Source organism: Micromonospora terminaliae (assembly GCF_009671205.1).
Classification (GTDB): Bacteria; Actinomycetota; Actinomycetes; order Mycobacteriales; family Micromonosporaceae; genus Micromonospora; species Micromonospora terminaliae.
On record NZ_CP045309.1, the window covers coordinates 679,906 to 795,248 of the forward strand.

At 74.1% G+C, this 115,343-nt stretch carries 87 protein-coding genes; 37 read left to right on the forward strand and 50 right to left on the reverse strand.

All coding sequences use genetic code 11. The features are described from left to right. Positions 1-4: 4 nt before the first annotated feature. Both GCE86_RS03160 and GCE86_RS03165 read right to left on the reverse strand, forming a co-directional pair. Positions 5-442 carry a hypothetical protein gene (locus tag GCE86_RS03160; RefSeq protein WP_154225507.1) on the reverse strand — a complete coding sequence of 146 codons (438 nt, stop codon included), beginning with the start codon at positions 440-442 and terminating at the stop codon, positions 5-7. Positions 443-529: 87 nt separating this feature from the next. Beyond that, positions 530-2,488, reverse strand: coding sequence for a potassium transporter Kup (locus GCE86_RS03165; RefSeq protein WP_204343305.1), 1,959 nt, complete (start codon positions 2,486-2,488; stop codon positions 530-532). Positions 2,489-2,581: 93 nt separating this feature from the next. Here GCE86_RS03165 and GCE86_RS03170 point away from each other — a divergent pair, with 93 nt between their 5' ends. Further along, positions 2,582-3,880 (forward strand): alpha/beta fold hydrolase, encoded by a 1,299-nt coding sequence (locus GCE86_RS03170; protein WP_154225509.1) that lies wholly within the window; start codon positions 2,582-2,584, stop codon positions 3,878-3,880. Between the two features lie 11 nt (positions 3,881-3,891). Here the strand turns inward: GCE86_RS03170 and GCE86_RS03175 are convergent, their stop codons facing one another. Continuing rightward, entirely contained in the window at positions 3,892-4,722 is an 831-nt protein-coding gene (locus tag GCE86_RS03175; RefSeq protein WP_154225510.1) for a PIG-L family deacetylase, read from the reverse strand. Between the two features lie 75 nt (positions 4,723-4,797). Between GCE86_RS03175 and GCE86_RS03180 the strand changes: the two genes are divergently transcribed. Next, entirely contained in the window at positions 4,798-5,511 is a 714-nt protein-coding gene (locus GCE86_RS03180) for a hypothetical protein (RefSeq protein ID WP_154225511.1), read from the forward strand. Between the two features lie 5 nt (positions 5,512-5,516). Here the strand turns inward: GCE86_RS03180 and GCE86_RS03185 are convergent, their stop codons facing one another. Continuing rightward, positions 5,517-6,812, reverse strand: a complete 1,296-nt coding sequence (locus GCE86_RS03185; RefSeq protein ID WP_154225512.1) for an MFS transporter — start codon at positions 6,810-6,812, stop codon at positions 5,517-5,519. Between the two features lie 210 nt (positions 6,813-7,022). Here GCE86_RS03185 and GCE86_RS03190 point away from each other — a divergent pair, with 210 nt between their 5' ends. Together GCE86_RS03190 and GCE86_RS03195 are read left to right on the forward strand one after the other, a co-directional pair. Further along, entirely contained in the window at positions 7,023-7,892 is an 870-nt protein-coding gene (locus GCE86_RS03190; RefSeq protein WP_154225513.1) for an aminoglycoside phosphotransferase family protein, read from the forward strand. 103 nt (positions 7,893-7,995) lie between these two features. Then, positions 7,996-8,718 carry a VOC family protein gene (locus GCE86_RS03195; RefSeq protein WP_154225514.1) on the forward strand — a complete coding sequence of 241 codons (723 nt, stop codon included), beginning with the start codon at positions 7,996-7,998 and terminating at the stop codon, positions 8,716-8,718. 109 nt (positions 8,719-8,827) lie between these two features. Here GCE86_RS03195 and GCE86_RS03200 read toward each other — a convergent pair whose 3' ends face one another. From GCE86_RS03200 to GCE86_RS03210, 3 genes are read right to left on the reverse strand one after another with little or no spacing between them, the layout of a single operon-like run. Continuing rightward, positions 8,828-9,232, reverse strand: a complete 405-nt coding sequence (locus GCE86_RS03200) for an arsenate reductase ArsC (RefSeq protein WP_154225515.1) — start codon at positions 9,230-9,232, stop codon at positions 8,828-8,830. Continuing rightward, the gene (locus GCE86_RS03205; protein ID WP_154225516.1) at positions 9,229-9,966 is read right to left on the reverse strand and encodes an aquaporin; all 738 of its coding nucleotides are present in this window, start codon (positions 9,964-9,966) and stop codon (positions 9,229-9,231) included. The genes GCE86_RS03200 and GCE86_RS03205 overlap by 4 nt, the downstream gene beginning before the upstream one ends. Continuing rightward, positions 9,963-10,331 (reverse strand): ArsR/SmtB family transcription factor, encoded by a 369-nt coding sequence (locus GCE86_RS03210; RefSeq protein WP_154225517.1) that lies wholly within the window; start codon positions 10,329-10,331, stop codon positions 9,963-9,965. Before GCE86_RS03210 ends, GCE86_RS03205 begins: the two co-directional genes overlap by 4 nt. 82 nt (positions 10,332-10,413) lie before the next feature. On the opposite strand from GCE86_RS03210, the gene GCE86_RS03215 reads away from it, so the two are divergent. Beyond that, a complete protein-coding gene (locus tag GCE86_RS03215) occupies positions 10,414-10,872 on the forward strand; it encodes an ArsI/CadI family heavy metal resistance metalloenzyme (protein WP_154225518.1) in 459 nt (152 codons plus the stop codon). Between the two features lie 81 nt (positions 10,873-10,953). Here GCE86_RS03215 and GCE86_RS03220 read toward each other — a convergent pair whose 3' ends face one another. From GCE86_RS03220 to GCE86_RS03270, 11 genes are all read right to left on the reverse strand, one after another. Continuing rightward, entirely contained in the window at positions 10,954-11,982 is a 1,029-nt protein-coding gene (locus GCE86_RS03220) for an alcohol dehydrogenase catalytic domain-containing protein (protein WP_154225519.1), read from the reverse strand. Continuing rightward, entirely contained in the window at positions 11,969-12,619 is a 651-nt protein-coding gene (locus GCE86_RS03225) for a GntR family transcriptional regulator (protein WP_154225520.1), read from the reverse strand. Before GCE86_RS03225 ends, GCE86_RS03220 begins: the two co-directional genes overlap by 14 nt. After that, positions 12,616-13,476 (reverse strand): 2-deoxy-5-keto-D-gluconate 6-phosphate aldolase domain-containing protein, encoded by an 861-nt coding sequence (locus GCE86_RS03230; RefSeq protein ID WP_167537023.1) that lies wholly within the window; start codon positions 13,474-13,476, stop codon positions 12,616-12,618. Before GCE86_RS03230 ends, GCE86_RS03225 begins: the two co-directional genes overlap by 4 nt. Then, positions 13,473-14,462 carry an alcohol dehydrogenase catalytic domain-containing protein gene (locus tag GCE86_RS03235; protein ID WP_239543459.1) on the reverse strand — a complete coding sequence of 330 codons (990 nt, stop codon included), beginning with the start codon at positions 14,460-14,462 and terminating at the stop codon, positions 13,473-13,475. The genes GCE86_RS03230 and GCE86_RS03235 overlap by 4 nt, the downstream gene beginning before the upstream one ends. A 5-nt stretch (positions 14,463-14,467) precedes the next feature. After that, positions 14,468-15,283: a carbohydrate ABC transporter permease gene (locus tag GCE86_RS03240; protein ID WP_154225523.1), complete on the reverse strand. Its 816-nt coding sequence runs from the start codon at positions 15,281-15,283 to the stop codon at positions 14,468-14,470. Then, positions 15,280-16,233: a carbohydrate ABC transporter permease gene (locus GCE86_RS03245; protein WP_154225524.1), complete on the reverse strand. Its 954-nt coding sequence runs from the start codon at positions 16,231-16,233 to the stop codon at positions 15,280-15,282. Before GCE86_RS03245 ends, GCE86_RS03240 begins: the two co-directional genes overlap by 4 nt. 4 nt (positions 16,234-16,237) lie before the next feature. Beyond that, positions 16,238-17,533, reverse strand: coding sequence for an ABC transporter substrate-binding protein (locus tag GCE86_RS03250; protein WP_154225525.1), 1,296 nt, complete (start codon positions 17,531-17,533; stop codon positions 16,238-16,240). A 12-nt stretch (positions 17,534-17,545) separates the two neighbouring features. Then, the gene (locus tag GCE86_RS03255; protein WP_239543457.1) at positions 17,546-18,649 is read right to left on the reverse strand and encodes a diphosphate--fructose-6-phosphate 1-phosphotransferase; all 1,104 of its coding nucleotides are present in this window, start codon (positions 18,647-18,649) and stop codon (positions 17,546-17,548) included. A gap of 2 nt (positions 18,650-18,651) precedes the next feature. After that, a complete protein-coding gene (locus tag GCE86_RS03260; RefSeq protein ID WP_163636972.1) occupies positions 18,652-20,103 on the reverse strand; it encodes an aldehyde dehydrogenase family protein in 1,452 nt (483 codons plus the stop codon). Further along, positions 20,100-21,266: a mandelate racemase/muconate lactonizing enzyme family protein gene (locus GCE86_RS03265; protein ID WP_154225528.1), complete on the reverse strand. Its 1,167-nt coding sequence runs from the start codon at positions 21,264-21,266 to the stop codon at positions 20,100-20,102. Before GCE86_RS03265 ends, GCE86_RS03260 begins: the two co-directional genes overlap by 4 nt. 187 nt (positions 21,267-21,453) lie before the next feature. Beyond that, a complete protein-coding gene (locus GCE86_RS03270) occupies positions 21,454-22,236 on the reverse strand; it encodes a DeoR/GlpR family DNA-binding transcription regulator (RefSeq protein WP_154225529.1) in 783 nt (260 codons plus the stop codon). A gap of 124 nt (positions 22,237-22,360) precedes the next feature. Between GCE86_RS03270 and GCE86_RS03275 the strand changes: the two genes are divergently transcribed. The 5 genes from GCE86_RS03275 (at position 22,361) to GCE86_RS03295 (ending at position 26,602) form a co-directional block, all read left to right on the forward strand. Next, a complete protein-coding gene (locus tag GCE86_RS03275) occupies positions 22,361-23,227 on the forward strand; it encodes a hypothetical protein (protein WP_280116435.1) in 867 nt (288 codons plus the stop codon). 1 nt (position 23,228) lies between these two features. Continuing rightward, positions 23,229-23,954 carry a sulfite exporter TauE/SafE family protein gene (locus GCE86_RS03280; protein WP_154225530.1) on the forward strand — a complete coding sequence of 242 codons (726 nt, stop codon included), beginning with the start codon at positions 23,229-23,231 and terminating at the stop codon, positions 23,952-23,954. Beyond that, complete coding sequence (locus tag GCE86_RS03285) at positions 23,948-24,319, forward strand: YidH family protein (protein ID WP_154225531.1); 372 nt, start codon at positions 23,948-23,950, stop codon at positions 24,317-24,319. Before GCE86_RS03280 ends, GCE86_RS03285 begins: the two co-directional genes overlap by 7 nt. Beyond that, positions 24,316-24,660, forward strand: a complete 345-nt coding sequence (locus GCE86_RS03290) for a DUF202 domain-containing protein (RefSeq protein ID WP_163636970.1) — start codon at positions 24,316-24,318, stop codon at positions 24,658-24,660. Before GCE86_RS03285 ends, GCE86_RS03290 begins: the two co-directional genes overlap by 4 nt. 157 nt (positions 24,661-24,817) lie before the next feature. Further along, entirely contained in the window at positions 24,818-26,602 is a 1,785-nt protein-coding gene (locus tag GCE86_RS03295) for an N-acetylglutaminylglutamine amidotransferase (RefSeq protein ID WP_154225533.1), read from the forward strand. A gap of 12 nt (positions 26,603-26,614) precedes the next feature. Here GCE86_RS03295 and glnA read toward each other — a convergent pair whose 3' ends face one another. The 3 genes from glnA to GCE86_RS03310 all read right to left on the reverse strand — a co-directional run bounded on the left by glnA (position 26,615) and on the right by GCE86_RS03310 (position 32,065). Then, positions 26,615-28,039 carry a type I glutamate--ammonia ligase gene (gene glnA, locus GCE86_RS03300; protein ID WP_154225534.1) on the reverse strand — a complete coding sequence of 475 codons (1,425 nt, stop codon included), beginning with the start codon at positions 28,037-28,039 and terminating at the stop codon, positions 26,615-26,617. Positions 28,040-28,135: 96 nt separating this feature from the next. Further along, a complete protein-coding gene (helR, locus tag GCE86_RS03305; protein WP_208818065.1) occupies positions 28,136-30,277 on the reverse strand; it encodes an RNA polymerase recycling motor ATPase HelR in 2,142 nt (713 codons plus the stop codon). A gap of 237 nt (positions 30,278-30,514) precedes the next feature. After that, entirely contained in the window at positions 30,515-32,065 is a 1,551-nt protein-coding gene (locus tag GCE86_RS03310; RefSeq protein WP_154225536.1) for a chitinase, read from the reverse strand. Between the two features lie 144 nt (positions 32,066-32,209). Here GCE86_RS03310 and GCE86_RS03315 point away from each other — a divergent pair, with 144 nt between their 5' ends. After that, positions 32,210-32,512: a GNAT family N-acetyltransferase gene (locus tag GCE86_RS03315; protein ID WP_154225537.1), complete on the forward strand. Its 303-nt coding sequence runs from the start codon at positions 32,210-32,212 to the stop codon at positions 32,510-32,512. A gap of 376 nt (positions 32,513-32,888) precedes the next feature. Here the strand turns inward: GCE86_RS03315 and GCE86_RS03320 are convergent, their stop codons facing one another. After that, a complete protein-coding gene (locus GCE86_RS03320; RefSeq protein WP_244317163.1) occupies positions 32,889-33,497 on the reverse strand; it encodes a TMEM175 family protein in 609 nt (202 codons plus the stop codon). 192 nt (positions 33,498-33,689) lie between these two features. After that, positions 33,690-34,655, reverse strand: coding sequence for a zinc metalloprotease (locus tag GCE86_RS03325; protein ID WP_154225539.1), 966 nt, complete (start codon positions 34,653-34,655; stop codon positions 33,690-33,692). Positions 34,656-34,864: 209 nt separating this feature from the next. Between GCE86_RS03325 and GCE86_RS03330 the strand changes: the two genes are divergently transcribed. Beyond that, a complete protein-coding gene (locus GCE86_RS03330) occupies positions 34,865-35,776 on the forward strand; it encodes an SCO6745 family protein (RefSeq protein WP_239543408.1) in 912 nt (303 codons plus the stop codon). A 26-nt stretch (positions 35,777-35,802) separates the two neighbouring features. Here the strand turns inward: GCE86_RS03330 and GCE86_RS03335 are convergent, their stop codons facing one another. From GCE86_RS03335 to GCE86_RS03375, 9 genes are all read right to left on the reverse strand, one after another. Beyond that, a complete protein-coding gene (locus tag GCE86_RS03335; protein WP_154225540.1) occupies positions 35,803-38,550 on the reverse strand; it encodes a glycoside hydrolase family 38 N-terminal domain-containing protein in 2,748 nt (915 codons plus the stop codon). Continuing rightward, positions 38,550-39,695 (reverse strand): Gfo/Idh/MocA family protein, encoded by a 1,146-nt coding sequence (locus tag GCE86_RS03340; protein ID WP_154225541.1) that lies wholly within the window; start codon positions 39,693-39,695, stop codon positions 38,550-38,552. The genes GCE86_RS03335 and GCE86_RS03340 overlap by 1 nt, the downstream gene beginning before the upstream one ends. Further along, positions 39,692-40,600 carry a sugar phosphate isomerase/epimerase family protein gene (locus GCE86_RS03345; protein WP_204343261.1) on the reverse strand — a complete coding sequence of 303 codons (909 nt, stop codon included), beginning with the start codon at positions 40,598-40,600 and terminating at the stop codon, positions 39,692-39,694. The genes GCE86_RS03340 and GCE86_RS03345 overlap by 4 nt, the downstream gene beginning before the upstream one ends. Continuing rightward, positions 40,591-41,799: a CehA/McbA family metallohydrolase gene (locus GCE86_RS03350; protein WP_204343260.1), complete on the reverse strand. Its 1,209-nt coding sequence runs from the start codon at positions 41,797-41,799 to the stop codon at positions 40,591-40,593. Before GCE86_RS03350 ends, GCE86_RS03345 begins: the two co-directional genes overlap by 10 nt. Positions 41,800-41,801: 2 nt before the next feature. Beyond that, the gene (locus GCE86_RS03355; RefSeq protein ID WP_154225542.1) at positions 41,802-42,974 is read right to left on the reverse strand and encodes an ABC transporter ATP-binding protein; all 1,173 of its coding nucleotides are present in this window, start codon (positions 42,972-42,974) and stop codon (positions 41,802-41,804) included. Then, entirely contained in the window at positions 42,974-43,846 is an 873-nt protein-coding gene (locus GCE86_RS03360) for a carbohydrate ABC transporter permease (protein WP_204343259.1), read from the reverse strand. The genes GCE86_RS03355 and GCE86_RS03360 overlap by 1 nt, the downstream gene beginning before the upstream one ends. Beyond that, positions 43,843-44,790, reverse strand: a complete 948-nt coding sequence (locus GCE86_RS03365; RefSeq protein WP_204343258.1) for a carbohydrate ABC transporter permease — start codon at positions 44,788-44,790, stop codon at positions 43,843-43,845. Before GCE86_RS03365 ends, GCE86_RS03360 begins: the two co-directional genes overlap by 4 nt. Beyond that, positions 44,765-46,162 (reverse strand): extracellular solute-binding protein, encoded by a 1,398-nt coding sequence (locus GCE86_RS03370; protein ID WP_154225543.1) that lies wholly within the window; start codon positions 46,160-46,162, stop codon positions 44,765-44,767. The genes GCE86_RS03365 and GCE86_RS03370 overlap by 26 nt, the downstream gene beginning before the upstream one ends. Before the next feature lie 153 nt (positions 46,163-46,315). Further along, positions 46,316-47,053 (reverse strand): GntR family transcriptional regulator, encoded by a 738-nt coding sequence (locus GCE86_RS03375; RefSeq protein WP_244317165.1) that lies wholly within the window; start codon positions 47,051-47,053, stop codon positions 46,316-46,318. Positions 47,054-47,242: 189 nt separating this feature from the next. On the opposite strand from GCE86_RS03375, the gene iolC reads away from it, so the two are divergent. The 8 genes from iolC to glpK all read left to right on the forward strand — a co-directional run bounded on the left by iolC (position 47,243) and on the right by glpK (position 55,512). Further along, positions 47,243-48,226: a 5-dehydro-2-deoxygluconokinase gene (iolC, locus tag GCE86_RS03380; RefSeq protein WP_154225545.1), complete on the forward strand. Its 984-nt coding sequence runs from the start codon at positions 47,243-47,245 to the stop codon at positions 48,224-48,226. Next, positions 48,223-49,110, forward strand: a complete 888-nt coding sequence (locus tag GCE86_RS03385; RefSeq protein ID WP_154225546.1) for a Cgl0159 family (beta/alpha)8-fold protein — start codon at positions 48,223-48,225, stop codon at positions 49,108-49,110. Before iolC ends, GCE86_RS03385 begins: the two co-directional genes overlap by 4 nt. Further along, the gene (iolB, locus tag GCE86_RS03390; protein WP_154225547.1) at positions 49,107-50,003 is read left to right on the forward strand and encodes a 5-deoxy-glucuronate isomerase; all 897 of its coding nucleotides are present in this window, start codon (positions 49,107-49,109) and stop codon (positions 50,001-50,003) included. The genes GCE86_RS03385 and iolB overlap by 4 nt, the downstream gene beginning before the upstream one ends. After that, positions 50,003-51,847: a 3D-(3,5/4)-trihydroxycyclohexane-1,2-dione acylhydrolase (decyclizing) gene (gene iolD, locus GCE86_RS03395; protein ID WP_154225548.1), complete on the forward strand. Its 1,845-nt coding sequence runs from the start codon at positions 50,003-50,005 to the stop codon at positions 51,845-51,847. Before iolB ends, iolD begins: the two co-directional genes overlap by 1 nt. Positions 51,848-51,892: 45 nt before the next feature. After that, on the forward strand, positions 51,893-52,459 hold the full coding sequence (locus GCE86_RS03400) for an RNA polymerase sigma factor (protein ID WP_154225549.1): 567 nt from the start codon (positions 51,893-51,895) through the stop codon (positions 52,457-52,459). After that, complete coding sequence (locus GCE86_RS03405; protein ID WP_154225550.1) at positions 52,456-53,550, forward strand: hypothetical protein; 1,095 nt, start codon at positions 52,456-52,458, stop codon at positions 53,548-53,550. Before GCE86_RS03400 ends, GCE86_RS03405 begins: the two co-directional genes overlap by 4 nt. Before the next feature lie 62 nt (positions 53,551-53,612). Further along, a complete protein-coding gene (locus GCE86_RS03410) occupies positions 53,613-53,930 on the forward strand; it encodes an NIPSNAP family protein (RefSeq protein WP_154225551.1) in 318 nt (105 codons plus the stop codon). 64 nt (positions 53,931-53,994) lie between these two features. Then, entirely contained in the window at positions 53,995-55,512 is a 1,518-nt protein-coding gene (gene glpK / locus GCE86_RS03415; RefSeq protein ID WP_154225552.1) for a glycerol kinase GlpK, read from the forward strand. 28 nt (positions 55,513-55,540) lie between these two features. Here the strand turns inward: glpK and GCE86_RS03420 are convergent, their stop codons facing one another. Continuing rightward, the gene (locus GCE86_RS03420; protein WP_154225553.1) at positions 55,541-55,981 is read right to left on the reverse strand and encodes an ATP-binding protein; all 441 of its coding nucleotides are present in this window, start codon (positions 55,979-55,981) and stop codon (positions 55,541-55,543) included. Positions 55,982-56,543: 562 nt separating this feature from the next. Here GCE86_RS03420 and GCE86_RS03425 point away from each other — a divergent pair. Further along, the gene (locus tag GCE86_RS03425; protein WP_154225554.1) at positions 56,544-57,746 is read left to right on the forward strand and encodes a chymotrypsin family serine protease; all 1,203 of its coding nucleotides are present in this window, start codon (positions 56,544-56,546) and stop codon (positions 57,744-57,746) included. Positions 57,747-57,860: 114 nt separating this feature from the next. Then, positions 57,861-59,507, forward strand: a complete 1,647-nt coding sequence (locus tag GCE86_RS03430) for a glycoside hydrolase family 10-like protein (protein WP_154225555.1) — start codon at positions 57,861-57,863, stop codon at positions 59,505-59,507. Between the two features lie 30 nt (positions 59,508-59,537). On the opposite strand, the gene GCE86_RS03435 is transcribed toward GCE86_RS03430, so the two are convergent. The 9 genes from GCE86_RS03435 to GCE86_RS03475 all read right to left on the reverse strand — a co-directional run bounded on the left by GCE86_RS03435 (position 59,538) and on the right by GCE86_RS03475 (position 86,061). Then, positions 59,538-60,461 carry a DUF817 domain-containing protein gene (locus tag GCE86_RS03435; RefSeq protein WP_154225556.1) on the reverse strand — a complete coding sequence of 308 codons (924 nt, stop codon included), beginning with the start codon at positions 60,459-60,461 and terminating at the stop codon, positions 59,538-59,540. A gap of 10 nt (positions 60,462-60,471) precedes the next feature. Beyond that, complete coding sequence (locus GCE86_RS03440) at positions 60,472-61,674, reverse strand: MFS transporter (RefSeq protein ID WP_154225557.1); 1,203 nt, start codon at positions 61,672-61,674, stop codon at positions 60,472-60,474. A gap of 38 nt (positions 61,675-61,712) precedes the next feature. Next, positions 61,713-62,429: a DUF1223 domain-containing protein gene (locus tag GCE86_RS03445; protein ID WP_163636966.1), complete on the reverse strand. Its 717-nt coding sequence runs from the start codon at positions 62,427-62,429 to the stop codon at positions 61,713-61,715. A gap of 86 nt (positions 62,430-62,515) precedes the next feature. Further along, on the reverse strand, positions 62,516-63,688 hold the full coding sequence (locus GCE86_RS03450) for a trans-sulfuration enzyme family protein (RefSeq protein WP_154225559.1): 1,173 nt from the start codon (positions 63,686-63,688) through the stop codon (positions 62,516-62,518). Continuing rightward, positions 63,685-68,970 carry a non-ribosomal peptide synthetase gene (locus GCE86_RS03455; RefSeq protein WP_154225560.1) on the reverse strand — a complete coding sequence of 1,762 codons (5,286 nt, stop codon included), beginning with the start codon at positions 68,968-68,970 and terminating at the stop codon, positions 63,685-63,687. The genes GCE86_RS03450 and GCE86_RS03455 overlap by 4 nt, the downstream gene beginning before the upstream one ends. Then, complete coding sequence (locus tag GCE86_RS03460) at positions 68,967-69,983, reverse strand: TauD/TfdA family dioxygenase (protein ID WP_154225561.1); 1,017 nt, start codon at positions 69,981-69,983, stop codon at positions 68,967-68,969. Before GCE86_RS03460 ends, GCE86_RS03455 begins: the two co-directional genes overlap by 4 nt. Beyond that, on the reverse strand, positions 69,980-71,041 hold the full coding sequence (locus tag GCE86_RS03465; RefSeq protein WP_154225562.1) for a TauD/TfdA family dioxygenase: 1,062 nt from the start codon (positions 71,039-71,041) through the stop codon (positions 69,980-69,982). Before GCE86_RS03465 ends, GCE86_RS03460 begins: the two co-directional genes overlap by 4 nt. Positions 71,042-71,044: 3 nt before the next feature. Beyond that, positions 71,045-74,284 (reverse strand): non-ribosomal peptide synthetase, encoded by a 3,240-nt coding sequence (locus tag GCE86_RS03470; RefSeq protein WP_154225563.1) that lies wholly within the window; start codon positions 74,282-74,284, stop codon positions 71,045-71,047. Further along, positions 74,281-86,061, reverse strand: a complete 11,781-nt coding sequence (locus GCE86_RS03475; RefSeq protein WP_163636963.1) for a non-ribosomal peptide synthetase/type I polyketide synthase — start codon at positions 86,059-86,061, stop codon at positions 74,281-74,283. The genes GCE86_RS03470 and GCE86_RS03475 overlap by 4 nt, the downstream gene beginning before the upstream one ends. 603 nt (positions 86,062-86,664) lie before the next feature. Between GCE86_RS03475 and GCE86_RS03480 the strand changes: the two genes are divergently transcribed. Together GCE86_RS03480 and GCE86_RS03485 are read left to right on the forward strand one after the other, a co-directional pair. Beyond that, on the forward strand, positions 86,665-87,567 hold the full coding sequence (locus GCE86_RS03480; protein WP_154225565.1) for an NAD-dependent epimerase/dehydratase family protein: 903 nt from the start codon (positions 86,665-86,667) through the stop codon (positions 87,565-87,567). A 251-nt stretch (positions 87,568-87,818) separates the two neighbouring features. After that, a complete protein-coding gene (locus tag GCE86_RS03485; RefSeq protein ID WP_154225566.1) occupies positions 87,819-91,058 on the forward strand; it encodes a delta-60 repeat domain-containing protein in 3,240 nt (1,079 codons plus the stop codon). Between the two features lie 55 nt (positions 91,059-91,113). On the opposite strand, the gene GCE86_RS03490 is transcribed toward GCE86_RS03485, so the two are convergent. Continuing rightward, a complete protein-coding gene (locus GCE86_RS03490) occupies positions 91,114-92,163 on the reverse strand; it encodes a zinc-dependent alcohol dehydrogenase family protein (RefSeq protein ID WP_154225567.1) in 1,050 nt (349 codons plus the stop codon). A 90-nt stretch (positions 92,164-92,253) separates the two neighbouring features. On the opposite strand from GCE86_RS03490, the gene GCE86_RS03495 reads away from it, so the two are divergent. The 11 genes from GCE86_RS03495 (at position 92,254) to GCE86_RS03545 (ending at position 103,819) form a co-directional block, all read left to right on the forward strand. After that, complete coding sequence (locus GCE86_RS03495; protein ID WP_154225568.1) at positions 92,254-93,168, forward strand: arginase family protein; 915 nt, start codon at positions 92,254-92,256, stop codon at positions 93,166-93,168. 239 nt (positions 93,169-93,407) lie between these two features. Beyond that, positions 93,408-94,670 carry a cytochrome P450 gene (locus tag GCE86_RS03500; RefSeq protein ID WP_154225569.1) on the forward strand — a complete coding sequence of 421 codons (1,263 nt, stop codon included), beginning with the start codon at positions 93,408-93,410 and terminating at the stop codon, positions 94,668-94,670. A 165-nt stretch (positions 94,671-94,835) separates the two neighbouring features. Next, on the forward strand, positions 94,836-95,288 hold the full coding sequence (locus tag GCE86_RS31775) for a helix-turn-helix domain-containing protein (protein WP_204343257.1): 453 nt from the start codon (positions 94,836-94,838) through the stop codon (positions 95,286-95,288). A 252-nt stretch (positions 95,289-95,540) separates the two neighbouring features. Continuing rightward, positions 95,541-97,907 (forward strand): sensor histidine kinase, encoded by a 2,367-nt coding sequence (locus GCE86_RS03510; RefSeq protein ID WP_163636961.1) that lies wholly within the window; start codon positions 95,541-95,543, stop codon positions 97,905-97,907. Positions 97,908-97,924: 17 nt separating this feature from the next. Next, on the forward strand, positions 97,925-98,329 hold the full coding sequence (locus GCE86_RS03515) for a roadblock/LC7 domain-containing protein (RefSeq protein WP_154225571.1): 405 nt from the start codon (positions 97,925-97,927) through the stop codon (positions 98,327-98,329). A gap of 50 nt (positions 98,330-98,379) precedes the next feature. Further along, entirely contained in the window at positions 98,380-99,573 is a 1,194-nt protein-coding gene (locus GCE86_RS03520) for an ABC transporter substrate-binding protein (RefSeq protein WP_154225572.1), read from the forward strand. Further along, positions 99,570-100,463 (forward strand): branched-chain amino acid ABC transporter permease, encoded by an 894-nt coding sequence (locus GCE86_RS03525; protein ID WP_154225573.1) that lies wholly within the window; start codon positions 99,570-99,572, stop codon positions 100,461-100,463. The genes GCE86_RS03520 and GCE86_RS03525 overlap by 4 nt, the downstream gene beginning before the upstream one ends. Continuing rightward, positions 100,460-101,470, forward strand: coding sequence for a branched-chain amino acid ABC transporter permease (locus tag GCE86_RS03530; protein WP_154225574.1), 1,011 nt, complete (start codon positions 100,460-100,462; stop codon positions 101,468-101,470). Before GCE86_RS03525 ends, GCE86_RS03530 begins: the two co-directional genes overlap by 4 nt. After that, positions 101,467-102,210: an ABC transporter ATP-binding protein gene (locus tag GCE86_RS03535; protein ID WP_154225575.1), complete on the forward strand. Its 744-nt coding sequence runs from the start codon at positions 101,467-101,469 to the stop codon at positions 102,208-102,210. The genes GCE86_RS03530 and GCE86_RS03535 overlap by 4 nt, the downstream gene beginning before the upstream one ends. After that, complete coding sequence (locus GCE86_RS03540; protein WP_154225576.1) at positions 102,210-102,983, forward strand: ABC transporter ATP-binding protein; 774 nt, start codon at positions 102,210-102,212, stop codon at positions 102,981-102,983. Before GCE86_RS03535 ends, GCE86_RS03540 begins: the two co-directional genes overlap by 1 nt. Positions 102,984-103,009: 26 nt before the next feature. Continuing rightward, on the forward strand, positions 103,010-103,819 hold the full coding sequence (locus GCE86_RS03545; RefSeq protein ID WP_154225577.1) for a class I SAM-dependent methyltransferase: 810 nt from the start codon (positions 103,010-103,012) through the stop codon (positions 103,817-103,819). Between the two features lie 14 nt (positions 103,820-103,833). Here the strand turns inward: GCE86_RS03545 and GCE86_RS03550 are convergent, their stop codons facing one another. The 3 genes from GCE86_RS03550 to GCE86_RS03560 all read right to left on the reverse strand — a co-directional run bounded on the left by GCE86_RS03550 (position 103,834) and on the right by GCE86_RS03560 (position 107,419). Further along, on the reverse strand, positions 103,834-104,589 hold the full coding sequence (locus GCE86_RS03550; protein WP_154225578.1) for an alpha/beta fold hydrolase: 756 nt from the start codon (positions 104,587-104,589) through the stop codon (positions 103,834-103,836). Between the two features lie 153 nt (positions 104,590-104,742). Continuing rightward, a complete protein-coding gene (locus tag GCE86_RS03555; protein ID WP_154225579.1) occupies positions 104,743-106,815 on the reverse strand; it encodes a phosphocholine-specific phospholipase C in 2,073 nt (690 codons plus the stop codon). A 145-nt stretch (positions 106,816-106,960) separates the two neighbouring features. After that, positions 106,961-107,419: a DUF5709 domain-containing protein gene (locus GCE86_RS03560; protein ID WP_154225580.1), complete on the reverse strand. Its 459-nt coding sequence runs from the start codon at positions 107,417-107,419 to the stop codon at positions 106,961-106,963. Positions 107,420-107,630: 211 nt separating this feature from the next. On the opposite strand from GCE86_RS03560, the gene GCE86_RS03565 reads away from it, so the two are divergent. Both GCE86_RS03565 and GCE86_RS03570 read left to right on the forward strand, forming a co-directional pair. After that, positions 107,631-109,289, forward strand: a complete 1,659-nt coding sequence (locus GCE86_RS03565; protein WP_154225581.1) for an NAD(P)/FAD-dependent oxidoreductase — start codon at positions 107,631-107,633, stop codon at positions 109,287-109,289. Next, positions 109,286-110,710 (forward strand): ATP-binding protein, encoded by a 1,425-nt coding sequence (locus tag GCE86_RS03570; RefSeq protein ID WP_208818067.1) that lies wholly within the window; start codon positions 109,286-109,288, stop codon positions 110,708-110,710. The genes GCE86_RS03565 and GCE86_RS03570 overlap by 4 nt, the downstream gene beginning before the upstream one ends. Positions 110,711-110,719: 9 nt before the next feature. Here GCE86_RS03570 and GCE86_RS03575 read toward each other — a convergent pair whose 3' ends face one another. The 4 genes from GCE86_RS03575 to GCE86_RS03590 form a co-directional block, all read right to left on the reverse strand. Continuing rightward, entirely contained in the window at positions 110,720-111,547 is an 828-nt protein-coding gene (locus tag GCE86_RS03575) for a DUF72 domain-containing protein (protein ID WP_204343272.1), read from the reverse strand. 107 nt (positions 111,548-111,654) lie between these two features. Next, the gene (locus GCE86_RS03580) at positions 111,655-112,647 is read right to left on the reverse strand and encodes a GGDEF domain-containing protein (protein ID WP_154225583.1); all 993 of its coding nucleotides are present in this window, start codon (positions 112,645-112,647) and stop codon (positions 111,655-111,657) included. Positions 112,648-112,788: 141 nt separating this feature from the next. Next, the gene (locus GCE86_RS03585; RefSeq protein ID WP_239543404.1) at positions 112,789-113,802 is read right to left on the reverse strand and encodes an ATP-dependent DNA ligase; all 1,014 of its coding nucleotides are present in this window, start codon (positions 113,800-113,802) and stop codon (positions 112,789-112,791) included. A gap of 169 nt (positions 113,803-113,971) precedes the next feature. Beyond that, complete coding sequence (locus GCE86_RS03590) at positions 113,972-115,249, reverse strand: erythromycin esterase family protein (RefSeq protein ID WP_154225584.1); 1,278 nt, start codon at positions 115,247-115,249, stop codon at positions 113,972-113,974. Positions 115,250-115,343: the final 94 nt, after the last annotated feature.

Consider the following 115,343-nt stretch of genomic DNA (forward strand, 5'->3'; position numbering starts at 1 on the left):
AGTGCTAGTCGCTACCGGCCGAGAGGAACGGGGCCAGGTAGCCGATCACGGGTCCGCCCGGCTCGCCGTACGCGAGGATGACGTCCGGGCTGCCGCCGGTTGGCGGAGCCCCCTCAGCCGACGTCACGAGGACGTTCACCCGCAGTACGCCACGGTCGCTCTCCGTCGCCAGTCCGCTCGTGATGACCACCACGGTCGAACCGTTCCCGCCCGGATCCGGCGCCGGGTCGCCGGCGACCGGCAGGTCCGCCGATGTGGTCAGGCAGCGGGTGGCCCGGCCACGGGCGTGCAGCGCCTGCGCCAGGTGGTCGACCACGGCGAGCCGGGAGGCCGCGCAGGCCACCGTGACCCGTAGCCCCTTGCCGACCGACGCGGCGACGATCGCATCGGCGACGGCCGCCAGTGCCGCCCGCTCGCGGGCGATCGCAGCAAGCTCGGGCACGACATGTCCTTCGGCCGGTAGGGACATCACCTGCTACAGGCGTGCACGGGTTTCCTGCCGTTACATCCGTCGACCGAACCCGGCCGGTCAGACCGCGACCTCGGCGCTGAGGACGATGGTGCGTTCCTCGGGCAGGTGGAGGAACTCGGTGTGGCTGGCGGCGTTGTGCGCGAGGGCGATGAACAGGCGCTTGCGCCAGACGGCCAGGCCGGGCTGGCGGGTGCAGCGCAGCGTGATCCGCGAGACGAAGTAGGAGACCTGGCCCAGGTCGAGGTTGACGTGCCGGGCGTGCGGGTGGGCGGCCGCGCGGCGGAGGACCTCGGGGAAGTCGGTGGGGTCCTGGAAGCCGAAGAGGGCGTCGATGTGGATGATGCCGTCGTTCGGGTCGCCGAGGTCGTCGATGGTGAGGCGCTTGTCCCAGGGCAGGTGCGGGACGTTGGCCGTGCGGCCCGTGATGATGACGATCTTCTCGTGCCGGACGTGGTAGTGCGCGACGTTCGCGCGCAGCGCCAGCGGCGTCGTCTCCTTGTTGGGATGGGGGAACACCGCGGTGCCCGGCACCCACGGGATGTTCGTGGCGTGCAGGTTCTCGATGAACTCGGCGAGCGGTCCTTCCCGTTCGATCCGCCGGGCGGTGACCAGTTCGGCTCCGCGGCGCCAGGTCAGCAGGACCGTGAACAGGATGATCGCGATGAGCAGCGTCAGCCAGCCGCCGTGGGTGACCTTGGCCAGGTTCGCCGTGAAGAAGGTCAGCTCGATGCTGCCGAACACCACCCCGAACACCACCAGCCGCCAGGTCGGCCAGCGCCAGCGCGCTCGTGCGACGACCAGGAACAGGGTCGTGGTAATCATGAAGGTGCCGGTGACCGCGACCCCGTAGGCGGCGGCGAGGTTCGTGGACGAGCGGAACGCGAACACCACCACGAGGACCGCCACGAACAGGCCCCAGTTCACGCCCGGGGCGTAGATCTGCCCGTACTGGCGGTGGGAGGTCTGCCGGATCCGCAGGTGCGGCAGGAAGCCCAGGCGCATGGCCTCCCGGGACACCGAGAACGCTCCGGAGATCACCGACTGGGACGCGATCACGGTGGCCACGGTGGCGAGGACGACCATGGGCAGCTGCGCCCAGCCCGGCACCAGCAGGAAGAACGGGTTGTTCCGGCTCTCCGGCGACCGGAGGATCAGTGCGCCCTGGCCGAGGTAGTTCAGGGTCAGCGCGGGGAAGACGACCCCGAACCAGGCCCTGCGGATCGGGGCGCGACCGAAGTGCCCCATGTCGGCGTAGAGCGCCTCGGCGCCGGTGATCGACAGCACCACGGCGCCCATGGCGATGAACGCGATGACCGGGTGCTCGACCACGAACAGGGCCGCGTACGTCGGTGACAGCCCGGCCAGGACGCCCGGGTGACGGATCACCTCGGCCGCGCCCGCGACGCCCAGGCAGGTGAACCACAGCAGCATGATGGGCCCGAACACGGCACCGACCCGTCCGGTGCCCCAGCGCTGGATGGCGAACAGCAGGGTGAGGATCACCGCCGACGCCGGCAGCACAACCACCTGCCACGCCGGGGAGATCACCTCCAGCCCCTCCACCGCCGACAGCACCGAGATCGCCGGGGTGATCACGCTGTCGCCGTAGAAGAGGGCCGCTCCGAGGGCCCCGAGCGCCAGCACCGTGGCGGCGCGCCGTTCACTGACCTTGAGCAGCGCCCTCCGGGCGAGGGCGGCCAGGGCCATCACCCCGCCCTCGCCGTCGTTGTCGGCCCGCAGGATGAAGATGACGTACTTGACCGACACGATCAGGATGATCGACCAGAAGACCCACGAGATCACCCCGTACACGTCGGGGGCGTCCGGTGTGAGGTTGCGGTCGAGGGTGAACACCGTCTTCAACGCGTACAGGGGGCTCGTGCCGATGTCGCCGTAGACCACCCCAAGGGCGCCCAGCAACAGGCCGAGCCCGGCCGCGGGGCGACCCGGCCGCGACGTCCGGGACGGCTCGTCGTCACCGGCCCCCGTCTGCTCGTCGCCCCCGCGTTCCGTCACCCCATAGGCATACCAACTCCGCGCCGTCTCCACGCCGGACCTGCGAACCTTGGTCCTGGCCGCCCTCCACCACCTCGTTCGGGAAGGGAACCCGTGCCGACCTACCGTCATCCGGGCACCGTCATCACCGACCACCGCTTCCGGGTACCGCTCGACCACGCGGACCCGGCCGGCGAGCGGATCGAGGTGTACGCCCGCGAGGTCGTGGCCGCCGGCCGGGAGCGGGAGTCCCTGCCCTGGCTGCTGTTCCTCCAGGGTGGGCCGGGCGGCCGGTCACCCCGCCCGGTGGGCCGCGACGGCTGGCTGGACCGGGCGTTGGACGACTACCGGGTGCTGCTCCTGGACCAGCGCGGCACCGGCCGCTCCACGCCCGCCGACCGGCACACCCTGCCATTGCGGGGCGACGCGCCCGCCCAGGCCGGATACCTGGCGCACTTCCGGGCCGACTCGATCGTCCGGGACTGCGAGCTGATCCGCCGGGAACTGCTCGGCGAGGCCGGGCGCTGGAGCCTCCTGGGCCAGAGCTACGGCGGCTTCTGCACCCTCACCTACCTGTCGTACGCGCCCGAGGGGGTCCGCGAGGCCTTCGTGACCGGGGGCCTCCCGGGCCTGCGCAGCACGCCCGAGGCCGTCTACCGGGCCGCCTACCCCCGGGTGCAACGCAAGGTCGAGGGGCACTACGCCCGCTACCCCGAGGACGCCGACACCGTCCGCGCCGTCGTGCGGCACCTGCGGGAGCAGGACGTACGGCTGCCCGGGGGTGGGCGGTTGACCGCCGAGGCGTTCCAGGCACTCGGCATCATGCTGGGCACCGGCAGCGGGTCCCACACGCTGCACTACCTGCTCGAGGACAGCGCCCGATCGGGGGCGTCCGGGTTCTCCGACCACTTCCTCGCCCAGGTCGAGAGCCACCTGTCGTTCGCCGCCCGCCCGCTCTACGCCGTCCTGCACGAGTCGATCTACGGCCAGCGGTCGGTGTCGCCGCACGGCACCGGATGGGCCGCCCAGTCGGTGCGCGCCGAGTTCCCCCAGTTCGACGCCGACCGTGCCGACGACGCCCCGGTGCTGCTGACCGGCGAGATGATCTATCCGTGGATGTTCGCCACCGACCCGGCGCTGGCCCCGCTGGCCGAGGTGGCGGACCTGCTCGCCCGGCGGGAGGACTGGCCCGACCTCTACGACCCGGGCCGACTGGCGCGCAACGACGTCCCGGTGGCCGCGGCCGTCTACCACGACGACATGTACGTCGACACCGACGACTCGCTCGCCACGGCCCGCTCGGTGCGCGGCCTGCGTACCTGGGTCACGAACGAGTACGAGCACGACGGCCTCCGGGTCAGCGAGGGTCACGTCCTCGACCGGCTGATCCGGATGGTCCGCGGGGAGCTGTGAGACCCCGGCGCTCAGCGCAGGCCGGCGAACAGGTCGTCCTCGCGCTCCGGCGCGCCGGTGGTGTCGCGGACCCGGACGAAGGTCTCGACGCCCATCAGCTCGGTGAACCGCTCCTGCCCCAGTTGCAGGAAGAAGATGTTCTCGGCCTGGCTGGCGTGCGCGGCCAGCGACTCGAACTTCTGCGCGCCGTAGGCGCTGGTGTCCACCCAGGTGGTGATCTCGTCGTCGGGCAGGCCGAGCTCGGGCATCTCGTCCGACGGCCCGTCCGGCTCGGGGAACTCGACGCCGATCTCCTTCATGACGCGGCCGAACTCCTGGAATGCGCTGCGCGGCACGGTGGTCCAGTAGACCTTCGCGGGGATGCCGGTCTGCTCGACGGCGGCCATGGTGATGCGGTGCGCCTGGATGTGGTCCGGGTGGCCGTAGAAGCCGTTCTCGTCGTAGGTGACGACGACGTCGGGCCGGTAGCGCCGGATCAGCTCGGCCAGCCGGTCGGCCGCCTCCGCCACGGGCGTGTTCCAGAACGCGTGGGGCAGGTCGTTGGTGGCCCAGCCCATCATCCCGGAGTCGGCGTAGTCGAGCGTCTCGAGGTGCGTGACCTTCAACGCCTCGCAGCTGGCCATCAGCTCGGCCCGGCGCATCGCCACCACGGACTGCGGATCGTGCCCCGGGTCGCCCGGCTTGACCCCTCCGGGCCCGTCGCCGCACCCCCCGTCGGTGCAGGTCACGAGCACCGTCGTGACCCCCTCCGCGGCATAGCGGGCGAGGATGCCGCCGGTGCTCGTCGCCTCGTCGTCGGGGTGCGCGTGCACCGCCATCAGGGTCAGGGATCGGTCAGCCACCCCATCACCATACGAGGTACATCCGACGCACTAGCATTGCCGCGGTCCGGGACGGCTCTGCTGAAACGAGGCGACATGCGTTGGCTCCAGCGGTTGCTGGGTGGCGGACGGGTCCAGCTCGATCCGGAGCGGCAGCAGGCGCTGCTGCGGGAGGCCCGGCACCGCTACGGCCCCCGAGCGCGGATCCGGTTCCCCGACCAGGTCGAGGCGCTCACGCGGGAGCTGGACGGCGACGACGGCCTGGTGGTGGCGGCCCGGATCGTGATCGAGGCCGCCGACGAGGCCCACGCGGACCTGCTGGCCCAGGCCCAGGAGGTGCACCGGCGGACGGGCCGCCGGCTCCTGGTGCACCGCCGGAACTACCGGCCGCTGTGGAAGGAGGCCGGCCCGGCCCTGCGGTGGCCGCTGTTCGCACTGCCGGGTGGCTTTCACCCGTACGCGCAGGTGGCCGCCGCCGTCACGGTGGTCGGCAGCCGGGCGGACCGGCTCGACCGGGTGACCGACCCGAACCCGCTCCTGACCCGCGTGCTCGAGCTGCTCGACCTCACCACCGCCGGCTGGGAGTACGGGCGGGTGCGGGTGGACACCGACGCCGCCGCCCTGGCCGCCCGGCTCATCTCGACCGCCGGGCGGGTCCTCGCGACCATGGCGGACCCACCCCGGCTGCCACCCGGGGTGCGGGAGCTGATGCGCCGCAACAACACCGTCGACGTGCACGACCCGACCGGCCCGCGGGTGGTGGGCGGCATCAACCTGGGGGCCAGCATGCGGGAGACGCTGCTGGCCTGAGGCGGTCAGTTGTCCCCGGCGCCGGTCCCGGCTCCCTGCGGAACGCCCGCCCGTGGTCGTGCGGCGGCTGGTGCCGGCTCGAGGTCGGTCCCGGGCGTGTGTTCCGGGTTGCGGGGCAGCAGCAGCGGGCTGGCGAGGATCAGGAGCCCGGCGACCACGATGGCGGTGCGGGGGCTGGTGGCGCTGGCGAGCAGCCCGCCGAGCGCGCTGAGGACGGCGATGCCGGCGTTGCTGCTGATCGACCAGGCTGACAGCGTACGGGCGACGCGGTCCTTCGGGGTGTGTTCGAGCCGGTAGGTGGCGAGCACCGGGTTGTACAGGCTCATGCTCGTGATGATCGCGAGCTCGACGGCGATCACCGTGACGAGCCCGGCGACGCCGGGCTGGACGAAGGCGAGGCCGATGAGCCAGACCGCGCGCAGCGTGCCGACGGTGCGGAGGATGCGGTGCCGGCCGTACCGCGCCACGACACGGCGGGCCAGGCGCGAGCCGATCAGCCCGCCGAGGCAGGGTGCGGCGAAGGCGAGGCCGTACTGCCAGGGCGCAAACCCGAGCTCGTCGAGCAGGAGCACGGCCAGCAGCGGCTCGGTGGCCATGATGAGCCCGCTGACGAGCAGCTGGTTGAGGTAGAGCGGCCGCAGGCCGGGGTGGGTCAGCAGGTGGCGCCAGCCGTCGAGCAGCTCGCCGGCGCGGACCCGGCGCGGGTCGGTGCGCCGCGGGCGTTCCTCCCGGCCTCGGATCGCCGTGAGGCCCAGCGCGGAGAGCAGGTAGCTGAGCGCGTCGGCCACCACGGTGGTCACCGGTCCGAACAGGCCGATGGCCGCGCCGCCCAGCGGCGGCCCGACGGCGATGGAACTCCACGTGGTCGACTCGAACCTCGCGTTGGCCACGAGCAGGTCGTCCGGCCGGACGAGGGCCTTGAGGTAGGCACCGCTGGCCGCCTGGAAGGTGATCTTGGCGGCGGCGACGACGGCCGTGACGACCAGCAACTGGACGAAGCTGAGCCGGCCGACGGCGTAGGCGACCGGGATCGACAGCATGGCCGCGAAACGGGCCAGGTCCATCGCGATCATGACCGGTCGCTTGCGGCGGAACTCCACCCACGGCCCGAGCGGCAACGCGATCAGGGCGCCCATCGCCGGTCCCACGGCCGACAGTGCGGAGACCTGGGCGGGGCTCGCGTGCAACACCAGCAGGGCGATCAGCGGGATCGCGCCGAACCCCAGCGCCGAGCCGTAGGCGCTGACCGCGTAGGCCGCCCAGAGCCAGCCGAACTGCCGGCCCAACGATCGTCTGGCCATGCTCCGCACCCCCCGCCGCGGACCACTGCGGCGGTCCTCGGTGATCGAAGCAGGGCCGAGCGGGTGAGACAAACCGATCCGGCGGCGCGTCACGGCCGGGATGGATCTCCCGCTGAGAACCTACCGCGCTGCCGGCGAAATCCCGGGGACATGCGCGAGGCGTCCGGCTAGCCTCCCCGCAGCACCGGCGAACGGGGGAGGCTCGGCCACGTGCACAGGGACGAGGTACGCACGGACACCGCCCTGGTCCGGCGCCTGGTCGCGGGGCAGTTTCCGCAGTGGGCGGACCGGACGGTCACGCCGGTGCCCTCCGGCGGTACGAGCAATGCGATCTACCGGCTCGGCGACGAACTCGCGATCCGGCTGCCCCGGATCCCGGACGCGGTCGACCAGGTCGTCTTCGAGCACGAGTGGCTGCCCGTCCTGGCGAGGCACCTGCCGGTGGCGGTGCCGCAGCCGTGCGCCGTCGGCCGGCCGGCCGACGGGTATCCGTGGCCGTGGGCGGTCTACCGGTGGGTCGACGGCGGCCACCCGACCGGGGGCAACACCGATCCGCGCGGCTTCGCCGCCGACCTCGGCGCGGCGGTCGCCGGCCTCCGTCGTGCGGACACCACCGGTGCCCGTGCCGGCTACCGCAGCGGTCCGCTGAGCGGCCGTGACGCATATCTGCGGGAGTGGACCGAGGCCGCCCGCGGCCTCGTCGACACCGACGCCGTCCTGGCCGTCTGGGAGGACGCGCTCGCCGCGCCGGCCTGGGAGGGCCCGCCCGTCTGGACCCACGGTGACCTGCTGGCGGGCAACGTGCTGGTCCGGGACGGCCGCCTCTGCGCGTTGATCGACTTCGGCGCGGCGGGCGTCGGCGACCCGGCCTGCGACGCGATGGCGGCGTGGACCCTCCTCGACTCCGGCTCGCGCGAGATCTTCCGCGAGACGGCCGGGTTCGACGACGCGACCTGGGCGCGCGGCAAGGGCTGGGCGCTGACCTTCATCAGCGCGCTGACCTACTACCGCGAAACGAACCCCACGATGTACGCCGTCGCCGAGCGGGCCGTGGGAGCCGTCCTCTCCGACCGCAGCTGACCGCGGCGGTCCGCCCAATACTCGGCTGCGCGTGACGAGGGCTCGCCATAGTCTGCCGGTCGAACCGGCAGCACCCGGTCGGTGGATCGGAGATGAGCAGCACATGACCTGTCAACTGTTCGCCGTGAGCTTCGACGCGATCGACCCCGCGCGTCTCGCCCGGTTCTGGTCCGGGCTCCTCGGCCGGGAGCTGGCCGACGATCCGGAGGACGGCTTCGTGCTGCTGCCCGCCGAGGGCACGGGGTTCCGGATCCGCTTCCTGCCGACGCAGCGACCGAAGGTCGGCCAGAACCGGGCGCACTTCGACCTGACCAGCACGTCGCTGGAGGACCAGCAGCGGACGGTGGCCCGGGCGCTCGAACTCGGCGGACGGCACATCGACGTCGGCCAGGATCCGGACGACGACCACGTGGTGCTCGCCGACCCGGAGGGCAACGAGTTCTGCGTCGTCGGTCCGGACAACCGGTTCCTCGCCGGCTGCGGGGTCGTCGGCGCGGTGTCCTGCGACGGTTCGCAGGCGGTCGGCTACTTCTGGAGCGAGGCGCTGGAGTGGCCGCTGGTCTGGGACCAGGACGAGGAGACCGCGATCCAGTCACCGCTCGGCGGCTCGAAGGTCAGCTGGGGTGGCCCGCCCTTCATGCCGATCACCGGCAAGCAGCGACTGCACTTCGACCTGGCGCCGCCGGCCGGCGGGGACCAGCAGGCCGAGGTGGACCGGCTGGTCGCCCTCGGCGCGAAGCGGATCGACATCGGCCAGGGCGACGTCGGCTGGGTGGTGCTGGCCGACCCCGACGGCAACGAGTTCTGTGTGCTGACGCCCCGATAGCGCGGCCGTCGTCCACGAAGCGGCCAACCACCTGCGAGAACCGCCGTTTCGGGCGAAGGCCCCGGGTCGCCGCCGCCGGTCGTCCCGCTGCTCGGCGGCCACCGGCCGCTCAGCGCCGCTGGAGGCCCCCGACGAGTTCCTCGACCCGGGCGCGGATGTCGTCGCGGACCCGACGGACCACCTCGAGGGGCTGCCCGGCGGGATCCGTGAGCGACCAGTCCTCGTACCGCTTGCCGGGGAAGACGGGGCAGGCGTCGCCGCAGCCCATGGTGACGATGACGTCGCTGGCTTCGGCGGTGTCCCAGGTGAGCCGGGCCGGGGTCGCGTCGGTGATGTCGATGCCGACCTCGCGCATGGCCTCGACGGCCACGGGGTTGATCCGGTCGGCGGGTTCGCTGCCCGCGGAGCGGACCTCGACGGCGTCGCCAGCGAGGTGGCGAAGCCAGCCGGCGGCCATCTGGGAGCGGCCGGCGTTGTGGACGCACACGAACAGCACGCTGGGCTTGTCACTCATCGGGCTTCGATCTCCTTGATCCGGTGGGGCACGACCACCGCGTCGCCGGCCTGCCCGGAGCCGGGGTACCAGGCGGCGAGCGCGGCGACGGCGACCAGGCCGCCGATGAGCTGGGCGGCCACGAAGCCGGGCACCGAGGCGGGGGCGATGCCGGCGAACGTGTCGGTGACGGCCCGACCGATCGTGACGGCGGGGTTGGCGAACGAGGTGGAGGACGTGAACCAGTAGGCGGCGCCGATGTAGGCGCCCACCGCCGCCGGGGCGGCGGAGGTGCGGCCGGAACGGGCCAGCGCGAAGATCAGGACGACCAGGCCCGCGGTGGCGACCACCTCGGCCAGCCACAGGTTCCCCCCGGACCGCTCGGTGCGGGACCAGGCCGCGGCGGGCACTCCGAACATCAGGTCGGCCAGGACCGCCCCGCTGATCGCGCCGCCGGCCTGCGCGACGGTGTAGGCGGCCAGGTCCCGGGCGGGCAGGCCGGTGCCGGCGCGGCGGCCGAGCCACCAGTCGACGGCGGACACGACGGGGTTGAGGTGCGCGCCGGACACGGGGCCGAAGGTGAGGATCAGCGCGCCCAGCGCCAGGGCTGTGGCGATCGCGTTCTCCAGGAGCTGGAGGCCGGCGTCGCCGGGGGAGAGCCGGGTGGCGGCGATCCCCGAGCCGACCACGGCCGCGACCAGCAGGGCGGTGCCGGCGAACTCCGCCGAGGCCCGCCGGGCCAGGGCGAGGCTCACGCGCCGGCGGCCGGAGCGGCGGAGACGTCCAGCAGCGCGCCGAGCTGGCGGAACGCTTCCGGCTTCACGCGGTACCAGACCCACGTGCCCCGCCGCTCCGAGTCGACCAGGCCGGCTTCCCGCAGCACCTTGAGGTGGTGGGAGATGGTCGGCCCGGACAGGTCGAACGCCGGAGTCAGGTCGCAGACGCACATCTCCGGCACCGACGCGATCATCGACATCAGCCGCAGCCGGACCGGGTCCCCGAGGGCCTTGAACAGCGGCGCGACGGCGGCCGCCTGCTCGGGGTCCATGGGGCTGGCCGCGATCGGGGAGCAGCAGGCGACCGCGTTCACATCCACCACCGGCAGCTCTTGTTTCGACATGCCTCTAGCTTGACAGACTTCAAAACAGGGTGCAACGTGGGGCCTGCTTCGAAAAACATCTAGACAAGCAGGAGGAACGACCATGTCCCGTGTCCAGCTCGCCCTTCGCGTGTCCGACCTCGAAGGCTCCGTGGCCTTCTACGCGAAGCTGTTCGGTGTCGAGCCGGCCAAGCGCCGCCCCGGCTATGCCAACTTCGCCGTCGAGAACCCGCCGCTGAAGCTCGTGCTCCTCGAAGGTGCGGCCGGCCAGCCCACCGTCATGGACCACCTCGGCGTCGAGGTGTCCGACACCGCCGAGGTCACCGCCGCCACCCGGCGCCTCACCGACGCCGGCCTCGTCACGCTGGAGGAGAACGACACCGAGTGCTGCTACGCCCTCCAGGACAAGGTCTGGGTGCGCGGCCCCGGCAACGAACCCTGGGAGGTCTACACCGTCAAGGCCGACTCTCCCCAGCTGGAGAAGGCCACCGAGAGTGCCTGCTGCACCCCGGCCGCCGAGAAGGAGCCGGCCACCAGCGCGGCCGCGTCGAGCTGCTGCTGACCGCCGGCGCCCGGGCGCCCGCCGCCCGTCGGGGCGGCGGGCGCGCGGGTCACCCCGTCCGGATCCCGGTGCCGTAATCGATCAGGCCTGTGCGGCGGGAATGCCGTGCGGGGCGACGAACACCTTGTCGGCCGTGCCCGCCCGCTGCGCCTCCAGGGCCTCCGGCAGCTGGTCCAAGCCGTAGAACGCCGGCCGCAGGCGGTCCAGGCCGAGGGTCGGCAGCATCTGCACCGCGCGGTGATGGGTGTACGGGTTGATGACCGCACCGACGAGCGTGAGCTCCCGCGCGAAGATCTCGTTGGGGCGTACCCGCGCCTCGTCGTCGGGCCGGGCCACCCCGAAGACGAGGATCCGGCCGCCCCGCGACGCCACGGTGATGGCCGACTCCAGGATCCGGCCGGAGCCGACCGCGTCGATCACGTGCGGGAAGCCGAGCCCGTCGGTCAGCGCCACGGCCTCGTCCAGCGACGCCGGGTCGAGGGCGGCGTCGGCGCCCATGCGCAGGGCGGCCGCCCGCCGGTCGGCGCGCGGGTCCAGCACCACGACCGGCGCGAGGCCGCGGGCCTTGGCGAGGGCCACCATCATGGCCCCGGCCGGCCCGGCGCCGAAGATGAGGATCGGCAGCCCGGAGCGCGGGTTGAGCTGGTCCATGCCGTGCAGGCAGCAGGCGAGCGGCTCGGTCAGCGCCCCGATCCACGGCGGCGTGCCGGCCGGCAGCCGGTACGCGATCCGGGCCGGCACCACCATCCGCTCGGTCATGCCGCCGTCGAGTTTCACGCCGTACCCCCGCTTGCCGTCGCAGAGGTGCTCCTGGCCGAGGCGGCAGTACGTGCACCGGGTGCAGTAGTCGTGGGGTTCGACGGTGACCAGATCGCCCACGGTGAGGCCGTCGACCGCCGCACCCACCTCGGTGATCCGGCCGCACACCTCGTGGCCGAGCACGACCTGCGGCGCGGCGGCGAAACTACCGGCGACGATGTGGCTGTCCGTGCCGCAGACGCCGACCGCGAGCGGTGCGATGGCCACCTCCAGCGGGCCGAGTGGCGCCGGCTCGGACCGGAGCAACCGGACGTCGCCGGTGCCGAAGAAGCGGGCCTCAGTCAGCAGCACGCAGCAACTCCTTCAGTCGTCGGATGTGGGCCCGCGCGGCCTCCTCGGCGGCCTCCGCGTCACCGGAGCCGATGGCCTCGAAGATGGCCTGGTGGTCGTGGACGGCCTGCACCATGCCACCGGTCAGGCTGGTGGAGCGCATCGCCACGAGAACCCGGCTCTGGACGCTGTCGAGCATCCGGGCGAGCACCGGGCTCTGCGCCGCCTGCCGGATCTCCCGGTGGAACGCCGCGTCCAGCTCGATGTGGCGGGCGAAGTCGCCCTGTTCCGCGACGGTGCGGTGCTCGGTGAGCAGCGCGAGCAGGCTGCGCCGCAGCGATCCGTCGTACTTCTCCGTCGCCAGCCGGGCCACCGCTCCCTCCAGGACCTCGCGCGCCTCGTAGAGGCTCACCAGTTCCGCCCGGGAGATGCGGGCGACCTCGGCGCCGCGGTTCATCGTCTCGGCGACCAGGTTCTCCTGCACGAGGCGGATCACCGCGTCCCGGACGGGGCTGCGGCTGACGTGGAACTCCTCGGCGAGGGCCGGGACGCTCAACCGCGAGCCCGGCCGCAGCTCGCCGGAGATGATCCGGTCGCGGAGCGTCTTGTAAAGCACCTCACCGACGCGCTGGGTGTCGGCCTGAAGAGAGCTGGTCACTGGAGGAACGTCCCTGCGAAGTGGCGGTAGTTGGCAGCGACCGCCGCGATCGCCTCGGGCCGCGTCAGGTCGCCGGCCAGAAGTCCGCGGAGCGAGTCCCACCAGATGCTACGACCGATGGCGAAGCCCGTGAACCCGTTGGCCCCGGCGTCGGCGAGCCAACCGTCGAGTGTGGCCCGCGGGGCGTTCGCGCCCAGCAGGATGCACTCGCCGCCGGTCTGGGCGGCGAGGTCGGCGGCCGTCCAGTAGTGCTCCGGCGCCCCGAGGTGCTCCAGCTTCCAGACATCGACCGGCACCTCCTCGACGATCTCCGCCATCGCCCGGTGGATGAGCCCCGGCCGCACCTCGTTGTCGAAGACGTCGCTCGGGATGCTCCGCTGCGCCGGCGTCGGCGGCACCAGCAGCTCGAAGAGGAACCGGCCGCCGGCATCGCGCACCGCCTGCGAGACCTTGGCCAACCGCGACCGCTGCTCACGGTTGTCCGCCGCCGAACCCTCGACGTTGTAGCGGACCAGCACCTTGGGGAACTCGGGACGGAAGTGGGCGAGGAACCCCGGCAGGTCGGCCGGTTCGGTCTCGTACACGTCGCAGCCGCCGCGCTCGACCGGCATGCTCAGCGCCACCCGGTGGGCCCGGGCCCGCTCGGGCACGCCCGCGCCGAGCTGGTCGTCGACCAGGATGCCGGCGTGCGCGGCCAGGCGCGGCTCGGCGTCGAGGGCGGCGAGCAGTCCTTCGAGGACCATGTGCTTGCCGTCGGTGACCGCGGCGCGCTCGGCGGGCAGCGCGGTGGTGGTGTGCCCGTAGAGGGCCTGGGTGAGCCAGGGACGCTGGTCCACGGCGAGGATCAACAGGCTCATCGGGTTACCTCCGACACGGAATGGGCGTCCGCCGACACGATGCAGGGCTTGACGTAGTCGCCGGCCACGAAGCGGGCGAACGCCTCGGGCAGCTCGGGCAGGGTGAGGGGCTTGACGATCAGGTCGCGCAGAGACGCGCCCATGACGCGCAGCAGGTCCCAGTTCGCCTCGACCTCGTTCACTGGGAAATAGAAGGACCGGACGGTGTAGCAGTCGGTCCGCCGCCAGCGCGGCGTGGCGGGCATGGTGTACGGCTCGTTCGACTCGCCGAGTGCGACGACGGTGCCGCCGGGCCGGACCACCCGCTGTGCCGTCTCCCGGGCCGCGTTCGCGCCGCTGACCTCGACGACCATGTCGTAGAGGTTTTCGGCGGACAGGTCACCGGCCGGCGTCGCGCCGAGCGCCGCCGCGGCGTCGAGGCGGGCGGGATTGGGGTCGAAGGCGTCCACGGCGATCCCCATGGCCCGGGCGACGGCGACGACACCGAGGCCGAGCGGCCCGGCGCCGACGACCAGCGCGCGGTCCACCGAGTCCTGGGTACGCAGGGCCAGCCGCAGGGCGTGCGCGGCGGTGCCGACCGTGTCGAGCCCGAGGACCGCGACCGACAGCGGGATGTCGTCCGGCACCGGCAGGACGCACCGCGCCGGGACGTCCACGTGCTCGGCGAAACCGCCGTCCCGCTGCCAGCCGACGAGCTGCGACAGGTGCAGGCACTGGTTCGTGCGGCCGGCGGCGCAGCGCACACACGTGCCGCAGAAGACCGGGATGTAGACGATGCCGCGCGTACCCTCGGGCAGCGCGCCGCCGACGACCGTGCCCCCGATCTCGTGCCCCGGCACGACGGTCGACCCGCTCTGCAACAGCCGCTTGTCCGACCCGCAGAGCGCGCAGACGTCGACCCGCAGGCGCACGTCGCCCTCGGCGACGTCGCCGAGCGTGACCTTCTCAAAGGTGATCTCCCCATTGCCCTGGAAGCGGGCCCGCATGGACGTCACTTGACGGCTCCTCCGGTGATGCCGCGCACCAGCCAGCGCTGCGCGAAGACCGTCAGCAGCAGGGCGGGCGCGGAGATGAGCGTGCTCGCGGCCATCAGACCGCCGAAGTCGTTGGAACCCTGGCCGATGAAGTTGAACGCGATGACGGTCAGCGGCAGCGTCCGCTCGTTCGCCAGGGCCAGCGCGAACAGGAAGTAGTTCCAGCTGAAGATGAAGCTGAGCGTCAGCGCCACCGACAGCCCGGGCAGGGCCAGCGGCAGGGCGATCCGGCGGAACCGCTGCCAGGCGTTCGCGCCGTCGATCAGCGTCGACTCCTCGATGCTGATCGGGATCTCCTCGAAGAACGGCACCAGCAGCCAGATGCACAGCGGCAGCGTGATGATGAGGTGCGCGACGATCAGCAGCGTGTAGTTGAGCGCGACGCTGTCCGGGCCGCCGACGCGGATCGAGAGCACGAACAGCGGCAGCACGAACAGCACGCCGGGGGCCATGCGGGCCAGCAGCGTGACGAAGCCCAGCGCGGCCAGCTTGCGGCGCACGATCACGTACGCGGCGGGCGCGCCGAGGACGAGCCCGAGGATGGTCGAGCCGCCGGCCACGATGAAGCTGTTGGCGATGTAGCGGCCGAACGCGAAGCGCTCGAAGAGGTTGGTGAAGTTCTCCAGCGTCAGCGGCGACCCGATGTCGAACAGCGAGCCGGTGATGTCGACGTTGTTGCGCAGCGACGACCAGAGCATGAAGAGCACCGGGCCGAAGAAGACGACCGCGAAGACGAGATACGCGGCATAGACGCCGCCGAGTCGCTTGGTCATCGCGCGGCCCGCTGCCGGAACCAGGTGAACGCACCCGCGATCCCGATCACCAGCACGAGCAGGGCGATCTGGAGGGCCGCCGCGTAGCTCGGCTCGTGGTCGACGAAGCCGGCGTTGTAGCCGTACACGTTGAGGGTGTTCGTGGAGTTCACCGGACCCCCCTGGGTCATGATGTAGATCGTGTCGAAGAAGCGCACGAGGTCGACGGTGCGCAGCAGCATCGCGACGGTGAGCACCGGGCGCAGGAGCGGCAGGCCGATGTTCCAGGCCGTGCGCCAACCGCTCGCGCCGTCGATCGCAGCGGCCTCGAACGGCTCCTCGGGCAGCGACCGGATCCCGGCCGAGATGATCAGGGCCATGAACGGGGTCCACTGCCAGATGTCGACCAGGGCGATGGACCAGGGCGCGATGTCCGGGTCGCCGAGCCACACCACCGGATCGATGCCGACCTTGGTGAGGATCTGGTTGGCGGCGCCGAGCGACGGGTCCATGATCAGCAGCCACACCAGGCCGACCGCCACCGACGCCGTGATCGCCGGGACCAGCATCATGCCCTGGAAGATCCGCCGGCCGGGCACGTCGAGGCTCATCACGTACCCGAGGGCCAGACCGAGGACGGTCTCCACCAGCAGGCAGACCACGAAGAGGAACAGCGTGATCTTCAGCGAGTTCCAGAACTCCGGGTTGCCGAACATCTCGGCGTAGTTGGCGAACCCGAGGAAACCCGCGTTCGTCCCGTCGGACTGCCGGTCGCTGACCGAGAGCCAGATCGTGTACGCCACCGGCACCAGCACGAGCACGGCCGTGACCAGCACGGCCGGCAGCGCGAACGGCCACACGCCCCGGGCGGTCGGGTCGACCCGGCGGCGACGCCGGGGCGGCGCCTCCGCCTCCGGATCCGCCGTGGCGGATCCGGAGGCGGCGGGCCGCTTCGTCATCAGGTCGCTCATGGCTTTATCCGGCGTTCTTCGCCAGCAGCGGGGTCAGGCCGTCCTGGATCTCCTTGGCCGCGGCCTCGGCGTCCGCCTGGCCGAGGATCACCTTGCCGACCGCGTCCCCGACGACCTTGCGCATCTCGGGGGCGGAGACGCCGACCGGACCGACCTCGGTGGAGCCGTTGGTCTGCACGTTGGCGAGCGCCTGGCTCCACTGCTTCAGCGTGTCGGTGTTCAACGTGTCGGTGTACGCCTTGTCCTGCGCCACCGAGGTGCGCGGCGGCGCGATGCCACCCTCGGTCAGCTTGAGCTGGGTGGCCTTGCCGGTCGCCCACTCGATGAACTTCCAGGCCGCGTCCTTGTGCTTCGAGTAGGAGGACATGGCGATGCCCCAGTTCAGGACCGTCGACTTCGAGCCCGCCGAGCCGGCCGGGAAGTCCAGGACGCCGATCTTGCCGACCACCTTCGAGGTCTTCGGGTCGTTGATGCTGCTGATCTCGTTGCTGGACTCCAGCTCCATGGCCGCGTTGCCGGCCGCGAAGAGCGCGGAGGACTGGGTGAAGGTGTTGTTGACGACGCCGGGCGGGCCGTAGTCCTTGGCGAGGGTCGCGTACCGGTTGATCGCGTCGACGGCGCCCGGCGTGTCGAAGTTCGGGGTGCCGTCCGGCTTGGTCCACTCCACGCCCTGGGAGTGCAGGAACGGACCGAAGGTGAACGGCAGGGCGGCGGACAGCCCGCGCAGCGCGATCGGGGTGACCTTGCCACCGGACTTCTGCTTGATCGCGGCGGCGACCGTGGGCAGCTCGTCGAGGGTCTTCGGCGGCGTGATGCCGTACTTCTCGAACAGGTCCGTGCGGTAGTAGAGGACGACACCCTCGACGTTCACCGGGGCGGCGATCATCTTGTCCTGGATCGTCATGCCCGTCTTGACCGCGGCCGGGAAGTCGGCGGCGTCGTACGCGGCGGACTTGCTCAGGTAGTCGTCCAGCGGCGCGTAGTAGCCGGCCTTGCTGAACTGGAGGCCCTCGCGCGACGGCAGCGTCATGAAGACGTCCATCGACGAGCTGCGCGACTGGAGGGTCAGCGAGATCTTGTCGCGGGCCTGCTGCTCGGCGAAGGTCTGCACCTTCACCTTGACGCCCGAGGCCTTCTCGAACTCAGGGAGCAGCGGCTCGATGGCCTTCTGCCACGGGTGGTTGGACATGACGAGGGAGATCTCGTTGGCGCTGCCGCCCGAGTCGCCACCGCCGCAGCCGGCGGCGAGCCCGCCGACGAGGGCGAGGGCGAACCCGGCGCTCAAGAACCTGTGTCGCATCTTCTATGCCTTTCAGTTCTGACCGAGGAGTGGGGAGAGCCAGTCGTGGAAGTCGCCGAGATCGGCGGGGTCGGTGGTGCGCCAGTTCGGGGGTACGGGCCGGGTCCGGCCGGCCACCTCCGCGAGCGGCACCGGGTCGTAGACGGTCTGACCGCCGTCGCGGTGCAGGCCCACCATCAGTCCGGTGGCGCGGTCGGCCAGCAGCTTCGCCGCGTGCCGTCCGGCCTCCGCGGCCTCGGCCCGGTCGACGTCGCTGGCGAGCGCGCCGCTGCTGCGCTGCACCATGCCGAGCACCTCGCCGCGGGCGGCGACGCCGAGCTCGGTGCTCACCAGCCCGGCGAGCGCCCGGGAGACCCCGCCGAGGATGATCCGCGTGTGGTTGACGGCCTCGAACGGGTCGTCCGTCATCTCGCTCGCCGCGCCCTCGCTGACGACCACGAACGCCCGGCCGTGGGCGTGCAGGGCGTCCTGCACGGCGGCGAGGAACGCCGCCCGGTCGAAGGCGAGTTCGGGGATCAGCACCAGGTGCGGCGCGTGCGCCGGGTCGTCGCGGTGCCGGGTCGCGGCGAGGGCCAGCCAGCCCACCGAGCGGCCGAGGGTCTCCACGATGCGGACCGGCTCGATACCGGCCATCGCCGCGTGGTCCCGGGCCAGGTCCGGGACGACCGTCGCGAGGTAGCGCGCGGCGGAGCCGTACCCGGGACAGTGGTCGATACCGACCAGGTCGTTGTCCACGGTCTTCGGGATGCCGACGACGCTCAGCTCGCGCCCGGTCGCGGCGGCGCGCTCGCCGAGGGCGTGCAGCAGCGCCATCGTCCCGTTGCCGCCGATCAGCGCCACGCCCTCGATCCCGTTGGCGGCCAGCACGTCGAGGGCGGTGTCCAGGTCCGCCTCCGTGACCGCGCGCCGGCCGGCGCCGAGCCAGGATCCGCCGTGCCGGGTCGCGGCGGCCGGTACGTCCGCGGCGGTGACCGGGGTGAGCCGGCCCTCGACCAGGCCGTCCGGGCCGCCCCGCAGCGCCAGCACGTCGTGATCCGCCGCCGCCTCCAGGAAGCCGCGGAGGCTGGCGTTGACGACGCTGGTCGGTGCGCCGGTCTGTCCGATGAGCAGGCGCATCGTCACCCCTGCGCCTTCGCGCCGACGGACAGGAAGGTCTGGAAGGCCTCCAGGCCGGGGCGGCCGCCCTCGTACCCGAGGCCCGAGTCCCGCACGCCGCCGAACGGGATCCACGGCGTGTTCGGGGTGCCCGTGTTGATGCCGACGATCCCGGCGGAGAGGCGGTCGGCCACGGCGTGGGCGCGGTCGAGATCCGCGCCGCACACGTAGCCGGCCAGGCCGTACCCGGTGGCCTGGTGCAGGGCCAGCGCGTCGTCGAGGTCGTCGTAGACGTGGATCGGCGCGATCGGCCCGAAGATCTCCTCGGTCAGCACCCGGCTGTCGGCGGGCGCGTCCAGCAGCACGGTCGCCGGGGCGAAGTGACCCTTCTCCGGGGCGGCGCCGCTCGTGACCTTCTTCGCGCCCCTGCTCACCGCCTCCTCGACGAGCGCGGCCATCCGGGCCGGGTCACCGGCCGGGGCGAGGGGACCGAGGTCGGTGGCCGGGTCCGTGGGGAGGCCGACGACCATCTTCTCGGTCGCCGCGACGAACGCCTCGGTGAACTCGGCCGCCACCTCCCGGGCCACGAAGATCTGATTGGCGGCGATGCAGGACTGGCCGTTGTTGCGGTACTTCGCCACCAGCAGCGTCTGCGCGGCCGCCTGCGGGTCCGCGTCGGGCAGCACGAGGAAGGGCGCGCAACCACCGAGCTCCATCACCGTGCGCAGGAAGCGCGGCGCCGCGGCCGCGGCCACCAGCCGGCCCACCCGCGTCGACCCCGTGAAGGAGACGACCCCGACGCTCCGGTCGGCGAGCCACGGGTCGACGACGTCGGTGGGCGTGCCGAGCACCGCCGACAGGACCCCGGCGGGCACGTGGCGCTCGACGACCGCGGTCAGCACCATCGACGACAGCGGCGCCAGCTCGGAGGGCTTGAACAGCACGGGACACCCCGCCGCCAGCGCCGGCGCGATCTTCCGCGCCGGGATGGAGACCGGGAAGTTCCAGGGGGTCAGGACCGCGGCGACACCGGCGGGCCGCGCGGTCACGCGGTGACCGATCCCGGGTACGACGGAGAGCTGCTCGGCCTCCTGCCGATCCAGCAGGTCGGCCATGATCCGGAAGTAGGCGACGGTCAGCCCCAGCTCGGCCGCCGACTCGGCGAGCCGCTTGCCGGTCTCCCGGGTGATGAGCGCGGGCCACTCGGGCGCCGCCGCGAGCGCCTCGACGTCCGCGGCGATGGCCCGCAGGGCCGCCGACCGTGCGTCGCGCGGCGTGCCCGCCCAGACCGGCAGGGCCCGCTGCGCCAGGCCGAGGGCCGCCTCCGCGTCGGCGCCGTTTCCCGTGCTGACCTCGGTGAACGGCTCGCCGGTGGACGGGTCGAGCACCGCGAGCCGCGGTCCGCCCGCCACCCGGCCGGCCACGCGCACGCCGGTGGTGGCCGAGAGGATGTCGTTGACGATGGGGTCGGTCACGGTAGCTGCTCCTCGTACGCGTCGAGCTGGTCCTGGTCGAGATCGATGCCGAATCCGGGCCCGTCCGGCACGCGGACGGTGCCGTGGGCGGTGAGCAGGCCGTCGGCGGCCTGCCGCAGCGGGTTGGAGCGGATGTCCCACTCGATGAGCTGGGTCGCGGGTGAGATCGCGCCGGCCTGGACGGTCACGGCGGTGGCGACCGCACCGTTGTAGAGGTGCGGGTTCACGGTCCGACCGGCTGCAGTCGCGGCGGCCAGCACCTCCAGGAACTCGGTGACGCCGCCGACCTTGCCGAGGTCGGGCTGCAGGATCTCGACCGCGTCCAGGTAGGGCTCGAACGCCGCGGCGCCGTAGAGGTTCTCCCCGGTAGCCAATGGCATCCCGGTTCGGTGGCTCAGCTCGGCCAGTTCGCCGGGGCGGTCGCCGGCCAGCGGCTCCTCGACCCACGCGACGCCGAGGTCGGCCAACGCGGGAACCATCTCCAGCGCCTCGGTCAGCCGCCAGGCCTGGTTGGCGTCGGCGAAGACCTGCACCTGGTCGCCGAGGATCCGCCGGGCGGTTCCAACGTTGGTGAGATCGGTGTCCGCGCCGAACCCGACCTTGACCTTGACCGCGGTGAGCCCGAGCGCGGCGCAGCGGTAGGCGACGTCGGCGACCCCGGTTGGTCCGAGGCTGGAGCCGTACACCGGCAGCTCCGTGCGGGGGGCGGCGCTGAGGAGCCGGGCCAGGCTCGTGCCGGCGTGGCGGGCGGCGAGGTCCCACAGCGCCATGTCGACACCGCTGATCGCCTGGTGGACCGGGCCGGGGGCGCCCCACTGGCGGCCCAGCGGCACCAGCTCCGCGAGCAGCGCCCGCTGGGCGGTGGCCGGGTCGGGGAAGCAGCGGCCGATCAGGAGCGGCGCGACGCCGTCCTGGATGGTGGCGATCCGCTCGCGCCACGCCCAGGCCGGGTAGTTCGCCCAGCTCTCGCCGACGCCGACCGAACCGTCGGCCAGCTCGACCTCGACCAGGATCATCACGCGGTGGGTGAGCGGCGCGAAGGACATGGCGATCTGCTCGGTGGGGCGGGCCCGGAAGACCCGGCACCGCACGTCCGTCACCGCGGCGTCCGGCAGCGTGACCGTGCGGGTCTCCGCGGCAGGGGGTGCGGCCTTGAGGTGCATGTGCCTTCTCTCACGTCGACGAGATCTGCATGCAGTGTTGAACGCATTTCACCGAGACGTCAAGACCACGAAACAAGAAAGACGGCGAGTTGAGACGGCGCGAAAGGTGCTTATGCCTCACCCGGGCAGGTTCGAGGGCGGGAGTCCGCTGTATTGCGGGCGGTTCCCGAGCGGGGGTTGAGTCGACCTACGCGGTGACGACGCGGGTGCCCGTGCGGCGCGCGGCCGCGGCCACCGCGTCGGGCAGCGGACCGTCGACGACCAGCGTGTCGATGCGGTCGAACCCGCACACCTGGACCGGGGCCGTCGCCGTCAGCTTGCTCGCGTCGACGAGCAGCACGACCTCGTCGGCGATGTCCATGAGCGCGTGCTTGGCGCTCAGCTCGACCTCGGAGCGCACGTACGCGCCCCGCTCGTCGACCGCGCTCGCGCCCAGGAAGAGCAGGCGCACGCGCATGCGCCGGACTAGGTCCAGGGCGGCGAAGCCCACCATCGCCTGGTTGTCGTGCAGCAGCTCGCCGCCGATCCCGATGACCCGTGACCTGGGCCGGGACAGCATGTGGGCCAGTACGGGAACGGAATGGGTGATCACGCAGCCGTCGAAGTCCTCAGGCAGCGCGTGAGCCACCTCGGCCGTGGTCGTGCCACTGTCGACGCCGATCGTGTCCCCGGGCTGGACCAGGCGGGCCGCGGCGGCGCCGATCGCCCGCTTGGCGCCGGCGTGGCTGAGCGCGCGGGACGCGTAGCCGGGGCCGCCGACGCCGCCCGGCGGGAGGCTTACGCCGCCGTGCACCAGCAGGACCTCGCCGCTCTCGGCGAGGCGCCGCAGGTCGCGGCGGATCGTCATCTGGGAGACGCCGAGCTGGGCGCTGATGTCGGCAACCGAGAGGAAGCCGGCCCGGCGGAGCGCGGCCATGATGTGCGTCCGCCGCTGCGGGGCGCCGTCGTAGCGCATGGCTTCCACTGACACGTCGGTAGTCTAGCCCTTGTTCTCCTACTAACAGGGGATGGTAGTTTTCTAACATCTTTTGATCTCAGCGCCTCAACGTCGCCGACTGCGGCGGCGGACCGGCCGCTCCCGCGTTGGAGGAACAGTGACCGCCGACCCCTCGATCCTCGCCCGCCCGTCGGGCGGCTACGCCATGCTCGCCGTCGACCAGCGCGAGGCCCTGCGGGCCATGTTCGCCGCGCGCCAGCCGGAGCCGGTGACCGACGCGCAGCTGACCGCCTTCAAGGTGGACGCGGCACGGGCGCTCAGCCCGTACGCGTCCGCGATCCTCGTCGACAAGCAGTTCGGCTGGGACGCCGTGGTCGCGGAGAACGCGGTCGACCCGTCGTGCGCCCTGATCGCGGCGGCCGACGCGTTCACCCCGAGCGCCACCGAGTTCGTCGCCGACGTGGCGATCGACCCGGACGTCGACCCCGTGACCGTGCGCAAGGAGGGCGCGAAGGCCCTCAAGCTCCTGGTGCTCTACCGGCCGGACGAGGCCCCGGAACCGCGGATCGCCCTGGTCACCGACTTCGTCGCCCGCTGCCGCGAGGCGGGGCTGGTGAGCATCATCGAGCCCGTGTCCCGTGGCCCGCGCGACGGGGGCGCGTACGACCACGAGGCGGGAATCCATGCGGCGGCCCGCGAGCTGGGCGACCTCGGCGCCGACCTCTACAAGTCGGAGGTGCCGACCCACGGCAAGGGCACACCGGACGAGATCACCGCCGGGTGCGCCGCGCTGTCGTCGGTGATCAGCAGCCCGTGGGTGGTGCTGTCCTCCGGCGTACCGGCGGAGGTGTTCCCCGACGCCGTGCGGCTCGCCTGCCGGGCCGGCGCCTCGGGCTTCCTCGCCGGCCGGGCCGTCTGGGCCTCGGTGGTCGGCAGCCCGACCATGGCCGACGACCTGCGCACGATCTCGGTCGACCGGCTGCGCCGCCTCGCCGACGTGGTTGACGACGCCGTGTCGCGCTGACATGGCCCCCGTCGGCGACCTGCTCGCGGTCGGCGCGGTCGCGCTGGGCGCCACCATGCAGCGGGCGACCGGCCTGGGCTTCGCCCTGGTCGCCGCCCCGTTCCTGGTGGTGATCCTCGGCCCCTTCTCGGGGGTGACGCTGGCCAACCTGCTCTCCGCCGTGATCAACCTGATCGTGCTGTGCGTGACCGCGCGGGCGCTGCAGCGCCGCGTGGCCGTCCAGATGATCGCCGGTGTGGTCCTGGCCCTGCCGTTGGGCGTCTGGGTGGTCCGGGAGCTGCCGGGCCGGGTCCTGCTCGTCGGCATCGGCCTGATCACGGCGGGATCGGTGACGTGGGTGGCGGTGGGCCGGAGCATGCCGTTCCTCCGGCACCGCGGTGGGGCGGTGGCCTCCGGGTTCGCGTCCGGCTTCTTCAACACCACGGCTGGCACGGGCGGGCCGCCGCTCGCCGTCTACGCCGTCAGCACCGGCTGGGAGCACCGGAGCTTCGTCCCGACCGTCCAGCTCGTCGGCCTCGTGACGAACGTGCTGTCGCTCGCCGCGAAGGGCGCCCCGGTCCTGTCGTGGCGCCTGCTGCTGGCCTGCGGCGCGGCGATGCTGGCCGGGATCGGCGGCGGGCACTACCTGGAGCGGTGGTTGCCGGAGACCGCCACCCGGCGGTGGGTCCTGGCGCTCGCCCTCACGGGAAGCGTCATCGCGATCGGCAAGGGAGTGGCGGCATGGTGAGGCGCGACGTTCCGGCCCGGTGGCCGCGCCGCGTCTTCGGCCGGGGCAGCGACCCGGACCCGCGGTTCAGCCTGGCCAACGAGCGCACGTTCCTGGCGTGGATCCGCACGTCCCTGGCGCTCGTGGCCGCCGGCGTGGCGTTGGAGGCGGTGAACCTGCCGATGGTGCCCGGGATGCGCCGGGCGGCGGCGATCGTGCTGATCCTGCTCGGCGCCGCCGCACCGGCCCAGGCGTGGTTCGGCTGGACGCGCACCGAGATCGCCCTGCGCCTGGGCCGGAGCCTCCCGCCGCCGCTGCTGGTCGTGCCGGTCGGCGCGGGCCTCACGCTCGTCGCCGTCCTGCTCCTGCTGGGTCTCGTCCGGTGAACGCCCCCGGCTCGGCACGCCTGGACGACGGCGGCCTGCAGGTGGAGCGGACCGTGCTGGCGTGGCGGCGTACCGCGGCGGCCTTCGTCGTGGCGGCGGCCGCGGCCGGCCGCTTCCTCCTGCCGCACCACGGCGGATGGGTCTTCCTGGCCGCCACCCTCAGCGGGGCGACGGCCCTGGTCGTCGTCGCGGCGGCGCTGCGCCGGCGGCTCCCGTCCTCCGACGCCCCGGCCCCGCCGGGCTCGGCCCGCCCGTCCGGGCCCTGGCTGGCCGCGGTCACGCTCGCCACCGCGGCCGGCGGCCTCGGCGTGGCGGTCGCCGTCCTGCACGGAGCACCCTGACCCCCACCCGCTCGCCGGAGCCCGACGCCGAGATCACCCTCCGGAGTCCGTTTTGTCACCGGTGTATCGGGTAGTCGCGGCCTCTCATGGGGCCGTCCACCCGGTCCGGCGGTGACGGGCAAGCGTCTTCCGGCAGGCCAGAGGAGGTGCCCTGAGGATGTGCGGGATCAGCGGTGAGGCGCGATTCGACGGGTCCGTGCCGGACGGCGACGCGGTGCTCCGGATGAGCGAGGCCATGCGATCCCGGGGGCCCGATGGGGAAGGCCGGTGGAACGACGGGTGGATCACCCTCGGGCACCGCCGGCTGACCATCATCGACCTCTCCGACGCCGGCGCCCAGCCGATGGTCCGGGACGATCTGGGCCTCGCCCTGGTGTTCAACGGTTGCATCTACAACTACCCGCGGTTGCGTGAGGAACTGCGGGAGGCCGGGCACACCTTCCGCTCGACCAGCGACACCGAGGTCATCCTCGTGGCGTACGCGGAATGGGGCGAGGACTTCGTCGACCACCTCGTGGGGATGTTCGCGGTCGTGCTGGTCGACCGGGCACGGCGCCGGCTGGTGCTGGCCCGGGACCGGCTCGGCATCAAGCCGCTCTACCTCGCCGAGTCCCCGGGGCGGCTGCGGTTCGCCTCGACCCTGCCGGCGCTGCTGGCCGCCGGCGACGTCGACACCGGCATCGACCCGGTGGCGCTGCACCACTACCTGTCCTGGCACTCCATCGTGCCGGCGCCCCGGACCATCCTGCGCGGCGTCCGCAAGCTGCCGCCGGCCACCGTGCGGGTGGTGGAGGCCGACGGGCGCAGCCGCGAACGGGTGTACTGGCGGCCCGACTACCAGCGTGACGCGGCACATGCCGGCATGGACGCGCGGGACTGGCAGGCCGCGGTCGGCGACGCGCTGCGTACCGCCGTGCGGCGGCGGCTGGTGGCCGATGTGCCGGTCGGTGTGCTGCTCTCCGGCGGGCTGGACTCCAGCATGATCGTGGCCCTGCTCGCCGAGGCCGGGCAGCACCACCTGCAGACGTTCAGCATCGGGTTCGACAGCCGGGGCGGCGAGAGCGGCGACGAGTTCCACTATTCCGACCTCGTCGCCCGCACCTTCGGCACCGATCACCACCGCATCCAGCTCGGTGACGACGACCTGGAGCCGGCGGTCCGCCGCACGATCGAGGCGATGACGGAGCCGATGGGCAGCCACGACGTCGTCGCGTTCCACCTGCTCTCCGAGCAGGTGGCCCGGCACGTCAAGGTGGCACAGTCCGGCCAGGGCGCCGACGAGGTGTTCGCCGGCTACGCCTACCACCAGCCCCTCACGGGGGTGCCCCGGGACGATGCGGCCGAGGCGTTCGCCGCCGCGTTCTTCGACCGCACGCACGCGGAACTGGACCAGGTGGTTGACCCGGCGTACGCCTGCGACCACGACGCCAGCCGCGAGCTGCTCGCCGGGCACCTGGCCGCGCCCGGTGCGGACACCGCGCTCGACGCGGTGCTGCGCCTGGACACCCATCTGATGCTGCCCGACGACCCGGTGAAGCGGGTGGACAGCATGAGCATGGCGTGGGGGCTGGAGGTGCGTACCCCCTTCCTGGACCAGGACCTGGTGACTCTGGCTGCCGCCTGCCCCCCGGAGCACAAGGTCGCGCAGGGCGGCAAGGGGATCCTCAAGGAGGTGGCCCGGGAGGCCCTGCCCGCCGAGGTGGTCGACCGGCCCAAGGGCTACTTCCCGGTGCCGGCCCTGCGCAACGTCGACGGACCGGTGCGGCATCTCGTGGCGGAGGCCCTCGCCGCGCCGGCCGCCCGCGAGCGTGGCCTCTTCCGGCCCGGGTACGTCGCCGAGCTGCTGGCCGAACCGGACCGGGCCCAGGCCGCCGCGGGCAGCAACAAGCTCTGGCAGCTCGGCCTGCTGGAGCTGTGGCTCCAGTCCCACGGCATCCGCTGACCCGCGGGCGGGTCAGCAGTCGAAGTACAGGGCGAACTCGTGCGGGGTGGGGCGCAGGCGGACGGGGTCGACCTCGTTGGCCCGCTTCCAGGAGACCCAGGTGGAGATCAGGTCGGGGGTGAACACGTCGCCGTCGAGGAGGTAGTCGTGGTCGGTCTCAAGCGCGTCGAGGACGGCGGGCAGGCTGCCGGGGACCTGCTTGACGTCGCCCCATTCTTCCGGGGGCAGGTCGTAGAGGTCCTTGTCGATCGGCGCCGGGGGTTCGATCTTGTTCTTGATGCCGTCCAGACCGGCCATCATCATCGCCGAGAACGCCAGGTACGGGTTGCTGGACGGGTCGGGGACGCGGAACTCGACGCGCTTGGCCTTGGGGTTGCTGCCGGTGACGGGGATGCGGGTGCAGGCGGAGCGGTTGCGCTGGGAGTAGACCAGGTTGACCGGGGCTTCGAAGCCGGGCACGAGCCGGCGGTAGGAGTTCACGGTGGGGTTGGTGAAGGCGAGCAGGGAGGGGGCGTGGTGCAGCAGGCCGCCGATGTACCAGCGGGCGGTGTCGGACAGGCCGGCGTAGCCGGTCTCGTCGTAGAACAGCGGTTCGCCGTTGAGCCAGAGGCTCTGGTGGGTGTGCATGCCGGAGCCGTTGTCCCCGAACAGGGGCTTGGGCATGAACGTGGCGGTCTTGCCGTTGGCCCAGGCCTCGTTCTTGACGATGTACTTGAACAGCTGGAGCTGGTCGGCGGAGTGCAGCAGGGTGGAGAACTTGTAGTTGATTTCCGACTGGCCGGCGGTGCCGACCTCGTGGTGGGAGCGTTCGACGGTGAAGCCGGTGTCGACGAGGCGGCGCACGATGCTGTCACGCAGGTCGGCGTAGTGGTCCACCGGGGGGACGGGGAAGTAGCCGCCCTTGTAGGCGGTCTTGTAGCCCCGGTTCCCGCCTTCCTCCTCGCGGCCGGAGTTCCAGGCGCCTTCGATGGAGTCGATGTAGTAGAACGACTGGTGCGCGGAGGTTTCGTGGCGGATGGAGTCGAAGATGTAGAACTCCGCTTCCGCGCCGAAGTAGGCGGTGTCGGCGATGCCGCTCGCCGCCAGGAACGCCTCGGCCTTCTTCGCCACGTTGCGCGGGTCCCGCGAGTACGCCTCACGGGTGAACGGGTCGTGGATGAAGAAGTTCAGCGCGAGGGTCTTCTGCGCCCGGAACGGGTCGATGAACGCGCTCGCCACGTCCGGCAGCAGCAGCATGTCCGACTCGTGGATCGTCTGGAAGCCGCGGATCGACGAACCGTCGAACGCGAGGCCGTCGGTGAACAGGCTGTCGTCGACCGACTCGACCGGCAGGTTGAAGTGCTGCATCACGCCGGGCAGGTCACAGAAACGAACGTCGACGAACTTCACGTCCTCGTTGGTGAGGTAACGCTGCAGTTCCTCGGGATTGGCGAACACACATCCCCCTGACACATCGGCGCGGGCGGCTGAGCGCCCGGGAGTACCCGCTTTGCGGCGACCTACACGCGCGGCGGCCACTCCCGGGCTCAGCGGTCAGGAACTGGTGAGGACCACGAGTTGCTGGGTGGCCCGGGTCATGGCGACATAGCGGTCGACGGCTCCCTCGATGCCGTGGCCGAAATCCTCCGGGTCGACGAGGACGACCAGGTCGAACTCGAGCCCCTTCGACAGCTCGGGGGTCAGCGAGCGTACGCGGGACGTCGCCTCGAACGTGGGGTCGCCGATGACGCAGGCGACGCCGTCGGCGTGCGTGGCGAGCCAGCCGTCGAGCACCGAGCCCAGGTCGGCGACCGATCCGTGGACGACGGGGACGCCGCCGCGGATCGAGGTCGGCACGTTGGCGTCCGGGAGCACGGCCCGGATGACCGGCTCGGCCTCCGCCATGACCTCCTTCGGCGTCCGGTAGTTGATGGTCAGGGTGGCCAGGTCGACCCGGTCGAGCCCGACCCGTTCGAGGCGCTCCCGCCACGACTCGGTGAACCCGTGCCGGGCCTGGGCGCGGTCCCCGACGATGGTGAAGCTCCGGGAGGGGCACCGGAGCAGCAGCATCTGCCACTCTGCGTCGGTCAGTTCCTGCGCCTCGTCCACGACGATGTGCGCGAAGGGGCCGGCGAGCACGTCCGGCGTGGCGCTGGGCAGCGCGGCCGCGTCGACGAGGGCGTCCTGGAGATCCAGTTGGCGCAGGCTGGACAGGACGCCTTCGCCGTCGTCATAGGCGTGGGCCTCGATCAGCTCGTCGACCACCGTGGCCATGCGCGTGCGTTCGGCGGCCACCGCGGCCTCGCGCCGGTGCCGGCGCCCGGCCGCCTCCGGGTCGCCGAGCCGCTGCCGTGCCGCGTCCAGCAGCGGCAGGTCGGACACCGTCCAGGCCTGGGCGTCGGGCCGCTGCAACGTCCGGACCTCCTCCGGGCTGAGCCAGGGCGCGCACCTGCGCAGGTACGCGGGAACCGACCACAGGTCGCCCACGAGGTCGGTCGCTTCGAGCACCGGCCACGCCCGGTTGAAGGCGCTGCGCAGCTCCCGGTTGCGCAGCAGGGACCGGCGGAGCCGCTCCGCCGGTTCGTCGCCGTCGTACCGGTCCGTGAGGATCGTGAGCAACTCCTCCCAGATCTGGTCGCGCGCCTCGTTGTGCGGGGTGCCGGGGTCCGGTGCGTCGAACGCCGCGGCCCAGTCGTCGGCGCTCAGCCGGATGTCGGCGTCGTCGGTGGCGACCGTCAGCCCCGTGGCCGGTGGCTCCTCGTAGAACCGGACGGCCGCCTCGACGGCCGTCACGAGGTCCGCGGACGACTTCAGGCGCGCCACGTCCGGGTCGGTCTCGACGGTCGCCGCCGCGCCCTCGGGGACGAGGTCGCGCAGGGTGCAGATCTGCACGTCCTCCTCGCCGAGGCTGGGCAGGACGTCGCCCACGTAGGCGAGATAGGGCTGGTGCGGACCGACGAACAGCACGCCGCCGCGCCGCTGGTTGAGGCGCGGGTCGGCGTAGAGGAGGTACGCGGTGCGGTGCAGGGCGACGACGGTCTTCCCCGTGCCCGGGCCGCCGTCCACGACCAGAGCGCCCCGGGAGCCCGCCCGGATGATGGCGTCCTGGTCGGCCTGGATGGTGCCGAGCACGTCCCGCATCCGGTTCGACCGGCTGCCGCCCAGGCTGGCGATGAAGGCGGACTGGTCGTCGAGCGCGGCGTGCCCCTCCCACCCGTCGGAGGTGAACACCTCGTCCCAGTAGTCGGTGATCCGGCCCTGGGTCCAGCGGTACCGGCGGCGGCTAGCCAGGCCCATGGGGTTGGCGTGGGTCGCGCCGAAGAACGGCTCGGCCGCGGGGGAGCGCCAGTCGAGCAACAGCCGGCGACCCTCGCTGTCGGTGAGGCCACGTCGGCCGATGTACACGGGGTCGCCGGCGTCCGCGCCCACCATGCGTCCCAGGCACAGGTCCACGCCGTAGCGGCGCAGGGTGCGCAGCCGGGTGGCCAGCCGGCGGACCTCCATGTCCCGGTCCGACGCCTGCCGGCCCTTGCCGCCGGGCGCCCGGCGGGCGGCGTCGAGTCGGTCGGACAGGTCGGCGGCCACCCGCTCGAGGTTCTCCGCCATGGCCGCGAAGTGCGCCTCGTCGCGGGCGATCAGCGCCGGATCGGCCTTGGCGGCGAGACGGTCGGGAAGGTTGAACACGCTGCTGGTCACGGGATTCAACGCACCATTTCCGATCTGGGGCCGCGGCGGTGCCGCCGGATCACCGGCGCCATTCCGGCACCCCGTTTTCGCAGGTTGCTGGCTCAGGCCGGTGATTCTGCGGCACGACCGGGGTCTTGCCGCAAGCCCCCAGGTGCGATATATGTTGTAAGTGGAAGGGAGCAGGCGCTCCCTTCCTTTTCTGATTTTCGACGAATCCTTTTCAGGAATTCGGCGACCCGCGTGGGGTCAGGGCAGGGCCTTCAGGAACGGGCCGTGCTGGAGGCGGAACTCCCAGCCGTAGTACCGGTCCCAGTTGATCGACCAGGTCATGAGGCCGCGGAAGCCCGGGTTGGTGCCGCTGCGCGGCGCGTAGCCGCCGCAGCTCTGGCCCTTGACCAGGCAGGTGACCGCCTGTTGCACGCCGGCCGGGGCGACGTAGCCGTTGCCGGCGCTGGTCGACGACGGCGCGCCGAAGGCGACCTGGTCCTCCCGCAGCGCCGGGAACACGGCGTTGGCGTTCCCGGCGACCGGGAAGCCGGCGAGCAGCATGTCGGTCATCGCGATGTGGAAGTCCGCGCCGCCCATGGTGTGGTACTGGTTGTCCAGCCCGACGATCGGGCCGGAGTTGTAGTCCTGCACGTGCAGCACCGTGAGGATGTCGCGCAGGGCGTGGATCACGGGCAGGTACGACCCGGCGCGCGGGTCCTGCCCGCCCCACGGTCCGGATCCGTAGAACTGGTACCCGAGCTGCACGAAGAACGTCTCCGGGGCCATCGTGAGGACGAAGCCGGCACCGTAGCGCTGCTTCAGGGTCCGGATCGCCGCGATCAGGTTGACGACCACGGGGGTGGTGGGGTTGCGGAAGTCGGTGTCACCCGCGTTCAGGTAGAGGGAGTGGCCCTCGAAGTCGATGTCCAGCCCGTCGAGGCCGTACCGGTCGATGATCGCGGACACCGAGCGGACGAAGGTGTCCCGGGCGGCGGTCGTGGTGAGCTGCACCTGGCCGTTCTGGCCGCCGATGGACAGCAGCACCTTCCTGCCCTGCTGCTGCTTGGCCCGGATGGCGGCGGTGAACTCCGCCTCGCTCTCGACGCCGGGGCACTCGGCGACCGGGCAGAGCTGGAAGCGGATGTCGCCGGAGGTGACCGAGGTGGGCTCGCCGAAGGCGAGGTTGATCACGTCCCAGTCGGCGGGCACGTCGGCCATCCGCACGTAGCCGGAGCCGTTGGCGAAGCTGGTGTGCAGGTAGCCGATCAACGCGTGCTTCGGCAGGCCGCCGGAGGGCGGCGGGTTCGTCGGCGGTGGCGTGGTGGGCGGGGGCGTGGTCGGCGGAGGCGTCGTGGGCGGTGCGGTGGTGGGTGGCGCGGTGGTCGTCGGCGGGGTGGTCGGGGTGCCGCCGCCGCACGGGGCGCCGTTGAGCGTGCAGTCGGTGGGTGAGCCGGACCCGGTGGCGAGGAAGCCGAACGACACCGACGCGCCCGGGGCGATCGTGCCGTTCCACGACCGGTTCGTGAAGGTGTGACGCTGCCCGGCGCTGCTGACCGTGGCGTCCCAGTAGGAGCCGAGGGTGGTGCCGGCCGGCAGGGTGAAGGCGACCTGCCAGCCGGTGATGGTGCCGGCGCCGCCGTTGGTGATGGTGTACCTGCCCTCCCAGCCGCTGCCCCAGTCGGAGGTCTTCACGAAGGTGGCGGTGGGGCCGGCGGCCAGCGCCGGACCGGCGAACGCGACGGTCGCCGCGGCGGCGGTGGCGAGCGCCGCGAGAGCGGCCAGGAAGGGGGTACGGGCGGTGCGGTGCATCCGGTCCTCCCGGTACGGGGTGGGTCGTCGGAGACATCGACGGATGCACAATTATTAGGTTTGTTAACTGTAGCTGTCCAGGGCCGGCTGTCGTCGTGGTCACGATCGGCGGTGGAGCCCGCCGGGGCGTGGTTGGATGGCGGGATGGCTTTCACGGTGACGGACGCCCCTGAGCGGGAACGGTTCGAGGCGCGGGACGAGACGGGCACGACGGCCGGCCTGGTCACCTACCAGCTGACCGGCAGCATCATCGCCTACACCCACACCGAGGTCGCCCCGGAGTTCGAGGGGCAGGGTGTGGGCTCGCTCCTGGCCCGCGCGGTCATGGACGACGCGCGGGAGAAGGGGCGGACCGTGGTGCCGATCTGCCCCTTCCTGAGCGGCTGGCTGGAGAAGCACCCCGAGTACGACGGCATCGTGGCCCGCTCGACCCGCAAGGTCAAATAGCGGCCTCAGTCCGCCGAACGGCTCAGGACCGCCGGCGCGGCGCCGTCCCGGCGGCCCGGGGCAGCCGCGTCGAACGAGGGAATGCCGGTTTCCGTGCCGCCTCGCCAGACCGGGAGGCCGGACGTACCGTCCTTCCGGGCCTGCCGGCGCCCGGCACGCACCACCGCCACTGCCCCCACCAGTGCCGTCATGGAGATCACCGCTGCCTGCAGCAGCGACCGCCGCCTGCTCCGTCGACGCCTCATGTCGTTGCCTCCCGGCTCTCGCGTCCGTCTCGTCGTCCTGACTCGTTGTCATGATGAGCGCGTGACACCGGCGGTTCGGGACGTTTCGGAACTTCGGCACCGGCCGGGTGAGTCCCGTCCGACACGGGTGGTCACGCCGGGCCGGGCCGGCCCCGGCGCAGTCGCGCCCGATCGGTCTCGCCCCGGATGGGCAGCCAGTAGAACGGGATGAACGCGGCGATCACCGCGACCCCCAGGGCGGGCACCAGGACGCCCAGCAGCGTCCCGGCGGCGATCCAGCCGAGGGCGAGCCGGAAGCGCCGGCCGATCGCCACGGCGCCCGCGGCATCGAGGGTGCTCACGAGCAGCCGGGGGTGCCGGCGCACGTACGCCCACATGATGTTGAACAGGACGGCCGCCAGCTCGAACGTGAGGCCGTGAAGGGCGACGGCGACGCGCTCGCCCTGCCCGTCGCGGAACGCCTGGGACAGCACCGAGGCGGCGAAGGGCAGGAACGCGATGTCCATGAGCAGCACCGTGTTGAGGAACAGCACCGCCCGGTCGGCGGTACGGATCTGGTCGAACATGACGTGGTGGTTGGCCCACACCTGGCCGATCAACATGAACGTGACGACGTAGGCCAGGTAGGACGGCCAGAGCGTGACGAGGCCGTGCAGCAGGTGCCCACTGTCCCGCGGCGGGCGGATCTCCAGGACGAGCAGCGTGACGGCGATGGCGATCACCGCGTCGCTGAACGACACGACCCGCGAGGGATCCCGCTCCACACCGAACGGGGACGACCTTCCTGACCTGCGGGCGGGCTCTGTCACCGCCCCAGCATCGGGCACCGGCCCCGGCGGGGCGCGGACGCCGGGCGGCATTTCGCGGCGTCGTACACCGAAGGGGGCCGACGGACCGCTGACCAGCGGCCCGTCGACCCCCCCGGGTCGGTGCTACTGCTTGCCGCCGCCGGACCGGAACGCCACCCAGGCGTCGCTCATCCGGTCCGCCTGTCCGGCGGTGAACATGTCCATGCAGGAGTCCTGCGTGTAGTCCATGAAGTTGTGGATCGGGTCCAGCCCGGGTGCGGTGCAGGTGTCCGCGCCGACCGGGCAGTTGAACTGGGGCGCCGCCTCACGCGGGGTGTCCGCGACGTAGTCGCCGGAGGCGGAGCACCCGTGCGCGAAGGTGTGCTCCAGCATCAGCCAGTGCCCCACCTCGTGCGTCAGCGTGTCGCCGAGGGCGTACTTGCCCGCCGTACCGCCCGGCATCGACTCGTCGAGCATCACGACGCCGTCGATGTAGTCCCGGCCGTTGTTGTAGCCCTTCGGGAAGTACGCCCAGCCGAGGAGGCCGCCGCCGATGTTGGCCGCGTACACGTTCAAGGTGCGGGCGTCACCGGTGTAAAGCGCCTGCTTCATGTCGCGCTCGTTCTTGCCGGGCACGACCGTGTACCAGTCGCTGTTCACGGTCCACGTCGTGTTCACGAGAGAGAACCGGAACGGCGTGTCGGAGGCGTTGGCCGCCGTCTGGCCGGCGAACGAGTCGTTGAGCACCTTCATCTGGGCCGCGATGAGGGTGTTCCACCGGGTCGTCTCGGCCGCGCTGAGGGCGTGGTCGGAGACCATGTGGAAGACCGTGGGGATGGTGACGCTGCCGTTGGGCAGGCGCGGCGAGTCCTTGATGACGCCGTAGGCGTTCGCCTCGTTCTTGGAGTACAGCTCGGGTTCCTTGGCCGTGGCGCCCTCGGCCACGCGCGCCGCGCTGTGCCCCTCGGCGCCCGGTGCACACGCCGCGACGCCGGGAGAGGCGGTCGCGAGCGCCGCCGTGACCGCCGCCGCCGATGCGCCGCCGGAGGCCAGGAACGTCGCCGCGGTCGCGGTCAGGACCGCCAGTTGGAAGGTGGATCTTCTGTGCATCCTTGCACCTTTCGCCGGGATGGAGCCACCGACCGGAGTGGACGGGGGTCGCCCGCCGGCCGGTCCGCGACATCGTCGTCCCGGTATGAGAACACGCCGGTGACCTGAGGAGAAGAACCCATCAGGCAGCGTTCGCACCCGGCTGGTGACAGGCCGCCGCCGGCATGGGAACCTACCCGTCGGTAACGTCCTCGGCGGAAGGCAGTGACATGGCGGACCTGACAGCGCTGGCGGATCCGGGCGCCCAGCAGCCGGCGGCGCTCGATCCGGCCCTCGTGCGCCGCGCCTGGCGGGTGACCGAGCCACTGCACGCGATGATCTACTTCGTGCCCGAGGCGCACGAGCGGTACGCCGCCCTCGGCCTCCCCGCGCCGGCCGGCTACTTCGCCTCCCGTGCGGCCGCCCTGGGCCCGGTCGGCCCCGGCCCCGTGGTGGCCACCTTCTTCAACTTCAGCCCGGACCTGGTGGCCCGCGTGTTCCCGGCCGCCTGGGAGCGGGCGACGCCGGCCGCCGTGCTGGCCGCCCGGCGGGACGCCGCCGACGCGGCCCTGACCCGGGCGCTCGGCGACGCGGTGCGGTCCCCGGAGGTGGCCGAGGCCGCCGAGCTGGCCCGGCACGCCGCCGAGTCGGCCACCGCCCGCCCGGAGGGACGGCCACTGTCCGCCGCCCACGCCGCGCTGCCCTGGCCGGACCAGCCGCACCTGGTCCTCTGGCAGGCCCAGACGGTCCTGCGGGAGTTCCGCGGCGACGGGCACGTGGCCGCCCTGGTGCTCGCGGGCCTGACCGGGTTGGAGGCGCTGGTGCTGCACGCCGCCTCCGGCGAGGTGCCGGTCCGCTTCCTGCGCCGCACGCGCGGGTGGACCGGCGAGCAGTGGGCGGACGCGGCCGAGCGGCTGCGCGGGCGCGGGCTGGTCGAGGGCGACGAGCCGACCCTGACCGACCGCGGACGGGCGCAGCGCGCGTGGCTCGAGGCGGCCACCGACCGGCTCGCCACGCCCGCGTACGAGGTGCTCGTCGCCGAGGGGTGCGCCCGGCTCACCGAACTGACCCGGCCGTTGAGCCGGGCCGTTGTCGACGCCGGGCTGCTCGACGTCGACAACGCCGTTCCGCGCCGCGCCTGAGCCCGGCCGGTCACACGCCGACGCACTCAGGTCAGGTCGAGCTGCACCGTCGCGATCTCCCAGGCCCGCAGCGGCAGCCGGACCAGGCCGTCCCCGTCGACCGTGAGCGGCTCGCCGGTCCGGCCGAGCAGGTCGGCCCGCCACGCCCCGCGGACCGCCGCGCCGCCGAGCACGGCCGTGGTGTCGACCGGGGTCTGCGCCACCACGCGTACCTCGGTGCGGCCGGCCCGGTCCCGCACGCTGGTCAGCGCGACCCCGGGACCGTCGACGGAGAGCCCGGCCGCCGGCGCGGGCAGCGCCGTGGCGGGGTCGGCGGTGCCGGGGAACGCCAACAGCTCGTGCCGGTACGCCTCGGCCGCCGCCACCACCCCGGCCTCGTGCCAGGCGCCCCGGTACGGCAGCACCGCTAGCTCGACGGTGCGGAGGCCGCGGCACTGCGCCTCGGGCGTCGGCAGCTGCGGACCGGCGGGCTCGTCGCGCAGCGCGTGCCGGTTGCGCGACAGCATCCCGATCGACCGCAGCACCGTGACCGCCAGCTCGCGGCCGGCGTCGGTCAGCTCGTACTCGGTGGGCTGGGTCAGCAGCACGGCGAGCGCGCCGTCCGGCCCGCCCGCGGCCACGAACCCGTTGGCCGGGAACGTGGGCAGCGGCACCTCGCCGCCACCACCCTCGGCCGTCAGGCCACGCGCCACGACGGCGAACTGCCCCTCGGCGTACGAGGTGTCGGCCGGCGACGGCAGCGGCAGGTGCAGCCGGACCCGGTGGTCGTCGCAGCGGTTGTCGAACTCGACGCGCAGCCGGACGAAGGCCTCACCGCGGCGCAGCTCGACCCGGGTGGTCACGATGATCGGCTCCCGGTCCACGGCGCGGGAGCCGGCGTCGACGTCCGCGGACACCGGCCAGCGGTACTCGCGTACCACGTCGAGGACGGCCACCAGCGGCCCGTCGTGGCGCACCACGGTACGCACCGCCCGCGGCTTGTCGACCAGTTCGTCGGCGGCCGGCGGGGCGTAGTTGTAGCTGTCGCCCACGTCGCCCCCGTCGACGATCCGGCCGACCCCGTCCACGGTCACCCCGTCCGGGGTGGACAGCGCCAGGGTGCCGTCCTCGGCGACGTCGACCCGGAGCAGGCCGTTGTCGAGGCTGCGGCCGGCCGCCGTCACCGGGTCCGACGCGGGCGTGCCGGTCGCCGGGAGCGGCGCCGGCCGGACCGCCGTGTGCCCCAGCGGCGGCACGTCGACCAGGGCGGCGACGGTGGCCCGGGCGGCGGCGAGGATGCGTACCCGCCACCGGTCGGCCGGGCCGGCGGCCGCGAGCGCCAGTCGCACGTCCTCGACGTCGAAGGCCGGATCGCCGTGCCGGGCCACGTGGAAGGTGAGGGTGGCGTCCTCGGGCGACACCGACCAGGCGGTCACCTCCTGGCCGTAGAGCTCCCGCCCGTGCACCCGGGTGAGCACGGCCGGCAGGTCGGCCGCCGGCACCACGTCGTCGGCGAGCAGCGTGCGGCCCCGGTCGAGGACCTGGGTGGCCACGCTGCGCCCGGCGGCGTCGGCGAGCGCCACGCCGCCGTCGTCGGGCAGCGCCACGTCCAGGCACACCAGGGCGGTACGCGCCGCCGGGGTCGGGTTGAACAGCAGGTAGCCGTCCCGCGGCACGGCGGCCGACAGCCGCGCGCCGACCAGGTCGCAGACCGCGCGGCCCAGCTGGTCGGCCTCGGCGAGCCGGGCGGCCACCTGCTCGGCGGTCTCGTCGCAGCCGCAGCCGGTCACCGAGTCGTGGCAGCTCGCGTCGATCAGCCGGGTCCAGGCCATGTCGAGGAAGCGCTGCACGGACCCGTCGTGGGTGAGCGCGGCGAGCGGTTCGGCGTACCGCTCGACGCGCCGCTCGGCGCGGTTCATGGCCTGCTTCAGGTGGGCGCGGACGGAGATCACGCCGGGCAGGATGTTGGCCCGGGCGTGCGAGCGCAGCTCGCCGCGCACGACGGGCAGGCCGTCGACCGTGGCCGGTTGGGTGGCGAAGTACTCGGCGAGGGTGCCCAGCCGGAGCCGGGTGCCGGGGACGTCCGCGGTGGCCAGCAGGTCGGGCGCGTCCGGGGCCGGCGCGGCGTGGTCGGTGCCGTACATGGCCAGGACCGGGGTGTCGTCGCCGGCCGGGCGCCAGCCGGCGAGCCGGTCGGCGAGGTCACCGGCCCGGCGGGTCACCTGCCCGGCGTTCTCCATCAGCGCGGCGGCGTTGCCGTAGCCGCCGGGCAGGTACTGCGTGCGGATCGTGGTGCCGTCCGGCGCCTGCCACGCGAAGGCGTGCCGGTGCACCCGCTCCGGCACACCCCGGAACACGCAGGCGTGGGCCAGCCCGGCGCCCGCCAGGATCTGCGGCATCTGCGCGATGTGGCCGAACATGTCGGGCAGGTAGCCGACCGGCATGGCGCCGCCCAGGTCGGCGCTGCGGGCCAGCCCGCGTTCCAGGTTGCGCACGATGTTCTCGCCGGAGCAGAGGAACTCGTCGAGCAGGATCTGCCAGGGGCCCACCGACAGCCGTCCGGCCCGGACCAGCTCGATCACCTGCTCCCGCCGCTCCGGGCGGACCTCCAGGTAGTCGTCGACCGCGGCGAGCTGCCCGTCGAGGGTGAACCGCTGCCGCGGGTCGCGCTCCATCCGGTCGAACACGTCGTCGAGCAGCGCCACGAGCCGCAGCCGGAACCGCTGGAACGGCTCGTACCACTCCCGGTCCCAGTGGGTGTGTGGCACCACGATGATCTCGGTCGGTCGCGTCATCAGCTCGCCGCCTCTCCGCCGATCGCCGCCCCGGTGAGCTCCCCGTAGCGGCGTACCACCTGCTGGCTGGTCCGTACGTCGGCCGCGCCCTCGGCGATGCCGGTGAGCGGCGCGGCGCCCGCCGTGACCATCGCGTGGAACGCGACCAGCTCCTGCTCGAACGCCTCGGTCACCGACCGGTACGCGGCCCGCCGCTCACCGCCGCCGTGCTCGTCCACCACGGTCAGCGTGGTCGGCGCGTTCAGCAGGTACGGCGAGGGGAACACCAGCTCCAGCGAGCCGCGCGCGTGGTGCAGGGTGACCGTCTCGCGGTAGGCCGGATAGTCCGGCAGGTTGAGCCACCGGATGCCGTAGCGGGCGCCGTCCGGCAGCCGCCCGCTGATCTCCACCGACGGCTCGGCCGGGCCGTCCGGCGTGAGCGGCCAGGTGGCGACCTGCTCCACGGTGGCCGGTGCCCCGGTGAACAGCCGCAGCAGGGACAGGTCGTGCGAGATGCTGTTGATCAGGATCTGGTAGAGCGCGCGGGCGCCCGGGTCGGTGCCGACGGCCGCGTCGAGCAGCGCGCGGTCGGCGGCGGAGAAGCGGGCCACCTCCTCGGCCGGCACGTCCCCGGCGGACGGTGGCAGGTTGGCGAAGCGCAGCTGCCGGTCGCCGCCGGCGTGCAGCACGGTCACCTCCACGGCGTGCACCCGCTCCGGGCCGCCGAGTTCCGCCAGCAGCCGCGCGGCCTCGGCCACGGCCGGGTCGTACTGCTTCATGTAGCCGACCATCAGCGCCGGGCTGCCGGCGCCCAGCTCGGCCAGCCGGGCCGTCTCGGCGCGCGTGTAGGCCAGCGGCTTCTCGCACAGCACGGGCAGGCCCGCGCGCAGCGCCAGCGCGGCCAGGTCCCCGTGCGAGCCGGACGTGGCCAGCAGCACGGCGTCGCAGCCGCCGTCGGTCACCATCCGCGCCGCGTCGGCGTAGCGGCGGGCGGGCTCGACGCCGTACCGCTCGCCCAGCTCGGTCATCCGGGACGGGGACAGGTCGGCCAGCGCGACGATCTCGAACAGGTCGCTCCGGCGTTGCAGCAGCGGCAGGTGCACGGTGCGGGCGATGATGCCCAGCCCGGCCACCGCGATCCGGATCCGCTTGCCCGGCTCGGTCATCGCAGCGCCTCCTCGAGCCACCGCCGGTTGTCGTGCTGGTCGGCGCGGATCCGGTCGAGGTCCCCGCCCTCGGGGGCGTCCTGCTCGACGACCAGCCAGCCGGTGTAGCCGATGTCGTCGAGAGCGGCGAACACCCCGGCGAAGTCGACGTCGCCGCGGCCCAGGGCGCAGAAGCCGCCGGCGGCCACCACGTCCATGAGGCCCCCGCCGGCCGCCCGGGCCCGCGCGTGGGCGGCGAGGTCGGCGTCCTTCAGGTGCACCTGGCCGATCCGGCCGGCCCAGCGGCGTACGGCGGCCACCGGGTCGCCGCCGGCCAGCGCCAGATGCCCGGTGTCCAGGCAGACGGCGATGTCGGTCAGTTCGAGCAGGCGGTCGGCCTCCGCCTCGGTCTCCACGTCGGTGCCGAGGTGGTAGTGGAACACCGGTTCCAGGCCGCGCTCGCGGCACCGGTCGGCGGCCTGCTGCACCCGGGCGGCGAAGTCCGGCCAGGCTGCGGCGGGCAGCGCCGACGCCAGGTCGGTCGGGGTGCCCGGGCGGGCCATCCGGCCCGGGTTGCCGGGGCAGGCCAGGGTGGGCCGGGGCGCGAACCGGGCGTCGTCGACCGGTGCGGCCGTGAACACGTCGAGCGCAGCGTCGAGCTGGGCCAGGTCCTCGGCGAAGCCGGCGGGGTCGGCGAAGCGCAGGTCGACCCAGCCGCCGGCCAGCCCGATGCCGGCCGTGGCCAGCCGGCGCGCGAGGGTCTCGCCGGTGCCCAGGTAGCCGATCGGCCCGGAGTCCACGCCGGTGTAGCCGTCGCGGGCCAGCGCCGCGAGCAGCTCGTCGGGGCCGACCGGTGCGCCGGTGGGCTGGTAGATGCCGTAGTTGACCGGAGCGCCGGCCACCCGCGTCCGTGCGGTCAGCTGCACAGTGCGATCACCTCCATGCGGTGGGACTCCAGGACGTGCAGCCCGTCGCCGGCCGGCAGCAGGCACCGGTCGCCGCGGACCAGCCGGTGCCGGCCGTCCGGGTAGGCCAGCAGCGCGCCGTCGGCGTCGAGCGCCAGCAGCTCGTCACCGAGGCGCAGCAGCAGCGGCCCGCCGGGGTCGGCCGAGATGGCGGTACGGCCGCCGCGCAGCCCGTCCAGCAGGGCGTCGCCCGGTGCGCCGTCGCGGTCGGCGAGCACCCAGGTGGTGGGGGAGCCGGGCGGCGCGTCGTCGCCGGGGCGGTGGAAGTCGCTGCCGCCGATCGCCACGACGTCCGGCCGCCAGGCGCGCGCCCAGGCCAGCGGGGCGCCCCAGGTGCGGTCCCACCAGCCGGAGTGCCAGACCTCGACCAGCGTGGTGCGCTCGGTCAGCGGCTGCCGCCAGGCGCAGTCGCCGCCGAGGGGGTGGTTGACCGACATGAGCCCGCCCTCGCGCCGGGCCGCCGCGAGCCACTCGTCCGGCGGGCGGCGGAAGTCCACCCAGCCCACTGGGCCGAACACGTTGGCGTGCCCCCGGTCGGTGGTCACCTCCTGGCCGGGCAGCAGGGTGATGCCGTAGTGGTCGGAGGCGGCCGGCAGCCACGGGTGGTGGCTGACCGTGTTGTGGTCGGTGACGGCGAGGAAGTCCAGGCCGCGGCCCGCGGCGAGCGCGGCCAGCTCGTCGATGGTCTGGCTGCCGTCGCTGTGCACGGTGTGCGCGTGCAGGTCGCCGGCGAGCCAGCGCCGGCCGTCGACGGTGGGCAGGTCGCGGCGGGGCGGGCGGTCGGGGCGCGGTGGCTGCGCCGGTGCGGGTGGCGCGGGCGGCGGGGTGGTGCTGGTGGTGGCGGTGACCTCGTAGGCCAGCCCGTCGGGCGGGATGCGGTGCAGCCGCAGCAGCACCTGCCACTCGCCGGGCTCCAGCTCGCCGGGCAGGTAGCCGGGGGTGGCCCAGTCGGCGGCCACGGTGTAGCCGTCCCGGGCGCCGCCCGACCAGCCGCGGAACCCGTCCGGCCCGACGCAGCCCAGGTCGAGCACCCCGGCCTCGCGGGGATAGTCCAGCCGGACGGTGAGTGCGGCGGTGCCCGGCGGGACCGGGACCGGCAGGGCGCGCAGCACCTCGTCGGCCCGGTCCTGCAGCGTCCACCTGCCGCGGTGCACGACCACGGTCAGCTCCGCACGGTGGCGTCGGCGCGTGGGGCCGGTACGCCGGCCGCGGCGGTGACCAGGTTCCCGTCCCGGTAGAGCAGCGAGCGGCCGGGGCGGGGCACCGCCCAGCCGGTGTCGCCCGGTTCGGGTTCGCCGCCCTCGGGCACCACGACCTGCACGCTCGTCCGGCCCGCGCCGGTGTCGTCGCCGGCCGGGGCGTCGTCGCTCGCCCCGGTGTCGTCGCTCGGCACGTCCAGCGAGACCAGGGAGACGCTGCCCAGGTTCTCCACGACGACGACCTCGCCGGTGAGGGCGCCGGGGACCGCGGTGGGGGAGTAGTCGAGGTATTCGGGGCGGATGCCGTAGACCAGCCGTTCGCCGTCGGTGACCTGTTCGCGCGCGCCGTCGGGCAGCGGCAGCCGGGCGCCGGCCACGGCCAGTTCGTCGCCGCGCACCCGGGCGTCGATCAGGTTCATGGGGGTGGAGCCGATGAAGCCGGCCACGAAGGTGTTGGCGGGCCGGCGGAACACCTCGGTGGGGGTGCCGACCTGGCGGATCCGGCCGCCCTCCATCACGGCGATCCGGTCGGCCAGGGCCAGCGCCTCGGCCTGGTCGTGGGTGACGAAGACGGTGGTGACGCCCAGTTCCCGCTGGAGACGCTTGAGGAAGGTGCGGGCCTCCAGCCGCAGCCGGGCGTCGAGGTTGGACAGCGGTTCGTCGAGCAGGAACACCTGCGGGTGGCAGGCCATCGCCCGGGCCAGGGCGACGCGCTGCTGCTGGCCGCCGGACAGCTGCCCGGGCCGGCGCTCCAGCAGCCCGGACAGGCCGAGCTCGTCGGCGGTGTCGGCGGCCTTGCTGCCCCGGCTGCGCCGGTCGACCTTCTTGATCCGCAGGGGGTAGGCGATGTTGTCCCGCACGGTCATGTGCGGGAACAGCGCGTAGTCCTGGAAGACCATGGCCACGTCGCGCTTGCCCGGCGGCAGGTTGGTGACGTCGCGCTCGCCGATCCGCACGTTGCCGCCGGAGGCGACCTCCAGGCCGGCGATGGTGCGCAGCAGGGTCGTCTTGCCGCAACCGGACGGCCCGAGCAGGGCGAAGAACTCGCCGTCGGCGATCTCCAGGTCGAGGGCGTCCAGGGCGCGTACCCCGCCGGGGTAGACCTTGGTCAGCTCGCGCATCGTGATGGCGGACATCAGCGCTTGATCCCTCCGTGGAAGCGGAACCCGTACCGGCTGCTGACGAAGACGAACATGAGCGCCACCGGCAGCGAGTAGAGCAGGGAGAAGGTGGAGAGCAGCCGCAGGTCGGCCTGCCCGCCCTCGGTGTAGAGCGTGTACATGATCACTGCGGCGGGTGCCTTGTCCGGCCCGCGCAGCAGCAGGAACGGCACGAGGAAGTTGCCCCAGACGTTGGCCACGGCCCAGACCCCGACGGTGGCCAGGCCCGGGCGGACCAGCGGCACCACGATGTGCCGCATGATCTGCAACGGGCTGGCGCCGAAGACCCGGGCCGACTCCTCGTAGGACGTCGGGGTGGAGTCCATGAAGTCCTTGAGGATGAAGATGGCCGCCGGCAGCAGCCCGCCGCTGAGGATGAGGATGACGCCCAGCCGGGAGTCGATGAGGTTGAGCCGGAAGGCCAGCTCGAACAGCGGCACCATGGTGGCGGTGCCGGTGACGATCGACGACAGCAGCAGCAGGCCGTAGAGCAGCGCGTCGCGGCCCGGTACCCGGACCCGGCTCAGCGCGTACGCGGCGAGCGCCGCGAACGTCACCACGAGCAGGGCGGTGCCGGCCGCCAGGTAGACCGAGTTGAGCAGCGAACTCAGCGCGTACGGGTTGTCGAGCAGCGCGCGGAAGTTGTCCAGGGTGAACCGCGGCAGCGAGGCCGTGACGGTCGGGGTGTCGTCGAACGGGGCGGTGGCCAGCCACAGCAGCGGCAGCGCGAAGAAGCCCAGCACGAGGCAGAGGAACGTGTAGCGGCCGACCTGGGCGAGCACGTGGCGTACGGCGACCGTGGACCGGGCCGCCTCGGTGGTGGGCGCGGGCGCCGTGTCGGTGGTCACGCCGACTCCTTCCGCCGGCCCAGCATGCGCAGGTAGATCAGCGCGATGACCAGGTTGATCAGCAGCATGACGAACGAGATGGCGGCGCCGAAGCCCAGCTCACCGCCGGAGAGCGCCACCTTGTAGACGTAGACCGGCAGGATCTCGGAGCGCTGCTCGGGCCCGCCCGCGGTGATGAGGAACGGCGCGAAGTCGTTGAACGTCCACAGGCTGATCAGCAGCAGGTTGGTCAGCACGTGCCCGCGGATGCGCGGGAACACCACGTCGCGCAGCTGCTGCCAGGTCGAGGCGCCGGCCAGCCGGGCGGTCTCCAGGTGCGAGCGCGGGACGTTCTCCAGCGCGGCGGCGTAGAGCATCATCGAGAACGCCGTGCCGCGCCAGGTGTTGAAGACGATGATCGACAGCATCGGGTGGTCCAGCAGCCACGCCGTCCCGGGGATGCCGAGCAGCGCGTTGAGCGTGCCGGCGTCGCGGTCCAGCAGGGCGATCCACAGGAACGCGACCACCGAGCTGGGCAGGATCCAGGACAGCAGGACGAACCCCTCGACCACCCGGCGCAACGGGCCGCGCCGGTCGCGCAGCGCGAACGCGATGGCGAAGCCGAGCCCGGCCTGGCCGATCACCGCCGAGCCGAGCACGAACTGCAGGGTCAGCAGCAGGGAGGTGCGGAACCGCTCGTCGCCGAGGGCGCGGGTGTAGTTGTCCAGGCCCACGACCTCGGGGTGGGCGGCCGCCAGGCCGGTCAGCCGGTAGTTGGTCACGCCCAGGTAGATGGTCCAGGCGGCCGGCACCACGAGGAAGACCAGGATGAGCACCATGGCCGGGACGAGGAAACCGGTGGCCCGGGCCCGGCCGAGGCCGGCGGCGTCGGGGGCCGGGGAGGCGCCCGGAACCGGGCGCACTCCCTCGACCACCTCGTCAGGAGGTGACGTTACCTGGACCACCGACGAACCCTTCGACCTTCTTCTGGTACGCGGCGGCCGCCTCGTCGGCGCTCTTGCCCGCCGTGGCGGCGGCGGTCGCCTCTTGGAGCGCCACCGACACCTGCGGGTACACCGCGAGCGGCGGCCGGTACGCGGTGAGCGGCAGCACCTTCTCGGCGACGAAGTTGAGCATCGGGTCGGCGGCGAGGACCTCCTTGTTGACGTCCGTCCGCGCGGTGATCCGGGCGGCGCCGGCGAGTTCCGCCTTGACCGCCTCCGCCGAGGACATGAACGCCAGAAGCTCCCACGCCTGGGCGGGGAACTTGGAGTTGGGATTGAGCACCCGGACGCCGCCGCCGGACATGCTGACGAAGTCCTGGCCGCGGATGCCGGCGCCGGGCTGCTTGGCGGGGATCATCGCGTACCCGACGGTGGTGTCCCGGTCGGCCATCTTGGCGATGCCGTCCTTCGGGTTCACGACGCTGCGCCAGAAGTAGTCGCCCTCGCCGAGGATGCCGATCTTGCCGGCGGCGAACTCGGCGAACGACTTGTCCCGCCCCTTGGCCTCCTGCTGGAGCTTCGGGTCGCCCAGGCCGCCACCGTAGATCTTGGTGTAGAAGTCGAGCATGTCCTTGACCGGCTGGGTGGCGCCGGCCCACTTGCCGTCCTTGTAGATCTCGCCGCCCGCGCCGACCAGCAGCGGCAGGGCGCCCTGCATGGAGGTGGCCTCGCCCATCGCGGTGCCGGCGTTGATCTGGATCGGCGTCACCCCGGGCAGCGCCTTGAGCTTCGCGCCGGCGTCGAGGATCTCCTGCCAGCTCTTCGGCTGCCAGTCGGCGGGCAGGCCGGCCCGGGCGAACAGCTTCTTGTTGTAGTAGAGGACCCGGCCGTCGGTGCCGAGCGGGACGCCGTAGCGCTTGTCCTCGAACGAGCCGAGACCCTGCACGGTCTCCGGGATCTGGGACCAGCCCTCCCAGGAGTCGACCTGGTTTCCGGCGATGTCGGACAGCGGCTTGAGGTAGCCGGCCTGGACGAACTCACCGACCCAGATGCCGTCCACGGCGATCACGTCGGCGCCGCCCTTGGAGCGCAGGTCGAGGGCCAGCTTGGTCTTGTACTGCTCGTCGTCGACGCCGCTGGGCACGAACGTCACCTTGGCGGTGACGCCCTTGGCCTTCTGCGCCTCGACGAACTTGGGGATGACCCATTTCTCGATCCACTCCGCGCCCGCGGAGTTCTTCCCGCCGACGATCGAGTTGGCGGAGATGGTGAGGGTGATGTTCTTGGCGTCCTTGCCGGCGGGCTCGTCCGAGCCACCGCAGGCGGTGGCGGCGAGGGCGACGGCGGTGAACGCGGCGAGCACGCCGGCGGCGCGTCTCGGCTTGGCTGACATGGGCTGTTTCCCTTCGCAAGGAGGAACTTCGAAGAGACTCACGGGTCGCCCCGTCGGCCGCAGGTCCGCCGCCGGCGGTGCTTGCGGCCACAATGTCATGACAGCCTGACGACGTAAATACCTGTCACTGAAATGAGCGCGAAACATCCACCGTCACCGCTCGGCGACGGTCACCTCGAGGGAGTAGCGGCTGGCCCGGTAGATGTGCGCGCCGTGCTCGACGTAGCGGCCCTGGTCGTCGTAGGCGGTACGGGTCATGGTGAGCAGCGGTGCGCCGCGCCGCTCGCCGAGCATCTGCGCCTCGGCAGCGGTGGCTGCCCGGGCGCCGATCCGCTGGCTGGCGCCCCGGATCCGCCGTCCTCCGGCGCGGAGGATCGCGTAGAGACCGTCGGCCTGCAACGCCGCCATGGTGATCCGTGGCAGGTCGACCGGGAGCCAGTTCTCCATGAGCGCCAGGGGCTCCCCGTCGGAGAAGCGCAGCCGGCGCAGGTGCTGCACCTCGCCGCCGGGTGGCACGCCGAGCGCCGCGGCGACCGCCGGTGGGCAGGCCACGGTGGCCAGTTCCAGCACCGAGGTGGACGGCCGCTGGCCGGCCCGGACCAGGTCGTCGTGCAGGCTGGTGAGCTCGACGGCCCGCCGGACCTCACCGCGGACGACCTGGGTGCCCACGCCGCGCCGGCGGATGATCAGTCCCTTGTCGACGAGATGCTGGATGGCCTGCCGCACAGTGGGCCGGGACAGCCCCAGCCGGTCGGCAAGCTGCAACTCGCTGTCCAGGCGGTCGCCCGGGGCCAGCTCACCGCGCTGGATCGCCGCGGCGAACTGCTCCGCGACCTGGAAGTAGAGCGGGACCGGGCTGCTGCGGTCGACCGCGATCTCGGGACCGGTCACGGAAACCTCCTCGCTGCGGCTGAGCGGGATCGGGCGTGCTGATGCGCGCCACTGTACCGAAGCGATCACGGAGCGCAGAGCACGGATGTCATGACAACACATTGACACAACTCGTAGAGCACTGTTACCAATCAGGGACGGAATCGAGCTGGCGGACACGCCGACGCCGGCCGGGACGGAGGGCGCCGCATGCTCGATGTGCTCACCATCGGCCGGGTCGGGGTGGACATCTATCCGTTGCAGGTCGCCACGCCGCTGGCCGAGGTCGAGACGTTCGGCCGGTTCCTCGGCGGCAGCCCCACCAACGTGGCGGTCGCGGCCAGCCGGCAGGGCCTGCGCGCCGGGCTGATCACCCGCACCGGGGCCGACGCCTTCGCGAGCTACGTGCACCGGGCGCTGCGCGAGTTCGGTGTGGACGACAGCCAGGTCCACCCCGTCGAGGGGCTGCCCACCCCGATCACCTTCTGCGAGATCTTCCCGCCGGACCACTTCCCGCTGTGGTTCTACCGCACCCCCACGGCACCGGACCTCCAGATCCGCCCCGAGGAGCTGGACCTCGACGCCATCACCTCGGCCCGCGTCTTCTGGCTCACCGGCACGGGCCTGTGCCAGCAGCCCAGCCGCGACGCGCACACCGCCGCGCTCGCCGCCCGGGCCGGTCGCCCGCACACCGTGCTGGACCTGGACTACCGGCCGATGTTCTGGCCCGACCCGGCGGCCGCGACCGCGGCCGTCGCCGAGGCGCTGCCCCGGGTCACCGTCGCCGTCGGCAACCTCGACGAGGTGGAGATCGCGGTCGGCACCCGCGACCCGGACCGGGCCGCCGACCTGCTGCTCGAACGCGGCCCCCGGCTCGCCGTGGTCAAGCTCGGCCCGGCGGGCGTGCTGGCCCGCACGGCCGAGCAGAGCGTACGGGTGCCGCCGGTGCCGGTGGACGTGGTCAACGGCCTGGGCGCCGGCGACGCGTTCGGCGGCGCGCTCTGCCTAGGGCTGCTGCGCGGCTGGCCGCTGGAGCGGACCATGCGCTTCGCCAACGCCGCCGGTGCGATCGTCGCCTCCCGACTGGCCTGCTCCGCCGCCATGCCCGACTACGCCGAGACCGCGGCGCTGGCCGGGGACGCCGCGTCGCCGCCCGCGCCGCCGACCGCCGTCCTGACAGGAGAAGACCGGTGAGCACCGAGTACGACGCGCTGACCCGCACCCGCGCGCACCGGCCGCAGGCCATCGCCGAAGCCGCCGCCCGCCGTACCCGCCGGCCCTGGCCCGAACCCGGCCGGCCGCTGTTCGTCATCGCCGCCGACCACCCGGCCCGCGGCGCCCTCGGGGTGCGGGACCGGCCCATGGCCATGGCCGGCCGGGCGGACCTGCTCGACCGGCTGCGGGTGGCGCTCTCCCGGCCCGGCGTCGACGGCGTGCTCGGCACCCCCGACATCCTGGAGGACCTGCTGCTGCTCGGTGCGCTGGAGAACCGCCTGGCCATCGGCTCGATGAACCGCGGCGGGCTCTCCGGGGCCGCCTTCGAACTCGACGACCGGTTCACCGCCTACGACGCCGACAGCATCGCCGCCATGCGCTACGACGGCGGCAAGATGCTCTGCCGCATCGACCCGGACGACCCGGCGACCGCCTCGACCCTGCAGGCCTGTGCCCGGGCGGTCACCGCGCTCGCCGCGCACCGCACCGTGGCCCTCGTGGAACCGCTCTGGGTGGCCCGCGAGGGCGGCCGGGTCAGTGCCGACCTGCGCCCCGAGGCCGTCATCAAGGGGGTCAGCGTCGGGCAGGCGCTCGGCGCGACCAGCGCGTACACCTGGTTGAAGCTGCCGGCCGTCGACGAGATGGAGCGGGTGATGGCCGCGACCACGCTGCCGGTCCTGCTCCTCGGCGGGGACCCGGTGGAGGCGCCCGACGTGGTGTACGCCCGGTGGGCGCGGGCGCTGCGGCTGCCCGGCGTGCGCGGCCTGGTGGTCGGCCGGGCGCTGCTGTACCCGCCCGACGACGACGTGGCCGCCGCCGTGGACCTGGCCGGCTCGCTGCTGCCCACCGGGCAGGACGCATGAGGGCCCGCGACGCCCACCTGCCCTGGGGCGGTGCCGCCCGCGGGCCGTGGGCGCTGGAGGTCACCCCCGAGCGGGCCGGCTGGACCTACGCGGGGCTGCGGGTGCTCACCCTGCCGGCCGGCGGCGAGGTCACCTTCGCCACCGGTGACGAGGAGATGCTGGTCCTGCCGCTGGCCGGCGTCGCCACCGTGCGGTGCGACGGGCTGCGGCTCGACCTGACCGGACGGGCGTCGGTGTTCGCGGCGGTCACCGACTTCGCCTACCTGCCCCGCGACGCCGAGGTGACGATCCACGGCAGCGGCCGCTTCGCGCTGCCGTCGGCGCGGGCCACCCGCCGGCTGTCGCCCCGCTACGGGGCGGCCCGGGACGTGCCGGTGGAGCTGCGCGGCGCCGGGGCGGCCAGCCGGCAGGTCAACAACTTCTGCGCGCCGGACGCCTTCGACTGCGACCGGCTGGTCGCCGTGGAGGTGCTCACGCCCGGCGGCAACTGGTCGTCGTACCCGCCGCACAAGCACGAGCAGGACCGGGCGTACGACGACGGACGGGTCGAGGCCGCGCTGGAGGAGGTCTACTACTTCGAGGTGGCCGGCGGTGAGCCCGGCGACGGTCCGGTGGGCTACCAGCGGGTCTACGGCACCGCCGACCGGCCGATCGACGTGCTCGCCGAGGTGCGCACCGGCGACGTGGTGCTCGTCCCCTACGGCTACCACGGGCCGTCGATGGCCGCGCCCGGCTACGACCTCTACTACCTGAACGTGCTGGCCGGACCCGGGGCCGCGCGGACCATGGCCTGTGTGGACGATCCCCGGCACGGCTGGATCCGGGGCAGCTGGGCGGGCCAGCCGGTGGACCCGCGGCTGCCCCTGACCCGGCCCGGAACGAAAGAGGCGTGATGCCCAGGTTGACGGTGGCACAGGCGGTGGTGGCCTTCCTGGCCCGGCAGTTCTCCGAACGCGACGGGCGGCGGCAACGGCTGATCCCGGCCTGCTTCGGCATCTTCGGGCACGGCAACGTCGCCGGGCTCGGCGAGGCCCTGGCGACCGCGGGCGCGGACCTGCCCTACCACCTGTGCCGCACCGAGCAGGGCATGGTGCACACGGCGGCGGCGTACGCCCGGATGACCGACCGGCTCAGCACCCTGGCCTGCACCACCTCGATCGGCCCCGGAGCCACGAACCTGGTGACCGGCGCCGCGGGCGCCACCATCAACCGGCTGCCGGTGCTGCTGCTGCCAGGCGACATCTTCGCCACCCGGGTGGCCAACCCGGTGCTGCAGGAGCTGGAGGACCCCCGCTCCTACGACGTGAGCGTCACCGACGCGCTGCGGCCGGTCTCCCGCTACTGGGACCGGATCAACCGGCCGGAACAGCTGCCGGCCGCGCTGCTGGCCGCCATGCGGGTGCTGACCGACCCGGCGGAGACCGGCGCCGTCACCCTCGCGCTGCCGCAGGACGTGCAGGTCGAGGCGTACGACTGGCCGGACGAGCTGTTCGCCGAACGGGTCTGGCACGTGCCGCGCCCCCGCGCCGACGAGGCGGCGCTGGGCCGGGCGGCCGCGATCGTGCGGACGGCCCGCAGGCCGCTGCTGGTGGCCGGCGGCGGGGTGATCTACAGCGGGGCCACCGGGGCGCTGCGCCGGTTCGCCGAGGAGCACGGGGTGCCGGTGGCCGAATCCCAGGCCGGCACCGGCGCGCTGCCGCACGGCCACCCGCTCGCCCTCGGCGCGATCGGCGTCACCGGCACCACCGCGGCCAACGAGATCGCGGCCGCCGCCGACGTGGTCATCGGGGTGGGCACCCGCTACAGCGACTTCACCACCGCCTCCGGCACCCTCTTCGGCGACGGGGCGCAGTTCGTGAACCTCAACGTCACGCGCTTCGACGCCGCGAAGCTGTCCGGCACGCAGGTCGTCGGCGACGCGCGGGAGAGCCTCACCGCCCTCGACGCGGCCTGCGCCGGCTGGGCCACCGAGCCCACGTACCGGGAGTCGGTGACCCGGCTGCGCGAGCGGTGGACGGCCGTGGCGGACCACGCCCGGCACGCCGACCCGGACGCGCCGCCCACCCAGACCGCGGTGATCGGCGCGGTCAACGACGCCGCCGGCCCCCGCGGCGTGGTCGTGTGCGCCGCCGGGTCGATGCCCGGCGACCTGCACCGGCTGTGGCGCAGCCGCGACCCCAAGAGCTACCACGTCGAGTACGGCTACTCCTGCATGGGCTACGAGATCGCCGGCGGGATCGGGGTGAAGCTGGCCGCGCCCGAGCGCGAGGTGTTCGTGCTGGTCGGTGACGGGTCCTACCTCATGCTGCCGAGCGAGCTGGCGACCGCGGTCGCCGAGGGCGTCAAGCTGGTCGTGGTGCTGGTGGACAACGCCGGCTTCGCCTCGATCGGCCGGCTGTCGGAGAGCGTCGGCGCGCACCGGCTCGGCACCGCCTACGTCGACCGCGCCGGGGAGCCGCTGCCGATCGACCTCGGCGCCAACGCGGCCAGCCTCGGCGCCGACCTCATCCGGGTGTCCACCATGGAGCAACTGCGGGCCGCCCTGGCCACGGCGGCGGCGGCCACCCGGACCACCGTGGTGCACGTGCGGACCGACCGCTTCGAGGCGGGTCCGGACGCCGACGCCTGGTGGGACGTGCCGGTCGCCGAGGTCTCCACCACGGACCAGGGCCGGGCCGCCCGGGCCGGATACGAGGCGGGGCGCAAGACCCGCCGCACCCACCTGCGTCCCGCCTGACGGATTCCCTGTCACGATCGGTGCCCTGCCGGACATGGGAGGGACGTGAGCTCCGCGACCGAGCACGAGGACCGCTTCCGACGCGTCTACGCCGCCGACTTCGAGCCGCTGCTGGCGTACGCCCTGCGCCGCGTCGCGGACCCGGAGGACGCGGCCGACGTCGTCGCCGAGACCTTCCTCGTCGCCTGGCGCCGGCGACGTGACCTGCCGGCCGGCGGCGAAGCCCGCCTCTGGCTCTACGGCGTCGCCCGCCGCGTGCTCGCCAACCACCACCGGGGCGGCGCACGCCGGCAGCGGCTGGGGGAGCGGCTCCGGCAACGGCTCACGGCGGTGATCGACGGGGACCCGAGCACTGCGGTGCCCGAACGGCTCGCCGTCCGGGCCGCGCTGGCCCGGCTCGGGGACCTGGACCGCGAGGTGCTGCTGCTCACCGTCTGGGAGGGACTCGAACCGCGCGAGGCGGCCGAGGTCCTCCGGGTGACCCCGGCCGCGGTCCGTACCCGCCTGTCGCGGGCGCGAGCCCGGCTCCGCGAACTCGTCGGTGACGACCTCGGCCCACCCGGACATGTACTCGACGTCGTGACCGCACCCGCCCCGAAGGAGGGCAGATGACCGAGGAGCACCTCGACCGGATGGTCCGGGACGCCGACCCCTACCGGCCCGGTGTCATCGGGCACCTCGACGGGGCCGAGCAGGCTCTCCTGGAGGAGATCATGTCCGAACCGACGCCCGACCGCGTCGCCGAAGCACCGCAGCCCCGCTCCCGAGCACGCCGCGGCCTGGTTCGCCGCCTCGCCGGCCCGCTGACCGCGGCCGCGGCGCTCGTCGGGATCCTCGCCGTGGTCACCGTCCACGGCGCCCCTCCGGAGAACCGTCAGGCGGCTCCCACGGAGACGGCCGGGCCGGCCGGTGCCAAGCCGACCACCTCGATCGCGTTCTCGCCCGTGGCGCTGAAGGCCGCCGAGGAGAACCCTCGGCTGCTGATCGACGAGCCCGGGTGGAAGGTGACCACCGTCTACGGGTTCGCCGAGAAGCAGGGCACCATCGCGTTCCGCAACGACGAACAGCAGCTGGACATGAACTGGTACCCGGCGGACCAGTACGACGGCTACCACGCGGACCGGCTGCGCGTCAGCGCCCCGGAGGCGGTGAAGGTGGACGGCTGGCCGGGTGACCTGATCCGCTACGGCGCCGAGGACTTCGCCGTCATGCTCCGCCCCCGCGACGGCGTCTTCGTCGAACTCCGCGCCGGCGGCGGGGACCGGGCCGAGTTCGACCGGCTCCTCACCCACGTCGTCCGCGTCGACGTACGCACCTGGCTGGCCGCGCTCCCGCCGGAGATCGTCACGCCGGCCCGCGTGGACGAGCGGGCCACGATCGTGCTCGCCGACATCCCGCTGCCGCCGAACTTCGACAAGGCCGCGCTGCGCGACCTCGGCACCAACGACGCCTACCAGTTCGGCGCCCAGGTGACCTCCCGGGTCGGCTGCGCCTGGATCGCCGAATGGCAGCGCGCGAAGCGGGCCGGCGACGACGCCGCGCTCCGGCGGGCCGCCGACGCGCTGCGCAGCAGCCACAAGTGGCAGGTGCTGCACCAGATGAACGACGAGGGTGACTGGCCGGAGGTGTTCTGGGAGACGGCCGACGAGGTCGCCGCCGGCAACGTACCGCGCGGCTACGAGGGGGCCTTGGGCTGCGAATGACCGTCCCGGCCGCGCCGGCACGAGAGCACCGTGAGTGCCGGCGCGGCCCGTAGGGTGGGGCGGTGATCACCTGCGTCGTGCACTACACCATCGACCCCACGCAGATCGAGGCGTTCGAACGCTTCGCCCGCGAGTGGATGCGGCTGGTGGCCAAGCACGGCGGCGTGCACCACGGCTACTTCCTGCCCGCCGAGGGCGCCAGCGACCGGGCCGAGGCGCTGTTCAGCTTCGAGAGCCTGGCGGCGTACGAGCGCTACCGCGCGCGGTTCGGTGCGGACCCGGAGTTCGTCGCGGCCGACCGCATCCGCGACGAGTCGGGCTGCGTCCTGCGCTACGAGCGCACCTTCATGCGCCCCCTCCTGCCGACCGACTCTCGTTGACCCGGCCTCGGGACGTTTCCTACGGTGCACGATGACGCCCGCGCCCGCAGTGAGGAGACCCCGCATGGCTGACTTCGTCGGCGCCGTGGACCAGGGCACGACCAGCACCCGCTTCATGATCTTCGATCACGGTGGCAACGAGGTCGGCCGCCACCAGCTCGAACACCAGCAGATCATGCCGCGGGCGGGCTGGGTCGAGCACAACCCGCTGGAGATCTGGGAACGGACCCAGACGGTGATCCAGACGGCGATGAACGAGCACGGCCTGGCCGGCTCCGACCTGGCCGCGCTGGGCATCACCAACCAGCGCGAGACCACGGTGGTGTGGAATCGCCGGACCGGCCGGCCCTACCACAACGCGATCGTCTGGCAGGACACCCGCACCGACCGGATCGCGGCGGCGCTGGAACGCGAGGGCAAGGGCGACGTGATCCGGCGCCGGGCGGGCCTGCCGCCGGCGACGTACTTCTCGGCGGGGAAGATCCAGTGGATCCTGGAGAACGTCGACGGGGTCCGGGAGGCCGCCGAGCGGGGCGAGGCGGTCTTCGGCAACACCGACACCTGGCTGCTCTGGAACCTGACCGGCGGCACCGAGGGCGGCGTGCACGTCACCGATCCCACCAACGCCAGCCGCACCATGCTCATGGACCTGGAGACGCTGGACTGGGACGACGAGCTGCTCTCGTTCTTCGGCATCCCCCGGGCCATGCTGCCGGAGATCCGGCCGTCCTCCGACCCGCGCTCGTACGGCAGCACGGTGCCGCACGGGCCGTTCACCGGCCCGGTCCGGATCACCGGTGACCTGGGCGACCAGCAGGCCGCCACGGTCGGGCAGGTCTGCTTCGCGCCGGGCGAGGCGAAGAACACCTACGGGACCGGCAACTTCCTGCTGCTCAACACCGGCACCGACATCGTGCGGTCGAAGGCCGGGCTGCTCACCACCGTCTGCTACCAGTTCGGCGACGAGGCGCCGGTGTACGCGCTGGAGGGCTCGATCGCGGTCACCGGATCGGCCGTGCAGTGGCTGCGCGACCAGCTCAAGATCATCAGCACGGCGGCGCAGAGCGAGATCCTCGCCCGCCAGGTCGAGGACAGCGGCGGCGTGTACTTCGTGCCGGCGTTCTCCGGCCTGTTCGCCCCGTACTGGCGCTCGGACGCCCGTGGCGCCATCGTCGGCCTGTCCCGGTTCAACACCGACGCGCACATCGCCCGGGCGACCCTGGAGGCGATCTGCTACCAGAGCCGGGACGTGGCCGAGGCCATGGAGCAGGACTGCGGGGTGCCCCTGGAGTGCCTGAAGGTCGACGGCGGCGTCACCGTCAACGACCTGTGCATGCAGCTCCAGGCGGACATCCTCGGCGTGCCGGTCAGCCGGCCGGTGGTCGCCGAGACGACCGCTCTCGGCGCGGCCTACGCGGCCGGGCTCGCCGTCGGGTTCTGGAAGAGCACCGACGAGCTGCGCGAGAACTGGAACGAGAGCAGGCGCTGGCAGCCGACCTGGTCCCCGGAGCAGCGCGAGACCGGCTACGCCCGGTGGAGGAAGGCGGTGGGCCGCACCCTCGACTGGGTCGACGTCGACTGAGGTGGTGCCGGCCCCGCTCGGGAACCGGTCAGCGCAGCGCGATGGTGACGGTGGCGGTCATGCCGTCGGGGCGACGGTGGAGGTGCAGCGAGTCGGCCAGGTGGTCCGCCAGCCACAGACCCCGGCCACCGGCCACGTCGCCGGGGACCTGCCGGATCGGCGGTGCGTCGACACCCGGGCCGTGATCGACGACGGCGCAGATCAGGAGGTCGTCCTGCCGCCGGAGGTGCAGGTGGCCCGTGCCGCCACCGTGGCGTACCGCGTTGGTGGCCAGCTCGTGGACGGCCAGGACGAAGCCCTCGGCCCGCACGCCGGTGAGCCCGGCAGCCGCGACGACCGCGGCGACGGCGTGCCGCAGCTCGGTGGTGGTGACGGCGGTGAAGTCCCGGGAGAGCAGCGACGAGGCCCTGTCACGCGTGTGCCCGGCCCCCACGGAGTTGATCTCGGCCGGCGGCCCGGAACCGCCCATGGAAAAGAGGCTACCTGCATTCCGAATATCCACCGCAGCCCCCCGGCCCTCCCGCTCGGGCCCCGGACCCGCCGCGGCCCGGTCGTCGCCGCCGCGGGACCCCCGGCGGGCCTGGCGGCCGCCACTCCGAGGGCGACACGGTCGCCGCGCCGAATGCGGGGTGTCCGTCACGCGACATGGCCCTTCGGGGCGAGAAGAGAACGGCAGGAGGCCTTTTGTGAATGGCTCGTTAAATGTGTACGGGGTACCGATAAAGGTGAGCGCCCGTCCGCTGTCCCGCGCTTTTCCGACAGTGCCCAGGAATGGCGTAGCCGGGCGGCACTGTCAAGAGTCCTGCCTGGTCACGGCGTATGTCGAGCGGACCCGCTGGAACCGGCAATGGTCGCATGCCGACCGGGCCGGGGTAAATGGCTGAGTCCGTTTGGCAGCAGGACCCTGGTGAATGGGATTCACCGCCGCAGAATTCGAGTCGACCGGGGAAATTGTCGCCCCGGCGGCTCTCATCTGCAGGAGGTACATCCCCATGACTCCAATGACATCGGGCGGACGCGGGGGTGCGGTCATGCGCCGCACCCTTTTCGCGTTGGCCGCCGCGATCGTCAGCGTCGGGGCCTTCGGGACCCCGGCGGTGGCCGACGGCAAACCCGTCACGCCGTCGACCCAGCCGGCCGAGGCCGTGCCGGGCGGGTTCGCGAGCTGGCGTGCGCTGTTCGCCGAGCAGGACCGGCTCAACGCGGCGGCCGGCGAGATCACGGCCGCCCGGGGCGAGGGCTTCGCGGGCGTGGTCGCCGCGCCGGAGGCCCGCAGGCTCACCGTCTACTGGAAAGGGCGGGTGCCCGGGTCGGTCCGTGACCTGGCCAGGCGGCTCTCCGTGCCGGTGAAGTTCAAGCCGGCCCGGTTCCACCAGCGCGAGATGGTCGCCGAGGCGCAGCGGCTCGCCGCCGACCCCCGGGCCGTCTCGGTGGCCGCCAAGGTCGACGGCAGCGGGCTCGCGGTGACCGTGAACGGCCGGGCGCTGGCGTCGGGCAAGCGGGACGTCCTGCGTACCGCGCGGCTGCCGCTCAGCGTGACCACCACGGCGACCGCCACGCCGCTCGACCGGCAGAACGACTTCGCCCCCTACTGGGGCGGAGCGCGCTACTACGCCGGTGGTGGCTGCACCACGGGCTTCGGGGTGTACTGGAACGACGCCCGGCAGATCCTCAGCGCCGGGCACTGCGGCGTGAACGGCCAGGTCGCGTACGACGGTGGCGGCCCCACCAACACCATGGGCCCGATCATCAACGACTGGAACCCGCGGGACACCCTGATGATCCGGGTCGCGGCCGGCGGCCGGATCTACACCGGGCCGTACAACGCGGCCACCAGCATCGGGGTCGGCGGCGCCGCGTCCGACTACGTCGGCAACTACGTCTGCACCGGCGGCTCCTCCAGCGGCGAGCACTGCAGCCTGCGGGTCGACGTGGTCAACCAGTTCGTCAACATCGGCTACGTGATCGGGCCGGTGACGCAGGCCAACCACATCGTCGCCGGGGGCTGCGCCGCCGCGCCGGGTGACAGCGGCGGGCCGGTGTACTCGTACCGGTCGGACGGCCGCGTCGACGCCCGCGGCACCGTCTCCGCCGGCGTGCTCGGCACGGCGGTCTGCCCCGGCGTGAGCCCCAACGGCTCCCGCACCGTCTGGTACGCCCCGCTGCTGCGGCCGGTCGGTGACGCGCAGATCGGTTCGCTGACCTACTACGGCGCCTCGCTCATCCAGGGCTGAGGTGACCAGCGTGGGCCGGTCCACTGAGGACCGGCCCACGCCGGTGCCTTAGGTGGCCGTTAAGAAGCGGTTCCGGCCGGTTCACCCGTCGGGGGTCGCTGGCAGACTGGGGCGATGCCGTCGGTCCATCCGCCCGTTCCGCCCGTACCCCGCCGCCGTACCCGGGTGCTCGTCGCGGTCGTCGTCGCGCTCGCCGTGCTGGCCGGGCTCGGCGCCTGGTCGCTGCGCGACCGGGTCGCCGGCGACGGTGGCGCGGCCGAACCGGCCGGCACGGCCGCGGTCACCGCGGCGGGCGGTGGCCGGGACTGCGCGGGCCGGCCGGCCCGCGCGACCCGCGAGCTGCGCGGCATGTGGATCACGACGGTCAACAACATCGACTGGCCGAGCCGGCGGGGGTTGCCGGCCGAGGCGGCGCGGGCCGAGTTCCGCGGCTGGCTGGACCTGGCGGTGCGCCGCAACCACAACGCGGTCTTCGTGCACGTGCGGCCGAGCGGGGACGCGCTCTGGCCGTCGGCCTACGCGCCGTGGTCGGAGTGGCTGACCGGGCGCCGCGACGGCCGCGACCCGGGCTGGGACCCGATGGAGTTCATGGTCGCCGAGGCCCATGCCCGCAACCTGGAGTTCCACGCCTGGTTCAACCCCTACCGCGGCGGCCAGCCGGCCACCGTGGGCGGGCCGGGCCCCCACCTGGACCAGCTCGCGCCGACCCACCCGCTGCGGCGGCACCGCGACTGGGTCGTGACCTATCCCAGCGCCGACAAGCCCGGCAGCCGGCTCTACTTCAACCCCGGCATCCCGGAGGCCCGCCGGTTCGTCGAGGACGCGATGCTCGAGGCGGTCCAGCGGTACGACGTCGACGGGGTGCACTTCGACGACTTCTTCTACCCCTATCCCGAGGCGGGGCAGGACTTCCCGGACGACGCCGCGTTCGCCCGCTACGGCCGGGGGTTCGCCGACCGGCACGCCTGGCGCCGGGACAACGTGAACACCCTGGTCCGCGAGATGAGCGAGCGGATCAAGGCGATGAAGCCGTGGGTGAAGTTCGGCATCAGCCCGTTCGGCATCTGGCGCAACAAGCGCACCGACCCGGCCGGCTCACCCACCGCCGGCCTGCAGAGCTACGACGACATCTACGCCGACACCCGGCTCTGGGTACGCCGGCAGTGGCTGGACTACGTGGTGCCGCAGCTCTACTGGCACATCGGGTTCGGCAAGGCCGACTACGCCAAGCTGCTGCCCTGGTGGGCGGCCACCGTGCGGGGCACCCGGGTGCAGCTCTACATCGGCCAGGCCGACTACCGGGTCGGCGAGCGCGGCGCCTGGCGGGACCCGGCCGAACTGGACCGGCAGCTCGCCCTGAACCGGCGGCACGGGGTGAGCGGGAGCGTGCACTTCAGCGCCCGGCAGGTGCGGGCCGACAAGCTCGGCGCGGTCAGCCGCTACAGCCGGGCGCACTACGCCGCTCCCGCGCTGCTGCCCACGATGGCCCAGTTGCCGGCGGCGCCGCCGCCCGCCCCCGCGGTCACCGCCGCCCGGCGTGAGGACACCGGCGGGGTGGCGCTGACCTGGCGCGGCGACGCCGCCGCGAGCTTCGCCGTCTACCGGGTGGACGGCGGCATCGCCCGGCTGGTCGGCACCACGCGGGGCGGTGACTGGGTGGACCGGGGCGCCCCGGCCACCGGGCCGCTCACCTACTGCGTCGCCGGGCTGGACCGCAGCGGCAACGAGGGCGGGCTCAGCGCGCCGGCGTCGGCCGCCTGACCCCTTGACGAGGGCCGCCGGCGCGGTGGCTCAGCGGGGGACGGCGGCGGGTGGCGCGCCGGTCGCGTCCGCCGCCGTGGCCGGCTCGTCGTCGGGCGGCTGCGGCGGTGAGATCCAGGTGACCAGCACCACCGAGATGATCATGAGAAGGAACCAGGACGCGAGCTTCGCGGGCGAGACGAGGTGCCAGCCGCCCAGCTGGCTGGGGTAGAGCCAGGCGTTCGACCAGGTGGCGATGTTCTCGGCGAGCCAGATGAAGAAGGCGACGAGCAGGAACGCCAGCAGCAGCGGCATGCGCCACCGGAACCGGAAGATGCGGAACTGCATGACGCAGCGGCCGAACACGAGCGCGACGGCGGCGATGAGCAGCCACCGCACGTCGGGCAGGTAGTGGTTGGTGAAGAAGTTGGCGTAGACGGCGGCGGCCAGCACGGCGGTCACCCAGCGCCTCGGGTAGCGGGTGAAACGCAGGTCGAAGAGCCGGTTCACCCGGACGAGGTAGGAGCCGACCGCGGCGTACATGAAGCCGCTGAAGAGGGGCACGGCGCCGAGCCGCAGCAGGCCGTCGGAGGCGTAGGACCAGGAGCCCACCTGCGTCTTGAACAGCTCCATGGCCGTGCCGACGAGGTGGAACAGCACCACGACCCGCAGCTCGCGCAGGGTCTCCAGGCGGCCGGCCACCATGGCGATCTGGATGGCGACGGCCGCGAGCGTGAGGAAGTCGTTGCGCGCGAACGCGGCGTCCGGCGGATACCAGAGATGCGCCGCGAAGATGACCGCCAGCATCGCCCCACCGAAGACGCACGCCCAGGCCTGTTTGAGGCCGAAGACCGCGAACTCGGTCAGCCAGCCGGCCGGCCCGCGCCGGGGCAGGCGGGCGAGGAGCGCCCGGAAGCGGGCGTCGATCGCGCGTTCGGCCGTGGTCAGGTCGGCCGGTCCGGACGGGTTGTGCATTCCCCCGACGCTATCGCGCGCCGACCCGCGTCTCCCGGCCCGTGCGGCGCAGCGCGAGCAGGGCGACCACGGCGAGCACGAGGACGGCGACCGCGTACTCCTCGGCGGTCCGGCGCAGGCCGCCGCCGTGGACCACGAGGAAGCCGGCGATCACCGTGGGCAGGCCGAAGCCGACGTAGGAGATGATGTAGAGCAGCGAGAGCACGCTGGCGCGCTCGTGCGCCTCGACCAGCGGCGTGACGGTCTTGAGGCTGCCCTGGAAGCCGCCCCCGAAGCCGACGCCCCCGAACGCGAGGCCGACGAAGAAACCGGTGATGGAGTCGGCGGAGACCGACACCAGCGTGATGACCATCCCGACGACGAGCGCGGCGATGCCGGTGAGCATGACGGTTCGCGCGGGCCGGTCGCGCAGCACGAGGACGGCGGCGGACCCGAAGACGGCGAAGACGAAGATGCTCAGGCCCCCGAGCACGATCGAGGAGTTCATGAGGGCACGCACGAGCGCCGGGCCGAGCGCGGCGAAGAACCCCGCGAGGGCCCAGACGGCGAAGGCGACCGGGGCGACGGCCAGCAGCGGCCCGCGTACCACGCGGGGCAGCCGGATCTCCGGCCGCAGGCTCCGCAGGGCCCCCGCCATCGGTGTGACCGTCTCCGGCATCAGCACGACCCCGATGCCCTGGATGAGCAGGGCCACGAGCAGGACGAGGTACACCAGACGCGTCGGTGCGGGCAGGTACTGGACGAGCAGCGCGGAGAGCAGCGCACCGACGCCGGTGCCGATGCCCGGGGCGATCGAGTTGGCGAGCGTGCCGCGGGACCGGTCGATGTCGAGCATGCCGGCGGCCGCCGCGCCGGTGGCGGCGCCGGCCGCGATGCCCTGCACGATGCGCGCGGCCACCAGTTCGGGTACGCCGCCGGCAAGGACGAAGATGACCAGCGAGATCATCTCGACCGCGATCGCGGCGAGCAGGACCGGGCGCCGCCCCACATGGTCGGAGAGCTTGCCCACCGTGAGCAGGGACGCCAGCACCGCGACGGCGTAGACGGCGAACACCAGGGTGGTGGTGATCGGCGAGAAGTGCCAGCGCGCCTGGTAGATCCCGTACAGCGGGCTCGGGGCCGTCGACGCGGCGACGAACGACACGATGATCGAGGCGAGCAGGAGCAGGGTGACGTTCGGCGTGAGGCGCTTCTGCTGCTGGGCGATGCTCATCAGGCAGTGCTCCTCGGGTGTGCGGCGCGGGGCATGGCTCAGGCGGACACGTCCACGGCCGCGGCGCCGACCACGGCCCGCTCACCCTCCTGCTGCACGTAGCCGACCACCGACGCCTGCGCCGGATCGAGGTCCGGGGGCACGGTCAGGTCCACCCGGCCCTCCTCGGCGGCGAGGCCGACCGAGGTGAAGGCCCGTACGACGTTGTCCTGCCGCAGCCGGCGGCCGGCGTTCTCGCCCCGGGGCACGTCGTTCTCCAGCCCGCGCTCCACGACGGCCACGTGCAGCATGCCCCGCGCGGGCGGCCGGTCGACCCGGTAGTCCACGGCCACGTGGCCGCCGCCCGCCGCCCCGACGGTCAGGCCGACCGGTGCGGTGGCCGGCGCCGACAGCGCGGAGGCGATCGCGTCGGCCGCCCGCCGCCGGTCGGAGCCGACGAACTCGGCGGTGCCGTTGACCACCATCTGCGGCGTGTAGAGGTGCCCGGTGCCGAACGCCCGCGCGTACGCCTCCTGCCGGGCGGTGTACGCGGCGGCGGCGTAGGGGTCGGGCCAGCCCAGGTGGTCCCAGTAGTCGACGTGGAAGCCGAGGGCGAAGACGGGCTCGCCGCGCCGGCGGGCGTCCCGCTCGATCTCGGTCAGCACCTCCTCGGCGGGCGGGCAGCTCTCGCAGCCCTGCGAGGTGAACATCTCCACGACGGCGAAGCCGCCGTCGCCCGCCTGCGGCGGCGACCCGGTGGGCGAGAGGTCCGTCATGACGTGGCTCCTGGCGTCCGTCGGTGCTGCTGGCGGCAGTCCGTTTCCCGTTGCCGCCCGGACCATGCACCGGCGTCCGCCCCGCGTCAGATCGGCACCGTGGAGAGCGCCGCCAGGAAGTCGCCCACCAGGTCGTCGGTGTCCTCGATGCCGGTGGACACCCGGACCAGCCCCTCCCCGATGCCGGTGGCTTCCAGCTGGCCGGCGTCCACGATCCCCGCCCACATGGACCGGGGATGCACCACCAGCGTGCTCACGCTGCCCAGGCTGGCCGCGCGCTTCGCGAGCCGCAGCCCGGCCAGCAGGGCGCCGGCCCCCGCCCGGCCCGCCGCGAGGTCGACGCCGAGCACCCCGCCGAAACCGGTCATCTGGCGGCATGCCAGGTCGTGCTGGGGGTGCGACGGCAGACCCGGGTAGCGGACCCGGGCCACCGCCGGATGCCCCTCCAGGGCCCGGGCCAGGGCCAGTGCGTTGGCGTTGTGCCGGTGCACCCGCAGCGGCAGGGTGCGGATGCCGCGCAGCAGGAGCCAGGCGTCCACCGGGCCGAGCGTGCTGCCCGTGACGATCGACGTCCGCCACACCCGCTCGATCAGCCCGGCGGGACCGGCCACCACGCCCGCCGACACGTCGGAGTGACCGCCGAGGAACTTGGTGCCGCTGTGCCACACCAGGTCCGCCCCGGCGCTGAGCGGCCGCTGGTTGATCGGCGTGGCGAAGGTGTTGTCGACCACCACGAGCGCGCCCGCCGCGTGGGCCGAGGCGACCACCGCCGCCAGGTCGGTCAGCTCCAGCAGCGGGTTGCTCGGCGTCTCCACCAGCACGAGGCGGGTCTCCGGGCGCAGCGCCCGCGCGAACGCCCCGCTGTCGGTCTGGTCGACCTGCGTGCCGGACACCCCGAACCGTGCCAGCAGGCCGGTGGCCAGCGCGGTGGTGCCGCCGTACGTGCTGCGCTGCACCACCACGTGGTCGCCGGCGGAGAGCAGGGCCAGGGCGATCGTGCTGATCGCGCCCATGCCGGAGGCGGTGACCAGGCCCGTCTCCGCCCCCTCCAGTTCGGCGACCACGGCGGCCACCTGGGCGTGGTTCGGGTTGCCGTAGCGGGTGTAGAAGGCGCTGCCCCGGGCCTCGGTGGCGATCTCGGTGAACCGCTCGTCGGACTCGGCGCTGAACGTCGCGCTCTGCACGATCGGCGGCGCCACCGCACCACCGGGAACCAGGCCGTCGTCGCCGTGCACGGCGGCCGTGCCGAGACCGGTCACGAGCGGGCCACCCGGTCCACCAGCGCCCCGTAGCTGCCCAGCGCCGTGAACTCGGGCAGCGTGAGGTCACTGCCGTGGCGCTGCCGCAGCACGGTGACCAGCCGCAGGGCGCGCAGCGAATCCCCGCCGGCGGCCAGGAAGTCGGTGGCCGGGTCGCGCGGTGCGGCCCCGAGCACCTCCTGCCAGGCCCCCGCCACCCGGACGGCCCACTCGCCGCGCGCGTCGCCGGCCACCGGCCCGGCGGGCGCGACGGGCGGCAGGGGCGCGGCCGGGTCGGCGACCAGCAGCCGGCGGAAACCGTCGGCCAGGGCGTCCACGCGCTCCGCGGGCACGTGCCGGTGGTCGTACTGGACGGTGAGGGCCAGCCGGCCGGTCCCGGCGTCCAGTTCGGCGTCGACGGCGAGGCTGAACGCCACGTCGACCGTGACGCCCCGGCTGTCCACGATGCGGCTGCCGCCGTCGGCGGGGCCGTGCGGGAAGTGCGTCCAGTTGAAGAAGTGGTCGAAGCGGGGGCCGGCGCCGCCCGCCCGGACGATCTCCGCGAGCGGGAACCGGTGGTGTCCCATGAGCTCCCGCTCCGCCCGCCACACCTCGGCGGCCAGCTCGGCGGGGGACCGGGTGCCCAGCGCCACGCGTACCGGCAGGGTGTTGAGGAACAGGCCCAGGGTGGCGTCGCTGCCCTCGCCCTCCGGCCGGCCGCCGACGACCAGGCCGCTCACCACGTCGTCCCGGCCGGCCAGTTCGCCGATCAGCCGCAGGTGGGCGGCGAACAGCCAGGACTTGACCGGGACACCGGCGGCCCGGGCGGCCTCGCCGACGACCTCCGTGGTGCCAGCCCGCAGCGGCACCCGCTGGGTGGTGGTGGTCCGCGGCTGCGCCCCGCCGAGCAGCAGCGGCGGCGCCGCGCCCGCCCCGTCCAGCCAGAACCGGCGGGTGGCCGGGTCGGCCAGGGCGCGCCGCTCCGCCGCCACGTACTCCCGGAACGGCAGGCCGGGGTCCGCCGGGCGGGCCTGGCCGGCCCGCTCGTCGTCGTACGCGGCCAGCAGGTCGGTGAGGAACCGGTGCAGGCTCCAGCCGTCGAGGATGCCGTGGTACTCGGCGACGATCAGCGTGAACGCGTCGGCGTCCTCCCGCACGGCGTGCAGCCGCAGCAGCGGCGGGCGGGCCCAGTCGAACGGGCGTACCCGCTCCTCGGCGACGAGGTCGTCGATCCGCGCCCGGCGGGCCTGCGGGTCAGCGCCCGCCAGGTCGGTCACCGGCACCTCGACCGGCACGTCCGCGTGCACGAGCTGCAACGGCTCGGAGTACGCGCCCAGCGCGAACCCGGTCCGCAGCACCGGATGCGCGGCCACCAGCCCGGCCAGCGCGCGGCGCAGCGCCGCGGCGTCCAGCGGCGCGGCGATCCGGTGCGCCGTGACGTTGTGGTACATGGCCGGGTCGCCGGTCAGCTCGCCGTGGTAGACCATGCCCTGCTGGAGCGCCGTCATCGGGTACGCGTCGGCGAGCCCGTCCGGGAGCCGCTCCCGGTCGGCGGCGGACACCAGGGCGAACCGCCCGGCCTCCACCGGGCCGGGACCGGTCTCGACACCGTCGAGGGTGAGCTGCCCGTGCTCGACCAGCTCGCGGATCGTCTGGTGGGTGAAGATGTCGTTGAGCTGGAAGGACAGCCCGCGCTTCTGCGCCGCCACCTGCATCTGGATGCTGCGGATCGAGTCCCCGCCCAGGGCGAAGAAGCTGTCCGTCACCCCGAAGTCCGCCACCCCGAGCACCTCGCGCCACGCCTCGACCAGGATCTCCTCCGCCCGGTTGGCGGGGGAGACACCGGCCCCCGCGCCCGGCCGGCCGAGGCGGGGCGCGGGCAGGGCTGCCCGGTCGAGCTTGCCGTTGCGGGTCAGCGGCAGCTCGTCGAGCAGCACGACCGCGGCCGGGAGCAGGTGGGCGGGGAGCCGGTCGGCCAGCCAGCCGTACAGCCGCTCGGACAGCGGGCCGGCCGCCGGCGCGGCCGCGGTGACCACCGCCGGGCGCGGGTCGTCGGCGTACCCGGGGCGCACGGCGTGCAGGGTGTGCCGGTCGGTGCCGGCCAGCAGGTCGTCCTGCCGGGTGACCACGGTGAACCCGCGCGCCTCGAAGAGGGCCACCAGCTCGGCGAGCCGGCCCGCGGTGTCGGCGCCGGGCGCGTCGTGCACCTCCATGGCGACCTGCGCGATGAGCGGCCAGTGCCGGTCCTCCAGGCCGGCCAGCACGTCCGCCTCGGCCCGCTGCACGTCGATCTTCAGCAGGTCGATCCGCTCCGGGACGAGCTCGTCCAGGACCGCCGAGAGCGGCCGCACCGGCACGGTGAGCTGCCGGCCGGCGAAGCGCTCGGCGAGCAGCTCGTCCACCCGGCCGAGCAGGACGTCCCGCTCGTCCGCGCCGGCGTCGCGCTCGTTGGTCAGGTACCGCTTGATCACCGCGACCTCGGCGTCCGGGTCGGCGTAGGCGGCGTGGCCGGACATCATCGAGTAGCCCGGGTAGTAAGTGAAGGACACCGCACCGGCCGCCCGGGCCAGCCCGAAACCGTGCACGGTGGCCGGCACGCCGAACTCGGCGACGTTGCGGCGCAGCACGTCGACCACCGACGGCACCGGCTCGAACGCGTGGATCGTCGCATCCGGACAGACGGCGTGGACGAAGAGCGAGAACATGCCGATGTTCGCGCCCACGTCGAGCACGGTCGCCCCGGGCCGCAGCACGATGCCGTCGCGCAGGTAGACCTGCTGGACGAAGATCTCGTCGTACAGGTAGCGGGTCTCGTGCGGGTTGACCCCGGCGATCCGGTCGACGTCGACGGCCGGGGCCGCCCGCTCGCCGGGCCGGACGTAGGCGACGAGCCGGTCGCCGTACCCGTCGTCGTCGCGGGCGACCACGGCGGCGTCGGCCACCTCGGGGTGCCCGCGCAGGACGGCGGCGACCTCGCCCGGCTCCACCCGGAACCCGTGGATCTTCACCTGGTCGTCCAGGCGGCCCAGGTAGCGCAGCCGCCGGTCGGCGTCGAAGCGGACCCGGTCGCCGGTCCGGTAGACCCGGGCGGTGCCGCCGGACGGCAGTGCCACCTCGACGAAGCGCCGGGCGGTCGTCTCCGGGTCGCCCAGGTAGCCGTCGGCGAGCTGTGGCCCGCTGACGCAGAGCTCGCCGGCCACGCCCGGGGGCACCGGCCGCAGCCGCTCGTCCAGCACCCAGACCCGGACGCCGGGCAGCGGCCGGCCGATGGTCGGGGCGTCCCCGGCGCGGATCTCCGCGGCGCTGGTGTCCACCGTGCACTCGGTCGGGCCGTACAGGTTGACGGCGCGGACGCCGGGCAGCGCCGCCACCGTCTCCCACAGATCCGGCGGGACCGCCTCGCCGCCGAGCAGCAGCAGGCCGGGCAGGCGGGTGTCCCCGGCGCCGGCGAGCAGGATGCGCAGCTGGGCGGGGGTCAGGTCGAGCACGTCGACGCGGTTGCCGGCCAGCGCGGCGGCGAGCGCCGCGCCGTCCCGGCGGACCTCCTCGGGCACCAGGTAGAGGCCGCGGCCGTGGCCGAGCTGCACGAGCTGCTTGACCGAGGCGTCGAACGTGAGCGGGGCGTTCACCGCCACCCGCAGGCCGGGGCGGCTGCCCGCGTACACGGTCTGCTCCAGCGCTCCGGCGAGGTGCGCGGCGGCGCCGTGCGACACCTGGACCGGGCGGGGGGTGCCGGTCGAGCCGGACGTGAAGATCACGTACGCCGAGTCGGCCGGGACCGGCGGCACGGCGGGCGGCGGACCGCCGGCCGCGACCAGGTCCGCGACGCTCACGGTCGCCGGGCCGCCGGCGCCGACCACACACTCCGCGCCGGCCGCCCGGAGCTGGGCGGCCAGGCGCGGCGCCGGGGCGTCCGGGTCCAGGGGCACGTACACCGACCCGGCCCGCAGCACGCCGAGGAACGCCACGACGGTGTCCCGGGACCGGGCGGCCAGCACCCCGACCGGAGCGCCGGCGAGGCCGCGCGCCGCGAGGGCGCCGGCCAGCCGGCCGGCCCGATCACGCACCTCCCCGGCGGTGTACGCGCCGTCCGCGGCGACCACCGCGGTGGCGTCCGCGGCCATCCCGGCGAGGCCCGCGTCGAGCAGGTCCACGAGGGTACGCGCGGACGCCTCGGACGGGGTCCCGGCCGCGTCGGACAGCCAGCGGGCCTCCCCGTCGCCGAGCACGGCGAGCGGGGCGGCGCCGCCGAGCGCGGCGGGCAGGGTGCGCAGGACGGCCAGCAGCGAGTCGAGCAGCCACTGCCCGCCGACCACGCGCAGGGTGACCCGGTCGCCCTCGTCCAGCGCGGTGAGCTGCGGGCCGGCGGCCGGCGCCGGGTCGGCGACCGTCACCGCGGCGGCGCCCAGACGAGCCAGAGTGGACGCGTCCACGGCGGGCAGCAGCGCGAAGCCGGCGACCGCCCCGGACTGCTCGTCCACCGGGTCGACGAGGTGGAACGTCTCCTCGGCGGCGACCTCGGCGGCGCGGACACCCGCCAGCAGGTCGGCCGGGGCGGACGGCAACGGCAGCGCCAGCCGCAGCGGCCCGTAGCCGCCCAGCGGGCCCACCACCCCGGCGGTGCCGTCGGCCTGCCGGCCGTCGCTCCACCGGGCCAGCACCAGGTCCGCCTCGTCGGCTCCGTCGGGCGCCTCGGCCCGGCGGGACACGGCCAGGGCCCAGGCGGCGAGCAGCACGGTGCCCGGCTCGACGTCCGCGGCCCGGGCGGCGTCGGCGAGCGCGGCGGCGGGCACCGTCGCGGTGACGACCGCGCTCGGGTCGTCGCCGGGCGGGGTGACCAGCCGGGCGGCCGGCGCGGCCGGGTCGGGAGCCGGCGCCTGCTCCCGCTCCTCCAGTTGCCACTCGGCGACGTCGAGGAACTGCAACGCCTCCGGGTCGTCCGGCAGCGCCTCGCCGGCGTACGCCCGAGCCAGGTCGGCCAGGACCAGCCGCAGGCTCGCCGGGTCGGCGATCAGCGGGGTGGCGGCCACTTCCAGCAGGTCGTCGGTCAGCGTGACCGACAGGTCGCCCTGCGCCCCGACCGTCACGGCGCGGGTGTCGTCCACGTCCTGCAACGGCACCCGCAGCCCGGGGTGGTGCACCAGGGTCAGCCGCAGCGCCTCGTGCCGGGCCACCACCGTGTCGACGGCGGACTGCAACCGGGCCCGGTCCAGCGGCCGGTCGAGCTGGACCCGCGCCCGGACCAGGTCCTGCTTCCCGGCCCAGGCCAGGCGCTGGATCGGCGACAGACGGTATCCGTTCACACCACACTCCGATTGACGTAGAGGTCGGACATGGCGACCAGGATCTGCCGGTCGCCGCTGAAGGGTTCCCGGCCGTGGGTGGCCAGGAAGTTGTCCACCACCAGCACGTCGCCGCGCTGCCAGGGCACCGAGACGGCGTGCTGCCGGTACAGCGCACGGATGCCGGTGACCACCTCGTCGGGGATCGGCTCGCCGTCGCCGTAGTAGGCGTTGCGCGGCAGCCCGTCCGGGCCGTACTCGCGCAGCAGTGCGCCGGACACCTCGGCCGGCATGTTGGAGACGTGGAACAGGTGGGCGTGGTTGAACCAGACCGTCTCCCCCGTACGCGGGTGCGTGGCGACCGCCTGCCGCCGGGCCCGGGTCCGCAGCCCGTCCCCGCCCAGCCAGGTGAACTCGGTCGCCGAGGCGGCGCAGTACGCCTCCACCTCCGCCCGGTCGGTGGTCTGGAAGGCCTCCTGCCAGGGCAGGTCCAGGTGCGGGCCGTAGTTGCGCACGTAGCTGACGCCGGCGCGCAGGAACCGTTCCCGCACGTCGGCCGGGATCAGCGGCGTGATGACCCGCTCGCTGGCCAGCGGGGTGGCCCCGCCGCTGCCGGTGGCCGGCTGCGCGCACCAGAAGTAGAGGAGGGTGGGCCAGTTGTGCGAGTACGACATCTCGTGGTGCAGCGGGATCCACTGCTCGGCGTTGAACTCGGTGGAGGTGAACACCCGGTCGGCCACCTCGTGCCGCGGTGCGGCCCGCTCCAGGTAGCCGAGCAGGTCCGGGCTCACGGCGCGGGCGGCCAGGCTGAAGTCGTCGGGGGTGCGCACGTCGAAGCCGCGGAAGAACACCGCGCCGTGGCGGTCCAGGTCGGCCAGCAGCTCGTCGTGGCGGCCGGCGAGCCAGGCGGCCAGGTCGAGGTCGGGCACGGCGGCCTCGACGAGCAGCACGAACTCCTCGTCCACGAGCACCCGCCGGGTCACCGGTGCGGTGACCGTGCCGGTGGCGCGCCGCCGCGGCCCCGGCCCGCTCATGCCCGACCTCCCGTCGGGACGGCCCGCAGCGCCTCGGTCAGCTCGGGCGCGGCGACCGGGTCGGACATCGCGGTGAGGATCCGGCGGGGCGGGGTGAACGGCTCCCGGGCGTGCGCGGCCAGCATGTTCTCCACCAGCAGCACGTCGCCGCGCTGCCAGGCGAAGGAGCGGGTCTCCGCCGCGTACGCGGCCCGCAGCTCGGCCAGCACGTCGTCTCCGATGGGCGTGCCGTCCCCGTACGCGGTCTGGTAGGGCAGGTCCTCGTCGCTCAGGGCGGCGCGCAGGCCGGCGCTGACGTCGTCGGGCAACGAGGTGACGTGGAAGAACAGCGCGTGGTTGAACCAGGTCCGCTCCCCGGTGACGGGGTGGCGGCGCACCGCGGGGCGGACCTGCCGGGTGCGCAGCTGCCGGTCGCCCACCCACTCCACGTCGATGAGCGCCCGGGCGCAGTACGCCTCGACCTCCTCGCGCCGCTCGGTCTGGAACGCGGTCTGCCAGGAGAGGCTGATGCCGGGCAGGTAGTTGCGCCGGTAGAGCACGCCGCGCCGCTCGAACTCGGCGACCGTCCCGGGGCGGAGCCGGGCCAGCACGCGGCGGCTGTCCGCGAGGGGCGTGCGCCCGCCGGCGCCCGGCTCGACCTCGCAGTGGAAGATGATCCGCAGCGGCCAGTTCACCGTGTACGACTGCTCGTTGTGCAGCACGATCGGCTGGTCGGCGGGGTGCTCGGTGGAGGTGTACACCCCCTCGGTGACCTGGCTGCGCGGTGAGGAGCGTTCGCCGTAGGAGAGCACGTCGTCGGAGAGGGCGGCCATCACGCTGCGGAAGTCGCCGGCGCCGGCCACGGCGAAGCCACGGAACAGCACCGCCCCGGCACGCCGGGCCAGCTCGTCGACCTCGTCGCGGTGGCCGGCCAGCCAGCCGGGGAGGTCGATGTCGGGCACGTTGGCCCGCACCAGCGCCGGCAGCGGCCCGCCGGGCCAGTCGGGGCGTACGTCCACCAGGTTCCGCTCGCGGCCGCGCCGGGGGATGGGCCGCGCGACCCGGTTCTGCTCAGTCATCTCTCACTCTCCAGCGGTGTCGGCGCAGTCGGCGAGACTGCGCCCGGGGTCGGCGGCGGCGGTACGCAGCACCGCGCCGAACCGGCGGTGCCACGCGGCCACGCCGCCGTGGTCGAACAGGTCCGTGCGGTAGGTCCAGAGCGCCGCCAGCCCGTCCCGCCGCTCGTCGAGCCAGAGGGTCAGGTCGAGCCGGGCGGTGTCCGGGGTGAGCTCGACGCCGGTGAACTCGACCCCGGCCGCGCCGCGGTGCCGGGCCGGCGGCGCGTTCTGCACCCCGAAGGCGACCTGGACGAGGGGGTTGCGCCGGGGCCGGCGGGTGGGCCGCAGCCGCTCCACCAGCAGGTCGAAGGGCACGTCCTGATGGGCGGCGGCGAACAGGGTGACCCGGCGGGCCTCGGCGAGCAGGTCGGCGAAGCTGCGCCCGGGCGCCGGCCGCAGCCGTAGCGGCAGGGTGTTGACGTGGCAGCCGACGCTCTGCTCGGCGGCGACGCTGGTCCGGCCCGCGAAAGCGACGCCGACGAGCAGGTCGCGCCGGCCGGTGGCGGCGCCGAGCAGGGTGGCGAACGCGGCCAGTCCGACCATGTGCAGGCTGGCCCGTCCGGCCCGGGCCAGGTCGCGGGCCGCTCCGGCGGTGGCGGCGTCCAGGGTGGTCCGCAGCGCGGCACCGGGAGGCCGTCCGTCGCGCGCGTCCGGTCCGGTCCGACGTGCAATGCCGGATGCCGAGCCCTCGCGGCCGTCCTGCGTGGTCACCGGTGCTGCGCCGGACGTCGAGCCGTCGCGGGCGTCCAGCGTGGTCCGCGGAGTGGCGGGCAGGTCGAGCAGGTCGGGGGCGCCGCGCAGTTCCGCCAGCACGTCGGCCACCGCCCGCTGTCCCGCCGGCCCGGCCAGCCAGTCCCGCTGGGAACGGGCGAACGCCGCCGGACCGGCCGCCGGCTGCTCGGGCGCCGCCGTGGGGTCGCCCTCGCGGTCGTACGCCCGGCTCAGGTCCCGCACGAGCACGCCGAACGACCAGTCGTCGCAGACGATGTGGTGCACGACCAGCAGCAGCGCGAGCGCGCGGCCGGCGTCGTCCGGCACGAGGTGGGCGCGGAGCAGCGGGCCGGTCGCCAGGTCCATGGGCGCCCGGGTGGCCTCGGCGGCGAGCCGGGGCAGCCACGCGTCGAGCGGCATGCCCGGGGCGAGCGGCACGACGACCGGCGTCACCTCGCCGGCGGGCTGGACGTGTTGCACCGGCCCGTCCGGCCCGTCCGGGAAGACCGTGCGTAGGGCCGGGTGCCGATAGACCACCCGGCGCAGCGCCCGGGTCAGCCGGTCCGGGTCCAGCGGCGCGGCGAACCGGACCGCGAAGGCCAGCAGGTAGGAGGTGTCGGCCGGGTCGAGCCGGTGCAGGAACCACAGCCGGGTCTGCGCCGCGGAGAGCGGGTCGGTGCCGCCCGGCGCCGGACCGGCCGGCTCGGCGACCGGCTCTGCGTCCGGGGCCAGCCCGTCGAGGTGGGCGGCCAGTGCGGCGACGGTCGGGTGGGCGAAGAGGTCACCCGGCCCGACGGGCCGGCCGGTGGCGGCGGCCAGCCGGGTGGCGCAGCGGACCGCGAGCAGGGAGTCGCCGCCGAGCGCGAGGAAGTCGCTGTCGGCGCCGGTCACCGGCACCCCGAGCAGCTCCCGCCAGACGGCGGCCACCGTGCCGGCCGTGCCGTCGAGGGTTTCGGCTGCCGCGGTGTCGTCGCCCAGGACGGGTGCGGGCAGGGCCGAGCGGTCCACCTTGCCGTTGGGCAGCGTGGGCAGCCGGTCCAGCCAGACCACGGTCGCGGGGACCAGCGGGGCGGGCAGCGCCTCGGCGAGCCGGGCGCGGACGTCGTCGCGCCGCTCGCCCACCAGGTAGCCGACCAGCAGCGGGTCGCCGCTCGGCCCGGGCCGCACGGCGGCGGTCGCCTCGCGTACGCCGGGCAGGGCGGCGAGGCGGGCCGCCACCTCGCCCAGCTCGATCCGGTAGCCCCGCAGCTTCACCTGGTCGTCGAGCCGGCCCAGGTAGGCGAGCTGCCCGTCCGGCCGCAGCCGGACCCGGTCGCCGGTGCGGTACATCCGCTCGCCGGGCCGGAACGGGTCGGGCAGGAACCGGGCCCGCGTCTCCTCCGGCCGGTCGAGGTAGCCCCGGGCCAGGCCGTCGCCGGCCAGGTGCAGCTCGCCCGGCTCGCCGGGCGGGACCGGCTGCCCGTCGGGGTCGAGGACGTAGGCGCGGGTCCGCGGCAGCGGCCGGCCGATCGGCGGGTCCCCGCTGTCCGGCGGCACCTCGGCCCAGGTGGAGTAGGTGGTGTCCTCCGACGGGCCGTAGAGGTTGCGGAGCCGGCGGACGTGCGGGCGGGACCAGACCCGGGCGGCCAGCGCGGCGGTCAGCGGCTCCCCGGCCAGGCAGACGGTCCGTACGCTCGCCGGCAGGGCCTCCGCGGTGAGCAGCTCGCCCATGGCCGACGGCACGGTGTTGACCAGGGTGACCGGCAGCCGCTCCGCGCCGGGGGCCGCGAGCGCCAGCACGTCGTCGACCAGCAGCACCCGGCCGCCCCAGCAGAGCGGACCGAAGATCTCGAAGACCGACAGGTCGAAGCAGACCGAGGTGGCGGCGAGCAGGCCGCCCAGCTCCACGTCGTCGAAGGTCTGCCGCACCCAGTGCATGAGCACCGACGCCGAGCGGTGCTCGATGGCCACGCCCTTGGGCCGTCCCGTGGAGCCCGAGGTGTAGATGACGTACGCGAGATTCGCCGGGGTGACCGGCGCCGCCGGGTCGGTCGCGTCCTCGACCGGGTCGAGCCGGTCGACGGGGACGGCCGTGTCGGGGAAGCGGCCGGCGAGGCCGGAGCGGGTCAGCACCAGCCGCACGCCGGAGTCGGCGGTCATGAACGCCACCCGCTCCGGCGGGTACGCCGGGTCCAGCGGCACGTAGGCGGCGCCGGCCTTGAACACGGCGAGCAGGGCGACCACCAGGTCGGGGGTCCGCGGCAGGCAGACGCCCACCCGGTCCTCCCGGCTCACGCCGCGCCGCAGCAGCACCCGGGCCAGGCGGTTCGCCGCCTCGTCCAGCTCCCGATAGGACAGCGCATGGTCGCCGTGCCGGACCGCCTCCGCGTCCGGGGTACGGGCGGCCTGCGCGGCCACCATCCGGTGCAGGCAGTCCACGGTGGCCGGATCGCCGGTCGCGCGGCGGCCGGTGCTCCGGCGCGTCGGGCCGGCGGGCCGGGTGGGGGCGCTCACCGGCGGGCCCCTTCGCTCCGCAGCAGCGCGAGCCGCCGGTCGGCCTCCTCCTGGAGCCGGTCCTTGTCGGCGAGGATGATCGTGCCGGGGTCGTTGTCGGGCAGTTCGTCCTCCACGTTCCGGATCGGCCGGTAGGCGATGCCGGCGGCCGCCAGCGCGAGCGCGCACAGCCCGGCCACGATCGCCGCGAGGGCCATGCCGCGTCCGGGGCCGGTGCCGACGACGCCGGCCAGCACGCCGCCCGGGGCGGCCAGCGGGGCGAAGACGTGCTCGGCGAGCGGGCCGGCGCTGAGGAAGCCGGCCGGCACCATGAGCCAGGACAGCATCTGCCCCATGGACAGCACCCGGCCCTGGAGTTCGAGCCCGACCTTGGCCTGCACGATGGCCAGCCAGTGGGTGTTCACGAGCGCCGTGGCCAGGCCCATGCCGAACAGGCCGAGCGCCGGGAACAGCGGGCTGGGGCGCAGGCCGACGGTGAGCAGCGAGACGCCCAGCAGCACGACGCTGACCAGGATCCCGGTGGCACGCCGGGCCGTGCCGCCCCACACGCCCATGAGCACCGAGCCGACCACCATGCCCACGCCGCTGGCGGCGAGTACCCGGCCGAGCACGGCCGGGTCGCCGAAGGACAGGGTCAGCGGGGTGACCAGGACCTCGACCATGGCGAAGAAGTAGTTCAGCGAGGCGACCAGCACCACGAGGGCGACCAGGCCGTGCCGGCGGACGATGAACCGCCAGCCGCCGAGGACCTCCCGCCGGAACGGCTCCTCCCGCTTGACGAACAGGGTGTCCGGGAAGCGGACCGACAGGGTGACGAGCACCGCCACGGCGAAGGTGAGCAGGTCGATGACGACGATCCCGCGCAGCCCGACGGCGATCACCAGCGCGCCACCGACCAGCGGCGCCAGCACCGTGCTGGTGGCCGTCCCGAGGGAGACGATGCCGTTGGCCCGCCCGTAGTACCGCTTCGGCACCAGTTGCGTGACGGCCGCCAGGTAGGCGGGTTGCTGGAACGCGGTGGCCACCGCCGTGACCGTGATGGCCGTGAACACGTGCCAGAGCTGGAGCTGGCCGAGCCAGAGCAGCAGCGCGAGGCTCACCGTGCCCGTGGCGGCCAGGCAGTCCGCGAGGATCATGAGGCGTCTCCGGTCCCACCGGTCGGCGAGCGCGCCGGCGACGGGGGAGAGGACCACGGCGGGCAGCAGCGCCAGCACGGTGGCCGTGGCGAACAGCGACACCGACCCGGTCCGCTGGTAGACCCACAGGCTCATGCCGAAACCGGTGAGCCCGCTGCCGATGAGCGAGACGAGCTGACCGATCGCGATGAGGTAGAACACCGCCAGGCTCGGCATGGCGCGGCGCGGGGCCGCCGGCTGCCGGCACGGCAGCGTGGACGCGGGCGTGGATTCGGACGCGGGCGTGGACTCGGGCTCGGGCGCCGGCTCGGGCTGCGCCTCCCGCGGAGCGGGCGGCGCGGCGCAGTGCGCCAGGATGATGTCCGCCAGCTCGGCAGGCTGGTGCTTGGCGAAGTAGTGGCCGGCGCCCTCGATGACCTCCAGCGACACCCGGTCGGCGAAGAACTCCCACTCCAGGTACCGCTCCTGGTACAACTCCGTGGCGCGGTCGCCGCTGCCCACGACGCTGACCAGCGGGGCCGCCAGCTTCCGGGGCAGGCCCGCGGCGTACACGTCGGTGTAGTAGTCCTCACCCTTCGCCGAGTCGGCCAGGACCACGCGCATCACGAAGTCCTTCTCGTTTTCGTCGAAGACCTCGGTGAAGAAGCCCATGGCGCGCAGCGACTCCAGGGTGCGCCGCTTCGACGTCCAGCGCTCCACCGGGAACCACCGCCGCAGCCAGCCGAACACCCGGCCGGGCAGCCGCGGGGCGGGGAAGTGGGCGCCGATGACCACGCCGGTCACGTCGACGCCGGCCGCCTCCAGCCGGCGGGCCAGCTCGACCGCCTCGGCGCCGCCCACGCAGTGCCCGTACACGGCCACCGGGCCGGTGATCTTCTCGACCACCTCGGCCACGCAGCCGTCGACCAGCTCGTCCAGGTCGAGCAGGGGCTCGTCGCGGCGGTTCACGTCGTGGCCGGGGCGTTCCAGGGCGTAGAGGGAGACGCCCGCCGGGAGCGCGTCGGCGAGGGGCTGGAACGTGATGGCGCTGCCGCCGCCGAACGGTACGCAGACCAGCGTGAGGGTCGTCGGCGTGCCCGGCCGCGCCGGGGTCAGCTCGTGCAGCAGGCGCCCGACCGAGCCGCCGGTCGCGTCGAGGTGCTCGGTCAGGCCCCGGATCGTCGGGTGGCGGAACAGGTCGAGGACGCTGATCGCCGGGTCGCTGCCGGCCAGGGCCTTGATCGCCTTGAAGGAGTCGCCGCCGAGGTCGAAGAAGTCGTCGTCGATGCCGACGCTGTCGTACCCGAGGACCGCCGCCCACCGCTCGGCGAGCGCCTTGCGCAGCGGGGTGTCCGGCGGGGTGGCGCCGACGGCGGCGCCGCCGCGACGGGGCGCGGGCAGGGCCGACCGGTCGACCTTGCGGTTGGCGTTGAGCGGCATCCGGTCGAGCACCACGAACGCCGACGGCACCATGTAGTCCGGCAGCCAGGTGCGGGCGAAGGCCCGCCACGGCGCCGCGTCGACGTCGAAGTCGGCGGTGACCTCCGCCCGGTCCGGGCCGGCGTCGCCGCCGGCGCCGGCCAGCGTCAGGTACGCCACGATGGACTTCTCGGCGCCGTCCTCGCGGACCACGACGGCGGCGTCGCGGACCGACTCGTGGCGGCGCAGCACCGCCTCGATCTCGCCCAGTTCGATGCGGAACCCGCGCACCTTGACCTGCGAGTCGCTGCGGCCGACGAACTCGACGCGGCCGTCGGCGAGCCGCCGGCCGAGGTCGCCGGTGCGGTAGAGCCGGCCGCCGCCGTCCGGGTCCGGCACGAACCGCTGGGCGGTCAGCGCCGCGTCGCCGTGGTAGTCCCGGGCCAGCCCGACACCGCCCAGGTACAGCTCGCCCAGCACGCCCACCGGGGTGGGGGCGAGCCGCGCGTCGAGCACGTGCACGCGCATGTTGCCGATCGGGCGGCCGATGGTGAGCTGGGTGAAGCCCGGCTCGATCCGGTCCATGGCGCACCAGACGGCCGCCTCGGTGGGGCCGTAGAGGTTCCACAGCGCGTCGACCCGCTCGGCCAGTTGCCGGGCCAACGGCGCGGACACCGCCTCGCCGCCGCACACGGCGGTCAGGCCGGGCGTCCCGGCCCAGGCGGACTCGATGAGCAGCCGCCAGGTCGCCGGGGTGCCCTGGGCCAGGGTGACCCGCTCGGTGCGCAGCAGGCCGGCCAGCCGGGGCGCGTCGTAGGCGACGTCGCGGCCCACCAGCAGCATCCGGGCGCCGACCACCAGGGGCAGGAACAGCTCCGGCACCGACATGTCGAAGGCGAAGCTCGCCATCGCGAGCATGGTGCCGTCGCCGGTCAGGCCGGGCCGCTCGCGCATGGTGGCCAGGGTGTTCACCACGGCGCCGTGGCTCACCCGCACCCCCTTGGGGCGGCCCGTCGAGCCGGACGTGTAGATGACGTACGCGAGGTCGTCGGGACCGGCCGGCACCTCGGGGTCGGTCGCCGGCTCGGCGTCCAGCGCCGCGCCGCCGCACACCACCTCGCCCGCGAAACCGGTGAACCGGTCCGCCAGGCCCGCCTCGGTGACCAGCACCCGGGCGTCGCTGTGCGTCAGCACGTACCGCTGCCGCTCGGCCGGGTAGTCGGGGTCCACCGGCACGTACGCGCCGCCGGCCTTGAGCACGCCGAGCAGGGTGACCGGCAGTTCCTCCGAGCGGTGCAGGCAGACGGCCACCGTGACGTCCGGTCCGACGCCCGCCCGGCGGAGCCGGTGCGCGAGCCGGTTGGCCCGGGCGTTCAGCTCGGCGTAGCTGAGCGTGGTCGCGCCGAAGGTCACGGCGGGGCGGTCCGGCCGCGTCGCGACCTGGTGGGCGATCAGGTCGACCAGGCTGGGCCGGCCCGGCACCGGCCAGCCCGGCTCGGTGGCGGTGTCGTTCCATCCGGCGAACCGGTCCCGCTCGGCGGGGGTGAGCACGGCCAGGTCCGCGAGCCGGACGTCGGGGTCGGCGACGGCCGCGGCCAGCAGCGTCTCCAGGTGCCCCATCATCCGCTCGGCGGTCCCGGCGTCGTACAGCGCGGTGTTGTACTCCAGCCGGAACCGCAGCCCCTCGTCCACCTCGTACGCGTACAGCGCCAGGTCCTGCTGGGCGATGCCCGGCTCGACGGCGAACGGGACCATCCGCAGCCCGGTCGTGCCCAGTTCCCGCTGCTCGGGCACGTTGAGCAGGTTGAACATCACCTGGAACAGCGGGTTCCGGCTGAGGTGGCGGGGCGCGTCGACGAGGTCCACGAGCCGCTCGAACGGCACCTCCTGGTGGTCGTACGCGCCCAGCGCGGTGCGCCGCACCTCGGCGAGCAGCTCCGCGAAGGTCCACTCGCCGTCGAGCACGGTGCGCAGCGGCAGCATGTTGACGAAGAAGCCGACCATCGGTTCGAGCTCGGCGCGGACCCGCCCGGCGACCGGCGTGCCGACGCAGATGTCGCGCTGGCCGGTGTAGCGCCAGAGCAGGGCCTTCAGCGCGGCCAGCACGGTCATGGCCAGGGTGGCGCCCCGGGCCTGGCTGAACCGGCGCAGCCCGTCGGCGGTCTCCGCGGGCAGGACCCGGGTGCTGACCGCGCCGTCGAAGGTCTGCACGGGTGGCCGGGGCCGGTCGGTGGGCACCTCCAGCACGCTGGCCACCCCGTCGAGCTGCCGGCGCCACCAGCGCAGGTCGTCGTTGTCCGGGTCGGCCAGCCGGCCGCGCTGCCAGCGCGCGTAGTCGCCGTACTGGACGGCCAGCTCGGGCAGCGGCGCGGGACGGCCCTCCCGGGCGGCGTCGTACAGGGTCGCGAGCTCGCCCGCGATGATGCCGAGCGACCACCCGTCGGAGACGTTGTGGTGCATGGTCAACGAGAGCACGTGCCGGTCGTCGGTGACCCGGAGCAGCACGGCCCGGAACAGCGGCCCGGCGGCCAGGTCGAAGGGGCGCCGGACGTCGGCGGCCAGGGCCGCGTGCACCCATCCGGGCACCGCGTCGGCGACCGCGGACTCCACGATGGTCCGTGGGGCCGCCGCGTCGTCCGCGTCGCCGGGGGCGGTCAGCACCGGCAGGCCGACCGGACCGGCCGGCCGGACCTCCTGGACCGGGTCGCCGTCGGGGCCGAGCGGGAACACGGTACGCAGCGACTCGTGCCGCCGGACCAGCTCGGCGAGGGCCCCGCGCAGCGCGTCGACGTCGAGATCGCCGTCCAGCAGCAGCGCGGTGCTGACCGTGTACGCGTTCTGCGCGTACGCCTGGTCGAGGAACCACAGCCGGTGCTGGCCGGAGGAGAGCGGCGCCGGGCCGGAGCCGGGGTCGGCACGGGGGATGGCCGGCGCCATGGGAGCGGCGGGGGCCGGCGCGACCGCGGCGGGTGCGTCGACGGTCGCGGGGAGCGCCGCGGCGATCCCGGCCACGGTCGGCTGCGCGAAGACCGTCTCCAGCGGCAGCGCCACGCCGAGCCGGGCCCGCAGCCGCACCACGACCTGGGTGGCGAGCAGCGAGTGCCCGCCCAGCTCGAAGAAGTTGTCGTGCGCCCCGATGGGACGGATGCCGAGCAGCTCGGCCCAGATCTCCGCCACCCGCTCCTGCGTTGGCGTGGCCGGGGCGACGTAGGCGGTGCTCAGGGCCGGCCGGTTGCCGGCCTCGACGGGCCTGGGGGCGGCCGGCGCGTCCGGTGCTTCGGGCGCGTCCGGCGGGGCGGGCGCCGGTACGGCCGCCGCGCCGGAGCGCGGGGCCGCGTCCACCCAGTACCGCTGCCGCTCGAACGGGTAGCCGGGCAGGGCCAGCCGGCGGCGCCCGCCGCCCTGGAACCGGGTCCAGTCGACCGGCGCGCCGGCCAGCCACAGCCGGCCGACCGCGTCGAGCAGCGTGGCGAGGTCGTCGGCGTCGCCGCGCGGGTGCCGCATGGCCGCCACGGCCTGGCCCGGTCGCAGGCCGGCCAGCCGGGCCAGGCCGCCGAGGGCGTGCCCGGGGCCCAGCTCCGCGAGGACCACGTCCTGCTCGGCGAGGAGCGCGGCCGACTCGGCGAACCGCACCGGCTCCCGCATGTGCCGCACCCAGTACGCCGGGTCGGTCACCTGCCCCGGGGTGACCGGGCCACCGGTCAGGTTGCTCAGGTAGGGCCGTTCGGGCTCGTGGAGGGTGACCCGGCGGGCGTGCTCCGCGAACTCGTCGAGCACCGGGTCGAGCAGGGCGGAGTGGTAGCCCCGGGCGACCCGCAGGGGCCGGCAGTCGACCCCGTCGGCGGTGAGCCGCTCCCGCAGCGCCCCGATCGCCTCCGGGTCACCGGAGACCACGCACAGCTCCGGGGCGTTGACGGCGGCCAGCGAGGTCCGGTCGTCCAGCAGGGCGGCCACGGCGGCCTCGGGCCGGCTCACGGCGAGCATCGCCCCGGCCGGCGTCCGCTCGACCAGCGCGCCCCGCGCGCAGACCAGGCGTAGCGCGTCGGCCAGGGAGAAGACGCCGGCCAGGCAGGCCGCCACGTATTCGCCGAGGCTGTGCCCCACCATGAGGTCCGGGGTCACGCCCCGGGCGAGCAGCGACCGGGCGAGCGCGTACCCGGTGACGAAGAGCGCGGGCTGCACGAGCCGGGGCTGCGCGAGCAGCCGCTCGGCCTCGGCGTGGCGGTCCGGCGCCGGGCAGAGCACGGTGCGCAGGTCCAGCCCCAGGTCGTCGCGGACCAGGTCGGCGCACTCGTCCACCACGGCCCGGTAGGTCGGCTCGTCGCGGTAGAGGCCGGCGCCCATGGCCACGTGCTGGGCGCCGTGCCCGGGGAAGGCGAACACCAGCGGCCGCCGGCCGCCGGGGTGCACGCCGGTGAACTGGCGCTGCGGCGTGTCGAGGGCGGCCAGCGCGTCGGCGCGGTCCGCCGCGACGAGGAACCGCCGGTGGGGCATGGACTGGCGGCGGCCCAGGTTGGCCGCGAGGTCGGCGAGGTCCACCTCGGGACGCCCGGCGAGCCAGTCGCGGAGCCGGCGGGCCTGCCGGTCCAGCGCCTCGCCGGTACGCGCCGACACGACCAGCAGGTGCGGCCCCGGGGCCGGTTCGGCGGGCGGCGCCGGTGTGGCCGGCGGCTCCTCCAGCACCACGTGGGCGTTGGTGCCGCCCATGCCGAACGAGCTGACCCCGGCCCGGCGCGGCCCGTCGGCGGTCCACGGGCGGGCGCTGTCGTTGAGGTAGAACGGGCTGCCCGCGAAGTCGATCGCCGGGTTGGGCTCGCGCACGTTGATCGCGGGCGGCAGCGTACGGCTCCAGAGGGCCAGGACCGTCTTGATGAGCCCGGCCACCCCGGCGGCGGCGTCGGTGTGCCCGATGTTGGCCTTGACGGAGCCGAGGGCGCAGAAGCCCCGGTCGTCGGTGCCGCGCCGGAACGCCTCGGTCAGCGCGGCCACCTCGATGGGGTCGCCGAGGCTGGTGCCCGTCCCGTGTGCCTCGACGTAGCTCACCGAGCGTGGATCCACGCCGGCCACGGCCAGCGCGCTGCTGACCACCTCGACCTGACCGGCGACGCCGGGCGCCGTGTAGCCGGTGCGGCGGGCCCCGTCGTTGTTGATCGCGGAACCGCGGATCACCGCGTAGACGGTGTCGCCGTCGGCGAGGGCGTCCTCCAGCCGCTTCAGCGCGACGATGCCGACGCCGCTGGACTCGATGCTGCCGCGCGCGTCCGCGCTGAACGGGCGGCAGTGCCCGTCGGGGGAGTAGATCCCGCCGTCGTGGTAGAGGTAGCCGCGGCGCTGCGCCGGGAAGATGCTGACGCCGCCGGCCAGAACCAGGTCGGACTCGCCGGTCAGCAGGCTCTGCCGGCCGAGGTGCACGGCCACCAGCGACGTCGAGCAGGCGGTGGCGACGGTGACCGCCGGGCCGGTGAGGTCGAGCTTGTAGGCGACCCGGCTGAGCAGGAAGTCCTTGTCGTTGCTGATCGAGAGCTGGTGCTCGCCGATGGTGCCGGTCAGCTCCGGGTGGCCGCTCAGGTGGTCGAGCAGGTAGCTGCTGCGGCCGGACCCGGCGAAGAGGCCGACCCGGCCGGTACGGCGGGACGGGTCGTGGCCGGCGTGTTCCAGCGCGTGCCAGGCGCACTCCAGCAGCAGCCGGTGCTGCGGGTCCAGGGTCTGCGCCTCCCGGGGCGTGATCCCGAAGAAGGCCGCGTCGAACTCGTCGATCCCCGGCAGCCAGGTGCCGGCCCGGACGTACGCCGGATCGTCCAGCCGGTCGCGGTCCGCCCCGGCGGCGAGCATCTCCTCGACGCTGAACTCCCGTACCGACTCGACCCCGGTGCGGATGTTGTGCCAGTACTCGTCGACGGTCCGCGCGCCGGGGAAGCGGCAGGCCATGCCGACGACGGCGACGAGGCCGCCCGGCCGGCCGGTGTCCCCGTGCGCGCCGGCGCGGGCGGTCGGGGCCGGCGCGGCGGCCGGCGCCGGTGTCCCGGTGGTGGCGGTGGTGAGGAACGTGGCCAGGGACTCGACGGTGGGGTGCCGGAACAGGTCGGTGACCGTGAGGACGTCGCCGAGCCGGTCGCGCAGCCGTTCGAGGACGGCCAGCAGCCGCATCGAGTGGCCGCCGAGGTCGAAGAAGGTGTCCCGCACCCCGATGCGGTCGACGCCGAGCACGTCGCGCCACACGTCCACGACGAGCCGCTCCAGGCGTACCCGGGCCGCGTCCCACCCGGCCGGGGCGGGCGCGGGCGCCGGCGGTTCGATGGCGACCGGACCGGGCTGGGGCGCCGACCGCTGCCGGGGCACGTCCGCCGCGCGGCCGGGCGGGGGCAGCGCGGCGGTGTCCACCTTGCCGTTGCCGGTCAGCGGCAGCGCGTCGAGCCGGACGAACGCGGCGGGCACCAGATAGGACGGCAGGTCGGCGGCGAGCGCCGCGCGGAGGTCCGTGACGTCGGCGTCCGACCCGCCCACGAGGTACGCGACGAGCCGCGGGTCGTCGGGATCGTCCCGGCGCAGCTGCACCGTCACGTCCAGCTCCGGCCGGCAGCGGCGGACGGCCGCCTCGATCTCGCCGCACTCCACCCGGTAGCCGCGCAGCTTCACCTGACGGTCGGTGCGGCCCAGGTATTCGAGGTGCCCGTCCGGACGCAGGCGGACCAGGTCGCCGGTGCGGTAGAGCCGTGCGCCGGGGACCGCCGAGAACGGGTCCGGGACGAACCGCTCGGCCGTCAACCGCGGCTGGTTCAGGTAGCCGCGCGCCACGCCGGCCCCGCCGACGTACAGCTCGCCGGCCACGCCTGCCGGGACCGGGTTCCCCCACGCGTCGAGCACGTACAGCTGCGTGTTGGCGATCGGCCGGCCCACGGGCACGGACCCGTCCCCGGGCGAGGACGGGTCGACCTCGTACGCGGCGCAGCCCACCACGGTCTCCGTCGGCCCGTACTCGTTGACCAGCGCGGTGCCGGGCGCGTGGGCCCGCCACGGCGCCACCTGGTCGGCCCGCAGGTTCTCGCCGCCGATCACGAAACACCGCGTGCGGCCGGCCAGCTCGGCGGGACGGAGCTGGTGGCGGACCAGGTCGAGCTGCGCCGGCGTGATCTTGACGAGCCCGAACGGGGTCCGCTGCTCGCGCAGCGCCTCGCCCAGCGCCTCGGGGCCGAGGTGCTCGCCGATCATCCGCACGGTCGCGCCGCTCACCAGCGGGACCAGCAGGCTCGTCACGGTCAGGTCGAACCCGATCGACGAGTGCAGCGGGACCACGTCACCGGGCCGCAGCCGGTAGGCCTGGGCCGCCCAGCGCACGTAGTTGCACACGCCGCGGTGGGTGACCAGGACGCCCTTGGGGCGGCCGGTGGAGCCGGAGGTGTGGATGACGTACGCCAGGTCGCCGGCCGACGGCTGCGGCCGGCGGCGGGCGCGCCGCCGCGGCCCGCCACCCCGGGCCGGTTCGGCGGCCGCGACCGGCGTGTCCGGACCCGGCACCAGCAGCGCCGTGCCGTCGGGCGCCAGGTGCGCCAGCTCGGCGCAGGTGAGCACGACCGGCGCGGCGGCGTCCGCGATCAGGTACCGCAGCCGGGCCGGCGGGTTGGCCGGATCCATGGGTACGTAGGCCGCGCCGGTCCGCAGCACGGCGAGGACCGCCACGGCGAACGGGACCGCGCGGGGCAGGAGCACCCCCACCAGGCTGCCGATGCCGACGCCCCGCCCGCGCAGCGTCTCCGCCAGCGCCTCGGCCCGGACGTGCAGCTCCTGGTAGCTCAGCGCGGCGTCGCCGTCGGTCACCGCCACGGCCGCCGGGGTCTGCCGCGCCTGCCGTTCGATCAGCAGGTGGACCAGGTCGTCGGGCTCGGCGGGGGTGGCGGTGCGGTTCCACTCGCCGACGAGCCGCCGGTGCTCCTCGGGGGTGAGCATCGCGGCCGAGCCGACCGGCGCGCCCGGGTCGGCCAGCAGCGAGCGCAGCAGCGTCTGGAAGTGCCCGGCGAGCCGGGCCATCGCGTCGGCGTCGAACAGCTCGGTGCGGTATTCCAGCGCCGTGCGCAGGCCGTCGGCGTTCTCCCGGACCGAGACGGTGAGGTCGAACTTGGCGGTGTCGATCGGCACCTCGACCGCGGTGACCTGGAGGTCGTCGAGTCGTGGGGGTGCCGCCTCGCGGCCGTAGACGAACATCACCTGGAACAGCGGGGTGAAGCCGGGCCGGCGGGGTGGACGCAGCGCCTCCAGCACCGTCGAAAAGGGAAGCTCCTCCCGGTTCAGGCCCTCCAGGGCGGCGGTGCGCACCCGCCCGAGCAGCGTCTCGAACGACGGGTCGTCGTCCAGCCGGGCCCGCACGGCGACGGTGTTCAGCAGTAGCCCGACGAGCCGCTGCGTGTCGGGACGCCGCCGGTTGGCCACCGGCGTGCCCACCACGATGTCGCGCTGCCCCGTCCACCGCGCCAGCAGCACGTGCAGCGTGGCCAGCAGGACCATGTACGGGGAGACGCGCGCCCGCCGGCACAGCGCCGCGAGCGCCTCGGCGTCGACGTCGAGCGGCACCGACAGGGTGGCTCCCGCGCTGGACGGCACGGTGGGGCGCGGGCCCCGGGTGGGCAGCTCCAGCACGGCCGGCGCGTCCGTGAACTCCGCGCGCCAGTGGTCGAGCTGGGCGGCCGCCTCCGGGCCGTTCAGCCAGTCCCGCTGCCGGACCGCGTGGTCGCGGCAGTCGACCTCGACGGGGTCGAGGCGCGCCGGCCGTCCCGCGCGGTGCGCGGCGTAGAGCCGTTCCCACTCGTCGTGGAGGAGCCCGAGCGACCACTCGTCGACCGCGACGTGGTGGAAGGTCAGCAGGAGGACGTGCTCCTCCGGGGCGCAGCGCAGCAGGAGGGCGCGGACCACGGGGCCGCGTTCCAGGTCCATCGGGGTGTGCGCCTCGGCGTGCATCCGGGCCTGCAGCTCCTGGTCACGCTGCCAGGTGGGCAGGCCGCTCAGGTCGTGCACGCGCAGGAGCCCCGGACGCGCCTCGTGGACCACCTGGACCAGGCGTACCGCCGCGTCGTTATCGCCGGGCGCGCCGTCCGCGGCCGGGGCGAGGGTGGTGCGCAGGGCGGCGTGCCGGGCGACCAGGTCGTCGAGTGTGGCCGACAGGGCCGGCACGTCCAGCGGACCGTGCAGCCGGTACGCCAGCGGCACCAGGTAGCTGGTCGTCCCCGGGTCGAGGCGGCTGAGCTGCCACATCTGACGTTGTGCGGCGGAGGCCGGAGCAGGGGCCGCGTCCGCCAGAAAATTGCCGGCGTCGACCCTTGTGATCAGTGTTTTCATAAGACAGGTGCAGATCCCTCGATAGGAATTTCCTGTCCACATCATCGGCAGCGCCGATCTTCGGGGGGATCGCCGGATCGGACGGCCGTCGATGCGTTCGGCCGACGGGTTCGCACGTTCGTCTATTTTTTCGGCGGGGGTAACCTTTGCGACTGCGGTGGCCCGCCGACCTCGTGGCCCGACGGTGCCGGCGTGCCCTCCAGCAGGGGATTTGCCCTCTCCGGGCGGGCCCGGACGGTGGTGCCGGCGGCCCGGTGGCGGCTCGCGGGGGCCACTGTTGACAATCTGACTCCGGGCCCCCGAATGTCCTGTCGGCGCATTTTGGTCTGATGCACCTGGCCGTGACCTCTCTATCCGGCCGTGCCACTCCTATGTCGACATGAGGCAGGCATTTCCGGGGACGGCTCGCAATGAGCACTTCCGGCAGTTCGGTGATGAATTGCGGCAGGGCGGGCCGGGCCCGGGGTGCCGTCGTCGGGTCATGGGATGCCGGACCTCGGCGCGGGGGAGGATGTGACCATGAGTGCTCTCGAAGCAGAAGTTTCCCGGCGGGTCGTGGTCACCGGCGCGGCCGGAAAGCTCGGCCGCGCCGTGGTCGCGCACCTGCGCACGGTGGGCGTCGACGTGCTCGCGGTCGACCGCGACGGCGGGCGCGACCCGCGGGCCGTCGCGGGCGAGTTCCTCCAGGTCGACCTCACCGACTACGGACAGGTGCTGGAGGCGTTCACCGGCGGCGCCGACGAGCACGCCGGCGGCGTGGGGGCGGTGGTGCACCTGGCGGCGGTCCCGGCGCCCGGGCTGCTGCCCAACGCGGTGACCTTCGCGAACAACTCCGCCGCCACGTACAACGTCTTCGCCGCCGCCCGGGCCGCCGGGATCAAGCGGGTCGTGTGGGCGTCGAGCGAGACCGTGCTGGGCCTGCCGTTCGACACCCCGCCCCCGTACGCGCCGGTGGACGAGGAGTACCCGCCGCGCCCGGAGTCGACCTACTCGCTGAACAAGGCCCTCGAGGAGGAGATGGCGCGGCACTTCTGCCGCTGGGACCCGGAGCTGGTCATGGTGGGCCTGCGCTTTTCCAACGTGATGGACGTCGAGGACTACGCGGGATTCCCCGCCTTCCAGGCCGATCCGCGGTTGCGCCGCTGGAACCTCTGGGGCTACATCGACGCCCGCGACGGCGCCCAGGCGGTCGAGCGGGCGCTCGCCCACGACCGGCCCGGCGCCGACGTCTTCATCATCGCCAACGCCGACACCGTGATGAGCAGGTCCAGTGCCGACCTGATGGCCGACGTCTATCCGGACGTCGAGATCCGCGGGGAACTCGGCGAACACGAGACCCTGCTGAGCATCGACAAGGCCCGCCGGGTGCTGGGCTACGAGCCGCGGCACTCCTGGCGCGACCACGTCTATCCCGCCGGTTGATCCGCCCGATCGGGCGGCGAGGGCTCCGGTGAGCAGGGCCCCGCCATCCGATCGGGCGAGCCGGTCTGCATCGGAAGGTGGGGTCGCCCACCGGTGTGGCCGGAATTGAGGCCGTGCGGTCGAATCCGGGTGCGGCGCGGTACCGCGAGAGGACCGTGCCTTCTACGGTGACGTCCGGCACGCGGGCGGGTGGACGTTGCCGGGGGCCGACCCGGTGGTGCCGTCTCGGGCGTTCACAGGGAGTTGACTGGATGCAGGTCTGGAGTCGCACCGTCGCGGGTCTGGTCGCCGGGGCCGTCGTGGTGACGGGCGTACCGGCGGTCGCGGGCACCGTGGCGACGAAGCTCACCGCCACGGGCGCCGGCACCACCGTGCAAACCGGCGCGGCGGCGCTGAGCGGCGGGGCCGCACTGGGCGCGGCACGTACGGTCGCCACCGCGGCCCAGGTGGTGCCGGGGGACACCCGGCTGGTGCCGTCGGTGCCGCGTACCGACACGCCGCGGATCACCAACGGCGAGATCACGGACCTGGAGGTGATCGGCAACCGGGTCTTCATCGCCGGCACCTTCACCTCGATCGCCAACGTCGGCGGGACGACCATCGCGCAGAAGTCGCTGGCCTCGTACAACCTGGACACCGGGAAGGTCGACACCGGCTTCAAGCCGACGTTCGACGGGTCCGTCGAAGCCGTCGAGGCGTCGCCGGACGGGTCGGCGCTCTACGTCACCGGCTCCTTCAACACGGTCGGCGGCGTCACGAAGCGGAAGATCGTGAAGCTCAACCCGACCACCGGGGCGCCGATCGCGGCGTTCACGGCGACCGCGAACGCCCGCGGGACCGCGCTGGCCGTGAGCAGCACGGCGGTCTACGTGGGCGGCCAGTTCACGACGGTCAACGGGGTGAGCCGCCCCGGCCTGGTCGCGCTCAACCCCACCACGGGCGCCGTGGACACCGGTTTCAACCTGCCGCTCACCGGCGGCATCGGCGTCGGCGGCATGCTCACCGTGCAGCAGCTCAAGCTGACCCACGACCGGAGCAAGCTGCTCGTCGTCCACACCGGCCGGCAGATCGCCGGCCAGGACCGCTACGGCGTCGCGCTGATCAACACGGCCACCAAGGCGCTGCTGCCGTGGCGTACCCGGCTCTGGGAGGACAACCTCTCCTTCGTCGGCGGCATCCAGCGGGTGTTCGCGGGCGACATCGCGCCGGACGACTCCTACTTCGTCGTCACGAGCGGCTCGGGCGGCGACCGCCCGCCGATCAACGACACGGCCATCGCGTACCCGCTCACCGGCGCCGACAACGTCCAGCCCCTCTGGGTGTCGCGGCACTTCGACAGCGTCTACTCGGTCGCCATCACCGCCACCGCCGTGTACGTCGGCGGCCACTTCAGCTGGCAGGAGTCGCCGACGTCCAACGTCCCCTGGCCCGGCCTGGACAACGTCGGCTACGGCACCGGCCAGGGCCTGAGCGGCTACGGCCTCGGCGACCAGGTGGTCCGCCGCGACCACCTCGGCGCGCTCGACCCGGCGACCGGCACGGCGCTGGAGTGGAACCCCGGCTCCAGCTCGTACGAGGGCGAGAAGGCCATGCTGGCCACCCCGCGCGGTCTCCTCGTCGGCGGCGACGGCAACACCAAGGGCGGCAAGACCGTCGGCCGGGTCGGCTTCTTCGACCTGAACACGGTGCCGGCGCCGTCGGCCGTCGACACCACCATCGTCACCCCCATCGAGGGCGCGGTGAAGCCGGCCAACGAGTCGTTCACGCTCAGCGGCCAGGCGCTCGCCCCGGCCGGCGTCACCCGGGTCCAGATCGAGATCCAGAACCGGAACACCAAGCAGTACCTCCAGGACGACCTGAAGACCTGGGGCGCCGCCAACACCATCAACGCCACGGTCGCGGCGGTGAACGCCACCTCGACCACGTGGACGCTGCCGGTGTCGCTGCCCTCCGGCCTCTACCAGATCCAGGCGAAGACGTTCGGCCGCAACAGCACCAGCGATCCCACGAAGGCGGTCAAGAAGATCGAGACGTTCCGCTTCGACGACCTGCCGCCGTCGACGCGGATCGACTCGCCGCCCGGCGGTCTGCTCGCCACGAAGAGCTTCCTCGCCACCGGCACCGCCACCGACGACAAGGGCGTCGGCTCGCTGATCTACTCGTTCCGCACCGCGGACAACCGGTACCTCCAGGACGACGGGACGGTGGCCCCGGTCTACAACACCTTCCGCGGCGAGCCGGACGTGATCGGCGCGCTGTCGACCACCTGGCAGTTCGAGGTGGCCCTACCGATCGAGGGCCAGTGGCGGATGACCGCCACCGCGGTCGACACCGCCGGCCAGAGCGACCTGCGCGGCGACACCCGGGACTGGACGGTCTCGTCGACCGGTGTTCCGCCGACCGTGGCCATCACGGCGCCCGTGCCGATGACCCCGCCGACCGCCGCCGCACCGGTCACCGTCGGGCCGGGGGCCACCGTCACCTTCGCCGGCACCGCCCAGGACGACGACGCCCTGAAGTCGGTCGAGATCTACCTGCGCAACAACACCACGCGGGAGGCGCTGGCCGCCGACGGCACGTGGGGCGCCGACTCGGTGGCGGCCTACTACCGGGTCTCCCCGACCAACCTCAACGCCGCGTCGTACGCCTGGTCGTACACCACGGTGCCGCTCACGCCGGGCGTCTACGACTTCCGGGTACGGGCCACCGACAGCCTGGGCCTGACCACGTCCGGCACGAGCATGGGCCGGCTCACCGTCACCGCCCAGGTGCCCGGCGACGCGTTCCCGGACGGCCGGCTCAGCTTCACCGGTGTCGACCAGAACGTCGACCAGTTGCACCTCAACCTCGCCGGCACGGCGACCGACGACAAGGGCGTGCAGAGCGTCCGGGTGGCGCTGCGCGACCTGGACACCGGCCGGTACGTCCAGCCCAACGGCACCATGGCCGCCGCCTTCGCCACGGTGAACGCCACCCTGGCGGCTCCGGGCGCGACGAGCACCGCGTTCACCCTGTCGATCGACCTGCCGACCAAGGGTGAGTACAGCGTCGAGGCCTGGGCCGTCGACACGGCGGGCCAGCAGGACGGGTCGACCTCCGGCGCCACGGCGCGGTACCTGGTCTACCCGGGTGACCTCGACCCGCGGCTGGAGCCGAGCGTCACCCCGGTGGAGGGCCAGGCGTACACCGGCGGCCGGATCGTGGTGAGCGGACGGGCCGTCGACGACGTCGGAATGCTGCGGGTGGACATCCAGATCTCCAACAGCGCGGGGCAGGGGATGAACGCCTCCGGCACCTTCAGCACGCCGGGCACCCCGGGCAACTTCCCGTGGATCGCGTCCTTCCTCACCAGCCCGGGTTCCCCGGGGTCGAACTTCGCGTACACCTCGCCGGTGATTCCGGCGGGCACCTACACGGTCTCGATCCGGGGCGTCGACAACTACGGGCAGGTGCAGCAGCCGCCGAGGACCGTCTCGGTGACCGTCAGCTGAGCCCGGCCGCGGACCGGTCCGGCCCCCTCGCGGGGCGGGCCGGTCCGCGGCGCGTTCAGCGGGGTACGACGATGCACATCCCGCCGGCCGCCGGCCCGTCCATCGTGGTCAGCGCCTCGGGCACCGCGTCGAGGCCGATGGTCCGGGTGATCAGCTCGCCGGGGCGCAGCACCCCGGCCGTGACCAGCCGGAGCAGCTCCGGGTAGGCGTGCGCCGCCATGCCGTGGCTGCCCCGCAGCTCCAGCTCGTACGCGATCACCAGCTCCATGGGCAGCGCCGGGCGGCCCTGGGCGACGGGGAGGAGGCCGACCTGCACGTGCCGGCCGCGCCGGCGCAGGCTCTCGACGGACGCCACGCAGGTGGCGTGACTGCCCAGCGCGTCCAGGGAGAGGTGGGCGCCGCCGCCGGTCGCCTCCCGGACCGCCGCGGCCACCGCACCCGGCCCGCCGAGCGCGCCGCCGTCGAGGCAGACCGTCGCCCCGAACCGCCGGGCGAGGGCCAGCGCGCCGGGAGCGATGTCGACGGCCACCACCCGCGCACCGCAGGCCGCCGCGATCATCACGGCCGACAGGCCCACCCCGCCGCAGCCGTGCACCGCCACCCACTCGCCGGCCGCCACCCGGCCCTGCTGGACCACGGCCCGGAACGCCGTGGCGAAGCGGCAGCCGAGCGCCGCGGCGGTCGGGTGGTCCAGGTCGTCGGGGAGCCGGACCAGGTTGACGTCCGCGTGCCGCACGACCACGTACTCGGCGAACGAGCCCCAGTGGGTGAAGCCGGGCTGCGTCTGCCGCTCGCAGACCTGCTGGTCGCCCGCCAGGCACGCGGGACACTGCCCGCAGGCGCAGACGAAGGGTGCGGTGACCCGGTCACCGGGCCGCCAGCCGCGGACGCCCGCGCCGACGGCCGCGACGACGCCGGCGAACTCGTGCCCGGGGACGTGCGGCGGGCGGATGTCGGGGTCGTGCCCCTGCCAGCCGTGCCAGTCGCTGCGGCACAACCCGGTCGCCTCGACCCGGACCACCACACCGTCGGGCGGCGCCACGGGGTCGGGGACCTCGCGGACCTCGGGCCGGGCACCGAACTCGTCGAAGATCACCGCACGCATGCCGGCATCCTCACACGCCGCCTGCGCGCCCGGTGCGCGTGGCCACCGGATAGCGCCGCCGCCCACGGCCACGGATGCCACCATGGGGGCGTGACAGCGCGGGGCTGGTATCTGGCGGGGGCGCCGTGGGACTGCTCGGGGCTCGGCCGGGGTGAGCGGCTCGCGCCGGGCGCCCTACGGGCGGCGGGGCTGTCGGATCTCGTGCCCGACGACGCGGGGGACGCCCCGATCGTCGTCGACGACGACCGGCGCGACGACGCCACGGGCGTACGCGGGCTGGAACAGACCGCCCGGGCCGCGCGGGTCCTGGCCGACTGGCTCGACGCCGCCGCCCGGCGCCGGCCCGGCCGCCGGCCGCTCGTGCTCGGCGGCGACTGCAGCCTGCTGCTCGGTGTCCTGCCCTGGCTGCGGCGGAGCCGGGACCGCGTGGGGCTCTGGTTCGTCGACGGGCACCCGGACTACCTCGACGGTCCCTCGTCGCCGACGGGGGAGACGGCCGACATGGACCTGGCCCTCCTCACCGGCTCCGGGCCCGAGCGGCTCACGGCGCCGGCCGGGTCGACCGCGCCGCTCGTCGCGCCCGCCGACGTGGTGCTGGTCGGCCACCGTACCCGCGACCTCGACCCGGAGGCCGCGGCGGAGGTGGCCCGGTTGCCCGACAGCATCCGGCGCATCGATGCTCCCGCTGTCGTCGACGCGCCACGCCGCTGCGGCGAGCGCGCCGCGGCCCTGCTCGCCGGTGTCGACGGGGGTGTCTGGCTGCATGTCGACTGCGACGTGCTCGACCCGGGGGCCATGCCGGCCGTCAGCTATCCGGAACCCGGCGGGCCGACGGCCGGGCAGGTGGCCGACCTGCTGGCGCCGCTCGTCGCCGCGCCCCGGCTGCTCGGCATGAGCATCGCCGACTTCCGGCCCGACCTGGATCCGGACGGCACCCACGCGGCGACCCTGGTCGAACTGTTGCGCCGGCTCCTGCCCGCCGCCCATTCACCGCGCGGCGAATAATGGCCGGACCCGTTTGTCGTCAGTTCGGGATAAGGTCGTTCAGGCTGCTCGTGGCCGTGTTCGGAGCGCAACGGGCAGCTCGCAATTTGCAGACGGCCGAGGCATTAGCAGGGCTCCGCTAATGCAATTCCCAAGGGAATTGCATTGATGTCGACAAATCTTGACTTGATTCGCGGAATGGCGCACGGTGAAAGGTGCCGGCACCGACGGGTCGCCGGGTCGCCATTCAGGAGGCGGTCATGCGGTGGAATCCGTTCGCCGGCGCGTACCTCGCCGATCCGGCACAGGTGTGGCGCGGGCTCCTCGAATCCCCGGGCGGGGTGCACCACGACGAGGCCCTGGGGCTCTGGCTGATCACCCGGCACGCCGACGTGCGCCGGGCGCTCGGCGACACCGGGAGCTTCCGCAACGCCCTCACCCTCGCGCCGGTCTACGAAGTCTGCCCGGAGGCGCTGGCCGTCATCATGCAGATCGACGCCCCGCCCACCACGGCCGCGGCCGACCCGCCGGTGCATCCGCGCACTCGCCGGGCGCTGCGGGCCACCTTCGCCAACACCGCCGACCGGGTCGAGCAGCGGTACGGCGCGCTCGTCCGGCGGCGGGTCGACGAACTCGTCGCCCGCCTCCTCGCGCGCGCCGGCCAGCAGGTCGACCTCGTCGCGGAGTTCACCACCGAACTGCCCCTCCTGGTGCTGCTCGACCTGCTCGGCGTGCCCGAGCGGGACATCGCCCGCGTCCGGGCCTGGGCCGACGGGCAGATCGCCCTGGTGTGGGGGCGGCCCGAGCCGGCCGAACAGGTCCGCCTCGCCCAGGGCCTGCTGGAGTTCTGGCGCTACTGCCAGGCGCTCGTGCGCGACCGGCTCGACGGCGGCGGTCACGGCGACGGCTACGTGGACCAGTTGATCGCGTACCGGAACGGCGACGACGACGTGCTCACGGTCGCCGAGGTGTCGAGCATCGTGTTCAACCTGCTCGTGGCCGGGCACGAGACCACCGCCGGCCTGCTCGCCCACGCACTGGACCAGGCGCTCACCGACCCCGGCCGGTGGCGGGCGATCGCCGCCGAGTCGCACCGCGTGCCCGCGTTCCTCACCGAGACCCTGCGCTTCGCGCCCGCCATCGACGGTTGGCTGCGGGTGACCAGCCGCCCGGTAACGCTGGACGGCGTCACCATCCCGGCCGGGGCGCGCTGCCTGCTGCTCATCGGCGCGGCGAACCGGGACCCGGCGGTGTTCGCCCACCCCGACCGGTTCGACCCGCGGCGGGCCGACGCGAACGACCACCTCTCCTTCGGGCACGGGCCGCACTTCTGCATCGGGGCCGCCCTGGCGCGGCTGGAGGCCGGGACGGCCCTCACCCGGCTCGCCGCGGCCGTGCCCGGGCTGCGGCTGGCCCCCGGGCATCGCCGGTCGTACCAGCCGAACGTGGCATTCCGCGCGCACCGGGGCCTGCCGGTCGTGGTCGACACGGCAGCGCCGGCCGTCCGGCGGGCGGCGGCCTGACCCGCGGGGCCGTGCCCGGCGCCGACCTGCACGCGCGGTTACGGAGCGGAGTCATGTCTTCACACCCGTCGGTCGATGGGTTAAGAATTGTCCACTGCGAACGCCCAGTCATCACCCCGCCCCGATCTCATGCCGACGCCGGCCCGGCGTCGCGAAGGTGAGCACATGGATCGCACGCCCCCGTCGAGCGCCGCTCACTCCGCCGCCAGTCATCGCTTCCGCGCAGAGCTCCGCCGGTGGCGGATGCGACAGGGGCTGACCCAGCGGGCGCTGGCGGAGCGGGTGCGGTTCAGCCGGGAGACGGTCGCCGCCGTCGAGTCCGGCCGCCGGTTCGGCAGCCAGGAGTTCGCCGTCCGGTGTGACGAGGTGCTCGGCACCGGTGGGCGACTGGCGGCGTTGTGGCCCCAGGTCGCGGCGGAGCAGTTGGCCGCGGACGGCCGGCGCGGGCCCCGGTTCGGCGAGGTGGCGCGGCTGGAGGGTCCGCCGGCCCCGCGACGGGACGCGCGCGACCCGGAGGCGGTGGTGGCGGCCATCGACGAGCTGCGGGAGCTGATCGGGCAGGTGCTCGGCCAGCCGGAGGCCGACGGCCCGCCGCCCGCGCCGCCCGCGCGGCGCTGACGCCCGGAAGGGGCCGGGTCGCCCGCGCCGCCGGCGCTGCCATTTCTGGGTACAGATGCTGGTACGGGCTGTTTGTACCACCGTCAGGTCTGGCCTCAGCGCACGGCTTCCGGCGCAATGAAACGTGCAATCCGCAAATGCAGATCGACCGTTGTTGATGAGTGCGGGGAGTCAGCCTTGGCGTCGAGCACGAGGTCCCACGCGGCCCGACCCTACCCGACCCGCCGCCGCGGCTGGAAGATTGCCGCCCGGATGCGCCTCATCGTCGCGGCCCCGCTGGTGGCCGTGCTGGGCTTCGCCGGCCTGGCCCTGACCGAGAGCGCCCGCCAGACCACCCGCGCCAGCGACCTCGGCCTCCTGGCCCAGCTCGGCGCCGAGGCGGGCGACCTGGCCCACCGGCTGCAGAACGAGCGCATCGTCGCCGCCGACCTGCTCACCCGGGGCGCGCCGGAGCAGCAGGACGCCTTCGCCGACGCCACCACGGCCACCGACGCCGCCGTCGTCCACTACCGCCGGCAGCGCGCGAAGCTGCCCGGCTCCGCCACCGACCAGGCCGTCCTGCCGCGCATCGACGGGGGGCTGGCCGGCCTGCCGCCGCTGCGCGCCCAGGTGCGTACGGCCGAGCGCGCCTCGGTGTCGGCCATGACCTTCAGCTACCGGATCGTCATCGCCGACCTGCTCAGCCTGCGCGAGAGCATCACCGTCGGCGTGGTCAACGCCCGGATCGCGGACGGCATCCGGGCCTCCGCGGCGCTGTCCAAGGTGGCCGAGGCGATCGGCCAGCAGCAGGTCGCCGTCCTGCGCGCGATTGCGGCCGGCCAGCTGACCCCCGCCATGCAACAGGACATCACCGCCGCCCGGACCGGTTTCACCGAGCAGGGCCTCGCCTTCCTGGCCCTCGCCCGGCCCGCCTGGCGGGGCTGGTGGGAGCAGGCCGCCAGCGGCGAGAGCGCGCTGCTGCTGCAACGGATGCAGGACCAGGTGTCCCGCAGCGTCGCGGGCAGTCCGCTGGAGCTCGACCTCGACACCTGGGTCGCCGCCACCCGGCAGTGGTCCGTGCGCCTGGCCGAGCTGCGCCAACGGGTCGACGCCGTGGTGCTCGACGACGTCCGCACCGCCCACGCCGACCAGCGGCAGCGCGGCGTGGTGGAGGCGGCGGCCGTGGTGGTGGCCCTGGTGCTCACCACCCTGGTCGCCTGGGCGGTGGCCCGGCAGATCACCCGGCGGCTGCGCCGGCTGCGCGACGCGGCCAACGCGGTCGCGTTCGAGCGGCTGCCGCAGGTGGTGGCCCGGCTCGAACAGCCGGAGAGCACGTCCGTGGACCCCGACGAGCTGGCCCGGCGGCAGGCCGGCGACGCGCTGGAGCCGTTCAGCGATGACGAGATCGGCGAGGTGGGCCAGGCCTTCACCGCGGTGCACCGGGCGGCGGTGCGGACGGCCGCCGAGCAGGCGGTGATGCGGGCCAACACCGCCCAGATCTTCATCCACCTGAGCCGGCGGGAGCAGCGCCTCGTCGACGCGGTGCTGGCCCAGGTCGACCGGGTCGAGAAGGACGAGACCGACCCGGACCGGCTGCACCAGCTCTACACGCTCGACAACCTGGCCACCCGGATGGGGCGGATCAACGCCAGCCTGCTGGTGCTCGGCGGCGTCGGCGTCGGGCGCGTACGCCACCACGACGTGCCGCTGCAACAGGTGCTCCAGGCCGCGCAGAGCCAGATCGAGCACTACGCCCGGATTCGTCTCGGGCTGATCGACGGCGACGTCGCCGTGGGCGCCGAGTCCGTCGACGAGGTCGTGCACCTGTTGGCCGAGCTCATGGAGAACGCCACCGGCTACTCGCCGCCGGGCACCGAGACCTGGGTGACCGGCCGTAGCCTGGGCGACCGGGTGATCGTCCAGATCAGCGACGAGGGTGTCGGCCTGTCCCCGCAACGCCGCCAGCAGCTCAACGACCTGCTCGTCCGCCCGCCCGCCATCGACGTGGCCTCCGTGCGGGCCATGGGTCTGGTCGTGGTGGGGCAGCTCGCCAAGCGGCTCGACGTGGCCGTGCAGCTCCGGCCCGGCCCGCGCCGCGGCACCATCGCCGAGGTGGCCCTTCCGGGGACGATCATCCGGCCGCTGCCTCCGGAGGAGTTCCTGCTCACGCCCGGCCGGCCGTCCCGGCGGGCGGCGCGGACCGCCGTCGCGCCGCCCTACCGGACGGCGCCGGAGCCGTGGGCCGGCCGTCCACCCGCCGACCCGGCGCTGCCCGTCGCGCCCGTCTTCCAGCCCGCCCGCGCACCGGACCGGGGCGCTGTGCCCGCCGAGGAACTCGTCATCTACCACCAGGTCAACCACTGGTTCCAGGCCGACCGTCCGGGCGGCGCGAACGGCACACCGTGGGCCGGCCCCGCCGACGACGCCTGGCTCACGGCGGCCCGGGTCGACTCGCCCGAGGTCGCCGGCACCACCACCTCCGGCCTGCCGAAGCGGCAGCCGCAGCAGCACCTGGTGCCGGGCGGCGTCACGGTGCCGCGGCAGCGCTCCGAGCACCGCGACCCGGCGCGGGTGGCCACCGCGATGGCCGCGTACGCCCGGGGGGTCGCCGCCCGCCGGCCCAATCTGATCAACAACTGATCCGACAGGGAGTGCACGTGACCGACCACCAGGATCTCGGCTGGCTGCTGGACGCCTTCGCCGAGCGTGCGACCGAGGTCAGCCATGCCCTCGCCATCTCCAGCGACGGCCTCATGGTGGCCGCCACCCGGGGGCTCCCGCCCGACCGGGCCGACCAGCTGGCGGCCACCGGCAGCGGGCTGGTGAGCCTGCTCCGCGGCGCGGCGGCCTTCTTCGACGCCGGCGCGGTCCTCTCCAACGTCACCCAGCTCGAGGGCGGCTTCATGTTCTCCATGGCCTTCAACGACGGCGCCTCCCTGCTCGTGCTCGCCGAGCCGCTGTGCGACGTCGGCAAGGTCTCCTACGAGATGACCGAGCTGGCGAACCGCATCGGCGACGCCCTGACCCCCGCGGCCCGGGCGGCCCTGAGCCGCAGCCGCTGACCACCGGCGCCCCCACGCCGGAAACCCCACCCCCTCATTCAGGAGCACACATGTCCCTCACCAGGTCCCGGCGCCGTCGCGCCCGCACGGTGGCGCTGCTCGCCCTCGTCCTGCTCGCCGCACCCGCGTGCGCCGACGGCGAGGGCGGCGCCGGCCCCGGCGCACCCGTCAAGATCGGCCTGCTGGCGTCGCTGTCCGGCACGTACCAGGCGGTCGGCAAGGACATCCGTGACGGCTTCCAGCTCTACCTGTCCACCCACGACGGCAAACTCGGCGGCCGGGAGGTGGAACTCGTGGTCGCCGACGAGGGCAACGGCGCGGCGACCGCGGTGCCCGCCGCCACGAAGCTGCTCAAGCAGGACCGCGTGGTCGCGCTGACCGGCGTCGTCGGCGGCGGCTCGGTGGCCGCGGTCGCCCCGCTGCTCGCCGAGACGAAGGTGCCGTTCGTCGGCTCCAACGGCCGACCCGAGCTGAAGGACGTGTCCCGGGTCTGGCACACCTCCTACCTGTCCGACGAGCCGGGGGAGGCGATCGCCCAGCACGTGCGCGACGACGTCAAGGGCAGCGTCTACGCCATCGGCCCCGACTACCAGGGCGGCTGGGACGAGCTGCGCGGCTTCACCGAGGCCTTCGCCAAGGCCGGCGGCAAGCTGGCGAACCCCGACGGCAAGAGCACCTTCACCCCGTTCCCGGCGACCACCAACTTCACCCCGTACTTCGCGCGGATCAAGGCCTCCGGGGCGGACGCCGTCTACACGTTCTATGCCGGCAGCGCCGCCGTCGACTTCGTGAAGCAGTACGCCCAGTCGGAGGTGAAGGACCTGCCGCTCTACGCCGCCGGGTTCCTCACCGAGGGCGGCGTGCTCAACGCGCAAGGCGAGGCCGCCCGGGACATCTACTCCGTGCTCAACTACTCGCCCGACCTCGACAACGCGGAGAACCGCGCGTTCGTGGCCGCCTGGAAGGCCGAGCACGACGGCTCCCCGACGACCTACGCCATGGCCTCCTACGACGCGGCGGCCGTGCTCGACCGGGCCATCGCGGCGGCCGGGGACGACGCGACCGCGGAACGGGTCAACGCGGCCATCGGCCAGCTCGGCCAGATCGCGAGCCCGCGCGGCACCTGGCAGTTCTCGCCGACCACCCACGCGCCCGTGCAGAAGTGGTACCTGCGCCAGGTGCGCCAGGACGGCCGGGCGCTGTCCAACACCGTGGTGGGCGATCTCGCCACCGTCGGCGGGTGACCGCGGTGGCCGCCGGCATCCGGTTCGACCCGTACGTCGTCCCCGCCCTGGACGGGGTCGCCTACGGGCTGCTGGTCTTCGTCGCCGCCGCGGGCCTGGTGCTCTGCTTCGGCGTGGCCGGCATCCTGAACCTGGCGCACGGCACCCTGTACGCGATCGGCGGCTACACGGCGGCCGCGCTGCTGGACGGCGGCTGGCCGAGCCTGGCCCTCGCGCTGGCCGTCGGGGTGGTCGCCGCCACCGCTTCCGGCGCGCTGGTCGCCGGACTGCTCACCCGGGTCGCCGCGCGCGGCCACCTCACCCAGGCGCTGCTGACCTTCGGGGTGGCGCTGGCCGGCGGGAGCCTCCTCGTGGGCGCGTTCGGGCCGGACGACCCGCCGGTGCGGGTCCCCGCCGCGCTGGACGGGTCGGTGGCGGTGGCCGGCCACCGCTACGCGGCGTACCGGCTGGTTTTCATCGTGGTGGCCGCGCTGCTCGCCGGCCTGCTCCACGTCGTGGTGCGGCGAACCCGGGCCGGGATGCTGGTCCGCGCGGCCGTCGACGACGCCGAGATGGTCGCCGTCCTCGGGGTGAGCCCGGCCCGGATCCGGGTCGGCGTGCTGGCGGCCGCCGGGGCGCTGGCCGGCGCCGCGGGCGTGCTCGGCGCGCCGATCATCGGCCCCGGGCCGGACACGGCCGACGCCGTGCTGCTGCTGTCCCTGGTGGTCGTCGTCCTCGGCGGCCTCGGCTCGATGACCGGCACGCTGCTCGCCGCACTGGCCGTCGGGCAGATCCAGACCCTGGGCGTCGCGCTCGCCCCGTCGGCCGCGCCGTTCCTGCTCTTCGCCGCCATGGCCCTGGTGCTCGCGGTGCGGGCACGCGGCCTGGCCACGGTCCGGAGCGCGACGTGAGGCAGGGAGCCGTCCGTGCGCTGCGCCGCGGTGTCGCCGCGGTGGTGGTGGCCGCCCTGGTGCTGGCGCCGTGGACGGTCGACGACTACACCGTGGCACTGCTCGCCCGCACCCTGGCGCTCGGCCTCGTGGCGGTGAGCGTCGCGCTGCTCACGGGCGTCGCCGGGCTGCCCACCCTCGGGCAGACCGCGCCGTACGCGGCGGGCGCCTACGCCAGCGCGGTCGTGGGCAGCCACCTGTCCGACGTCGGCCTCGTGCACCTGGGTGTGGCGGCGGCGGCCGGAGCGGCGCTGGCTGCCGTGACCGTGCCGCTGGTGGTCTCCGCGCGCGGCGTGGCGCTCCTGATGATCACCCTGGCGGTCGGCGAGCTCGCGGTGACCGTCGTCGGGCGCTGGCGGTCGGTGACCGGCGGCACCGACGGGCTGGCCGGCGTCGCCGCGTCCCGTCCACTGTGGGGCATGCCGCTGCTCGGCACCGACCGGGCGCGTTACCTCTACACCCTCGTGGTCGTCGCGGTCCTGGTCAGCGTGGTGCTGCTGGTCCTGCGAACCCGGGCCGGGCTGCTGTTGCGGGCCGGCCGGGACGACGAGGCGCGGCTGCGGGCCAGCGGCCACCGGGCGCCGGTGCACGTCGCCGGCGTGCACGTCGCGGCCGGGGCGGTCGCGGGCGCCGCGGGTTCCCTGCTGGTGGTCGCCCAGCAGTTCGTCTCGCCGGCCGACTTCGGCTTCGACACCTCCGCCCTGCTCCTGCTCGGCGTGGTGATCGGCGGCACGGCCTCGGTGGGCGGGGCGCTGGCCGGCGCCGCGCTCGTCGTGGCCGCCCGGGACTGGCTGTTCGGCGTCCTACCCGGGCAGGCGCCGCTGGTGCTCGGGCTGGCCTTCGTGGCCGCCGCATACCTGCTCCCCGACGGCGGGCGCCGGCCGGCGGTACGCGGCCGGCTGGTCCCGGCCGTCCCGGCCCGCCGGCCCGCCCCGGACCGCCCGGCGCCGACGGGAGTACGCGCATGACCCCGCTGCTGTCCGCCCACGGGATCACCGTCCGGTACGGGTCGCTGGCCGCGCTGGACGGCGTCGACCTGCGGATCGCCGCGGGTCAGCGGCACGCGCTCATCGGGCCCAACGGCGCCGGCAAGACGACCCTGCTGGACGTGCTCGCGGGATCCACCCGGGCCGGCGGCGGCCGGGTGCTGCTGGCCGGGCAGGACATCACGCGGCTCGGCCCGGCCGCCCGCGCCCGCCGGGGCATCGGCCGGATCCACCAGCGCCCCGCCGTCTGGTCGACCCTGACCGTTCGCGAGAACATGATGGTCGCCGCGCTGCCACGGGCGGTGCGGCCGGGCCGGTGGCACCCGTCGGCGCGGCGGCGGGCGGCCGGGCGGACGGCGGACGCGCTGCTGGCGCGGGTCGGCCTGACCGGGCTCGCCGCGGTTCCCGCCGGGCACCTGGCGCACGGGCAGCGCCGGCAGGTCGAGATCGCCATGGGCCTGGCCGGCCGGCCCCGGCTGCTGCTGCTCGACGAGCCGGCCGCCGGGCTGTCCGCCGTCGAGGTGGGGTGGCTCGTGGAGTTCCTGCGCACCCTGCCCCGCGCGGTCGCGGTGCTGCTGGTCGAGCACCGGCTGGACCTGGTCTACGCGCTCAGCGACACGGTGACCGTGCTGCGCGACGGCCGGACGCTGGCCACCGGGACGCCCGCCGAGATCCGTGCCTCCGGTCCGGTCCGGGAGGCGTACGCCGAGGGGGTGGCCTGATGCTGCGAATCGACCGGCTCTGCGCCGGCTACGCGGGCGGCATCGTGCTGCACGAGGTGAGCCTGGAGGTGCGCACCGGCACCGTCCAGGCGGTGGTGGGGCGCAACGGCGCGGGCAAGAGCACCCTCGTGCACAGCGTGGCCGGTCTGCTGCGCCCGTCCGCGGGCCGGGTCGAGATCGGCGGCGTGCAGGTCGCCGGCCGGCCGCCCCACCGGATCGCCCGGTCCGGGGTCGGCCTGGTCCCGCAGGGCCGGCGCGTCTTCTCGCGGCTGACCGTGGCCGAGCACCTGGCCCTGGCCGCGGCGCCCTGGCGGGCCGCGACGCCCGGCGGCGAGGGCTGGACGGTGGCCCGGATCCTCGACCTGCTGCCCCGGCTCGGCTCCCGGCTGCGCCACCGCGGTGACCAGTTGTCCGGCGGCGAACAGCAGATGCTGGCCATCGCCCGGGCCCTGCTCGGCCAGCCGCGGCTGCTCCTGCTGGACGAACCGTGCGAGGGGCTCACCCCCGGCCTGGCCGCCCGGGTGCGCGAACTCGTCGGCACGCTGGCCCGCACCGGGCTGACCGTGCTGCTCGTCGAACAGCAGCTGCGGCACGCCGTCGAGCTGGCGGACCGGATCGCGGTGCTGGAGTACGGCCGGGTCGTCTACGACCGGCCGGTGCACGAGGTCCGGGCCGACCCGGACGTCCTGGCGGCGATGCTCAGCGTCGCCGCGGTCCCGGAGCCGCCGGCTCCCCGACCGGTGCCCGGGCTCTGGTCCGACGCCGGGCACTGACCCCGCTGCGACAGGGATGAGGAACGATGCCGACCCACGTCCACGACACCGACTACGCCTTCGACAACGGCTCTCCCGACGCGGTGCCCCAGCTGCGGGCGCTGGAGTCCTTCCTGGACCCGATCACCGCGCGCCGGATCGCCCCGCCGGTGCTCGCCCCGGGCAGTCGGTGCTGGGAGGTCGGCGCCGGCGGCGGCTCGATCGCCCGGCGCCTGGCCCGGGCGGTGGGCCCGGGTGGCCGGGTGCTGGCCACCGACCTCGACACCGCGCACCTCACGGCCGCGGGCAATCTCGACGTGCGCCGGCACGACGTGCGCACCGATCCGCCGCCCGGCGATGCCTTCGACCTCATCCACGCCCGGCTCGTGCTGCTGCACCTGCCGGAGCGGCGGCGCGTGCTGGCCTCGCTGGCCGGCACGCTGGCCCCCGGCGGGTGGCTGGTCGTCGAGGAGTTCGACTGCACCGCGCCGCTGCGCGTGCTGACCGCGCCGAGCGACGACGCGGCGAAGCTCTTCGCGCAGGTGACCGACGCGATGCTCGACATCCTCCAGAGCCACGGCGCCGACCTGGCCTGGGCGCAGGACGTGCACGGCGAACTGGTGGCGGCGGGGCTGGCCGAGGTGGACACGATCACCCACGCGCGGAGCTGGCCCGGCGGCTCGCTGGGCGCGTCGCTGTACGGGACGAACTCCCGGCAGCTGGAGCCCGAGCTGCTCGACGCCGGGTTGTCGCCGGGTCAGCTGGAGGCCTTCCGCCGGCTGCTGCGAGACCCGGGGTTCGCCGTGATGTCGTACCAGTTCGTGTCGAGCCGGGGGCGGCGGCCGGTGGCGCGGTGAACACCGGTCCGGGGTCACCGCCCGAGGAACTCCTCGATCACCGTGACCAGCCGCACCGGGGTCTCGTACATGGCGTAGTGCCCCGCGTTGGCGAGGACCTCGAGCCGGGCGTTGGGGTAGTGGCGCAGCCAGGTCTCGCGCATCGTGTCCGCGCCCAGCGCGGGGTCGTGCTCACCGACCACGGCGAGCGCCGGCACCGGGTTGCCCTTCACCTCGTCGGTGAAGTCGGTGCGCGCCCACGCCGTGAGGTACGCGCCGAACGCCTCCGGGGTGGACTGGTCCAGGGAGAACCGGACCATCTCGTCCAGCCAGCGGCCGGACAGCCGGTTGCCGGTGGTGAGGTCGATGATCGCGCGGCGGTTGGCCGGCTCGGCGGCCGCGCCGTCGAACAGCGTCCAGGCCTGCAGGTCGAACGGCACGCCACCGGCCGGGACCGGGCTGACGCCGATGAGGTGGGTCACCCGCCCGGGGGCGTCGGCGAGGACCCGCTGGGCCGCGCTGCCGCCCATGGAGTGCCCGACCACCGAGAAGGTGTCCCAGCCGAGGGAGTCGACCAGGCCGAGGGCGTCGCGGGAGATCTCGGCGAGGGTGTGCTCGCCGGCCACCCCGGTGCGCTCGCCGTAGCCCCGGTAGTCGGGGAACGCCCAGGTGAAGCGCTCGACGTCGAGGAGCTCCGGCAGCCAGCCCCAGCCCCGCGACGAGCCGAACCACCCGTGCAGGGCCAGCACCCGGTGCGGCCCGTGACCGACCGTGCGGTGGCTGATCGTCATGTCGAGACCCCTTCCCCTGGTCCGGCGTGGCGACAGTGAACGACGTGCTGGCCGCGCGGGGGAACACCGGCGTCGGATACGCGACGCCGCACGGGTGCCCGGGGTGGCCGTCCCGCCTCCGATCGGCGGCGGGACGGCCCACCCGGGGCCGGATCAGACCAGGCCACCCATGGCCGGGTCGCTGATGCTGGGCTTGCCGTTCTCGACGTGACCGGCGTACCGGACCGCGAAGGCGGCGTCGGCCGAGACGGTGACGGTCAGGTCGTACCAGCCGTGCGACCGCGACAGCGACCAGGAGGGAAACGCCGTCTCGCCCGGCTTGAGCGCCAGCCTCGTCCGCTTCGACGCGTAGCGGTCGGCGACGGTCACCTCGACGCGCTTCGTGCCCCGGTTCGTCAGGGTGAGGCCGACGTGGTGGTCGCGCTCGTCGTACCGCGCCCGGACGTCGACACCGGCGCCCGCGCCGCCGCTGAAACGGCGGAAGAAGCCGTTGGGGCCGTGGACCTCGAGGTCGTACCCGGCGGTGGCGTCCCAGGTGTCGCTCACCTGCCGGCCCGGCTCGACCGTGTAGGTGCGGGGCGGCTGGGCCGGGTCGGCGGAGCGGACTCCGAAGACGCCGGTGGCGCCCCCCGAGTTGCCGAAGTCGAGGTGGAACGACGTGCCGGCCGCCCGCCCGTCCACGTGCAGGGTGTACGGGATGGCCCGCGCGGGGCGCACGCCGCGTTCCTGCCGGGGCAGGCGCGGGTCGGCCGGCGGCACCGGCACCTCGTCGGGCTGGCGGGTCAGGTCGACGGGCTTGAGGTCGGCCGTGTCCGGCAGCTTCACCCGCGGCGAGGCGTTCGGGGTCCGGAAGTCGAACGCGCTGGTCAGGTCGCCGACCACCGCGCGGCGCCACGGCGTGATGTTGGACTCGACCAGGTCCGGGTTGCCCTTGGCGAACCGGGCCTCCAGGAAGCGGATGAGCGAGGTGTGGTCGAACACCTGCGAGTTGACCCAGCCGCCCCGGGTCCACGGTGAGACGACGATCATCGGTACCCGGATGCCGAGCCCGTACGGGCCGGCGGCGCGCCGCGCGTCGCCCGGGAAGATCTCGTTGGTGGTGACCACCGTGGACAGGCCCTCGGCGCGGCTCTGCGGCGGCGTCGGCGGCACCAGGTGGTCGAAGAAGCCACCCTCCTCGTCGTACGTGATGAACAGCGCCATCCGGCTCCACACCTCGGGGTGACTGGCCAGGATGTCGACGACCTGCGACATGTACCAGGCGCCGTAGTCGGGGCCCCAGTTCGGGTGCTCGCTGTAGGCCTCCGGCGCGACGATCCAGGACACCTGCGGCAGCGTCCCGTTCGCCACGTCCCGGCGGAAGTCGGCCAGCAGCGCCTCGGGGGAGCGGTCCTGCGCCGAGATCTCGGTGCCGGTCTTCGCCCGGTCGGCGAGGGGGCTGCCGGGCCGGGCGTTCTGGTACTGGTGGAAGTAGAGCAGCGAGTTGTCCCCGTAGTTGCCGATGAACGGGTCACCGGTCCAGCCCCAGTAGCCCTCGGCGGTCAGCCCCGTGCCCACGTCCTGGTAGACCTTCCACGACACGCCGGCACGCTCCAGCCGCTCCGGGTAGGTCGACCAGTCGTAGCCCGCCTCGGCGTTGTCGATGACCGGGCCGCCGCCCTTGCCGTCGTTGCCGACCCAGCCGGTCCACATGTGGTAGCGGTTGGGGTCGGTCGAGGCGAGCACCGAGCAGTGGTAGTTGTCGCAGACGGTGAAGGCGTCCGCGAGGGCGAAGTGGTAGGGCAGGTCGCCACGGGTGTGGTGGGTCATGGTGACCACGCCCTTGTTGGGCACCCACCGGTCGAAGCGGCCGCCGTTCCAGGCGCCGTGGGTGTCGGCCCACCCGTGGGGCGGGTCGGGCAGGAAGGTCTGCCCGAGGTCCGGCACCTCGGGCCGGAAGGGGAGCAGGTCGGCCGAGCCGTTCGGCTGGTGCCAGACGCTCCGGCCCGACGGCAGCGTCACCGGGTGCGGGTCCCCGAAGCCGCGGACCCCGCGCAGGGTGCCGAAGAAGTGGTCGAAGGACCGGTTCTCCTGCATGAGGATGATGACGTGCTCGACGTCCTCGATGGAACCGGTCCGGTTGTTCGCCGGGATGGCGAGGGCCTTGCTGAAGTCCACCGGCAGGGCGGCCGCCGCCACCGGAGCGCTCATCATCTTCAGGAATTTCCGACGGTCGACCTGTGCCATGACTCAAACCCACCTTGACTGACGCCGAACTGTTGGCGGGTGCACGCTATTGGCGCCAGATGGACCTGACGTGTCCGGAACGCGAGCGATGTGCCAACGCTGGGTCGAGCCACCGGCCGGCGCGGCGGCCAGTAAGGCCCGCCGCTCAGCGCAGCGGGCCGTCCCCGGGGCCGTTCGGGTCGTCGACCAGGTGCATGGCGGCCTCCTCGGCGCTGGCCCCGCCCCCGTCGATGCCGGCGTCCCAGGCGACCGCGTCCGCCTCCTCGTCCTCGCCGAGGCCCGCGTCCTCGGCGACCAGGCGTCCCGTCCGCGCCTCCCGCTCGTAGCCCCGGCGGGTCAGCTCGTCCTCGTCGTCGTCCGCCTCGGCGTACGGGTCGATGTCCGGTTCCTCCTGGGCGAGCAGGTGCGCGAGGGAGTCGCCGGCGCGCTCCTCGGCGGGGGTGGTGCCGAACCGGTTCGCCGCCGTCCAGTGGTCGGCGGCCACGATGCCGGTGTCGAGGGGATCGCCGGCCCGGTCGTCGTCCAGGGTGTCGGACGCGTCCAGGACCCCGTCGTCCTCGGCCACGTTCCACTCGTCGATGTCGGTCCGCTCGGTCTGGCTCATGGCGTTCCCTCCCTGGTCAAAAAGCCGGCGTTGCCGCCCCAGCCTAGAACCGCCCGGGCCGGCGGCCACCACCGGTGGCCGGTCACAGCCCTCCGCCCCGGGCGTCGCGGGCGACGATCCCGTGCCGCCACGGGAGCGCGGCCGGCCCGGGTGAGCGGGCCGGGACGGCGCGTGGTGGGGATCGGCCGGCGCGGGTGCTTTAGTAGACGCCATGCCCAACCCCGCGATCCTCACCGTCGACGACGACCCGGCCGTCTCCCGGGCGGTCGCCCGCGACCTCCGGCGCCGCTACGGCGACCGCTACCGGGTGGTGCGGGCCGACTCGGCCGAGGCGGCGCTGGAGGCGCTGCGCGAGCTGAAGCTGCGCGGCGAGCAGGTGGCGGTGCTGATCGCCGACTACCGGATGCCGCAGATGAACGGCATCGAGTTCCTCGAGGCCGCCATGGACCTCTTCCCGGCCGCGCGCCGGGTGCTGCTCACCGCGTACGCCGACACCGACGCCGCCATCAACGCCATCAACGTGGTCGACCTCGACCACTACCTGCTCAAGCCGTGGCACCCGCCGGAGGAGAAGCTCTACCCGGTGCTGGACGAGTTGCTGGCCGCGTGGACGGCCGGTGCGGCCACGGCCACCGCCGAGCTGCGCGTGGTGGGGCACCGCTGGTCGGCCCCGTCGTTCAAGGCCCGGGACTTCCTGGCCCGCAACCTGGTGCCGTTCCGCTGGGTGCTCGCCGACCAGCCGGAGGGCGCCGAGCTGCTGGCGGCGGCGGGGGTGACGGCGAACGACGTACCCCTGGTGGTGACGGCCGACGGCAAGTCGCTGGTGCAGCCGACGACGGCCGACCTGGCCGCGCAGGTCGGGCTGGCCACGACGCCGGCGGCGGACTTCTACGACCTGGTGGTGGTGGGCGCCGGCCCGGCCGGGCTCGGCGCGGCCGTCTATGGCGCCTCGGAAGGCCTGCGGACGGTGCTGATCGAGCGGCGGGCCACCGGTGGCCAGGCCGGGCAGAGCAGCCGGATCGAGAACTACCTCGGCTTCCCCGACGGCGTGTCCGGCCTGCAGCTGACCGACCGGGCCCGCCGGCAGGCGCTGCGGTTCGGCGCCGAGCTGCTGAGCGCCCGCGAGGTGGTGTCCCTGGAGGACGGGGGCGGGGCGCGGGTGCTGCGGTTCGCCGACGGCAGCAGCGTCGCCGCGCACACGGTGGTGCTCGCCACCGGCGTCTCCTACCGGATGCTGCCCGCGCCGGGGCTGGCGGAGCTGACCGGGCGGGGCTGCTTCTACGGCTCGGTGGCCAGCGAGGCGCCGAGCTGCTCGGGGGAGGACGTCTACATCGTGGGCGGGGCGAACTCCGCGGGCCAGGCCGCCGTGCACTTCTCCCGGTACGCCCGCCGGGTGCACCTGCTGATCCGCGGCGACGACCTGACCCGGTCGATGTCCAGCTACCTGATCGAGCAGATCGCCCGGATCGACACCATCGAGGTCCACCCGCACACCGAGGTGGTCGGCGGCGCCGGCCAGGAGCACCTGGAGGAGGTGACCCTGCGCGACACCCGCACCGGCGAGACGCGGCGGGTCGACACCTCCTGGCTGTTCGTGTTCATCGGCGCGGAGCCGCACACCGACTGGCTCGACGGCGCGGTCGCCCGGGACGGCCGGGGCTTCGTCCTCACCGGACCGGACCTCACCCGGGGTGGCCGGCGGCCGGCCGGCTGGTCGCTGCCGCGCGACCCGTACCACCTGGAGTCGAGCATGCCGGGCGTCTTCGCGGCCGGCGACGTGCGGGCCGAGTCGGTGAAGCGGGTCGCCTCGGCCGTGGGCGAGGGCGCCATGGCGGTCTCGCTCGTGCACCGCTACCTGGAGGCACAGTGATCACTGACAGCGACCGGCTCACCCCGGACGACCTGCGGCGTCTCTTCCTCTTCGAGTCGCTGAGCCCGGAGCAGCTCGCGCACCTGGCCGAGCACGGCCGGGTGGAGCGGCGGCGTGCCGGCGAGGCCGTCTACGTCGAGGGCGAGCCGGCGAGCTGCTTCTACGTGCTGCTCGACGGCACCGTGACCCTGCACCGCCGGGTGCAGGGCGACGACGTGGAGCTCAGCCGCACCAGCCAGCCCGGCGTCTACGGCGGCGCCATGCAGGCGTACGTGGGCGACCTGGCCGAGCAGCGCTACCTGAACAGCCTCTTCGCGGTGACCGACTGCGCGGTCTTCGCGCTCCCCGCCCAGATCATCGCCGACGCGATGCGCAGCTGGTTCCCGATGGCCACCCACCTGCTGGAGGGGCTGTTCGTGGGGATGCGCAACACGCAGACCATCGTCGGCGAGCGGGAGCGGCTGCTGGCCCTGGGCGCCCTCTCGGCCGGGCTCACCCACGAGCTCAACAACCCGGCGGCGGCCGCCGTGCGGGCCACCTCGGCGCTGCGCGGCCGGGTCGCCAAGATGCGGCACAAGCTCGCCATGATCGCCGACGGCCGGCTCGACGGCCGGCGCCTGCACGACCTCGTCGCCCTGCAGGAGGAGGCGGTGAAGCGGGCCGCCGCCGCGCCCGCGCTGACCCCACTGGCGGCCAGCGACGCCGAGGACGAGCTGGCCGACTGGCTCGACGAGCACGGCGTCCGGGGGGCCTGGGAGCTCGCCCCGACCCTGGTCGCCGGGGGCATCGACAGCGGCTGGCTGGGCCAGGTCGACGCCGCGGTCGGCGCCGACGACCTGGAGTCGGCGATCCACTGGATCACGTACACCATCGACACCGAGCTGCTGATGGGCGAGATCGACGACGCGGTCGGCCGGGTCTCCGGGCTGGTCGGCGCCGCGAAGCAGTACTCCCAGCTCGACCGGGCGCCCTACCAGACGGTGGACGTGCACGACCTGCTCGACGCCACGCTGGTCATGCTCCAGGCGAAGATCCCGGCCGGGGTGCGGGTGGTGAAGGAGTACGACCGCGGCGTGCCGCCCGTTCCCGCGTACGCGGCCGAGCTGAACCAGGTGTGGACCAACCTGATCGACAACGCGCTCGGCGCGATGGCGGGCAGCGGCACGCTGACGATCCGGACCGGCCGCAAGGAGGACCGGCTCGTCGTGGAGGTCGGCGACACCGGCGGCGGCATCCCGCCGGAGATCCGGCCCCGCATCTTCGAGCCGTTCTTCACCACGAAGCCCGTCGGCGAGGGCACCGGGCTCGGGCTCGACATCTCCTACCGGATCGTCGTCAACAAGCACCACGGCGACATCCGGGTGCGGTCGGAGCCGGGTGACACCCGCTTCTTCGTGCTGCTGCCGCTGAGGCCGGCCTGACCGGTCGCCTCAGAACAGCGTCGACGGCTCCGCCGGCACCGGTCGGGGCAGCGGCGCGAGTTCGGGCAGGCGCGCCCGGACCTGGTCGTGGAAGCGGCGGGCGAGGTCGGGCGCGTCGGCGTTGTCCGGGGTGTGCACGAACACGGTGGGCGAGCGGCCCTCGCGCAGCCAGCCGGTCACCACGTCGAGCCACGGTTGCCAGCCCTCGACCGTGCACGCCGGGTCGTCCCGGCCGAGGTAGCGGACGATGGGCCGGTCGGTCAGGGCGCTTGTCCGCAGCGGCGTGCGCGGCTTCTTCAACCACGCGTCCCGCTCCGCGTCGCTGGTCGGCGGGGTGCGGAAGAACGCCGTGGTGTCGAAGGGGATCCACTCGGCGCCGGCCCGGGTGAGCGTCTCCTCCAGGGCGCGCGCCGCGCCGGGGTCGGTGAAGAACGCGGCGTGGCGGACCTCGACGGCGTACCGGTGGGTGGTGGGCAGGCCGCGCAGGAAGCGGGCCAGCGTGGGCACGTCGCCGGGGCCGAACGAGCCCGGCAGCTGCACCCAGAGGGCGTGCGCCCGCGGGCCGAGGGGTTCGACGGCGTCGAGGAAGGCCCGCAGCTCCGCGTCGGCGTCGGTGAGCCGGCGCTCGTGCGTGACGACCTTGGGGAACTTGGGTACGAAGCGGAACGCGGGATCGGTCTGCCCGGCCCAGGACGCGACCGTCTCCCGGCTCGGGGTCGCGTAGAAGGTGGTGTTCCCCTCGACCGCCGTGCACCACTCCGCGTAGGCGCGCAGCCGCTCGTGTGCCGGCAGCGGGTGCGGCAGGTACCGCCCCTGCCAGGCCCGGTGCGTCCACATGGCGCAGCCCACGTGCAGCCGCATCCCCGCGCCTCCCACCCCTCGACGGTCCGGCGCGGCCACCCGCGCCGCGGCAACGGTATCCGGCCCCGCCCGGTACCGTCCGCTCAGGCGCGACCGGTGCCGTCGGCGAGCAGCCGGCCCGCCGCTCGGCGGCGTTGCTGCTTGACGAGGTAGAGCCGCTGGTCGGCGACGTACAGCAGCCGGTCGAGGCTGTCGCCGTCGTAGGGCGCGGTGGCCGAGCCGACGCTGACGCCGGCCAGCCCGCGCACGGCCGCCTCGATCCGGGCCGCCGCGGCCCGCGCCGATTCCCGGTCGGCGTCGGACAGCACCACCACGAACTCGTCGCCCCCGATCCGGGCGAGGGCGTCCTCGGCCCGCAGCACGTTCCGGGTGGCCGCCACCACCCGGCGCAGCAGGTCGTCGCCGGCGGCGTGCCCGAGGCGGTCGTTCACCAGCTTGAAGTCGTCCAGGTCGAGGCAGAGCAGCGACGGGCCGGGGCGGCAGCCGGCGTGGAACAGGAACGTCGCCAGCTCGGCCAGGCCACGCCGGTTCAGCGCGCCGGTGAGCGGGTCCAGCGACGCCAGGGCGCGCAACTGGGATCGCTGCCGGGCGAGGGCCCGGGTCTGCGTCGAGCAGACCGAGGCCAGGACCAGCATGCCGGCCAGGTAGACGAACACGTGACCGGCGGGGGCCGGCGGGCCGGCGACGGCGACGGCGACGTACGACCCGACGGTGAGCACCTCCAGCCCCACCATGAGTCGCAGGTGCGGGGTGTAGCCGGCGACGAACACGGACGTGGTCACGAAGCCCAGCGCGGCCGGCGACGTCACGCCGCCGTCCCAGTACGCGCCGAGCGCCGCCATCACCAGCGTGACCATGAGGAGGGTGAACGACACCCGGTAGCCGGACGCCTTGGTGGTCACGCGGCTGGCCGCCCACATCCCCACGACGCCGGCGGCCAGACCGCTGCCGTACGCCGTGAGCATCAGCTCCCGGTTCGGCGCGGAGAGCGTCAGGAGACAGTAGACGACGGCGACCGAGTGGGAGACGGCGTGCAGCGCCGCGCTGAGCAGGGTGCGGCGGCGGCGCTCCCTCACCCCACCGTCCACCGTGCCCCCGACCCCGGGCCGCTCACCACGTCGAAATTCAATGACCTGCGTCAACCGGCAGTCAAGAGACGAGTCGTTAACGAGCTGTTCATACTACGCACGGTAGGGCCCGGATGACGCTGCGGTCGGTCAGTGCCCGCCGCCCAGGTTGCCGCCCAGCGCCTGCGGGCCGTCGGTCAGCACCGGCAGGTCCCCGGCGGCCAGGTCGAGCCGGGGCCGCAGGTGCCGGACCCGGTGCCGCCAGCGGCCGTGCTCGTACGCCGTGTCGGCCTCCACCTCGACGACGAGATCCTGGCGCACCGGCGTGTACGGCAGCGGCGGCGCCGGGTTGAGCTGGCCGGTCCACCCGCCGGGCAGCGGCTGCGGCCAGGGGTGACCCGGCGCGGCGGTCGGCTGGAGCAGCCCGGCCAGCTCGCGGCGCTGCGGCGGGCGCAGCGGGTGGGTCCGTCCCAGGTAGCGCAGGCGGCCCCGGTCGTCGCACCGGCCGACGAGAAGCGTGTCCGGGTCGGTCACCGGACCGGTGACGCCGCCCACGAGGGTCTCCACGGTGTGGTGGGCGCGGACCTTCTGCCAGCCCCGCCGGCCCGGCTCGTACCGCCCGTCGCTCCGCTTCACGACGATCCCCTCGACACCCGCGTCGGTCCACGTCCGGAGCCACTCGCGGGCCTCGGCCGGGTCGCCGGTCTGGGGGCAGAGGACGAGCCCGGCAGGCGCGTCGGCGAGGAGCCCCGCCAGCCGGTCGCGCCGCTCGGCCAGCGGGAGGTCGAGCAGCGGCTCCCCGTCCGGGCCGCTCAGCAGGTCGAAGGCCACGAAGTGGGCGGGATGGCGATCCGCCAGGTCCGCGAGGCGGCGTCCGGCGGTCACCCGCCGCTGGAGCAGCGCGAAGTCGGTGCGGCCCTCCGCCCACACGATCAGTTCGCCGTCGAGCACCGTACCGGCCGGCAGGGACCGCAGCGTCCGGGTGACGTCCGGGAAGTAGCCGGTGAGGTCCCGGCCCGCCCGGGACTGCAGGCGCACCCCGGCCGCGTCCCGGAACGCGAGGGTCCGCCAGCCGTCCCACTTCGGCTCGTACGCCAGATGCGGGCCGGTGGGCAGGTCCGCCACCGGCGCGGCGAGCATCGGGGTGAGCGGTGGACGCAGCATGGGCTTCCCGTCGCGCGGATCCGCCCGGCGGTCGAGCCCGGGCGAGGGGCCCGGCACGGCCCCTGGTCGGCTCCGGCGCGGTTACCCGGGCAGCGGCCCGGCGAACGTCCACCGGCGCACGCGGACGGCCGGGGCGGGCGTTCCGGCCGAAACCACCCGGCACGGCGGGTCACACGCCGGACGGCCAGGTCTCCGGCTCGGCGGGCACCGGCCGGACGGGCAACGGCCGGACCGCGCGGGAGGTGTCGAACCAGCAGAAGGCGTCGTACCGGTCCCCGAGCACCGTGGGCACGTAGTTGCCCGGGCTCTCCCGCGGCGGGCGGTAGACCACGCCGATGGCCCGGTGGTCGATCTCGTGGGTCAGCAGGTCGGGCCGGCCGTCGCGCGGGAAGACCAGCAACGCCCGGTCCGGGGCGGCCGCGTGCAGGGCCTCCTCCAGCGAGTGGCGGCGCGCCGGCGGGACGGTCATCGTCGCCATGGGCGCACCCCATGCCGGGCCGGCCGTCACCGTGCCGGAGTGGGTGCCGAACCCCACCAGCACCACCCGCTCCCGCCCGTACCGCTCCCGGGCCAGCTGCCCGATGTTGACCTCGCCGGCGTCCGCCATGTCGGTGGCCCGGGCGTCGCCGACGTGGGTGTTGTGCGCCCAGACCACCGCCCGGGAGCCCGGCCCGTAGTGGTCCAGCAGCCGGGCAAGGGTGTCGTCCATGTGCCGGTCGCGGACGTTCCACGACTCCCGCCCGCCCCGGACCATCGCCCGGTAGTAGCGCTCGGCGCCGGCCACCACCTCGGCGTTCTGCCAGGCGCCGAAGCGGTCCGGGGCGGCGGCCCGCTCGCGGAGCGCGGCCAGCAGCGCGACCACCTCGTCCTCGCAGCGGTGCGGGACCAGGCGGGTGGCGAGCGCGTACCGCTGCGGGTCCTCGTCGTACGGCTCGAAACAGCGGTACGCGGCCAGCGCGGCCGGCACCTGCCCGGGGTCGTGCTCCCGCAGCCAGGTGAGGATCTCCCGGAGCGACTCCCAGAGCGAGTAGACGTCCAAGCCGTGGAAGCCCACCCGGTCGGCCTCGTCCACCCGCGCGTTGTGCTCCCGCAGCCAGCGGGCGAAGTCGACGACCTCCTCGTTCGCCCACATCCAGGTCGGCCACCGTTCGAACGCGGCGAGGGCGGCGCGCGGGTCGGCCGGTGCCCCGGGGCGGCAGCGGACGCTGCGGTCCACCCGGTCGCAGTCGGGCCAGTCGCCCTCCACGGCGACGAACGAGAAGCCCCGCTCCCGCACGAGCCGGCGGGTGACGGCCGCCCGCCAGGTGTAGAACTCGTGCGTGCCGTGGGTGGCCTCGCCGAGCATCACCACCCGGGCGTCGCCGACCCGGTCCAGCAGCGCGTCCAGGCTGCCCGGGCCGGTCAGCGGTGTCGCCAGCGCGGCCACCTCGGCGTCGTAGCGTCCCATCCCGGCGCGGTACCCGCTGCCACGGCCGCCATGCCGCGTCCCTGCGGGTGGCGGCCGCCGATCCCGCCGTGGCCGGGCGCGGTGCGGGTGACGA

Bases quoted from the DNA above. Each gene is read 5' to 3' on its own strand.
- GCE86_RS03445 (WP_163636966.1), bottom strand. From the start codon at position 62,429: ATGACGGACCTCTCGCCCACCGGGTCGCCGCCGCAGGCGGGCGACGGC.
- GCE86_RS03520 (WP_154225572.1), top strand. From the start codon at position 98,380: ATGTCCCTCACCAGGTCCCGGCGCCGTCGCGCCCGCACGGTGGCGCTG.
- GCE86_RS03590 (WP_154225584.1), bottom strand. From the start codon at position 115,249: ATGGGACGCTACGACGCCGAGGTGGCCGCGCTGGCGACACCGCTGACC.
- GCE86_RS03210 (WP_154225517.1), bottom strand. From the start codon at position 10,331: ATGTCGAAACAAGAGCTGCCGGTGGTGGATGTGAACGCGGTCGCCTGC.
- GCE86_RS03575 (WP_204343272.1), bottom strand. From the start codon at position 111,547: ATGTGGACGCACCGGGCCTGGCAGGGGCGGTACCTGCCGCACCCGCTG.
- GCE86_RS03295 (WP_154225533.1), top strand. From the start codon at position 24,818: ATGTGCGGGATCAGCGGTGAGGCGCGATTCGACGGGTCCGTGCCGGAC.
- GCE86_RS03245 (WP_154225524.1), bottom strand. From the start codon at position 16,233: ATGAGCGACCTGATGACGAAGCGGCCCGCCGCCTCCGGATCCGCCACG.
- GCE86_RS03435 (WP_154225556.1), bottom strand. From the start codon at position 60,461: ATGCACAACCCGTCCGGACCGGCCGACCTGACCACGGCCGAACGCGCG.
- GCE86_RS03500 (WP_154225569.1), top strand. From the start codon at position 93,408: ATGCGGTGGAATCCGTTCGCCGGCGCGTACCTCGCCGATCCGGCACAG.
- GCE86_RS03475 (WP_163636963.1), bottom strand. From the start codon at position 86,061: ATGTGGCAGCTCAGCCGCCTCGACCCGGGGACGACCAGCTACCTGGTG.
- iolD (WP_154225548.1), top strand. From the start codon at position 50,003: ATGCCCAGGTTGACGGTGGCACAGGCGGTGGTGGCCTTCCTGGCCCGG.
- GCE86_RS03255 (WP_239543457.1), bottom strand. From the start codon at position 18,649: ATGCGCCTGCTCATCGGACAGACCGGCGCACCGACCAGCGTCGTCAAC.
- GCE86_RS03425 (WP_154225554.1), top strand. From the start codon at position 56,544: ATGCGCCGCACCCTTTTCGCGTTGGCCGCCGCGATCGTCAGCGTCGGG.
- GCE86_RS03250 (WP_154225525.1), bottom strand. From the start codon at position 17,533: ATGCGACACAGGTTCTTGAGCGCCGGGTTCGCCCTCGCCCTCGTCGGC.
- GCE86_RS03540 (WP_154225576.1), top strand. From the start codon at position 102,210: ATGCTGCGAATCGACCGGCTCTGCGCCGGCTACGCGGGCGGCATCGTG.
- GCE86_RS03325 (WP_154225539.1), bottom strand. From the start codon at position 34,655: ATGCACAGAAGATCCACCTTCCAACTGGCGGTCCTGACCGCGACCGCG.
- GCE86_RS03460 (WP_154225561.1), bottom strand. From the start codon at position 69,983: ATGAGCGGGCCGGGGCCGCGGCGGCGCGCCACCGGCACGGTCACCGCA.
- GCE86_RS03465 (WP_154225562.1), bottom strand. From the start codon at position 71,041: ATGACTGAGCAGAACCGGGTCGCGCGGCCCATCCCCCGGCGCGGCCGC.
- GCE86_RS03560 (WP_154225580.1), bottom strand. From the start codon at position 107,419: ATGAGCCAGACCGAGCGGACCGACATCGACGAGTGGAACGTGGCCGAG.
- GCE86_RS03215 (WP_154225518.1), top strand. From the start codon at position 10,414: ATGTCCCGTGTCCAGCTCGCCCTTCGCGTGTCCGACCTCGAAGGCTCC.
- GCE86_RS03565 (WP_154225581.1), top strand. From the start codon at position 107,631: ATGCCCAACCCCGCGATCCTCACCGTCGACGACGACCCGGCCGTCTCC.
- GCE86_RS03240 (WP_154225523.1), bottom strand. From the start codon at position 15,283: ATGACCAAGCGACTCGGCGGCGTCTATGCCGCGTATCTCGTCTTCGCG.
- GCE86_RS03235 (WP_239543459.1), bottom strand. From the start codon at position 14,462: ATGCGGGCCCGCTTCCAGGGCAATGGGGAGATCACCTTTGAGAAGGTC.
- GCE86_RS03315 (WP_154225537.1), top strand. From the start codon at position 32,210: ATGGCTTTCACGGTGACGGACGCCCCTGAGCGGGAACGGTTCGAGGCG.
- GCE86_RS03545 (WP_154225577.1), top strand. From the start codon at position 103,010: ATGCCGACCCACGTCCACGACACCGACTACGCCTTCGACAACGGCTCT.
- GCE86_RS03265 (WP_154225528.1), bottom strand. From the start codon at position 21,266: ATGCACCTCAAGGCCGCACCCCCTGCCGCGGAGACCCGCACGGTCACG.
- GCE86_RS03280 (WP_154225530.1), top strand. From the start codon at position 23,229: ATGGCCCCCGTCGGCGACCTGCTCGCGGTCGGCGCGGTCGCGCTGGGC.
- GCE86_RS03330 (WP_239543408.1), top strand. From the start codon at position 34,865: ATGGCGGACCTGACAGCGCTGGCGGATCCGGGCGCCCAGCAGCCGGCG.
- GCE86_RS03285 (WP_154225531.1), top strand. From the start codon at position 23,948: ATGGTGAGGCGCGACGTTCCGGCCCGGTGGCCGCGCCGCGTCTTCGGC.
- GCE86_RS03195 (WP_154225514.1), top strand. From the start codon at position 7,996: ATGACCTGTCAACTGTTCGCCGTGAGCTTCGACGCGATCGACCCCGCG.
- GCE86_RS03185 (WP_154225512.1), bottom strand. From the start codon at position 6,812: ATGGCCAGACGATCGTTGGGCCGGCAGTTCGGCTGGCTCTGGGCGGCC.
- GCE86_RS03340 (WP_154225541.1), bottom strand. From the start codon at position 39,695: ATGACCGAGCCGGGCAAGCGGATCCGGATCGCGGTGGCCGGGCTGGGC.
- iolC (WP_154225545.1), top strand. From the start codon at position 47,243: ATGCTCGATGTGCTCACCATCGGCCGGGTCGGGGTGGACATCTATCCG.
- GCE86_RS03535 (WP_154225575.1), top strand. From the start codon at position 101,467: ATGACCCCGCTGCTGTCCGCCCACGGGATCACCGTCCGGTACGGGTCG.
- GCE86_RS03370 (WP_154225543.1), bottom strand. From the start codon at position 46,162: ATGTCAGCCAAGCCGAGACGCGCCGCCGGCGTGCTCGCCGCGTTCACC.
- GCE86_RS03550 (WP_154225578.1), bottom strand. From the start codon at position 104,589: ATGACGATCAGCCACCGCACGGTCGGTCACGGGCCGCACCGGGTGCTG.
- GCE86_RS03490 (WP_154225567.1), bottom strand. From the start codon at position 92,163: ATGCGTGCGGTGATCTTCGACGAGTTCGGTGCCCGGCCCGAGGTCCGC.
- iolB (WP_154225547.1), top strand. From the start codon at position 49,107: ATGAGGGCCCGCGACGCCCACCTGCCCTGGGGCGGTGCCGCCCGCGGG.
- GCE86_RS03405 (WP_154225550.1), top strand. From the start codon at position 52,456: ATGACCGAGGAGCACCTCGACCGGATGGTCCGGGACGCCGACCCCTAC.
- GCE86_RS03485 (WP_154225566.1), top strand. From the start codon at position 87,819: ATGCAGGTCTGGAGTCGCACCGTCGCGGGTCTGGTCGCCGGGGCCGTC.
- GCE86_RS03335 (WP_154225540.1), bottom strand. From the start codon at position 38,550: ATGACGCGACCGACCGAGATCATCGTGGTGCCACACACCCACTGGGAC.
- GCE86_RS03420 (WP_154225553.1), bottom strand. From the start codon at position 55,981: ATGGGCGGTTCCGGGCCGCCGGCCGAGATCAACTCCGTGGGGGCCGGG.
- GCE86_RS03480 (WP_154225565.1), top strand. From the start codon at position 86,665: ATGAGTGCTCTCGAAGCAGAAGTTTCCCGGCGGGTCGTGGTCACCGGC.
- GCE86_RS03180 (WP_154225511.1), top strand. From the start codon at position 4,798: ATGCGTTGGCTCCAGCGGTTGCTGGGTGGCGGACGGGTCCAGCTCGAT.
- GCE86_RS31775 (WP_204343257.1), top strand. From the start codon at position 94,836: ATGGATCGCACGCCCCCGTCGAGCGCCGCTCACTCCGCCGCCAGTCAT.
- GCE86_RS03355 (WP_154225542.1), bottom strand. From the start codon at position 42,974: ATGTCCGCCATCACGATGCGCGAGCTGACCAAGGTCTACCCCGGCGGG.
- GCE86_RS03230 (WP_167537023.1), bottom strand. From the start codon at position 13,476: ATGAGCCTGTTGATCCTCGCCGTGGACCAGCGTCCCTGGCTCACCCAG.
- GCE86_RS03310 (WP_154225536.1), bottom strand. From the start codon at position 32,065: ATGCACCGCACCGCCCGTACCCCCTTCCTGGCCGCTCTCGCGGCGCTC.
- GCE86_RS03555 (WP_154225579.1), bottom strand. From the start codon at position 106,815: ATGGCACAGGTCGACCGTCGGAAATTCCTGAAGATGATGAGCGCTCCG.
- GCE86_RS03440 (WP_154225557.1), bottom strand. From the start codon at position 61,674: ATGAGCATCGCCCAGCAGCAGAAGCGCCTCACGCCGAACGTCACCCTG.
- GCE86_RS03430 (WP_154225555.1), top strand. From the start codon at position 57,861: ATGCCGTCGGTCCATCCGCCCGTTCCGCCCGTACCCCGCCGCCGTACC.
- GCE86_RS03585 (WP_239543404.1), bottom strand. From the start codon at position 113,802: ATGCTGCGTCCACCGCTCACCCCGATGCTCGCCGCGCCGGTGGCGGAC.
- GCE86_RS03510 (WP_163636961.1), top strand. From the start codon at position 95,541: ATGCGCCTCATCGTCGCGGCCCCGCTGGTGGCCGTGCTGGGCTTCGCC.
- glpK (WP_154225552.1), top strand. From the start codon at position 53,995: ATGGCTGACTTCGTCGGCGCCGTGGACCAGGGCACGACCAGCACCCGC.
- GCE86_RS03200 (WP_154225515.1), bottom strand. From the start codon at position 9,232: ATGAGTGACAAGCCCAGCGTGCTGTTCGTGTGCGTCCACAACGCCGGC.